The sequence below is a fragment of the Microbacterium sp. X-17 genome, from assembly GCF_039615055.1.
In genome coordinates this window covers 174,256-287,993 of sequence record NZ_JBDHNI010000002.1, presented here as the reverse complement: position 1 = coordinate 287,993, position 113,738 = coordinate 174,256, and the positions used below count along the sequence as shown (strand labels likewise).

At 71.1% G+C, this 113,738-nt stretch carries 99 protein-coding genes (2 of these 99 only partly in view); 62 read left to right on the top strand and 37 right to left on the bottom strand.

Going from position 1 to position 113,738, the window contains the following annotated elements:
* The 3 genes in view from ABCS02_RS09800 to ABCS02_RS09790 are tightly spaced (each overlapping or abutting the next) and all read left to right on the top strand, a layout consistent with a single transcriptional unit that may run on beyond the window.
* Window positions 1-541, top strand: partial view of a response regulator transcription factor gene (locus ABCS02_RS09800; RefSeq protein WP_345835449.1) — the 3' portion only. 119 nt of this gene lie to the left of the window's left edge; 541 of the gene's 660 nt are visible here — the last part of the coding sequence; the start codon falls outside the window, past its left edge; the stop codon is at window positions 539-541.
* Window positions 534-1,790: an ATP-binding protein gene (locus ABCS02_RS09795; protein WP_345835448.1), complete on the top strand. Its 1,257-nt coding sequence runs from the start codon at window positions 534-536 to the stop codon at window positions 1,788-1,790. The genes ABCS02_RS09800 and ABCS02_RS09795 overlap by 8 nt, the downstream gene beginning before the upstream one ends.
* Window positions 1,784-2,803 (top strand): hypothetical protein, encoded by a 1,020-nt coding sequence (locus tag ABCS02_RS09790; RefSeq protein ID WP_345835447.1) that lies wholly within the window; start codon window positions 1,784-1,786, stop codon window positions 2,801-2,803. The genes ABCS02_RS09795 and ABCS02_RS09790 overlap by 7 nt, the downstream gene beginning before the upstream one ends.
* A 224-nt stretch (window positions 2,804-3,027) precedes the next feature.
* On the opposite strand, the gene ABCS02_RS09785 is transcribed toward ABCS02_RS09790, so the two are convergent.
* Together ABCS02_RS09785 and ABCS02_RS09780 are read right to left on the bottom strand one after the other, a co-directional pair.
* A complete protein-coding gene (locus ABCS02_RS09785) occupies window positions 3,028-3,252 on the bottom strand; it encodes an acyl-CoA carboxylase subunit epsilon (protein ID WP_345835446.1) in 225 nt (74 codons plus the stop codon).
* Window positions 3,249-4,838 (bottom strand): acyl-CoA carboxylase subunit beta, encoded by a 1,590-nt coding sequence (locus ABCS02_RS09780; RefSeq protein WP_345835445.1) that lies wholly within the window; start codon window positions 4,836-4,838, stop codon window positions 3,249-3,251. Before ABCS02_RS09780 ends, ABCS02_RS09785 begins: the two co-directional genes overlap by 4 nt.
* Before the next feature lie 243 nt (window positions 4,839-5,081).
* Between ABCS02_RS09780 and ABCS02_RS09775 the strand changes: the two genes are divergently transcribed.
* The 12 genes from ABCS02_RS09775 to ABCS02_RS09720 all read left to right on the top strand — a co-directional run bounded on the left by ABCS02_RS09775 (window position 5,082) and on the right by ABCS02_RS09720 (window position 18,790).
* Window positions 5,082-5,870 carry a biotin--[acetyl-CoA-carboxylase] ligase gene (locus ABCS02_RS09775; RefSeq protein WP_345835444.1) on the top strand — a complete coding sequence of 263 codons (789 nt, stop codon included), beginning with the start codon at window positions 5,082-5,084 and terminating at the stop codon, window positions 5,868-5,870.
* A gap of 225 nt (window positions 5,871-6,095) precedes the next feature.
* Complete coding sequence (locus ABCS02_RS09770) at window positions 6,096-6,641, top strand: PH domain-containing protein (protein WP_345835443.1); 546 nt, start codon at window positions 6,096-6,098, stop codon at window positions 6,639-6,641.
* 37 nt (window positions 6,642-6,678) lie between these two features.
* Window positions 6,679-7,824: a 5-(carboxyamino)imidazole ribonucleotide synthase gene (locus ABCS02_RS09765; protein ID WP_345835442.1), complete on the top strand. Its 1,146-nt coding sequence runs from the start codon at window positions 6,679-6,681 to the stop codon at window positions 7,822-7,824.
* 27 nt (window positions 7,825-7,851) lie between these two features.
* Window positions 7,852-9,159, top strand: coding sequence for an alpha/beta hydrolase-fold protein (locus ABCS02_RS09760; protein WP_345835441.1), 1,308 nt, complete (start codon window positions 7,852-7,854; stop codon window positions 9,157-9,159).
* A 22-nt stretch (window positions 9,160-9,181) separates the two neighbouring features.
* Window positions 9,182-11,716, top strand: a complete 2,535-nt coding sequence (locus ABCS02_RS09755) for a phosphatidylglycerol lysyltransferase domain-containing protein (RefSeq protein ID WP_345835440.1) — start codon at window positions 9,182-9,184, stop codon at window positions 11,714-11,716.
* A gap of 192 nt (window positions 11,717-11,908) precedes the next feature.
* Window positions 11,909-12,376 (top strand): 5-(carboxyamino)imidazole ribonucleotide mutase, encoded by a 468-nt coding sequence (gene purE, locus ABCS02_RS09750; protein WP_345836323.1) that lies wholly within the window; start codon window positions 11,909-11,911, stop codon window positions 12,374-12,376.
* On the top strand, window positions 12,373-13,830 hold the full coding sequence (locus ABCS02_RS09745) for an LCP family protein (protein WP_345835439.1): 1,458 nt from the start codon (window positions 12,373-12,375) through the stop codon (window positions 13,828-13,830). Before purE ends, ABCS02_RS09745 begins: the two co-directional genes overlap by 4 nt.
* Entirely contained in the window at window positions 13,827-14,933 is a 1,107-nt protein-coding gene (locus ABCS02_RS09740) for a glycosyltransferase (protein WP_345835438.1), read from the top strand. The genes ABCS02_RS09745 and ABCS02_RS09740 overlap by 4 nt, the downstream gene beginning before the upstream one ends.
* A gap of 89 nt (window positions 14,934-15,022) precedes the next feature.
* On the top strand, window positions 15,023-16,132 hold the full coding sequence (locus ABCS02_RS09735) for an acyltransferase (RefSeq protein WP_345835437.1): 1,110 nt from the start codon (window positions 15,023-15,025) through the stop codon (window positions 16,130-16,132).
* 152 nt (window positions 16,133-16,284) lie between these two features.
* Window positions 16,285-17,013, top strand: coding sequence for a glycosyltransferase family 2 protein (locus ABCS02_RS09730; RefSeq protein ID WP_345835436.1), 729 nt, complete (start codon window positions 16,285-16,287; stop codon window positions 17,011-17,013).
* On the top strand, window positions 17,010-17,414 hold the full coding sequence (locus ABCS02_RS09725) for a DUF2304 family protein (RefSeq protein ID WP_345835435.1): 405 nt from the start codon (window positions 17,010-17,012) through the stop codon (window positions 17,412-17,414). Before ABCS02_RS09730 ends, ABCS02_RS09725 begins: the two co-directional genes overlap by 4 nt.
* A complete protein-coding gene (locus tag ABCS02_RS09720; RefSeq protein ID WP_345835434.1) occupies window positions 17,411-18,790 on the top strand; it encodes an oligosaccharide flippase family protein in 1,380 nt (459 codons plus the stop codon). Before ABCS02_RS09725 ends, ABCS02_RS09720 begins: the two co-directional genes overlap by 4 nt.
* An 8-nt stretch (window positions 18,791-18,798) precedes the next feature.
* Here ABCS02_RS09720 and ABCS02_RS09715 read toward each other — a convergent pair whose 3' ends face one another.
* Complete coding sequence (locus ABCS02_RS09715) at window positions 18,799-19,878, bottom strand: UDP-N-acetylglucosamine 2-epimerase (RefSeq protein ID WP_345835433.1); 1,080 nt, start codon at window positions 19,876-19,878, stop codon at window positions 18,799-18,801.
* A complete protein-coding gene (locus tag ABCS02_RS09710; RefSeq protein ID WP_345835432.1) occupies window positions 19,875-20,960 on the bottom strand; it encodes a glycosyltransferase in 1,086 nt (361 codons plus the stop codon). The genes ABCS02_RS09715 and ABCS02_RS09710 overlap by 4 nt, the downstream gene beginning before the upstream one ends.
* A 142-nt stretch (window positions 20,961-21,102) precedes the next feature.
* Here ABCS02_RS09710 and ABCS02_RS09705 point away from each other — a divergent pair, with 142 nt between their 5' ends.
* The gene (locus ABCS02_RS09705; RefSeq protein ID WP_345835431.1) at window positions 21,103-22,650 is read left to right on the top strand and encodes a DUF2142 domain-containing protein; all 1,548 of its coding nucleotides are present in this window, start codon (window positions 21,103-21,105) and stop codon (window positions 22,648-22,650) included.
* A gap of 52 nt (window positions 22,651-22,702) precedes the next feature.
* Complete coding sequence (locus ABCS02_RS09700; RefSeq protein WP_345835430.1) at window positions 22,703-24,307, top strand: NAD(P)/FAD-dependent oxidoreductase; 1,605 nt, start codon at window positions 22,703-22,705, stop codon at window positions 24,305-24,307.
* 30 nt (window positions 24,308-24,337) lie between these two features.
* On the opposite strand, the gene rfbA is transcribed toward ABCS02_RS09700, so the two are convergent.
* Entirely contained in the window at window positions 24,338-25,207 is an 870-nt protein-coding gene (rfbA, locus tag ABCS02_RS09695; RefSeq protein WP_345835429.1) for a glucose-1-phosphate thymidylyltransferase RfbA, read from the bottom strand.
* 82 nt (window positions 25,208-25,289) lie between these two features.
* Between rfbA and rfbB the strand changes: the two genes are divergently transcribed.
* Both rfbB and ABCS02_RS09685 read left to right on the top strand, forming a co-directional pair.
* Window positions 25,290-26,288, top strand: a complete 999-nt coding sequence (rfbB, locus tag ABCS02_RS09690) for a dTDP-glucose 4,6-dehydratase (RefSeq protein ID WP_345835428.1) — start codon at window positions 25,290-25,292, stop codon at window positions 26,286-26,288.
* A complete protein-coding gene (locus ABCS02_RS09685) occupies window positions 26,288-27,703 on the top strand; it encodes a bifunctional dTDP-4-dehydrorhamnose 3,5-epimerase family protein/NAD(P)-dependent oxidoreductase (RefSeq protein ID WP_345835427.1) in 1,416 nt (471 codons plus the stop codon). Before rfbB ends, ABCS02_RS09685 begins: the two co-directional genes overlap by 1 nt.
* 12 nt (window positions 27,704-27,715) lie before the next feature.
* Here ABCS02_RS09685 and ABCS02_RS09680 read toward each other — a convergent pair whose 3' ends face one another.
* From ABCS02_RS09680 to ABCS02_RS09670, 3 genes are all read right to left on the bottom strand, one after another.
* Entirely contained in the window at window positions 27,716-28,267 is a 552-nt protein-coding gene (locus ABCS02_RS09680) for a GtrA family protein (RefSeq protein ID WP_345835426.1), read from the bottom strand.
* Window positions 28,268-28,406: 139 nt separating this feature from the next.
* Window positions 28,407-31,463: a hypothetical protein gene (locus ABCS02_RS09675; RefSeq protein ID WP_345835425.1), complete on the bottom strand. Its 3,057-nt coding sequence runs from the start codon at window positions 31,461-31,463 to the stop codon at window positions 28,407-28,409.
* Window positions 31,460-31,942, bottom strand: a complete 483-nt coding sequence (locus tag ABCS02_RS09670) for a hypothetical protein (RefSeq protein WP_345835424.1) — start codon at window positions 31,940-31,942, stop codon at window positions 31,460-31,462. The genes ABCS02_RS09675 and ABCS02_RS09670 overlap by 4 nt, the downstream gene beginning before the upstream one ends.
* A 165-nt stretch (window positions 31,943-32,107) precedes the next feature.
* Between ABCS02_RS09670 and ABCS02_RS09665 the strand changes: the two genes are divergently transcribed.
* On the top strand, window positions 32,108-33,433 hold the full coding sequence (locus ABCS02_RS09665) for a hypothetical protein (RefSeq protein ID WP_345835423.1): 1,326 nt from the start codon (window positions 32,108-32,110) through the stop codon (window positions 33,431-33,433).
* On the opposite strand, the gene ABCS02_RS09660 is transcribed toward ABCS02_RS09665, so the two are convergent.
* Window positions 33,430-35,916, bottom strand: coding sequence for a glycosyltransferase (locus tag ABCS02_RS09660; RefSeq protein WP_345835422.1), 2,487 nt, complete (start codon window positions 35,914-35,916; stop codon window positions 33,430-33,432). The two genes, ABCS02_RS09665 and ABCS02_RS09660, sit on opposite strands and share 4 nt — an antisense overlap.
* A 127-nt stretch (window positions 35,917-36,043) precedes the next feature.
* On the opposite strand from ABCS02_RS09660, the gene ABCS02_RS09655 reads away from it, so the two are divergent.
* From ABCS02_RS09655 to ABCS02_RS09635, 5 genes are read left to right on the top strand one after another with little or no spacing between them, the layout of a single operon-like run.
* Window positions 36,044-36,961 (top strand): ABC transporter permease, encoded by a 918-nt coding sequence (locus ABCS02_RS09655; protein WP_345835421.1) that lies wholly within the window; start codon window positions 36,044-36,046, stop codon window positions 36,959-36,961.
* The gene (locus ABCS02_RS09650) at window positions 36,962-38,194 is read left to right on the top strand and encodes an ABC transporter ATP-binding protein (protein ID WP_345835420.1); all 1,233 of its coding nucleotides are present in this window, start codon (window positions 36,962-36,964) and stop codon (window positions 38,192-38,194) included.
* A 15-nt stretch (window positions 38,195-38,209) separates the two neighbouring features.
* Window positions 38,210-39,346, top strand: coding sequence for a UDP-galactopyranose mutase (gene glf, locus ABCS02_RS09645; RefSeq protein ID WP_345835419.1), 1,137 nt, complete (start codon window positions 38,210-38,212; stop codon window positions 39,344-39,346).
* A complete protein-coding gene (locus tag ABCS02_RS09640; protein WP_345835418.1) occupies window positions 39,343-41,184 on the top strand; it encodes a glycosyltransferase in 1,842 nt (613 codons plus the stop codon). The genes glf and ABCS02_RS09640 overlap by 4 nt, the downstream gene beginning before the upstream one ends.
* Window positions 41,181-43,196 (top strand): DUF6541 family protein, encoded by a 2,016-nt coding sequence (locus tag ABCS02_RS09635; RefSeq protein WP_345835417.1) that lies wholly within the window; start codon window positions 41,181-41,183, stop codon window positions 43,194-43,196. The genes ABCS02_RS09640 and ABCS02_RS09635 overlap by 4 nt, the downstream gene beginning before the upstream one ends.
* A gap of 16 nt (window positions 43,197-43,212) precedes the next feature.
* Here the strand turns inward: ABCS02_RS09635 and ABCS02_RS09630 are convergent, their stop codons facing one another.
* The 4 genes from ABCS02_RS09630 to ABCS02_RS09615 all read right to left on the bottom strand — a co-directional run bounded on the left by ABCS02_RS09630 (window position 43,213) and on the right by ABCS02_RS09615 (window position 48,078).
* Window positions 43,213-44,640: a glycosyltransferase family 4 protein gene (locus tag ABCS02_RS09630; RefSeq protein WP_345835416.1), complete on the bottom strand. Its 1,428-nt coding sequence runs from the start codon at window positions 44,638-44,640 to the stop codon at window positions 43,213-43,215.
* 64 nt (window positions 44,641-44,704) lie between these two features.
* Window positions 44,705-45,802 (bottom strand): glycosyltransferase, encoded by a 1,098-nt coding sequence (locus tag ABCS02_RS09625; RefSeq protein ID WP_345835415.1) that lies wholly within the window; start codon window positions 45,800-45,802, stop codon window positions 44,705-44,707.
* Window positions 45,757-46,737, bottom strand: coding sequence for a glycosyltransferase family 2 protein (locus ABCS02_RS09620; RefSeq protein WP_345835414.1), 981 nt, complete (start codon window positions 46,735-46,737; stop codon window positions 45,757-45,759). The genes ABCS02_RS09625 and ABCS02_RS09620 overlap by 46 nt, the downstream gene beginning before the upstream one ends.
* A 165-nt stretch (window positions 46,738-46,902) precedes the next feature.
* Window positions 46,903-48,078: an O-antigen ligase family protein gene (locus tag ABCS02_RS09615; RefSeq protein ID WP_345835413.1), complete on the bottom strand. Its 1,176-nt coding sequence runs from the start codon at window positions 48,076-48,078 to the stop codon at window positions 46,903-46,905.
* 39 nt (window positions 48,079-48,117) lie between these two features.
* On the opposite strand from ABCS02_RS09615, the gene manA reads away from it, so the two are divergent.
* The 4 genes from manA (at window position 48,118) to ABCS02_RS09595 (ending at window position 54,066) form a co-directional block, all read left to right on the top strand.
* Window positions 48,118-49,296: a mannose-6-phosphate isomerase, class I gene (gene manA, locus ABCS02_RS09610; protein WP_345835412.1), complete on the top strand. Its 1,179-nt coding sequence runs from the start codon at window positions 48,118-48,120 to the stop codon at window positions 49,294-49,296.
* A gap of 100 nt (window positions 49,297-49,396) precedes the next feature.
* Window positions 49,397-49,726 (top strand): WhiB family transcriptional regulator, encoded by a 330-nt coding sequence (locus tag ABCS02_RS09605; RefSeq protein ID WP_345835411.1) that lies wholly within the window; start codon window positions 49,397-49,399, stop codon window positions 49,724-49,726.
* 63 nt (window positions 49,727-49,789) lie between these two features.
* Window positions 49,790-52,648 (top strand): glycosyltransferase, encoded by a 2,859-nt coding sequence (locus tag ABCS02_RS09600; RefSeq protein ID WP_345835410.1) that lies wholly within the window; start codon window positions 49,790-49,792, stop codon window positions 52,646-52,648.
* Window positions 52,645-54,066, top strand: coding sequence for a DUF5719 family protein (locus ABCS02_RS09595; protein WP_345835409.1), 1,422 nt, complete (start codon window positions 52,645-52,647; stop codon window positions 54,064-54,066). Before ABCS02_RS09600 ends, ABCS02_RS09595 begins: the two co-directional genes overlap by 4 nt.
* A 192-nt stretch (window positions 54,067-54,258) precedes the next feature.
* Here ABCS02_RS09595 and ABCS02_RS09590 read toward each other — a convergent pair whose 3' ends face one another.
* On the bottom strand, window positions 54,259-54,693 hold the full coding sequence (locus tag ABCS02_RS09590) for a metallopeptidase family protein (protein WP_345836322.1): 435 nt from the start codon (window positions 54,691-54,693) through the stop codon (window positions 54,259-54,261).
* 187 nt (window positions 54,694-54,880) lie between these two features.
* Here ABCS02_RS09590 and ABCS02_RS09585 point away from each other — a divergent pair, with 187 nt between their 5' ends.
* Both ABCS02_RS09585 and ahcY read left to right on the top strand, forming a co-directional pair.
* Entirely contained in the window at window positions 54,881-55,087 is a 207-nt protein-coding gene (locus tag ABCS02_RS09585) for a DUF3499 family protein (RefSeq protein WP_345835408.1), read from the top strand.
* 51 nt (window positions 55,088-55,138) lie between these two features.
* Window positions 55,139-56,578: an adenosylhomocysteinase gene (gene ahcY, locus ABCS02_RS09580; RefSeq protein WP_345835407.1), complete on the top strand. Its 1,440-nt coding sequence runs from the start codon at window positions 55,139-55,141 to the stop codon at window positions 56,576-56,578.
* A gap of 224 nt (window positions 56,579-56,802) precedes the next feature.
* On the opposite strand, the gene aqpZ is transcribed toward ahcY, so the two are convergent.
* Window positions 56,803-57,612 carry an aquaporin Z gene (gene aqpZ, locus ABCS02_RS09575; RefSeq protein ID WP_345835406.1) on the bottom strand — a complete coding sequence of 270 codons (810 nt, stop codon included), beginning with the start codon at window positions 57,610-57,612 and terminating at the stop codon, window positions 56,803-56,805.
* A gap of 152 nt (window positions 57,613-57,764) precedes the next feature.
* Between aqpZ and ABCS02_RS09570 the strand changes: the two genes are divergently transcribed.
* From ABCS02_RS09570 to raiA, 7 genes are all read left to right on the top strand, one after another.
* A complete protein-coding gene (locus tag ABCS02_RS09570; protein WP_345835405.1) occupies window positions 57,765-58,283 on the top strand; it encodes a Fur family transcriptional regulator in 519 nt (172 codons plus the stop codon).
* Window positions 58,270-60,540 carry a catalase/peroxidase HPI gene (gene katG, locus ABCS02_RS09565; protein WP_345835404.1) on the top strand — a complete coding sequence of 757 codons (2,271 nt, stop codon included), beginning with the start codon at window positions 58,270-58,272 and terminating at the stop codon, window positions 60,538-60,540. The genes ABCS02_RS09570 and katG overlap by 14 nt, the downstream gene beginning before the upstream one ends.
* A gap of 137 nt (window positions 60,541-60,677) precedes the next feature.
* Window positions 60,678-61,358, top strand: a complete 681-nt coding sequence (mtrA, locus tag ABCS02_RS09560) for an MtrAB system response regulator MtrA (RefSeq protein WP_345835403.1) — start codon at window positions 60,678-60,680, stop codon at window positions 61,356-61,358.
* Between the two features lie 65 nt (window positions 61,359-61,423).
* Complete coding sequence (gene mtrB, locus ABCS02_RS09555) at window positions 61,424-63,055, top strand: MtrAB system histidine kinase MtrB (RefSeq protein WP_345836321.1); 1,632 nt, start codon at window positions 61,424-61,426, stop codon at window positions 63,053-63,055.
* A complete protein-coding gene (locus tag ABCS02_RS09550; protein ID WP_345835402.1) occupies window positions 63,052-64,740 on the top strand; it encodes an LpqB family beta-propeller domain-containing protein in 1,689 nt (562 codons plus the stop codon). Before mtrB ends, ABCS02_RS09550 begins: the two co-directional genes overlap by 4 nt.
* A 219-nt stretch (window positions 64,741-64,959) precedes the next feature.
* Complete coding sequence (locus ABCS02_RS09545; RefSeq protein ID WP_345835401.1) at window positions 64,960-65,622, top strand: phosphoribosyltransferase family protein; 663 nt, start codon at window positions 64,960-64,962, stop codon at window positions 65,620-65,622.
* Between the two features lie 85 nt (window positions 65,623-65,707).
* On the top strand, window positions 65,708-66,367 hold the full coding sequence (gene raiA / locus ABCS02_RS09540; protein ID WP_345835400.1) for a ribosome-associated translation inhibitor RaiA: 660 nt from the start codon (window positions 65,708-65,710) through the stop codon (window positions 66,365-66,367).
* A gap of 104 nt (window positions 66,368-66,471) precedes the next feature.
* Here the strand turns inward: raiA and ABCS02_RS09535 are convergent, their stop codons facing one another.
* From ABCS02_RS09535 to ABCS02_RS09525, 3 genes are read right to left on the bottom strand one after another with little or no spacing between them, the layout of a single operon-like run.
* Window positions 66,472-69,210: an FtsX-like permease family protein gene (locus tag ABCS02_RS09535; RefSeq protein ID WP_345835399.1), complete on the bottom strand. Its 2,739-nt coding sequence runs from the start codon at window positions 69,208-69,210 to the stop codon at window positions 66,472-66,474.
* Window positions 69,207-69,929: an ABC transporter ATP-binding protein gene (locus ABCS02_RS09530; RefSeq protein ID WP_345835398.1), complete on the bottom strand. Its 723-nt coding sequence runs from the start codon at window positions 69,927-69,929 to the stop codon at window positions 69,207-69,209. Before ABCS02_RS09530 ends, ABCS02_RS09535 begins: the two co-directional genes overlap by 4 nt.
* Window positions 69,926-70,507 carry a PadR family transcriptional regulator gene (locus ABCS02_RS09525; protein WP_345835397.1) on the bottom strand — a complete coding sequence of 194 codons (582 nt, stop codon included), beginning with the start codon at window positions 70,505-70,507 and terminating at the stop codon, window positions 69,926-69,928. The genes ABCS02_RS09530 and ABCS02_RS09525 overlap by 4 nt, the downstream gene beginning before the upstream one ends.
* A 196-nt stretch (window positions 70,508-70,703) precedes the next feature.
* Between ABCS02_RS09525 and secA the strand changes: the two genes are divergently transcribed.
* Window positions 70,704-73,538, top strand: a complete 2,835-nt coding sequence (gene secA / locus ABCS02_RS09520; RefSeq protein ID WP_345835396.1) for a preprotein translocase subunit SecA — start codon at window positions 70,704-70,706, stop codon at window positions 73,536-73,538.
* 42 nt (window positions 73,539-73,580) lie between these two features.
* A complete protein-coding gene (locus ABCS02_RS09515) occupies window positions 73,581-74,798 on the top strand; it encodes a pyridoxal phosphate-dependent aminotransferase (RefSeq protein WP_345835395.1) in 1,218 nt (405 codons plus the stop codon).
* An 80-nt stretch (window positions 74,799-74,878) separates the two neighbouring features.
* On the opposite strand, the gene ABCS02_RS09510 is transcribed toward ABCS02_RS09515, so the two are convergent.
* A complete protein-coding gene (locus ABCS02_RS09510) occupies window positions 74,879-75,316 on the bottom strand; it encodes an Rv3235 family protein (RefSeq protein WP_345835394.1) in 438 nt (145 codons plus the stop codon).
* A gap of 128 nt (window positions 75,317-75,444) precedes the next feature.
* Between ABCS02_RS09510 and ABCS02_RS09505 the strand changes: the two genes are divergently transcribed.
* Window positions 75,445-76,032 carry a hypothetical protein gene (locus ABCS02_RS09505; RefSeq protein ID WP_345835393.1) on the top strand — a complete coding sequence of 196 codons (588 nt, stop codon included), beginning with the start codon at window positions 75,445-75,447 and terminating at the stop codon, window positions 76,030-76,032.
* A 3-nt stretch (window positions 76,033-76,035) separates the two neighbouring features.
* On the opposite strand, the gene ABCS02_RS09500 is transcribed toward ABCS02_RS09505, so the two are convergent.
* On the bottom strand, window positions 76,036-76,317 hold the full coding sequence (locus ABCS02_RS09500) for a helix-turn-helix domain-containing protein (protein WP_345835392.1): 282 nt from the start codon (window positions 76,315-76,317) through the stop codon (window positions 76,036-76,038).
* A gap of 98 nt (window positions 76,318-76,415) precedes the next feature.
* Here ABCS02_RS09500 and ABCS02_RS09495 point away from each other — a divergent pair, with 98 nt between their 5' ends.
* Genes ABCS02_RS09495 through ABCS02_RS09485 form a run of 3 tightly spaced genes read left to right on the top strand, consistent with a single transcriptional unit; the run spans window position 76,416 to window position 79,804 of the window.
* Window positions 76,416-77,045, top strand: a complete 630-nt coding sequence (locus ABCS02_RS09495; protein WP_345835391.1) for an SAF domain-containing protein — start codon at window positions 76,416-76,418, stop codon at window positions 77,043-77,045.
* A complete protein-coding gene (locus ABCS02_RS09490; RefSeq protein WP_345835390.1) occupies window positions 77,042-78,298 on the top strand; it encodes a P-loop NTPase in 1,257 nt (418 codons plus the stop codon). The genes ABCS02_RS09495 and ABCS02_RS09490 overlap by 4 nt, the downstream gene beginning before the upstream one ends.
* A gap of 9 nt (window positions 78,299-78,307) precedes the next feature.
* The gene (locus ABCS02_RS09485; RefSeq protein WP_345835389.1) at window positions 78,308-79,804 is read left to right on the top strand and encodes a histidine kinase N-terminal domain-containing protein; all 1,497 of its coding nucleotides are present in this window, start codon (window positions 78,308-78,310) and stop codon (window positions 79,802-79,804) included.
* Window positions 79,805-79,808: 4 nt separating this feature from the next.
* Here ABCS02_RS09485 and ABCS02_RS09480 read toward each other — a convergent pair whose 3' ends face one another.
* Entirely contained in the window at window positions 79,809-80,057 is a 249-nt protein-coding gene (locus tag ABCS02_RS09480; protein ID WP_345835388.1) for a WhiB family transcriptional regulator, read from the bottom strand.
* 206 nt (window positions 80,058-80,263) lie between these two features.
* Here ABCS02_RS09480 and ABCS02_RS09475 point away from each other — a divergent pair, with 206 nt between their 5' ends.
* The gene (locus ABCS02_RS09475) at window positions 80,264-80,653 is read left to right on the top strand and encodes a histidine kinase (RefSeq protein WP_345835387.1); all 390 of its coding nucleotides are present in this window, start codon (window positions 80,264-80,266) and stop codon (window positions 80,651-80,653) included.
* An 18-nt stretch (window positions 80,654-80,671) separates the two neighbouring features.
* Here the strand turns inward: ABCS02_RS09475 and bcp are convergent, their stop codons facing one another.
* Genes bcp through aroA form a run of 3 tightly spaced genes read right to left on the bottom strand, consistent with a single transcriptional unit; the run spans window position 80,672 to window position 83,525 of the window.
* A complete protein-coding gene (gene bcp, locus ABCS02_RS09470; protein WP_345835386.1) occupies window positions 80,672-81,142 on the bottom strand; it encodes a thioredoxin-dependent thiol peroxidase in 471 nt (156 codons plus the stop codon).
* Window positions 81,139-82,182: a ribosome small subunit-dependent GTPase A gene (gene rsgA / locus ABCS02_RS09465; RefSeq protein WP_345835385.1), complete on the bottom strand. Its 1,044-nt coding sequence runs from the start codon at window positions 82,180-82,182 to the stop codon at window positions 81,139-81,141. Before rsgA ends, bcp begins: the two co-directional genes overlap by 4 nt.
* Complete coding sequence (gene aroA, locus ABCS02_RS09460; RefSeq protein ID WP_345835384.1) at window positions 82,179-83,525, bottom strand: 3-phosphoshikimate 1-carboxyvinyltransferase; 1,347 nt, start codon at window positions 83,523-83,525, stop codon at window positions 82,179-82,181. Before aroA ends, rsgA begins: the two co-directional genes overlap by 4 nt.
* A 43-nt stretch (window positions 83,526-83,568) precedes the next feature.
* On the opposite strand from aroA, the gene ABCS02_RS09455 reads away from it, so the two are divergent.
* Genes ABCS02_RS09455 through ABCS02_RS09445 form a run of 3 tightly spaced genes read left to right on the top strand, consistent with a single transcriptional unit; the run spans window position 83,569 to window position 85,823 of the window.
* Window positions 83,569-84,228, top strand: coding sequence for a sigma-70 family RNA polymerase sigma factor (locus ABCS02_RS09455; protein ID WP_345835383.1), 660 nt, complete (start codon window positions 83,569-83,571; stop codon window positions 84,226-84,228).
* Window positions 84,225-84,470, top strand: a complete 246-nt coding sequence (locus ABCS02_RS09450) for a zf-HC2 domain-containing protein (RefSeq protein WP_345835382.1) — start codon at window positions 84,225-84,227, stop codon at window positions 84,468-84,470. Before ABCS02_RS09455 ends, ABCS02_RS09450 begins: the two co-directional genes overlap by 4 nt.
* Before the next feature lie 57 nt (window positions 84,471-84,527).
* On the top strand, window positions 84,528-85,823 hold the full coding sequence (locus tag ABCS02_RS09445) for an alpha/beta hydrolase-fold protein (RefSeq protein WP_345835381.1): 1,296 nt from the start codon (window positions 84,528-84,530) through the stop codon (window positions 85,821-85,823).
* 18 nt (window positions 85,824-85,841) lie between these two features.
* On the opposite strand, the gene ABCS02_RS09440 is transcribed toward ABCS02_RS09445, so the two are convergent.
* Entirely contained in the window at window positions 85,842-89,522 is a 3,681-nt protein-coding gene (locus tag ABCS02_RS09440; protein ID WP_345835380.1) for a multifunctional oxoglutarate decarboxylase/oxoglutarate dehydrogenase thiamine pyrophosphate-binding subunit/dihydrolipoyllysine-residue succinyltransferase subunit, read from the bottom strand.
* A gap of 172 nt (window positions 89,523-89,694) precedes the next feature.
* Between ABCS02_RS09440 and ABCS02_RS09435 the strand changes: the two genes are divergently transcribed.
* The 8 genes from ABCS02_RS09435 (at window position 89,695) to ABCS02_RS09400 (ending at window position 98,923) form a co-directional block, all read left to right on the top strand.
* Entirely contained in the window at window positions 89,695-91,149 is a 1,455-nt protein-coding gene (locus ABCS02_RS09435) for a GuaB1 family IMP dehydrogenase-related protein (protein ID WP_345835379.1), read from the top strand.
* Between the two features lie 156 nt (window positions 91,150-91,305).
* Entirely contained in the window at window positions 91,306-92,286 is a 981-nt protein-coding gene (locus tag ABCS02_RS09430; RefSeq protein ID WP_345835378.1) for a hypothetical protein, read from the top strand.
* Between the two features lie 220 nt (window positions 92,287-92,506).
* A complete protein-coding gene (locus ABCS02_RS09425; RefSeq protein ID WP_345836320.1) occupies window positions 92,507-93,841 on the top strand; it encodes a hemolysin family protein in 1,335 nt (444 codons plus the stop codon).
* Window positions 93,834-94,886, top strand: a complete 1,053-nt coding sequence (locus ABCS02_RS09420; RefSeq protein WP_345835377.1) for a hemolysin family protein — start codon at window positions 93,834-93,836, stop codon at window positions 94,884-94,886. Before ABCS02_RS09425 ends, ABCS02_RS09420 begins: the two co-directional genes overlap by 8 nt.
* Before the next feature lie 208 nt (window positions 94,887-95,094).
* A complete protein-coding gene (locus ABCS02_RS09415; protein WP_345835376.1) occupies window positions 95,095-95,958 on the top strand; it encodes an ADP/ATP-dependent (S)-NAD(P)H-hydrate dehydratase in 864 nt (287 codons plus the stop codon).
* Between the two features lie 36 nt (window positions 95,959-95,994).
* Window positions 95,995-97,356 (top strand): hypothetical protein, encoded by a 1,362-nt coding sequence (locus ABCS02_RS09410; RefSeq protein WP_345835375.1) that lies wholly within the window; start codon window positions 95,995-95,997, stop codon window positions 97,354-97,356.
* A 15-nt stretch (window positions 97,357-97,371) separates the two neighbouring features.
* Window positions 97,372-97,704: a thiamine-binding protein gene (locus ABCS02_RS09405; RefSeq protein WP_345835374.1), complete on the top strand. Its 333-nt coding sequence runs from the start codon at window positions 97,372-97,374 to the stop codon at window positions 97,702-97,704.
* Window positions 97,705-97,786: 82 nt separating this feature from the next.
* Window positions 97,787-98,923 (top strand): MFS transporter, encoded by a 1,137-nt coding sequence (locus ABCS02_RS09400; RefSeq protein ID WP_345836319.1) that lies wholly within the window; start codon window positions 97,787-97,789, stop codon window positions 98,921-98,923.
* Window positions 98,924-99,109: 186 nt separating this feature from the next.
* Here the strand turns inward: ABCS02_RS09400 and ABCS02_RS09395 are convergent, their stop codons facing one another.
* Together ABCS02_RS09395 and ABCS02_RS09390 are read right to left on the bottom strand one after the other, a co-directional pair.
* A complete protein-coding gene (locus ABCS02_RS09395) occupies window positions 99,110-100,315 on the bottom strand; it encodes a homoserine O-acetyltransferase (RefSeq protein ID WP_345835373.1) in 1,206 nt (401 codons plus the stop codon).
* A 108-nt stretch (window positions 100,316-100,423) separates the two neighbouring features.
* A complete protein-coding gene (locus ABCS02_RS09390) occupies window positions 100,424-101,746 on the bottom strand; it encodes a bifunctional o-acetylhomoserine/o-acetylserine sulfhydrylase (protein ID WP_345835372.1) in 1,323 nt (440 codons plus the stop codon).
* Between the two features lie 131 nt (window positions 101,747-101,877).
* On the opposite strand from ABCS02_RS09390, the gene ABCS02_RS09385 reads away from it, so the two are divergent.
* From ABCS02_RS09385 to ABCS02_RS09375, 3 genes are read left to right on the top strand one after another with little or no spacing between them, the layout of a single operon-like run.
* Window positions 101,878-102,654: an SDR family oxidoreductase gene (locus tag ABCS02_RS09385; RefSeq protein WP_345835371.1), complete on the top strand. Its 777-nt coding sequence runs from the start codon at window positions 101,878-101,880 to the stop codon at window positions 102,652-102,654.
* A gap of 18 nt (window positions 102,655-102,672) precedes the next feature.
* Window positions 102,673-103,377, top strand: a complete 705-nt coding sequence (locus tag ABCS02_RS09380; RefSeq protein ID WP_345835370.1) for a uracil-DNA glycosylase — start codon at window positions 102,673-102,675, stop codon at window positions 103,375-103,377.
* A gap of 5 nt (window positions 103,378-103,382) precedes the next feature.
* Window positions 103,383-103,991 (top strand): N-acetyltransferase family protein, encoded by a 609-nt coding sequence (locus tag ABCS02_RS09375; protein WP_345835369.1) that lies wholly within the window; start codon window positions 103,383-103,385, stop codon window positions 103,989-103,991.
* Window positions 103,992-103,993: 2 nt separating this feature from the next.
* Here the strand turns inward: ABCS02_RS09375 and ABCS02_RS09370 are convergent, their stop codons facing one another.
* From ABCS02_RS09370 to ABCS02_RS09340, 7 genes are all read right to left on the bottom strand, one after another.
* Window positions 103,994-104,374, bottom strand: coding sequence for a hypothetical protein (locus ABCS02_RS09370; RefSeq protein WP_345835368.1), 381 nt, complete (start codon window positions 104,372-104,374; stop codon window positions 103,994-103,996).
* 119 nt (window positions 104,375-104,493) lie between these two features.
* Complete coding sequence (locus tag ABCS02_RS09365; RefSeq protein WP_345835367.1) at window positions 104,494-105,282, bottom strand: ATP-binding cassette domain-containing protein; 789 nt, start codon at window positions 105,280-105,282, stop codon at window positions 104,494-104,496.
* On the bottom strand, window positions 105,279-106,076 hold the full coding sequence (locus ABCS02_RS09360; RefSeq protein WP_345835366.1) for an ABC transporter ATP-binding protein: 798 nt from the start codon (window positions 106,074-106,076) through the stop codon (window positions 105,279-105,281). Before ABCS02_RS09360 ends, ABCS02_RS09365 begins: the two co-directional genes overlap by 4 nt.
* On the bottom strand, window positions 106,073-106,981 hold the full coding sequence (locus tag ABCS02_RS09355) for an ABC transporter permease (protein WP_345835365.1): 909 nt from the start codon (window positions 106,979-106,981) through the stop codon (window positions 106,073-106,075). Before ABCS02_RS09355 ends, ABCS02_RS09360 begins: the two co-directional genes overlap by 4 nt.
* Window positions 106,978-107,928 carry an ABC transporter permease gene (locus ABCS02_RS09350; protein ID WP_345835364.1) on the bottom strand — a complete coding sequence of 317 codons (951 nt, stop codon included), beginning with the start codon at window positions 107,926-107,928 and terminating at the stop codon, window positions 106,978-106,980. The genes ABCS02_RS09355 and ABCS02_RS09350 overlap by 4 nt, the downstream gene beginning before the upstream one ends.
* Window positions 107,925-109,430 carry an ABC transporter substrate-binding protein gene (locus ABCS02_RS09345; protein WP_345835363.1) on the bottom strand — a complete coding sequence of 502 codons (1,506 nt, stop codon included), beginning with the start codon at window positions 109,428-109,430 and terminating at the stop codon, window positions 107,925-107,927. The genes ABCS02_RS09350 and ABCS02_RS09345 overlap by 4 nt, the downstream gene beginning before the upstream one ends.
* 18 nt (window positions 109,431-109,448) lie before the next feature.
* Window positions 109,449-110,414 (bottom strand): alpha/beta hydrolase, encoded by a 966-nt coding sequence (locus ABCS02_RS09340; RefSeq protein ID WP_345835362.1) that lies wholly within the window; start codon window positions 110,412-110,414, stop codon window positions 109,449-109,451.
* Between the two features lie 50 nt (window positions 110,415-110,464).
* On the opposite strand from ABCS02_RS09340, the gene ABCS02_RS09335 reads away from it, so the two are divergent.
* The 3 genes from ABCS02_RS09335 to ABCS02_RS09325 are packed head-to-tail and all read left to right on the top strand — an operon-like array spanning window position 110,465 to window position 112,223.
* Complete coding sequence (locus ABCS02_RS09335; RefSeq protein WP_345835361.1) at window positions 110,465-111,178, top strand: tyrosine-protein phosphatase; 714 nt, start codon at window positions 110,465-110,467, stop codon at window positions 111,176-111,178.
* A 35-nt stretch (window positions 111,179-111,213) separates the two neighbouring features.
* The gene (locus ABCS02_RS09330; RefSeq protein ID WP_345835360.1) at window positions 111,214-111,678 is read left to right on the top strand and encodes an SIP domain-containing protein; all 465 of its coding nucleotides are present in this window, start codon (window positions 111,214-111,216) and stop codon (window positions 111,676-111,678) included.
* A 17-nt stretch (window positions 111,679-111,695) separates the two neighbouring features.
* A complete protein-coding gene (locus ABCS02_RS09325; RefSeq protein ID WP_345835359.1) occupies window positions 111,696-112,223 on the top strand; it encodes a hypothetical protein in 528 nt (175 codons plus the stop codon).
* 4 nt (window positions 112,224-112,227) lie between these two features.
* Here the strand turns inward: ABCS02_RS09325 and ABCS02_RS09320 are convergent, their stop codons facing one another.
* The 3 genes from ABCS02_RS09320 to ABCS02_RS09310 form a co-directional block, all read right to left on the bottom strand.
* Window positions 112,228-112,683 (bottom strand): Fe-S oxidoreductase, encoded by a 456-nt coding sequence (locus tag ABCS02_RS09320; RefSeq protein ID WP_345835358.1) that lies wholly within the window; start codon window positions 112,681-112,683, stop codon window positions 112,228-112,230.
* On the bottom strand, window positions 112,680-113,507 hold the full coding sequence (locus ABCS02_RS09315) for an arginase family protein (RefSeq protein WP_345835357.1): 828 nt from the start codon (window positions 113,505-113,507) through the stop codon (window positions 112,680-112,682). Before ABCS02_RS09315 ends, ABCS02_RS09320 begins: the two co-directional genes overlap by 4 nt.
* 109 nt (window positions 113,508-113,616) lie before the next feature.
* Window positions 113,617-113,738: the 3' portion of a PspA/IM30 family protein gene (locus ABCS02_RS09310; protein ID WP_345835356.1), read on the bottom strand. Its footprint extends 634 nt past the window's final position; only the last 122 of its 756 coding nucleotides appear in the window; its start codon lies beyond the right edge, outside the window; it ends in the stop codon at window positions 113,617-113,619.

Genomic DNA, 113,738 nt, shown 5'->3' with positions numbered 1-113,738 from the left:
CGACTGGCGCGGAACCACGGGGGAGGGGCCTGCCGACGTCATCGTCCTCGATCTCACGCTGGGCGACGGCACGACCGTGACCGAGAACGTCCGCCGACTTACCGCCGACGGGTCGAGCGTGCTCATCCACAGCGTCGCGGACCGGCCCGTGGCCGTGCGCGAGGCGCTCGCGGCCGGGGCGGCGGGCATCGTGAGCAAGTCCGCGCCGATCGGCGACGTCATGGCGGCGATCCGCGACATCGGGCGCGGCCTGCCTCTCAACAACGTCGAGTGGGCGAGCGCCGTCGAGGGCGACAGTGCGTTCGCCGACGCGCAGCTGTCCGCGCGTGAGCGCGAGGTGCTGCGCCTCTACGCCGCGGGTCTGCCGCTCAAGGCCGTCGCGGACCGTCTCGGGATCGCATACTCGACGGCGAAGGAGAACCTCTCCCGCATCCGCGTGAAGTACGTCGACGTCGGCCGTCCCGCTCACACGAAGATCGATCTGCTGCGTCGCGCCGAGGAGGACGGGCTCTTGCGCAGCGCCCCGGACGCCGATGGATGAGCGCGACCGCGCGGTCCTCGCAGACGCCTGGCGCTACATCCCGACGGGACGCGCCGCCGCCGAAGCGCTCGGCTCGTTCAGCCGGACGCGCATCGACCGGATGATCGCGCTCCTCATCGGGATCGCGTGCATCGTGCACGGGGCGCAGGCCCTCACCGCGGCCATCCAGCCGGAGGGGTCGCTCACGACCCCGCGGCTCTGGGTCACGGTCGCGGGCTTCCTCGCGCTGAGCGTGATGACGGTCGCGTGCCTCATCAACGTGTTCGCGCGCACGGCATCCGCTCTGTTCGCGTGCGTCTATCTCGCAACGCTCCTCGTCTGGCCGTTCGTCGATGTGACGCCCGGCTACGTGCCGCCCGAGACGCAGTGGCCGTTCTTCCTCATCGACATCGCGATCGCCGCCGCCGTCGTGGCGTTCCGGCTGCCGCTGCAGATCACGTGGGCGATCGCCGCTCCGCTCCTCTACGGGCTTGCGCGCCTGGTCGGCGCCGGCTTCGCGCCCGAGGCCTGGCTGCCGATCATCTCCGAGGTCTCGTTCGCGCTCCTGCTCGGCGGTGCGCTCGTAGCGCTCGCGTGGACGATCCGCTCCGCCGCGGGACACGTCGACGCGGTGCGCGGCGAGGCGGTCACCTCCTACGCCCGCGCCGCCGCCGAGGACGCGAGCGAGAACGAGCGCGTCACCGTCGCCGCCCTCATGCACGACAGCGTGCTCGGGGCGCTGCTCGCCGCCGAGCGCGCGCAGACGCCGCGCGAGCAGGCGCTCGCCGTCACCATGGCGCGCGAGGCGCTCGCCGGCCTGCACAAGGCGGATGCCGACGACGGCGACGTGACCGACGAGATCATAGACGACACGGGCGTCGCCGACCAGATCCAGCGGGCACTCAACGACCTCGGGATGGATCTCACCGTCCGGCGCGAATCGGACGGAGGGGCGGGCGTACGCCTCTCCAGCCGGGTCGCGCGCGTCATCGTGCTCGCCGCGATGCAGGCGATCGCGAACGCCGTCCAGCACGCCGAGGCCGCGGGGCTCGCCGTCACGGTGCGGACCCGGTCGGCGCCTGCGGGCGTCGTCGTGGTGGTGAGCGACCGCGGCCCCGGGTTCGACCTCGACGCGGTTCCCGCGGATCGTCTCGGCGTGCGCGGCTCGATCATCGCCCGCACGGCGTCGATCGGCGGCCACGCGCACATCCAGTCCGGGCCCGAGGGTACGGTCGTCACGATCGAGTGGGAGAGCGGCGACCGATGGTGAGCGTGCGGACGGTCCTCACCGTCATCGGACTGGCCTTCACGGCGTACCTCGCCGCGCGCGGGCTGTGGTGGAGCGGCCCCGTCGCGACGCCGTGGCTCATGGTCGCCGCCGTCCTCTTCTACCTCGCGGTCAGCTGGCTCTGGATCTTCTGGGGATGGCAGCCGCGCCGCTCCTCCCCGCCGCCGCCCGTCCCGGTGTGGGGCGTCGTGCTCGCCCTCGCGGCCGCGGCGCTCGTGCCGAACGCGGCGTTCGCGAGTGTCTCCGCGGATGTCTTCCGCGCCCCCTACGTGACGTGGATGATCGGCGGGATCGGCGCGCTCATGACGATCGTGATGGTGCGGGGCCGCCCGATCATCGCGTGGATCGGGATGGCGATGCTGTGCGCGTCGTGCATCCTCTGGATCGGCGTCCTGGACACCCTCTCCCTGGGTCTCATCGGGTCCGTCGTCTGGGTCGTCGTCGCGCAGCTCGCGCTCATCTTCCTCCAGCGGGCCGCCCGCGACACGGCGCGGCTCACGGAGCTGCAGCAGGCTGCGTCCTCGTGGCAGGCCGTGCACGCGAGCCGTGCGCTCGAGCGGCGCGCCCAGGTCCGGCGGGCGCTCGTCGAGGCCGGCCCGCTGCTGAGCAAGACGATCGCGATGGGCGGGGCGCTGACCTCCGAGGACCGCGATGCCGCCCAGCACGCCGAGTGGCGGCTGCGCGACGAGCTCCGCGCACCGAGGCTCCTCGACGACGCCGTCCGCGACGCCGTCGACGCGCTGCGCCGCCGCGGCTCCACGGTCACGGTCCTGGACGAGGGCGGGCTCGACGACATCGAGGACGCCGCCCTCCTCGGCATCCGGCATCAGCTCGCGGACGCGCTCCGCTCGGCCACCTCGCCCCGGATCTTCGTCCGCACATCGCCGAACGCGCGCGTCGCGGTCACGATCGTCGGCCGCGCGGCATCCTCCGACGGCCTCACCGACGAGGATGCCGTCGAGCTCTGGCGCGAGATCAGCCGTCCGCAGTCCTGAGCGGCCGCGGAAAGAAGTGAGGCGAGGGGCGGCGTAATCGCTCTGCCCCTCGCCTCGCGAGCGGCTACCCGAAAGCCGCTTGCTTGGTCACTACTGCCCGATACCCTGTTGAGCAGTCGACCGAACGCTCTAATGGCGTTCCAGCTCAATAAGTATCGAACGGCCGCAACCCCCGCGTCTGTAGGTATTTCGGGGGACAAAGGGTGACACGGCGAGGAGCGCCCTCAGCCGCCGAATCGTCCCCAGCCGAGGTCGCGTCGCAGGGGCTCGCGCAGCGCACGCTGTGCCAGCGACCACGCGGAACGCGTGTCCGGCCGGGCCACCGCGGTCGCCCGCTCCGTGGCGTAGCCCTCGGTCACGACCGCGATGAGCGCCGCCAGCTCGTCCTCGTCCGGCGTCCCGCGCCGCACCTCGATCTCGAGGGCGGCCTCTTCCGGCGCATCGCTCACAGCGGGATGTTCCCGTGCTTCTTCGGCGGCAGGCTCGCGCGCTTGCCCCGCAGCGCCCGCAGCGCCTTCGCGATCGCCACGCGGGTCTGGGCCGGCTCGATGATGCCGTCCAGCTCGCCGCGCTCGGCGGCCAGGAACGGCGAGGCGACGTTGTACGTGTACTCGCTCGCGAGTCGGGCGCGCACGGCCGCGACATCCTCGCCGGCCTCCTCGGCGCGCTTGAGCTCGCCGCGGTAGAGGATGTTCACCGCGCCCTGGCCGCCCATCACGGCGATCTCCGCGGTCGGCCAGGCGAGGTTGATGTCGGCGCCGAGCTGCTTGGAGCCCATCACGATGTACGCGCCGCCGTACGCCTTGCGGAGGATCACCGTCACGAGCGGCACGGTCGCCTCGGCGTAGGCGTAGAGGAGCTTCGCGCCGCGGCGGATGACGCCCGTCCACTCCTGGTCGGTGCCGGGGAGGTATCCGGGCACGTCGACGAGCGTGACGATCGGGACGGAGAACGCGTCGCAGAACCGCACGAAGCGGGAGGCCTTCTCGCCCGCCTCGATGTTGAGCGTGCCGGCCATCTGCGACGGCTGGTTCGCGATGATCCCGACCGTGCGGCCCTCGATGCGCCCGAACCCGATCGCGATGTTCGGCGCGAACAGCGGCTGCACCTCGAGGAACTCGCCCGCGTCGACGACCGTGCGGATGACCTCGTGGATGTCGTACGGCTGGTTCGGGGAGTCCGGGATGACCGTGTTCAGTGTCCGGTCGGCATCCGTCGTCTCGAACTCGAACTCGGTCTCGTACACCGGCAGCTCGGACATGTTGTTGTCCGGGAGGAAGCCGAGCAGCGTGCGGACGTAGTCGATCGCGTCGTCCTCGTCCTCGGCGAGGTAGTGCGCGACGCCGGAGCGGGTGTTGTGCGTGTACGCGCCGCCGAGCTCCTCCATGCCGACGTCCTCGCCGGTGACGGTCTTGATGACGTCGGGGCCGGTCACGAACATCTGGCTCGTCTTGTCGACCATGACGACGAAGTCGGTGAGGGCGGGGGAGTAGACCGCGCCGCCCGCGGCCGGGCCCATGATGATCGAGATCTGCGGGATGACGCCGGAGGCCGCCGTGTTGAGGCGGAAGATCTCGCCGTACTTGCCGAGGGCGACGACGCCCTCCTGGATCCGCGCGCCGCCGGAGTCGAGGATGCCGATGCACGGGATCCCGCCGCGGAGGGCGAACTCCATGATCTTGACGATCTTCTCGCCCGCGACCTCGCCGAGCGAGCCGCCGAAGGTCGAGAAGTCTTGCGCGTAGACAGCGACGGTGCGGCCGTGGATCGTGCCGGTGCCGGTCACGACCGAGTCGCCGTACGGGCGGGACTTGTCCATCCCGAACGCCGTGGTGCGGTGCCGCACGTACTCGTCGAGCTCGACGAAGGAGCCCTGGTCGAGGAGGAGATCGATCCGCTCCCGCGCGGTGAGCTTGTTCTTCGCGTGCTGCTTCTCCCGTGCCGCGTTCTCCGGGTCGACCACGGCCTCCTGGTAGCGGGTGCGCAGGTCGGCGATCTTGCCGGCGGTCGTGGAGAGGTCAGTCACGCGTTCCACCCTAGCCGGGGGCCCGCGCGTGGCCTTGGAGGTCGGGCACAAGCCCTCGCCCCATCCGCTGTCGCCCTCCGACGGTCGGTGCTGGTCCCCGCGGTCGGTCCCCGCCGGCCGGTGCCCGGCCCTCCCCCACGTGAGAACGCGCGTATGTCATCTTCCGCCGGCGTGTCTGTGACATACGCGCGTTCTCACGGGGGTGGGTGCGGGGCCGAGCCGGGCGGGCGGGGCGGGCGGGCGGGTCATAGGGTGAGGGACGTGACCCAGGCATACCCGCGCGCCGCCGCTGTCGCCTCCCGGCTCGTCGCCGTCGCGTCGACCGGGTCCACGAACCGCGACCTCGTCCGCGCCGCCGCCGAGGAGCCGGACGGATGGCCGCACCTGTCGGTGCTGCTGACGACCGACCAGCGCGCGGGGCGCGGACGCCTCGACCGTCAGTGGATCGCGCCGGCCGGTACGGCGCTCGCCGTCTCCGTCGTCCTGCGGATGTCGCTGCCGCCCCAGGCCCGGGGCTGGATCCCGCTCCTCGCCGGTGCCGCGATGACCCGTGCGGTCGCGCGGCAGGCGCAGAGCGGTGGGCACACGGTCGGGCTGAAGTGGCCGAACGACGTGCTCGTCGACGGCCGCAAGATCTGCGGCATCCTCGCCGAGGCGGTGCCCGGGTCGGACGCGGTCGTCGTTGGATCCGGGGTGAACACGCGGATGCCGTCCGACGCGCTGCCGGTGCCGACGGCGACCTCGTTCGCTGACCTCGGGATCGGCGTCGACGAGGACCTCCTCCTCGCCGACTACCTGGCGGCGCTCGCGGAGCAGCTGCGCGCTCTCGTGGCGGCGGGCGGCGACGCCTCCGCCGCGGGCCTGCGCGCCGAGCTCGAAGCCCTGTGCCTGACCCTCGGCCGCGACGTCGAGGTCTCGCTCCCCGACGGCTCGACCCTCGCGGGCCGAGCCCAGCGCCTGGACGCCGACGGCCGCCTGGTCGTGGTCGCCGGGAGCACCGAGGTCCCGGTCGCCGCGGGCGACGTCATCCACGTCCGCTGACCCGCGGCCCGCACAACTCCTGCACATCCGGCCGGCCCGGCGGCGCCATCCTGGACAGCTCCTGCAATCCGCGCGCGTGGAGGCTCCACGCGCCCCGATCCCTGGCCCGTCCGCACCAAGTGCAGGAGGTGTGCGGGCGGGCGTCGGGCGGCCGCACCCGAACTGCAGGAGTTGTGCGCGCGTGGCGGGGCGGGCCGGCGCGGCCCGGGCGGGCAGAATGGGGGCGTGACGCAGCCCACATTCGCCGGCCGCCCCCTCACACCGGCACCCGGCGTGCCGGTGGAGGAGCTGCTGATCGCGCGGGTGCGGCAGCATCCGCGGCGCCTGTTCTGGTCGGCGCTCGTCCTGATCGCCGTCGGCGGCGCGTGCGGCTTCTTCTACGGCAACCTCCCCGAGCCGCTCGCGAATTGGATGCTGCTGACCGCCGCCGCGGTCGTGATCCTGCTGCTCGTGCTGCTCCCGTACGTGAGCTGGCTGTCGCGCACCTACACGATCACCACACGCCGCGTGATCGCACGGTCGGGTCTCTTCGTCCGACGCTCGACCGAGCTCACGCACGTGCGCGGCTACACGATCGCGGTCCGACGCGGCCCGCTGCAGCGCCTGTGGGGCATCGGGACGCTCCGGCTGTCCGACGGTCTCGGTGCGACGTTCGTCATCAAGGACGTCGCCGACTCCGCGCTGATCCACGAGGTGCTGGTGGACCAGGTCGAGGTGAGCCAGATCCTCGCCCACCGCGACGGCCAGCCGCCTCTCCCGCCGCAGCCTTGAGCCCGCCCGCGGACCGCGTACTGGAAGAATGGATCGGATGAGCGAGACGAGAGCGCAACGGGTCGGCGTCATCGGGGGCGGCCAGCTCGCGCGCATGATGATCTCGCCCGCGGTGGAGCTGGGCCTCGACATCCGGGTCCTCGCGGAGGAGCCCGGGATGGCGGCCTCCCTCGCCGCGACCTCGACCGGCGACTACCGCGACCTCGAGACCGTGCAGGCGTTCGCGCGAGAGGTCGACGTCGTCACGTTCGACCATGAGCACGTGCCGCAGGCGGTGCTGCGCGCCCTCGTCGACGCCGGCGTCGCGGTGCACCCCGGCCCGGACGCGCTGCAGTACGCGCAGGACAAGCTCGTCATGCGCCGTCGGCTGGCCGAGCTCGGGGTGCCGCAGCCGGACTGGGCCGCGGCATCCGACCCGGCGCAGCTCCAGGAGTTCCTCGACGCGCACGGCGGCCGGGCGGTCCTGAAGACGGCGCGCGGCGGCTACGACGGCAAGGGGGTGCGCGTCGTCCGGTCCGCGGCGGAGGCGGCGGACTGGTTCGCCGCGCTCGCGGAGGACGCGCACGGCGGGGAGCTCCTCGTGGAGGAGCTCGTCGACTTCTCCCGCGAGCTCGCCCAGCAGGTCGCGCGCCGCCCGTCGGGCGAGGTCGTCGCCTACCCGGTGGTCGAGACCGTGCAGCGCGGCGGCGTCTGCGCGGAGGTCATCGCCCCGGCACCGCGGGCCGGCGACCGGCTCACGGCCGCCGCCGCGGAGCTCGGCATCGGTATTGCGGAGGGCCTCGGCGTGACCGGGATGCTGGCGGTGGAGCTCTTCGAGGTCGGTGAGCGCATCCTCGTCAACGAGCTCGCGATGCGCCCGCACAACAGCGGCCACTGGACGCAGGACGGCGCCGTCACGAGCCAGTTCGAGCAGCATCTGCGCGCGGTCCTCGACCTCCCGCTCGGCGACCCGTCGCCCCGGGCGCCGTGGTCGGTCATGGTCAACATCCTCGGCGGCCCCGCGAAGGACGCGCTCGCCGATCGGTTCCCGGCGGCGATGGCAGAGCATCCGGATGCCCGGATCCACACGTACGGAAAGGCCCCGCGACCCGGTCGGAAGGTCGGCCACGTGAACGTCGCCGGCGCGGACCTCGACGACGTGGCGTACACCGCGCGGGCCGCGGCGGCTTTCTTCGGCGACTGAGGCGCGGCGCGCGAGGGGGGAGTGCGGATGCTGAACTGGTTCTGGTCGATCGCCGTGATCGACGGGCCATTGCCGTACACGATCTGGGCGCTGACTGCGGCCGGCGCGGTCGTGCTGCTGGTTCGGCGCTGGACCGCCCGCTGGACGCTACGGCTCTTGATCGCGGTCCTCCTCGGCGCAATCCTCGGCGTCGGCGCCGTGCTGTTCCTCGACGTGACGAACCTTCTCGGCACGAAGACCCCGGGCCCCACCGCATGGTGGGCGGCGGGATCCTTCGCGATCCTCGGCATCGGCATCGTGAGCCTCTGGGACTCCGCGCTGTGGCGCCGGATCGTGGCGATCGTGGTCATCGTCCTGTCCCTTCTGTCCGCGGCGCTCGGCATCAACGCGGGCTTCGGGATCGACCGCACGATCGGCAACATGTTCGGGGTCTCCGCGCTCGACTCCATCGGCGACCTGAACGGCCCGACGGCCTCACCGACGGCGACCGGGCCGCTCTACGCGAGCTGGAACCCGCCGGCGGACATGCCGAAGACGGGGAAGGTCGGGCTGCTGTCCGGCGCGAACGCGATCCCGTCGTCGGCCGGGTTCGTGCCGCGTGAGGCGTCGCTCTACCTCCCGCCGGCGGCGCAGGTGTCGAACGCGCCGCCGCTGCCGCTCGTGGTCATGATGATGGGTCAGCCGGGCAACCCCGATCCGTCGTTCATCGCCGCGGCCCTCGACGAGTTCGCGGCGCAGAACAAGGGCCTCGCGCCGATCGTGATCGTGGCGGACCAACTGGGCGATGCGAACCAGGACCCGGTGTGCGCGAACTCCGACCGCTACGGCGGCGTCGCGACGTATTTCAACGTCGACATCCCCGCGTACGCGAAGGCCAAGCTCAACATCCTCCACGACCCCAAGTACTGGACGCTCGCCGGCTACTCCAACGGCGGCGCGTGCTCGTTCACGTGGGGCGCGCAGCATCCCGAGCTCTGGGGGAACCTCGTCAGCATCTCCGGCGACGAGTACCCGGGCGCCGAGATCCGCGACCAGGTGATCCGCGACGTCTACCACGGGGATGCCGCCGCGTTCGACGCGAACACCCCGGCGTCGTGGCTCGCCAAGAACGCCGGCGCCTTCCGCGGTCACATCGCGGTGTTCACGGGCGGCGAGAAGGATGCCGGGTTCCTGCCCGCGGCGCAGAAGAACGCGCAGCTCGCGCAGGGCGCCGGGTTCACGACGACGCTGTACGTCGTGCCGGGTGCGGGGCACCTCGGCGATGCCGTCCGGGGCGGCCTGACGGCCGCGTTCCAGGTGCTGTATCCCGCCCTCGGCCTCTCCCCGCCGAGCTGACCCGCCGTGAGAAAGGGCTGCGATGACCGCATCCGACACCGTTGAGGCACCTGTGGCGGCGCCGCCGGCGCGCCGCCGGCGTCCGCTCGTCGTGCGCTACGTCCTCGCCAATCCCTTCTCCGTCGTCGTCGCGCTCGCGGTCATCGTGACGGGGTTCGCGGCCGGGCCATACGAGGGCGGCTTCCCGCGGGAGCTCGCGGCGGGTGAGCTGACGACGGGGCAGCTCGCATACTGGTGGACGCCGCTGACCGCGCTGTTCGTCCCGGACTCGATCATCGAGGGCATCCTCAGCGTCGCGCTCGTCCTGACGTTGCTGGCGTACGCCGAGCGGCTGCTCGGCACGGTCCGCACGGTCCTCGTCTACGTGCTCGGCGGCGCCGTCGGGATGCTGATCGGTGTCGGGCTGGAGACGCTGTCCGCGTCGTGGGTGACCTCGCTCGGCAACCCGAACACGTTCGACCTCGTCCTCGATCCCGCCACCGGGGTCGCGGCCGCCGTGATGGCGGCGAGCGCGCTCGCGCCCGCGCTGTGGCGGCTCCGGATCCGCCTCGTCGGCTTCACCATCCTGCTGATGTTCGCGCTGTACGCGGGCGATTCGGACAGCCTCTACCGTCTCGCCGCCGCGGTCGTGGGCCTCTTCGTCGGGCTCACGATGCCGCGAGCGGGGCGCCTCGGCGCGTGGCGGCGCAGTTCGTTCCAGGAGTCCCGGACGCTGGTGGCCGCGATCGTGGCGGCCACCGGGCTCGGGCCCGTCATCGTGCTGATCTCCGGCAACCTCCGGGGGCCGCTCGCGCTCGTCGTCTCGGGCTTCGTCCCGGTCGACCCCGACGAGGTGTTCACGCGCTGCGCCACCGTGGTCTCGACGCGCTGCGACGCGGACCTCGGGCTTGCGCTCACCGCCGGCATCGGCCCCTTCCTCCTCAGCCTCGTCCCCGTCGTGCTGAGCCTCGTGGCGGCCTGGGGCCTACGGACCGGGCGTCGCGCGGCGTGGATCCTCGGACTCGCGGTCAGTGCCGCCACCGCGGTCCTCACCGGGATCACCCTGGGATTCAACGAGCTACTGGATGCTGCGACCGTCGACGTCCTCGGCACGGACTTCGTGCTGCTGGCGACGATCGCGTTCCTCCTGCCGGTGGCGGTGATCATCCTGCTCCTCGCGAACGCGCGGCGCTTCCAGGTGAAGGCACCCCGGGCGGCCGCGCGGCGGTTCCTGCTCACGGTGATCGTCGCGTTCGTCGTGCTCGCCGCGATCAACGTCTTCGTGGGCCTCGCCTCACCGGGGAGCTACCTCGCGCCGCCCACGCCGGTCGCCATTCTCCTCGATGCCGCGCGGCCCTTCGTGCCACTGGGCTTCCTCCTCGGCATCCCGATGGCGGCCATCCCGGTGGAGGCGCTCGCGCTCGTCAGCTTCCAGTGGGTCGGCGTGATCTTCTGGGTCGTGTTCATCGTCGCCATCCTCGTGCTCTACCGGGCGACCCGCTCGTCCCGCGACACGGTCGACGAGCACCGGTTCCGCGCGCTCCTGCGGGCCGGCGGCGGCGGAACGCTGGGGTTCATGGGCACGTGGCCCGGCAACGTGTACTGGTTCACGCCCGACGGCGGGGGCGCGGTCGCGTACCGCGTCATCAACGGCGTGGCGCTGACCATGTCGGATCCGGTCGCGCCCGCGGGTGACGGCGCGGCGGTCATCCGGGGCTTCGTCGATCATTGCGACAGCCAGGGCTGGACGCCCGTGTTCTACAGCTTCCACGAGCAGTACCTGCCGGTGTTCGAGTCGTTCGGATGGCAGTACATGTCAGTCGGGGAGGAGACGGTCGTGCCGCTTCCCGGCCTGGAGTTCCAGGGGAAGCCGTGGTCGAAGGTGCGGCAGGCGTACAACAAGGGTGCGCGCGAGGGCCTCACGACCCTGTGGTCGACGTGGTCCGACCTCCCGGTGTCGCTCGCGGCGCAGATCAACGAGATCAGCGAGCAGTGGGTGTCGGAGAAGGAGTTGCCGGAGATGGGCTTCACGCTCGGCGGTATGGCGGAGCTGAAGGACGACGACGTCTACCTGTACCTCGCGCTCGACGCCGACGGGCACGTGCAGGCCGCCACGAGCTGGCTGCCGAGCTGGACCGACGGCGTCGTCTCCGGGTGGACGATCGACTTCATGCGCCGCGGCGACGGGGCGATGTCCGGGGTCATGGAGTTCGTGATCGCGTCGGCCGCGCTCCACATGCGGGACCTGGGCGCGCAGGTGCTGAGCCTGTCCGGCGCGCCGCTCGCGACGAAGCCCGCCGAGGACGACGAGGACGAGGATGCCGCCGAGCCCACGGTGATGACGCGTCTCCTCGGGTGGCTCGCGGGGGTCCTGGAGCCCGCCTACGGCTTCACGTCCCTCTTCCGCTTCAAGAGCAAGTTCAACCCGCGCTACGAGACGATCTACATGGCGTACGCGGATCCCGCCGCCCTGCCCGCGATCGGCCTCGCGATCGGGCAGGCCTACCTCCCCTCGGTCTCCCCGAAGGAGTACCTGGCCCTGGCCCGCACGCTGACGGGCGCCGGCCCCTCCCGCTGACCCCCGCCCCCGACGCCTTCCGCCCGGTCCCCCTCCCCGCGAGAACGCGCTTGTGTCACGTTTCACCGGCGTGTCTGTGACATACGCGCGTTCTCACGTGGGGGGATGCGGGGCGGGTCGTTCCGGGGGATCCTCAGGCGGGCGGCCTAGCCTTGTCGGGTGACACAGCCGCAGCCGCTCGTCGGGGTCGTGATGGGCTCAGACTCCGACTGGCGCGTCATGAGCGACGCCGCCGCCATCCTCACCGAGTTCGGGATCCCCCACGAGGTCGAGGTCGTCTCGGCGCACCGCACACCGGACAAGCTCGTCCGCTACGGCCGCGAGGCCCGCGGCCGCGGCCTCCGCGTGATCGTCGCCGGCGCCGGCGGCGCGGCGCACCTGCCCGGCATGATGGCGTCGGTCACGGCCCTGCCGGTGATCGGCGTGCCCGTCCCGCTCGCGACCCTCGACGGCCTCGACTCCCTGCTCAGCATCGTGCAGATGCCCGCCGGCATCCCGGTCGCGACCGTCTCGATCGGCGGCGCGAAGAACGCCGGACTCCTGGCGGCGCGCATCCTCGGGGCATCCGATGCCGCCCTCGGTGACCGCATCGAGGCCTACGCCCGCGAGCTGGAGGCGCAGGTCGAGGAGAAGAACGCCCGGCTGAAGGCTTCTCTGTGACTCTTACGGGCGCCACGCGACAGCCCGTCTCCGTGCCGGAGACGCTCGTCAACCCGTACCCGATGCGGTATCCGGACTCGCGGTCGCGTCCGGTCATGACGCGGCGCGCATGGTGGCTCGTCGTGCTGAACTTCCTCCTCCCCGGGTCCGCGCAGGCCGCGGCCGGCAACAGCCGCCTCGCGAAGATCGGCCTCGGCGCGACCCTGTTCCTGTGGGTCGTCGTGGTCGCCGGCGTCCTCGCGGCGTTGCTGTGGCGCGGGGCGCTCGTGGCGATCGCGACGAACTGGTTCGTGCTGCTGCTCCTGCAGATCCTCTTCTATCTCTATGCCGCGCTGTGGGTCGTGCTGACGATCGACACGCTCCGGCTCACGCGGATCGTGCGGGTGGCGCCGCTCGCGCGCTTCGGGGTACTGCTGCTCGCGATCGTGCTCGGGGTCGTGTCCGGGGGCAGCGCCGTCTACGCGGCGAATTCCGCGGGCGCCGCGCGCGGGGCGATCACGACGATCTTCGGCGCGTCCGCGCCCGTGGTCCCGCCCTCGGACGGCTACTACAACATCCTGCTGCTGGGCGCCGACTCCGGGCAGGGCCGCGACTCGATGCGGTTCGACAGCATCTCGGTCGTGTCCGTGAACGCCGCCACCGGCGCCCTCACGATCTTCGGCATCCCCCGCGACATGCCGAACGTGCCGTTCCCCGCGGATAGCCCGATGCACGCGCTCTATCCGAACGGGCTCCAGGGCCACGACTCCGAGACGTGCGGCTGGGGTGCCGGCATCAACCAGCTCACCAACGCCGTGCAGGTGTGCCGCGATGACCAGGGCAAGAGTCTGTACCCGGACGCGGCCGCGAACGGATCGAGTCCCGAGATCGAGGCGACGAAGGATGCCGCGGAAGGCGTGCTCGGCATCAAGATCCCGTACTACGTGTTCTTCGACATGAACGGGTTCGCGCAGCTCATCGACGCCCTCGGCGGGATCGACATCAACGTCACGGAACGGCTGCCGGAGGGGTATGGCCCGCTCGGCAACGAGCCGCCGGAGGTGTGGGCGAAGGGGTGGATCGAGCCTGGGCAGCAGCACATGGACGGCAACACCGCGCAGTGGTATGCGCGCTCACGCTATACGACGAGCGACTGGGACCGGATGCTCCGCCAGCGCCAGCTGCAGCAGGCGATCCTCGCGCAGTTCACACCCGCGAACGTCATGACGCGGTTCCAGCAGGTGGCTGCGGCGGGACCGGATGTCGTCAACACAGATCTTCCCCAGGCGCTCTTGCCGACGCTCATCGACCTCGCGCTGAAGGCGAAGTCGCAGCCGGTCGCGGCCGTCGAGCTCACCCCGACCTCGGCCGGCGGGATCGGCATCGACCCGGACAATCCGGACTGGGACTACATCCACCAGGCCGTGCAGCAGGACCTGCATCCCGCGACCCCGACGCCGGCGGCGAACGGATGACCGCGACCCTCCGTGTCGTGCTCGACCAGCTGGGCGCGGGTGCGCCCGATCCGAATCTGGCGATCGCGGAGCGGGAGCTGGCGCGCGCGCTCGTCCGCAGCGCCCCGACGGACTGCGTCGTCGCGGCGCTCGTGCCCGCGGGGGACGAGGTCGCCACGGAGGAGGCGGTGCCCGGGCTCGCGTCGGTGTCTCGGACGATGCTCGCGCGCCGCGAGCTCGCGGCGGCGTGGCAGCGGGGCCTCGCGACGGGGAGCGCGCACGGCATGGTGCACGCGCCGTCCCTGTTCGCCCCGGTCGGCCGGCACGACCGCGTCCACGACGGGAACCAGACGGTCGTGACGCTCTGGGATCTCCGGGCCTGGGAGCGGCCCGATTCGCTCCCGCGTGGCACCGTCTCGTGGCAGCGTGCGATGCTGCGGCGCGCCGAGAAGCACGCGGATGCCGTGGTCGTGCCGACGCACGCGATGGCCGCGGCGGTCGGCGCGCACTCGCGTCTCGAGCGCCGCGTCCGGGTCATCCCGGGCGCCGCGCCTGCCGGGTTCGCGCCGCCGGTCGACGCCGCCGAGCGTCGCCGGACGTTCCAGGTCGCGGAGGGCGCGCTCGTCCTCGACGGCTCGGGGAGCCAGCTGGAGCTCACCTCCGTGCTGCGCGCGCTCGTGGACGCCGACCTGGCGCTGCCGCTCGTCGTCTTCGACGCGGATCCGCTGCGCGAGTCGTGGCTCGTCGACGCCGCGCGGGAGGCAGGCTACCCGGTCGGCTCGCTGCACGTGCGCGGCGCTCTGCCGGACCAGGACCGCGCCGCGATCCTGAGCGGCGCTGCCGCCTACCTCGCGCCCGCGACCGACAGCGGGTTCCCCTGGCGGATGCTGGAGGCCCTCGCCCTAGGCGTACCCGTCGTGGCGGTGGAGTCGCCCGTCCACGAGGAGCTGCTGCTCGACGGCGGCGTCCTCGTGACGCCCGAGGACTTCGGCGCCGCCGTGTCGTCCGTGCTGGAGTCGGACGCGGCGCGCCGCCGCTGGTCCGTCCTCGCCGCCGACCGCGGCCGCGCGTTCTCCTGGGACGACGCCGCCGCCCGGGTCTGGGCCCTGCACGCCGAGCTGTAGTCCCGCTCCGACGTGCGACTGGCACGGGCGCAGGCGGTGTGCGGGTAAGGTAGCTCGGCGGGAATAGCCGTTGGCCCGGAGGAGTCCGCTTGCAACGTCGCTTCGAACTCGATTCGCTGCGCGGATTGGCCGCGCTGTCGGTCTTGCTGTACCACGCGCTCGCGTTGAACTCGGCTCAACTCACGTCAGCGCTGTCCCTGGGACCGGTGACGAGCTTCTGGGGGCAGCTCCTCGTCTACAGCCCGCTCCATCTGCTGTGGCTCGGTGGCGAGGCGGTGTGGCTGTTCTTCGTGCTGTCCGGTTTCGTGCTCACGCGCGCGGCCCAGCGATCGGGCTTCAGCTGGAACTCCTATTACCCGAGCCGCATCGTCCGCCTGTATCTCCCGGTGCTGGCCGCCGTCGCTCTCGCGTGGCTGACGTATCTCTATCCGCACGTGCTCACTCCGGGCATGGATCAGCTTCTGCCGACCTCATACCCTCCGGTCAACATCCTGCAGGACGTCACCCTCGTCGGCGGCACCACCACGTCGCTCGGGGTTCTCTGGTCGCTGCAGTGGGAGGTCGTGTTCTCGCTGGCGCTGCCGCTCTATCTCATCCTGGGCCGTCGCTGGCCCGCGATCAGCGGAGTGATCGGCCTGACGCTGTGCCTTGCCGGGTGGTGGTACAACAACCCGGCGACCAGCTTTCTGCCGATGTTCCTCCTCGGCGTCATCCTGGCATCCCACTGGGAGCGTATCCAGGACCTGATCGGCTTCCTCGCCTCCGGTCGGGTGCGGGCGCACGTGGTGGGCGCAATCGCGCTCGCGCTCGTCTGCGTGGGTCTGCTGTCCTATTACCTGTTCGGTCCGTTCCTCGGGCCCTACGCGCGCGTCGACACCGTGCCGCTCGCGCTCGCGGCCATCGCCCTTCTCATCTGCATCGCGCAGGTGTGGCCGCCGCTCCGCTCGCTGCTGTCTGTGAGACCGTTCACCTTCCTGGGGCGCATCTCCTACAGCCTCTATCTCGTTCACCTGCCGCTGGTCGTGCTGTTCCTGTTCGTCCTCTCGCGGGGATACGTCAGCGCGTTCGTGGCCATCGTCGTCGCGCTCGTGACCGCGGTGATCTTCTACTTCCTCGTCGAGCGGCCCGCGCACCTCCTGTCCCGTCGCGTTTCGAGGCGTCTCGGCGAGGAGCGGACCGCGATCCTCGAGTCGAAGTGAGCGCATCCCCCCGCGCCGCTCGACTTTCGCGTCCATCTGCGCGTCCGTGGGGCAAGGCCCCGGTGCTCGGCGAGACTAGGGGCATGCAGCGCGCTGCCCCGAGTCCGCCGCTTCTGTCCCCGCAACGTACCTTGTAGGGGATGCCCTTCGCCATGACTGCTGCTTCGGAACGTGTTCTCGTCATCATTCCCGCCTGGAATGAGGCGGCGAATGTCGCGCACACCGTGACCGCGGTCCTGGCCGCGGATCCGTTCTACGACGTCGTGGTCGTTGACGACGGCTCGACGGACGACACCGTCGCGATTGCTCGAGACGCGGGCGCCCTCGTGCTTCCGCTGCCGTTCAACCTCGGCGTGGGCGGAGCGATGCGGACCGGGTTCAGCTTCGCGCTGCGCCGCGGGTACGCGCGTGCGATCCAGGTCGATGCGGACGGACAGCACAACCCGCAGGACATCGCCCGCGTGCTCGATGGGCTGCGCGACGCCGACATCTCGATCGGCGCGCGCTTCGCAGAGGTCGGCGACTACGAAGTGCGTGGGCCGCGGAGGTGGGCGATGGTCTTCCTCGCCTCCGTGGTGTCACGGGTGGCGAAGGTCCGGCTGACCGATGTGACGAGTGGCTTCCGTGCGGCCAACCGTGCGGCCATCGCCCAATATGTTCGCTACTACCCGGCGGAGTATCTGGGCGACACCCTCGACTCGCTCGTCGAGGCCGTCCATTCGGGCCTCCGTGTCACGCAGGTGCCCGTGGCGATGCGTCCGCGCCAGAACGGCACGCCGAGTCAGCATCCGATCGGCGCGACGATCTATCTCTTCCGGTCGATCTTCGCGCTGGGTCTCGCGCTCCTGCGCGGCGCGCTGCGAAGGAGGCCTCGGGCATGATCGTCCCGATCGGGATCGGGTTCGCCCTGATCATTCTCGGCATCATCGTCATCCTGTTGATGCGTCGGCAGTTGCGCGAGAAGTACGCGCTGCTCTGGCTGCTCATCGGCGTCGTCCTGCTCGCGCTCGCCGTCTTCCCGGACCTCCTGGGCGAGCTCGCTCGATTGCTCGGGGTGGTGGTGCCGAGCAACCTCTTGTTCGCTCTCGCTGTCGCGCTGCTCATCGGCGTCACGCTGCATCTCTCCTGGGAGCTTTCGAACGCCGAGGAGGAGATCCGCAAGGTGGCCGAGGAGGTCGCGATCCTGCGCGCCGAGGTCGACCAGTTGCGGGCTCGGCAGGATGCGGCCATGGATGACTCCGAGACCCCGCGCGATGGAGGTCGTGGCGACCGCAGCGGGTGACCCGACTCTTCACCCCGTTCACCGCCGGATTGATAGGGTGGAGCGTTCTGCGCATGCCGGGGTCCCGTCTCGCGTGCGGAGCGGAGGGTGGCGAAGCGTTCGCGATGACGGATGACGAGCGTACCGACGAACCGAGGACCCCTCGGAGGGGCCTGCGCGGGCATGTGAAGGCGCACGCGGCGCCCTTGACCGGCGTCGCCATTGCGAGCCTCCTGGGAGCGGCGGCCTCGTTCGTCTTCCAGATCCTGAGCGCGCGCTATCTCGCGCCCGTCGACTTCGGGCTTCTCGCAGCCTTCCTCGTGATCGTCAACGTCGCCGCGATCGGGAGTGCAGCGCTGCAGAACACGGTCGTGGTGCACACGGCCTCCTCCGACCCGAACGCCGCCTCGGATACGCGGCGCGGGCGACGCTGGCCCGTCGACGCGGTGACGATCGGCCTTTCCGGGGCGTTGGTGGTCTGTGTGCTTTCGCCCTGGCTCGCGCAAGCGCTGGATACCGGTGCCTGGGTCCTGATCGTCGCGGCGGCAACGGTCCCGTTCAGCTTCGTCTTTGCGGATGCCGTGGGTCTCCTTCAAGGGTCGGGTCGAGTCGGGGCCGCGATCTGGTGGTCGACCGGCACGCAGGTCGCACGCGTTGCTGCGGTCCTCGCGGTCATCGCGGTCGGCGCCGGTCTCGGTGGTGTCATCGGCTCCGTTCTCGCGACCCTGATTCTCGCCGCCGCAGGGGCGACCTGGACCGCACGGCGCATCCGCCGCCCCTCGAGCGGGGTCTTCACGGTGACGGGCCTCGTCATCATCACGCTGACGGTCGCTTTCACGTGGCTGACGGGAGCCGACGTCTTCTTCCTCCGCGCCGCGGGGCCCGCCGAGCTCACGGGGGCCTACGCCTCCGTCGTCGTCCTCGTGAAGGGCGCCTTCCTGCTGCCCTCGACCCTGTCCCTCTATCTGCTCCCCCGTTTCGTGCGCAACCGCGACAATCCGAAGCTTCTGCGTCTGGGCGTCGCGGTGACCCTCGGGGCATCGCTCGCGACGAGTGTCCTGATGATCCTCGTGTTCGCGGTCGCGGGGCAGTGGCTGGTGCCGCTCCTGTTCGGCTCCGCCTACACCGACGCGATCTCGCTCCTGATCCCGATCTCAGTCGCGTACATGCCGTGGATGGCAGCGCAGGGGATGCTCATCAAAATGACTTCCTCGGCTTCGCCTGCGGGCGCGATCTTCACCGTCGCGGTGGTGATCGTCCAGGGTGCGTTCTTCGCCCTCGTCGCGCCGAACGTCGAGGCGATGCTCATCGGACTCTTCGTGCTGGGGGTGCTTCTCCTCAGCGCGTTCCTCGTCCTCGATGCGATGCGAACGCGCCGCACGGTCTCGCGCCGCTGAGTCGGGAATCAGCGGGTGGGACGCGCGTACCCGCGCGCGACGAGGTCGTCGACGATGATGTCGGACGGCGACGCGCCGGCATCCGCGTTGCTGACGCGATATTTGTCGGGATCGTCGAGGAAGCGCTCGAGCACGTGCTGGTCCCAGCCGGAGAGCACAGCGCTCGTTCCGAAGCCGTCGTGCCGCTCGGAGACCTTGCGATGTACGAGGGTCGGCACCCCGACGACGGCGGCCTCCTCTTGGATGCCGCCGGAGTCGGTGACGATGAATTCTGCGCCGCGAAGGACCTCCACGAACGCGGAATGCTCGAGCTTTGCGGTGACCTCGAGTCGCGTCAGACCGAGAGACGTGATCGACTGTTCGATCGCGTCCCGCGAGTACGAATCGACGATCAGCCGAAGAGGGACGGCACTGCGGCGATCGAGCGTTTGCAGCGTCGCGCGGACGAGCGTCGTGTTGGAGATGAACTCGAAGCGGTGCAGGAGCACGAGTCCGTAGGCGTCGCCGCCCCCGGTTCCGTCTCCTCGCGAGTCTCGCACGCCGTCCTTCGCCGTGTTCCCATGTGTGAGCACGACACCGCGACGCCCGGCGAGGTTCTGCGCGGCCTCCGGACTCGGCGCGTAGTGGATCTGGGCGAGTCGGCCGACGATCCGCCGGTCCAGCTCTTCCGGGAACGGGTGGCGCCAGTCGCCGGAGCGGAGGCCCGCCTCGACGTGCGCGACCGGCACTCCGAGGAGCCGGCCGATGACGGTGCCGAGGACGGTCGTCACCGTATCCCCGTGCACGACGACGAGGGAGTCTGCGGGCAGCGTGCGGCGGATGCGTCGGACGTTGCGCAGCGTCCATTTCCCGACGTCGAGCATCCATCCCACCATCTGCAGGGGCGTCTTCAGTGGACGCCCCTTGCTTCCGTTCGCGATCACGCGGTCGGGCGGGTTGAGGCCGAGTTCGGGGATGGCGCGTCGAAGCGCGTCGGTGTGCTGCAGAGTCACCCACTGCTCGTACGGCACACCGCGAGCTGCCAGCCGCCGCATGATCGGCGCGACTTTGATGGCCTCGGCCGTCGTCCCGTAGATGAAGATGATCACGACCGCTGCCCCTCTGCCGGGCTCCCGCTGTGGCCCCGGCCGAATGCCCGACGATGGACGACGATGCCCCGTACGAGACCCGCCCAGAACGGACCCGCGAAAAGCGGGAGGTAGAGCAGGTAGGCCCCGATGCTCCGTGGCGGACAACGGTTGATCGCCGCGGGCAGGATCGGCGCCGCGGCTAGGACGACGAGGAGGAGCAGGAGGACGAGCGCGGTCGCTGACCACCCGACGACGAACAGCCAGACGAGCGCCGCGACGGCGAGGGCAGGCGCGATCGCCAGCGCGATGAGGGCCGCCGACCGCAATGCCCCGGTTCCCGCGTAGCTGTCCACGAACATCGTGCCGCGGGCGAACGCATGCCCGAGGAAGCTCTTCACTGAGGTGCGGGGACGGTACGTCGCCTCGAAGCGCGGATCCACGCGGATCCCCTCCGTCTCCGCGATCCAGCGGAGCAGTTTGGTGTCGTCGGACACGAGCCTGCTGTCAGCGACGGGACGGGCGTGCTCGAAGGCCCGGAGGAGCATCTCTCGCGGCGCGAGGAACACTCCGGTGCCCTTCGGTGCCGAGTCGAAATTCTCGGCGTCGAGATCGTAGGGACGCGGCGCGCGGAGATAGCCGCCCCAGAACACATAGGTCGGGACATCCCAGAAGAGGCCGACGAGGGGCGCCGCGGGGTCGGTGCGAATGCCGGCGTTCCACACTCGTGGTGCCCCGCTCTTCCGCAACTCGCCGATCACGTAGGCCAGTGCCTCGGGCGCGATCAGCACGCGCGAGTCCAGGAGCAGCACCGTCTCGCTGTCCGCCCGAGTCAGCCCGTTGAGTCGTGCCCGATAGCGACCCTGGTTGTCCTGACGCAGCAGCGACAGCCGCCCGGGGAAGGATGGGCGGATGGCCTCGACGGTCGTCGCCGTCGCGTCCGTGGACCCGTCATCCACCACGATCGCCTCGACCGTGACGTCCGCTCGTCGCACGGCGTCGGAGAGAGCGCGAAAGGTGCTGGGCAACCACGGAGCGGAGTTGAACGCGGGCATCACGACGCTCAGCTCCGGCCGTCGATGTGCGGGGGAGTCCTTCGTCACACGCGCTCTCCGCGTCGCGCGCGCCTCGGATAGCATGGCTGGCGGCGGGGACTCACGCGTCAAGACTATCGGTGGTGGTGTCGACGCCTCGGCCGCCCAGCGCGCTGAGGGAAGACCGTCCGGTTGAAGGAGCTTCTTCGCGATGACGCATCGTCGTCCTGTGGGCATCGCTGCGGCGATCGCCGTGCCCGTACTGCTGCTCGTCGCGCTCTTGTCGTGGGCGTTCGCCTCGCCGGTCGGTGCGAGCCCCGACGACCCGTACCACATGGCGAGCATCTGGTGCGCGGCGGGCCCGGCCGACGGCGTCTGCGAGACGACCGCCGATCCACAGGTGCGCCTCGTGCCTCGCGAGATCATCGACGCCGCCTGCTATGCGGGCGACGATACGCATGCGGCGACCTGCCCGAAGGATCCCGGTCTCGCCGAGACCAGCAAGGGCAACTGGAACGGAGGGGCCTACCCTCCCGTCTACTACTTCGTGATGCATGCCTTCGTGAGCGGCGACCTCTCGGCATCCGTCATCGCGATCCGCGTGTTCAACGCGGCCCTGTACGTGGGAGTCCTGACCGCACTGCTCTTCCTTCTCCCTTTGGCCCGACGCCCCGCGCTGGTCTGGGGCGCCGCGATCACGCTGGTCCCCCTGGGAATGTTCCTGGTGCCGAGCATCAACCCGAGTTCCTGGGCGGTGCTCTCGGCGAGCGGAGTCTGGATCGCGGCGTGGGGCTTCCTCGAGCAGCGTGGGTGGAGGCGAGCAGCGCTCGGTGCCCTCACCGTGCTCCTGGTGGTGATCGGCGCCGGCGCTCGCAGTGACGCCGCCGCCTTCAGTGCGTTTGCGCTGATCCTGGCGGCAGTGCTCGCGTTCCGTCGGGATCGGAGGTACCTCTTGGGGCTGATCCTCCCCGGCACCCTGATCATCGTCGCGGCCGCCTTCTTCCTCAGCGGTGGTCAGTCGGCGGTCGTGGGCGCGAGCACCGTCGTGCAGAACAGCTCGTACGACCTGCCGCTGCTGGCGTTCCTCGACATCAAGGCGCTGCCACAGCTGATTGCGGGTGCGTTCGGGGTGTGGGGGCTCGGTTGGCTCGACACGTCGATGCCGGGGATCGTCTGGGTCAGCGCGCTGGCGGTGTTCACCGCGGTGGCCTTCTGGGGGCTGCGTCGTGGCGGTGCCCGCAAGTGGATCGCCGTCGCCGCGAGCGCTGCGAGTGTCGTCGGGATGCCGCTGTTCCTGCTGCTCCACGACGGCGTCGAGGTGGGCCATGGTGTGCAGCCGCGGTACGTCTACCCGCTCATCGTGATCTTCGCGGGGATCGTGGTCGTCGGCTTCACCCGTGCGTCGCTCGGATTGGGCCGTGTTCAGCTCGTGGTCCTCGGCGTCGGCGCCGTGATCGCGAACGCCGTGGCGCTCCAGGTCAATCTCCGCCGCTACGTGACCGGTGTCGACGTGCTCGGGCCGAACCTGGATCGAGACATCGAGTGGTGGTGGAACCTACCCGTCTCGCCCATGGGCGTCTGGGCGATCGGAGCCGCGGCATTCGCTTTGTTCGCTGCAGTCCTCGTGTGGCTGGTCTGGAACCGTTCGTCCCCGACCGCTGAGGACGGCGCCGAGGGCGGGCCCGTGGCCGTTTCACCCGCCGAAGTCGTCCTTGCTGAGCGGTCAGACGCGCCCGGAGGAGCCCGCGGGGCTCTGTGATACCGTGGCCCGGGCTCGCGGTCGCGGAGCCCGCCCCCACCTGGAGAGCTGAATGCCGAAGAAAGCCGTTGTCATCGGTGCGGGCCCAGCGGGCCTCACTGCCGCGTACGAGTTCCTCAACCGCACGGAGGGCGACGACCGCGTCGTCCCCGAGGTCTTCGAGGGATCCGGCGACATCGGGGGTATCTCGAAGACGGTCAGCTTCAAGGGCAACCGCATCGACATCGGCGGTCACCGCTTCTTCTCGAAGTCGGACGTCGTCATGAAGTGGTGGCTGGACATCCTCCCGCCGGAGAAGACCGCAGCCGAGACGTTCACGCTCAAGTACCGCGGCCAGACGCGCGACTTCGACGGCACCGAGTACGGTGTCGACCCCGAGACGACCGACGACGTCATGCTCGTGCGCAGCCGCCTCAGCCGGATCTATTACCTGCGCTCCTTCTTCAACTACCCGATCACGCTCGAGTGGTCGACCCTCAAGAACCTCGGGTTCCTCCGGCTGGTCCGCATCGGGTTCTCCTACATCAAGGCGCGGTTGTTCCCCTTGAAGGAGGTGTCGCTCGAAGAGTTCTATGTCAACCGCTTCGGGCGTGAGCTCTACAACACCTTCTTCAAGTCGTACACGGAGAAGGTGTGGGGCGTGCCGGTCACCGAGATCGAGCCCGATTGGGGCGCTCAGCGCGTCAAGGGTCTCTCGATCTCGAAGACGATCGCCCACGCGTTCAAGAAGGCGTTCGGGCGTTCGAAGCCGAAGGACATCGCGCAGAAGGACACCGAGACGAGCCTCATCGAGTCCTTCCTCTATCCGAAGCTCGGCCCGGGATACCTCTGGGAGGTCGTCGCCCGGCGCGTGCAGGAGCGCGGCGGGACGGTGGAGATGGAGCAGATGGTCGTCGCGCTCCACGCCGAGGGAAACCGCATCGTCGCCGCCGACGTCCGGGACAGCGCGACGGGCGCCGTGAAGCGCGTGGAAGGCGACTACTTCATCAGCACGATGCCCGTGAAGGATCTCGTCGCCGCGATCCGCGGCATCGATGTGCCGAAGAACGTCGAGGACGTGGCGGCCGCCCTCCCGTATCGCGACTTCATCACGGTCGGTCTGGTGCTGAAGAAGCTCGCTCTCGCCGGCGCCGTCGACCGCGACGGCACGCCGGGTCGCGTGCCGGACAACTGGATCTACATCCAGGAGCCTGACGTGCAGGTCGGTCGACTTCAGGTGTTCAACAATTGGAGCCCCTACATGGTCTCCGACCCCGACACGGTGTGGGTCGGAATGGAATACTTCGTCGACGAGGGCGATGAGCTCTGGAGCATGGCCGATGAGGACATGGTCGCGTTCGGCGTGAAGGAGCTCGCGAAGATCGGCATCATCGACGCGGCGGACTTCATCGAGGGGACCGTGCTCCGCGTGCAGAAGACCTACCCGGCGTACTTCGGCGCCTATCGTCGATTCGATGAGGTCCGCGAGTTCGTGGATGGCTTCGAGAACCTCTTCCTCGTCGGCCGTAACGGAATGCACCGCTACAACAACCAGGACCACTCGATGCTCACGGCGATCGAGGCCGTCGACAACGTCATCGCCGGTCGCGTGGACAAGTCCAACATCTGGGATGTCAACGTGGAGCAGGAGTACCACGAGGAGAAGTCCTCCAGCTGACACCGGAGGCCGTGGGAGCGGTTGGCTGCTTTATCGCCCCTGGGTCAGCACGGTGAGCAGGTAGTCCCCGTAGCCGCTCTTGCGCAGCGGCTCGGCCCGCTCCCGCAGCTCGTCGTCGGTGAGGAAGCCCAGACGCCACGCGACCTCCTCGGGCGAGCCGATCGACAAACCCTGTCGCTTCTCGACCGTCCGCACGAACTCGGTCGCCTCGGTGAGGGAGTCGAACGTGCCGGTGTCGAGCCACGCGGTACCCCGCGGCAGCAGCTCGACGCTCAGTCGTCCCCGCTCGAGGTAGGTGCGGTTCACGTCCGTGATCTCCAGCTCGCCGCGCGGCGAGGGAGCGAGGTTCTTGGCGATCTCGACGACGTCGTTGTCGTAGAAATAGAGGCCCGGGACCGCGTAGTGGCTCTTGGGCTCGACCGGCTTCTCCTCCAGCGAGACCACGCGGCCGTCTGCATCGAATTCGACCACGCCGTAGGCGCTCGGGTCCTCGACCCAGTAGCCGAACACGACACCGCCGACGAGGTCGTTGTAGCGGCGCAGGCGCGCCCCCATCCCGGGTCCGTAGAAGATGTTGTCGCCGAGCACCAGGGCGACGCTCTCCGACCCGATGTGCTCCTCGCCGAGGATGAACGCTTGCGCGAGCCCGTCCGGGCTGGGCTGCTGCCGGTACGTGATGGAGACGCCGAACCGGGATCCGTCGCCCAGGAGACGCTCGAACGACGCCGCGTCGTGCGGCGTCGTGATCACGAGGATGTCGCGGATGCCGGCGAGGATCAAGGTCGACAACGGGTAGTAGATCATCGGCTTGTCGTAGACCGGGACCAGTTGCTTCGAAACGCCGAGCGTAATCGGATGCAGTCGCGATCCGGTGCCGCCGGCCAGGATGATGCCACGCATGTCCTCCAGTGTCGCGGACGTGCGCGTCGCAGGCCAAACCGACGGAGGGAGACGCTCAGCGCCGCCCGGTAGCCTGGGAATCATGCGCAAACTCCTGGTCACCGGCGGCGCGGGATTCATCGGCTCGAATTTCGTACACCACGTGCTGTCCCACACCGATGATCACGTCACCGTTCTCGACAAGCTGACCTACGCCGGCAACCGGGCCTCGCTGGACGGTCTTCCCGAGGACCGCCTCCGGTTCGTGCAGGGCGACATCGCGGACGCCGAGCTCGTCGACGGCCTGTTCGCCGAGTCGGACGCGGTCGTGCACTACGCCGCCGAGTCCCACAACGACAACTCGCTGAACGACCCGCGACCGTTCCTCGACACGAACATCGTGGGCACCTACACCCTGCTCGAGGCCGCGCGTCGCCACGGCATCCGGTTCCACCACATCTCGACGGACGAGGTCTACGGCGACCTCGAGCTCGACGATCCCGCACGGTTCAGTGAGACGACGCCGTACAACCCCTCCTCGCCGTACAGCTCGACGAAGGCCGGCAGCGACCTCCTGGTCCGCGCATGGGTGCGCTCGTTCGGCGTCCGCGCGACGATCAGCAACTGCTCGAACAACTACGGCCCCTACCAGCACGTCGAGAAGTTCATCCCCCGTCAGATCACGAATGTGATCCGGGGAATCCGCCCCAAGCTGTACGGTGCCGGCGAGAACGTCCGCGACTGGATTCACGCCGACGACCACTCGTCGGCCGTTCTGACGATCCTCGACCGAGGCGAGATCGGCGAGACCTACCTCATCGGAGCGGACGGCGAGAAGGACAACAAGTCCGTCGTCGAACTGATCCTCGAGCTCATGGGCGAGCCGCGCGATGCATACGACCACGTGACCGACCGCGCGGGGCACGATATGCGCTACGCGATCGATTCGACGAAGCTCCGCCGTGAGCTCGGCTGGGAGCCACGGTTCCGCGACTTCGAGTCGGGTCTCGCGGCGGCGATCGACTGGTACCGCACGAACGAGGCGTGGTGGGCGCCGTCCAAGGACGGCGTCGAGGCGTTCTACGCGAGCAAGGGGCAGTGATGACGGAGTTCGGGAAGGCGCTCAGCTCGACGACGACGCCGATCCCGGGTCTCGTCGTCTACGACCTGCCGGTGCACGGCGACGCGCGCGGATGGTTCAAGGAGAACTGGCAGCGGGAGAAGATGGTGCCCGCCGGCCTCCCCGATTTCGGACCGGTGCAGAACAACGTGTCGTTCAACGACGCGGTCGGCACGACCCGCGGCATCCACGCAGAGCCGTGGGACAAGTACGTCTCCGTGGCGACCGGTCGCATCTTCGGCGCCTGGGTCGACCTTCGCGAGGGCCCGACGTTCGGCGCCGTCTACACGACCGAGCTCGACCCGTCCCGAGCGATCTACGTGCCGCGCGGTGTGGGAAACAGCTATCAGACGCTTGAGCCGGATACGGCTTACACGTACCTCGTCAACGACCACTGGTCACCCACCGCGAGCTACACATTCCTGAACCTCGCCGATGAGACGGCGGCGATCGACTGGCCCATTCCCCTTGATCGGGTCGAGATCAGCGAGAAGGACAAGGCCCATCCGCGGCTGGCAGAGGTGACGCCGATGGGACCCCGCAAGATCCTCGTGCTCGGCGCCAACGGCCAGCTGGGGCGCGCGCTCCGCGACCTCTACGGAGACGCGCCGCACGTCGAGTATGCGACGCGGGACGACATCGATCTCGTGTCCGGCGGCCTGGTCGACGCGCGCCGGTGGCGCGACTACGGCGTGATCATCAATGCGGCCGCGTATACGGCCGTCGACGCCGCGGAGACACCCGAGGGTCGCACGACGGCCTGGGCCGTCAATGCGACCGCGGTCGCCGCCCTGGCCCGAATCGCCACCGAGCACGGGATCACGCTCGTGCAGGTCTCCAGCGACTACGTGTTCGATGGGACGAAAGCGGACCCCTACACCGAGACCGACGCGATCAGCCCGCTGGGCGTGTACGGACAGACCAAAGCCTCCGGCGACGCGATCGTCGCGACGGTGCCGCGGCACTACATCGTCCGCACGAGCTGGGTGATCGGCGAGGGCAAGAACTTCGTGCGCACGATGGCGGCGCTCGCCGAGCGGGGCATCGATCCGACCGTCGTCGACGACCAGCGCGGTCGTCTGACCTTCACGGGCACGATCGCGGCCGCTATCGACCATCTGACGAGCGCCGGCGTGCCATTCGGAACGTACAACGTGACCAACGCCGGCGACGCGGCGTCGTGGTGCGCGATCGCGCGTGAGATCTATCGCTTGGCCGGTCACGATCCCGCGCGCGTGTCTCCGGTGTCGACGACAGAGTACTTCGCGTCGGCCTCTGGCCCGGTCGCGCCCCGACCGGCCAACAGTGCACTGAGTCTCGCCAAGCTCGAGGAGACCGGCTTTGCGCCGTCCGAGTGGGCGCATGAACTCGCTCGGTACGTGACCGCCCAGAGCTGAGTCCCGGCGCGGTCAGCGCGGCAGAGCGTCCGCCTCCGGTGCGGGCTCCGCGGTCGCCTGCTGGGCCGCTCGCTTTGCCAGATAGGCGCCGAGTCGGTCGAACAGGATCTTCCTGAGGATGAAGTTCCAGAGGAATCCGACGACGATCGCGAGCATCTTCGCCCAGAAGAGGTCGAGGCCGAACCAGGCCTGGCCCGCCCACAGCGTCACGTCGTTGACGACGAGGCCGGCGGCACCGATCAGCACGAACAGCGCCATCTCGACGTAGGGTTGCGAGGTGCGACGGAAGACCCAGGTCACGCTCATCGCGTAGTTCACGACGGTTCCGACGGCGAAGCCGACCGTGCCGGCGACGAGGTAGCTGACGCCGAAGACGTTGGTCAGGAGCAGGAGCGTGCCGGTGTCGAACGCCGCCGCCACCACACCGACGATGCCGTAGCGGACGAGCTGAACGAAGCCGTTGTTCGTCCGGAGCACGAAGATCCTCCGGAGCAGTTCGACGAAGCCGTGCTCTCGGTAGATGTGCCGAGCGCGGGCTCGTGCCGCCTTGAGCCTCTCAATCACGCAGGAATCCTCATCTCCGCGGAACGGCCCGGATCGGTGCCCTGACGGAAACGCGGGTCCGGACCCTCGGTCAGCGTCCGAGGGTAGCACGTCGACTCGTGCCGTCCGTGAGTGGAGGCGGAAGCGCCGCGCGGTCGTGTCACGGGCCGACGACGCCCGTCTTCGCGTTCCATCGCACCGTGCCGCCCTGGAACTGCTGGCTCAGTCCGCCGTCAACGGTTGTCACCGCGCCGGTGGGGTAGCCCAGCGGGCCGTTCTCGAAGCCCTGGCGTGCCCAGTACCCGCGGATGTCGCCATAGGTCTCCCAGGCGCCGGTCGTGCTGGTCCAGCTGATCGCGCCGCCCTGGAAGTTCTGGTAGCAGCCGTTGCTCTTCGTGCCGCATGTCTGCGGGCCGACGGGTGCGCCGAGCGGGCCAGTCGTGGCTCCGGTCGCGATCCAGCGGGTGTTGATGTCGCCGGTGATCGCGAACGCTCCGTTGCCGGAGGACCAACCGATCGTGCCGCCCTGGAAGGTCTGGTACGCCTGGCCCGGCGTATTGACGGGGGCGGCGGTGGGGTAGCCCAGGGCACCGTTCTCGTAGCCTTGCGCGGCCCAGACCGTGCGGATGTCGCCGTAGGTCTCCCAGGCGCCGGTTGCGGCCGTCCAGCTGATCGCCCAGCCGGGGAAGTTCTGGTAGCAGCCGTTGTTCTTCGCCCCGCACATCTGCGGGCCGATCGGCGCGCTCACGGGGCCTGCGGTGGCGCCGAGGGCGATCCATCGGCCGCTGATCTTGTCGCCGATGACCGCGCCGTTGCCGCCGGAGAACCAGGCGGCGGTCCCGCCTTGGAAGCTCTGGTAGGCGCCGGTCGGGGAGGAGACGGGGGCTGCGGTGGGGTATCCCAGGACGCCGTTCTCGTACCCTTGGCTGCCCCAGTAGGAGCGGAGACCGCCGGTGGTCTCCCAGGCGCCGGTCGCGCTCGTCCAGCTGATCGAGCCGTTCTGGAAGTTCTGGTAGCAGCCGTTGTCCTTCGTGCCGCACATCTGCGGGCCGGTCGGAACGCCGAGCGGGCCCGCGGTGGCGCCGAGGGCGATCCATCGGCCGCTGATCTTGTCACCGATGACCGCGCCAGTGCCGCCGGAGAACCAAGCGGCAGTCCCGCCCTGGAAGCTCTGGTAGGAGCCGGTCGGCGAGGAGACGGGGGCGGCCGTGGGATAACCCAGGGCGCCGTTCTCGTATCCCTGGCTGCCCCAGTAGGACCGGAGATCGCCGGTCGTCTCCCACGCGCCGGTCGCGCTCGTCCAGCTGATCGCGCCGTTCTGGAAGTTCTGGTAGCAGCCGTTGTTCTTCGTGCCGCATGCCTGAGGGGCGGTGGGTGCTCCGAGCGGGCCGCCGGCGGCGCCGGTGGCCACCCAACGTGCGCTGATGTCGCCCGTGACGATGATGGCGCCGCTCGCGGAGGACCAGCCGATCGAGCCGTTCTGGAAGGTCTGCGAGGATGCTCCGGACGCGGTCACCGCCGCCGCCGTCGGGGCGCCGAGGGTGCCCGATGCGCCGCCGTTCTTCTGCCAGAGCGCATCGACGGGGCCGCTCGTGGCGATCGCGCCTGCGGAAGGGGTCCAGCTGATCCGTCCGCTCTGGAACACCTGCACGCAGGAGCTGTTGTCGCCGGCGCAGACGACGGCGGCGACGGGCGCGCCGAGGGGGCCGGTGGTGGCCCCCGTCGCGATCCAGCGTGTGTTGATGTCGCCGGTCACCGGGAACGCTCCGCCGGCGGAGGACCAGCCGATCGTGCCGCCCTGGAACGTCTGGTATGCCAGCCCAGGCGTGTTCACGGGGGCGGCGGTGGGGTACCCGAGAGCGCCGTTCTCGAAGCCTTGCGCGGCCCAGAGCTTGCGGATGTCGCCGTAGGTCTCCCAGGCACCCGTGGCGGCCGTCCAGCTGATCGCGCCGTTCTGGAAGTTCTGGTAGCAGCCGTTGTTCTTCGTGCCGCACATCTGCGGGCCGGTCGGTGCACCGAGGAACCCCGTGGTGGCGCCCGTCGCGAGCCAGCGCGTATTCATGTCACCCGTCACCGTGAAGGCGCCTCCGCCGGAGGACCAGCCGATCGTCCCGCCCTGGAAGGTCTGGTAGGCCTGGCCAGGGGTGTTGACGGGTGCGCCGGTGGGGTAGCCCAAAGCACCGTGTTCGAAGCCGAGAGTGGACCACAACGTACGGATGTCGCCGTAGGTCTCCCACGCGCCGGTCGAAGGCGTCCAGCTGATCGCGCCGTTGCGGAAGTTCTGATAGCAGTTGACGAGACCGGGGGTCCAGTTGCACACTTCGTTCGCGATCGGCGGGCCGATGGGGCTCGCCGATCCGCCGATCGCCCGATAGCGCGCGCCCATGTCGCCGAGGACGGCGAAGCTGATGGTGGGATCTCCGAACCAGTCGGTATAGAGGCGCCAGAAGTTGCGGTTGCCGTACGAGGAGCAGCCGTCACCCGTACCGTAGAGATTGTCGAGCGCTGCCTGGTTGGGCGTGTACGGCGTGTAGATGTACAGGGCGCGCGTCGCGTCGTTCTGGATGTAGACGCTCTTGGTCCCGCACGCGGTGTTCGGGTTGTACAGGATGTTGTTCCATCCCAGCTGATACCCGTACCAGTCCGGCCGGTTGATGTACATGCGCAGCTGGCGGGCGCCGAAGAACACCTGGTTGAAGAACCCGCTGTAGGCGGGATCGCACGCGGCGGTATCGGGGCAGCTCTGGCCGAGCGCCGCCTGATAGGACCACGAGTCCGGCGAGGGATCAGTGATGAGGCCCTGCTCCTTCTGGAGCATGACGAGGATGACTCGCGGGCTGATTCCACAGGCCTGCGCCGCCGCCGCGATGATCTGGGCGCCCGTCATCCTGCCACCGGGCATCGCGCCGCAATAGGCGTCCGCCGTGCGGACCTGGGTGTCCTGGGAGAAGTCCTTCAGGCACGGCTGCCCGTTGGCGCCGCTGCAGGACGGAACCTGCGCATTGAGGAAGTTCTGGATGTCGGCCGCGCTCATCGATCCGGAGTCGAAGAAGTTCGTGTCGGAGATGATGTCTCCGTCTTGGAACGCCGAACCGACCGCGGCGGAGGCGCTGCTCTGCGGCTGCGTCAGCGCCGTCATCACCAGCGCAGCGGCCAGGACGAATGTGGCCGCGATCAGGGTGTTGACGGCCCGCAGCCGCAACCGCCGGGCGTTCATTGCACCGTCACAGTGGTCGGGGCGCTCCGTCCCGAGTGCGACGTGGACGCGTAGCTCAGCGTGAGCGTCCATGTGCCCGGCGTCACATCGATGCGGATCCGCCCGCAGTTGACGGAGGTCGCAGCCGACACGGCCGCAATCGAGGCGGATTTCTCCGTCGCGCCGTCCGTGGCCGTGAGGGTGCAGGTACCTGATTCCTCGGCGAGCTGGGGGACGAGCCCTGAGGCGTAGACGGTCGTGCCGTCGTTGCCGTAGGAGACGAGAACGACATCGACGGGTGTCGCCGACGGGCCGGGCGTCCCGGACGGCACCGGCAGGGGGGTCGACGGCTCCGGCGACGGCACGGTGGTCGTTCCGGATGGCGGGGTCGAGGTGACCGTCGAGGACGTCGACGGATGCATGGTCTGCGACGCGCAGCCCACGAGACCGACGACCGCTCCGATCATGATCAGGCCGGTGGCCACCCGCAAGATTCGCACGACGCCACGGTAGTGGAGAGGCCTCGGCCGGGCGGGAGCACCCACCGAACTCGCCAGAATCCGCTGCATCCGTTCCGGGCCGGCGCAGTGGTCCGGCTACGCTCGGAAAGCACACCGAGCGGAACGAGGAACGTGACAGCGAGCGACTCCGGCATCCTGGCCGTCGTGCGGGGGACCACCACATCGCGATGGGTCCTCGTGATTCTGCGGATTGTCGCGATCTTCGGTGTCGCTGCGGTCGCGCTCCTGGGCGTCCAGCGCGACCAGGTCGCACTCCCCACGTTCAGCGTGCTGGACGAGGCGGCGCATTTCGACTACGTGATGAAGCTCGCCGAGGGGCAGATCCCGGCGTGGGGCAGCACCTTCGAACAGGAGACGATGCTGATCGCGGACTGCCTCGGGGACCCGCTCGCGGCGAAGCCGCTCGACTGCGCGGTCAGAGATCGCGTGCCCACGTCGTTCCCCGCCCGCGGTTACAGTTACGAGGCGCAGCAGCCCCCGCTGGGCTATCTCTTCTACCTGCCGGGCGTCTGGCTGAGCACCGGTTTGAGTCCGGCCGCGACGCTGAACGAGGTGCGCGACGTCGGGGGAGTGTTGCTCGTGCTCGTGGCCGGCCTCCTCCTCTTCGCGATCTCGACACAGCTCGGTCTCCGATTCTGGCGAACGCTCTTGATGTCCTCGATCGTGCTGCTGGCGCCGCTCAGCATCTATGCCTTCGCCACGGTCAGTAACGACGCCGCCACTCTGATCGTCTCTCTCGCCTTCATCTCGCTTCTTCTCGCCGCGCGGCCGCGCGGCACGCGAGCCGCCATCCTGCTCGGTGCCGCAGCGGGCGTGCTACTCGGGGCCACCAAGCCGTACACCGTCCTCCTGCCGCTGGGCGTCTTGGCAGCGTTCCTCTTCCTCGACTGGCTCATACGCAACAGGACCCGCGCCGGCTTCCGTGCGCTCTTCCGGCGCAGCGACGTCCGTTTCGTTCTCGCCAGCGCCGCCGCGAGCCTGATTGTCACGGGGGCCTTCACGGCCTGGCAGGCGGTGCGCGGCAGTGTCAGTTCGGCGCAGGTGCTGTCGTCGTTGCTCGGGGCGCCCAAGGGCGCGTTCGTCAATCCCAAGACCGTTGTCTCGTCGATCGCCAATCTCGCGAACAACTGGGTGGGCGGCTCGAACGGCCTCCTGTCGGTGAGTGCTGCCTTCGTGGCTCTCAACGCGGTTCTGCTGATCCTTCTCGGTGTCGCGTTCGCCCGGCAGCGCAGCGTGGTCACCGATCGCGCACGGCTCTTCGCGACGGCGTGGGCCTTCATCGTGCCGGCGTTCGGCGTTGCCTGGCCGCTGCTGCTCGTCCTCCAGGGAGGCTACGACTACGACGCGCCCGCGCGTTATGGGCTGCTCATCCTCCCGCTGGCGGCTGTCGCCGCGACGGAGGCGGTGCGTCGATCGCTGCGCTCAGCCTTGCCGGATGCTGTCACCGGCGCCGCCGAGCGCCAGGCCTAGGCCCCGAGGCGCTGGCGCGCGCGGCGAACGAGACCCCGCGGCCCCTCGGTCCGAAGGTAGTAGACGGCGAGGCGGACGGCCTTGCGCGGGCCCCGATACCGCGCGCGAATCGCATCCGCTGCCGGGTCGGACATTCGGAGCGGGTGGCCGCCGTCGAGTCCATCGCGGTCCGGTGCGGGTCGAGGCGACGCGCAGAAGGTGGTCAGCGGCTCGAGCGCGTGCGTCCAGGTGAAGCGGTCGCGCACGGACTCGATGTTCTCGCCCACGGCGGTCCGCAGTTCCTCGTCGTAGAGCACACGGATGATGGCGTCGGCCAGGGCGGCGACGTCGCGCTCCGGAACGGTGACTCCGAGCGGCGTCGCGTCGATCAGGTCGGCGAATCCGTCGCCGCGCGTCGTCACCATCGGCAGGCGAGCCCACAGATAGTCGAGGATGCGCGTCCGGAAGGAGAAGACGGTCTCGATGTGCTCATAGTGCGTGCTGACGGCGGCGTCGGCGTCGAGCAGGTAGTTGTGCCGGTCGTCCAGAGCGACCCAGCCTTCGTTGAAGAAGACGTGCTTCCCCGTCAGGCCGAGCTCGTCCGCAAGCTCGAATGTGCGTCCCACGACCTTCATCTGCGGCACATCGGGGTTGGGGTGTGCGACGCCGAGGAAGAACAGTCGGGCGTCGGGATGGGTTTCGGACACCTTGCTCATCGCTCTGATCAGGGTCTCGGTGTCGAACCAGTTGTAGATCCCACCGCCCCAGATCAGGACCTTGTCATCCGGGCCGATTCCGGGGATCGTGCCCTTGATGGCGTGGCGCGTCTGAGCCGGGATCTCCTCGTCCAGACCGAAGGGGGCGATCGCGATGAGGTCGCCGAGCGAATTGTCCGCCTCATAGGTCATCGCGTTGACGCGACCCACTGCAGCCATCTGGCCGAGCCAGAAGTTGCGCTGCTTCTCGGACGCGCAGAGGAAGAAGTCGGCCCGGGCGATCTGCTCGTTCAGGACCTCGGCCGCCGTGATCACCTGCGTGTTCCAATGGCCGAAGTGGGTGTCGCGCGCCTGCTCCAGCTGCTCCAGATGCATCGGGTCGTAGATGTCGGCGACGAGGATCTTCTTCGTCTTCGCGAGCGAGGCGTACTGACGAAGCACGTAGCCCTGGATGACGATGACGTCGGCCCATTCCTCGTGCTGCTTCATGGCGTGGTCGTCGGGCGTGTGGTACACGTCGAACGAGGCTGCCGCGCGCTTGGGCGCGTTCGGCGTGACCAGCCGGACCTCGTTGCGCAGCGACAGGTGCTCGCACATGTTCCAGGCACGGATGGCGGGGCCGGCCATCCGCGGGCCGATGTAGTCGCCCGTCACCACCAGCACGCGGACGCGGCCCGCCGGCGTCGAGATGCCGAGCGCCGCGGTGATGTCGCGGAGGCCCTCCTGTACGCGGGGGTCGGGGGTCAGCCCGTTGTTCGGGTCGCCGAACAACGGGAGGATGACGTCATCGCGGATGACGCGGGTGGACTGGATCCGCGCGCGCTCCTTCTCCAGACCGGGAAGCAGCTCGAGGAACTGGTCGGCGCCGAAGAGCGCGGCCAGCGCCTCTTTGCGCACAGGCGTGTCGGGGGTGAGCTCGTCCGCGTCGCCCGTGTACCGACGGATGTCGTAGGCGCCGGAGTCGAGTCCCGAAGTCGAGACGGCCCGCCGGGCGAGCAGCCCCAGGGCACCCGCGAGGAAACGTCCGAGGTTCTCGTCATCGAGGTTCTTGTAGAGCAGGACGAGGGCGTTGCGCTCCAGGAGGTAGCGCTCGCGGTGCTGCCCGAAGCTCCGCATCGAGCCGTGGTGCTTGTGGAAGACGACGGAGGACGGGGCGAACCTCACGCGGTAGCCGAGGAGGTTGAGGCGCCATCCGAGGTCTACGTCGTCGTAGAACATGAAGAGTCGCTCGTCGAAGCCGCCGACCTCCCGGAAGATCTCAGCCCGCACGAACAGCGCCGAGCCCGTGCCGTAGAGAAGATCCCGCGGCTTGTCGTACTTGTCGGACGCGGACTCGTTGTCGTGTCCCTTGTACCCCATGCCGAACCACGTCAGCTGACCGCCTACGAAGTCGATCTCGGAGCCGTCCCAGGACAGCACCTTGCTCGCGACCGCGGCGACCTGGCCCGCGGAGTGGAACACCTTCACGGCCTCGCGGATCCAGTCGGTGTCCGGGCGCGAGTCGTTGTTGAGGAACGCGACGAATTCGCCGCGCGCCCGCGCGGCGCCGAGGTTCGACCCGCCCGTGAAGCCGAGGTTCTCCTTCGAACGCACGAGCGTGATCCGCTTGCCGAGCTGGGAGAGGCGCTCGTAGCTGTCGTCGTCCGAGCCGTTCTCGACCACGACGATCTCGAGGAGCTCCCGTGGCCAGTCCGTCTTCTCGAGAGCCTCGATGCACGTGAGGGTGTCATCGCACCCCCGGAAGTTGACGATTACGACAGAGACGAGATCAGCGTGCGGCGACGACATCGAGTGGGGCTCCTCTGGACGGGCGGCGCCAGGATATCAGCGAGGTCAGGACGCTTCCCTGAGACCCCCGCCGCGCCCACGTCCGCGGTCTGCGTGTACCCAGCAGCGTGCCCGTAGACTTTGCGGGATGTCGTCCCTGAACACTGAGGCTGCCGCGCGGATGCGTCGGCTCGCGGGGATGCCGCTCGTGCCCATCGGGACGAGCATGGCGCGCGGGCCGAGGTCGGTCTGGGGCGCCATCCGTGGCGTCCTCGCTCAGCATGAGATGCTCGGGCTGCTCGTCCGCCGCGACCTGAAGGCACGGTACAAGGACTCAGCCCTCGGGTTCTTCTGGTCCCTCGCGCGCCCCCTCGTGCAGCTCGCGATCTATTTCGTCGTGATGGGTCAGTTCCTCGGCGCGGCGCGGGGAATCCCGGATTTCGCGGTCTACGTGTTCGCAGGGCTGACGGCGATGGGGCTGTTCACGGAGATCGTCGTGGGCGGTACCGGGTCGATTCTCGCCAACGCCGGTCTTGTGAAGAAGGTCTACGTCCCGCGCGAGGTGTTTCCGCTCGCGAGCGTCGGCTCCGCTCTGTTCAACTTCGGCATCCAGCTGATCGTGCTGCTGCTGGCGACGTTCCTGGTACTGAAGCCGCCGCTGCACTGGGAGTTCTTCTACGTCGTCCCGGCGTTGCTTCTCCTGGTCGCCTACGGCACCGCGTTCGCGCTCCTCTTCAGCGCGCTCAACGTGTACCTGCGTGACGTTCAGTACCTCGTCGAGGTCGGCACGATGCTCGTCTTCTGGGCAAGCCCCGTCGTCTACTCCTGGACGATGGTGAGCTCGCTCGTGCAGTCGCCGCTCCTGCTGGACATCTATACCAACAATCCGCTCACGCTAGCCGTTCTGGGCTTCCAGCGGGCGTTCTGGGTCGCCGGGGACTCGGTCCCCTATCCGGACTTCCTGCTGCTGCGCATGCTCGTGGCTCTCGTCGTCGGTCTCGTCCTCCTGTTCGTCGGCCACCGCGTGTTCCGTCGGCTGCAGGGCAATTTCGCGCAGGAGCTCTAGGTGACCGCTACTGCCCTCTCCGTGGACGATGCGGCCTCGGCGGGCCGCCCCGAAGTCATCCGGATCGCGGATGTCTCGAAGCGATTCGTCGTCCGCAAGGACTCGTCCATCAAGGAGCGGATCGTCACGCTCGGCCGTGCCGGACGCCGCCACCGCGAGGACTTCTGGGCGCTCAAGGACGTCTCCCTCGACATTCATGCCGGCGAAACGATCGGCCTCATCGGTCACAACGGTTCGGGTAAGAGCACGCTGCTCAAGGTCATCGGCGGCATCATCGAGCCGACGTCCGGAACGGTCCTCGAACGCGGGCGGATGGCAGCCCTCCTCGAGCTCGGCGCCGGCTTCCATCCCGACCTCACCGGGCGTGAGAACGTCTTCCTGAACGCCTCGGTTCTGGGGCTCAGCCGCGAGGAGACCGAGGCGCGCTTCGATGAGATCGTCGCGTTCGCAGCGATCGCCGACTTCATCGACACGCAGGTCAAGTTCTACTCCTCGGGCATGTACGTGCGGCTCGCCTTCGCCGTCGCGGTGCATACCGATCCGGACATCCTGCTGGTCGACGAGGTGCTCGCGGTTGGCGACGAGGCGTTTCAGCGCAAGTGCATGGACCGGATCCGCGAGTTCCAGCGCCAGGGACGCACGATCATCATCGTCAGCCATTCCTTGGGTCAGATCACGGAGCTGTGCAGCCGCGGAGTTCTGCTCGAGCGTGGCCGTGTCGTCTTCGACGGGCATCCGGCGGGAGCGGTCGCGGAGTTCCGGGATCTCCTCGAGGAGCGTCGCCTCGCTGAACAAGGAGCGGTAGGGCGTCTTTCGGATGTCCAGCGGCGCGACGGGGCCGTGGTCTCCGCGAGGGCGTGTGCCGTCGGCAAGGCGGTCGGGGAACCGCTCGCCGTCGGCGACGACCTGGAGGTGCGGCTGCGGATCGAGTCGGAGCACCTGGAGTCGTGGATCTGCGCCATCCAGATCGACGACCCCCTCGGTCAGAAGGTGTTCGAGACGGCAACCGACCGAATCGGAGTCCCGGTCCCCGCTATCGAGGGCGGCACCGAAGTGGTCTTCGTCGTGAAGGGCACCGCCTTCGGAGGGGGGAAGTACTTCGTGAACACGCTCCTCGTGCTCGAGAACGGACGACACCTGCACGGGGCGATGCAGGCTGCATCGTTCGATGTCGAGGCCGATCCACGTTCGTCCGGTGTGGTCGCTTTCGACGTCACGGCCTCAGTGGGCTGACGGAGGGACGCGACAATGGATCTCCTCATCGTCGGCTCCGGCTTCTTCGGTCTCACGATCGCCGAGCGTGCCGCGGCATCCGGCCGCAAGGTCACCGTCATCGACCGCCGCCACCACATCGGCGGCAACGCGTACAGCGAGGACGAGGTGACGACGGGCATCGAGGTGCACCGCTACGGCGCGCACCTCTTCCACACGTCCAACGCGACGGTGTGGGAGTACGTCAACCGCTTCACGGCCTTCACGAAGTACGTGCACCGCGTCTACACGAACCACCGCGGCGTCGTGTATCCGCTGCCCATCAACCTCGGCACGATCAACCAGTTCTTCCAGGCCGCGTACTCGCCCGACGAGGCGCGCGCCCTCATCCACGAACAGGCTGGCGAGTTCGACCCGAAGCAGGCGCAGAACCTCGAGGAGCGGGGGATCGGCCTCATCGGCCGTCCGCTGTACGAGGCGTTCATCCGCGACTACACCGGCAAGCAGTGGCAGACGCCGCCGACCGATCTGCCGGCCGAGATCATCAGCCGCCTCCCGGTGCGCTACACGTACGACAACCGCTACTTCAACGACACGTGGGAGGGCCTCCCCGTCGACGGCTACACCGCGTGGATCGAGCGGATGGCGGACCACCCGAACATCGATGTCAAGCTCAGCACCGACTTCTTCGACGAGACGCAGCCGCTGCACAAGCGCGCGGTCGTGGGGCAGGTGCCGGTCGTGTACACCGGCCCGGTGGATCGCTACTTCGACTACGCCGAGGGGGCGCTGTCGTGGCGCACGCTCGACTTCGAAGAGGAGGTGCTCGAGGTCGGCGACTTCCAGGGCACTCCCGTCATGAACTACGCCGACGCGGATGTCCCGTACACGCGCATCCACGAGTTCAAGCACTTCCACCCCGAGCGCGCCGACCGATATCCGACGGACAAGACCGTCATCATGCGCGAGTACTCGCGCTTCGCGGCCGCGTCCGATGAGCCGTACTACCCCGTGAACACGCCGGAGGACCGCGCCGGGCTCCTCGCGTACCGCGAGCTCGCCAAGGGGGAGCGGTACGTGCACTTCGGCGGGCGCCTCGGCACGTACCAGTACCTCGACATGCACATGGCGATCGGCGCCGCTCTCTCCATGTGGAACAACGAGCTCGGATGACCTCGGGGTCCGAGCTCGTCGTCGTCGCACACGTCGTGCTTCCGGTCGACGATGTCGCGACGCTGCTTCCGCTGTATGTGGACGATCCAGATCCGGGGGCGGTCCGCGTGCTCGGGCGCCGATCGCTGGTGGTGAGTCCCGGCGCCACGGTCTCCCTCGGCTCCTACTTCAACGCATTCCCCGCCGCCTACTGGTCCGCGAATGCGCGCACGGCTGGCGTGACGGTGGACGTCCGCGCCCAGGGCACCGGTTCGGTGGTGCTGTGCGGTTCGGACGGCGAGGCTCGCGCCCGCGTGATCGCGGAATTCCCGGTCGACGGTTCCGTCGATCTCCGTACAGCGGTGGAGTTCGCGGACTTCGTCGACGGCGGGACGTGCTGGCTCGACCTCGTGGCGGGCGAGGGGGAGTTGACGCTGCTCGCCGCGGAATGGTCCGTCGAGCTGCCGACCGGGCCGCGGCGGAGCGCCAGCATCGGCATGGCGACGTTCAACCGGCCGGCGGACTGCGTCGCGCAGCTGCGCGCCCTCGCCGGCGACGACGAGCTGACGTCGTTGATCGACCGGATCATCGTCGTCGACCAGGGCGAGGACGTGATCGCGCAGGCGCCCGGGTTCGCGGATGTCGAGCGGTCGCTCGACGATCGGCTCGTGACGGTGCGCCAGCGCAACCTCGGTGGCTCAGGCGGGTTCTCGCGCGCCATGGAGGAGATCCTCGTCCGCGCAGAGAGCGACGATGTGCTCCTCCTGGACGATGACGCGATCTCGGAGCCCGAGGCGATCTTCCGGGCCGTCCGGTTCGCCGACGCGGCGCGCGGTCCCGTCATCGTCGGAGGCGGCATGCTCCACGTCGACGACCGGACCGTGCTCTACACGCAAAGCGAGCAATGGAACGACCGCATCGGATGGGTACGGTTGGATCGGCCCGGCGCCTACGATCACGACTTTGCCCGGATCCCCTTCCGGAACGCCCCGTTCTTCCACCGGGTCGAGGCATCCGACTTCAACGGCTGGTGGATGTGCCTCATCCCGGCATCGCTCCTCCGGGAGGGAGGACTCTCCCTCCCGCTCTTCCTCAAGGGCGACGACGTCGAGTTCGGGCGACGGGCGCGCGCCCTCGGCGTGCCGACGGTCAGTGTGCCCGGGGTGGCCCTGTGGCACCTCGGCTGGGGAGGCAAGGCTCCCACTCGCTCGTGGGAGGCGTACTTCGTCCACCGGAACCGGCTCATCGGCGAGCTCCTCCATTCGCCTCGACGCCGGCCCTCCGGAGTCGTCGTCCACTCTTTCCTCGGCGATATCAAGCCCCTGCTCACCCTGCAGTACTCGGCGGTCCGGCTCCGCGCGCAGGCCGTCGAGGACGTTCTCGGAGGTCCCGAGTCGCTGCCCGGTTGGCTCGGTTCGCGTGCCGCCGAGATCCGTGGCCTGTGGTCGGGATTCCCCGACGCGCAGCCGGTCGCCGAGACCGCGACGGCGGACCGCCGCTATGCCGTGGATGCCCCCGGCGGTGTGGCCTCCGCGTTCTTGCTCGTGCGCACGGTTCTCCGCCAGCTCGCGACCGCGGCGTCGCCCTCATCGCGCCGCGTGCCGGACGCGTTCGTGCCGTCGCAGGACCTGGGCTGGTGGACGTTCGCGTCGATCGACTCGGCACTCGTTCCCACGGCGGATGGTCGCGCCATCGTCTGGTATCGCCGCAGCCGCCGCATGACGGTGAGGTACGCGTGGCGTAGCGTTCGTCTGCACGCGCGCCTCTGGTGGCGGTGGCCGCACCTCGCACGCGAGTTCCGTACGGCGGCCCCCCGCCTCGCCTCCCGCGCCCTGTGGCGCGAGATCTTCGCGGCATGACCTCGTCGGCGACGTGGATCGACGCGGTCCCCGCCATCCTGGTCGGGATCGTCGTTCTCCTGATCCCCGGCTTGATCGCGACGGCGCCTCTTCGTCTCGGCTTGGTCGCCCGGACCGCGATCTCGGCTGTCGTCAGCGTCGCGACGATCGGCGCCGCGGGGGTTCTCTTCGGGCTCGCGCGGGTCCCGCTCGCTGCATGGCAGCCGCTCGTGATCGCGGTCGTGCTGGGGATCCTGGCGTACGTCGTGCGCCGCCGAGCGCCGGGGCTCCGGTTGCCGCGCGAGCGCGTCCGCTGGTGGTGGATCCTTCTCACCGTGCTCGGCTCGGCAGCGCTGATCGCGGTCGTGGCGTTCGCGGCCGTGCCGAGCCCCGACCGCATCAGCCAGACCTACGACAACGTGTTCCACCTGGCGGCGATCGCCCACATCGTCGATACGGGGGATGCCTCGTCCCTGACCCTGCGGACGCTCATCGAGACGGGAAAGACCTGGTCCTTCTATCCTGCGGGCTGGCATACGCTCGTCGCCTTGACCGTCCAGCTCACGGGCACGAGCATCCCGATCGCCGTGAACGCGGCCTGGATCGCGGTCTGTGCCGCTGTATGGCTGCCCGGCGTCGCGTGGCTCGCCCAGATCCTGCTGCGTCGGTTCGAGTCGGGGCGTGTCGCGCTGGTCGCCCTCCCGCTCGGGGCGGCGTTCGGGGCCATGCCGTACACGCTCCTCGTGTGGGGGACGCTGTATCCGACGTTCCTCGCGACCGCCCTCCTGCCCGCTGCCATCGCGGTTCCCGTTCTGACGGGGACGGCCTTCCGGAGCACGCGCCATCGGGTCACCGCCCTCGTCCTCGGCGCTGCGGGAACGCTGCTCGCGATCGCGGCGATCGCCTTCGCGCAGCCGCGCGCGCTCGCGACGTGGGCGCTTCTTCTGGCTCCGTTCGTCGTGGGCGCTTTCGTGCGCCGCTTCCGCCGCGGCTGGCGCCGACGCGGACGCGCGCGTCGTCGTGCAGTGCTCGCGCTCGTTCTGACGGCCGGCGCCGTGGTTCTGGTGCTGGTGGTCGGGTTCGTCTACGCCGTCACTCGGCTGGGGCTCTTCGACCGTCCGCTGGACGAGCGGCTCGGAGGTCCGCAGGCGCAGGCCACCCAGTCGGTGCTCGCCGGTCTCTGGCAGGTGGTGGCGCAGTCGTGGCCGATCGGAGGCGCGGCGGTGACGCTACCGGCCGCCCTGTTGGCGGTCGCGGTGCTGGTGGGGCTCGTCGCTGGCGCCCGTCGTCGCACGCTGCGCTGGGCGGTGATCGCGTACGTGATCGCGGCGGTCCTGTTCGCAGCCGCTGCCGGTTCCGACGACATCGTCACGAAGCTCGCCACCGCGCTCTGGTACAAGGACCGGTACCGCCTCAGCAGTGCGCTGCCGGTGCTCGGGGTGACCTTCGCGACGTTCGGAATCCTCGTCACCGCACGGCTCCTGCGGCGGACCCGCCGGACGCCCTGGATCCTTGCCGGGATCCTGTCCTGGGCTGCTGCGGTCACGTCTGCGCTCGTCCTCGCGCTCACGGGGGTGACCTCGGCGACCGCATCCGTCTTCGCGCTTCCCGCCCGCGCGGCCTCGTCCGAGGTCGTGTCCCAGGCGCAGATCGACTTCATGCGCCAGCTGCCCACGCTCGTCCCGGCAGGGCAGCGGATCCTGGGAGACCCGTGGGACGGGTCGGGGCTGACGCTGCTGTTCGGCGACCGCGAGCCCGTGTTCCCGCACGTGAACGGCCTGTGGGACGCCGACCGCGCTCTGATCGCGCTGCACCTCCAGGACATCGACACCGATCCTGCCGTCTGCGCCGCGCTCGACCGGCTTCGCGTCCGCTACGTCTTCTACAACCCGCACGAGTTCGGTGGCGGCGATCCGTCGGGCAACCACTTCGCCGGAGTCCACACGGCCGTGCAGGACGGGCTCTTCACCCCGGTCTCGACGGACGGCGATTCCACGCTGTACCGCATCGACCAGTGCGGCCCACTGCCGTAGATCGGGCCTTGCCGTCTCAGTGGTCGGTGACGAGCCGTTCCCGGCGCTCCGAGAACTTCTCGCGCACGAGGGGGATGCCGCCGCGGCGGAGGTAGTAGAAGAGGAGCGCGAGGTCGCGACGGCGTCCCTTCGGCATCAGCAGGATCCGCTCGAAGCGGCTGCCCGTGAGCGGTGAGCCACTCGCCTTCATCAGCTCCCGGTCCGCGGCGGGGGCGGGCTCGGTGCAGAACGCCACGAAGGCCTTCAGCGCACGGTGCCAGTGGAAGTCATCGCGGACGCGCGCCACGCTCGTCCGCGCCCGCTGGTACGCCTCGGTGTCCTCCAGCAGTTCCGTGATCGCTTCCGCCAGCGCGGGCGGGTCCTCGACGGGGACGACGCGGCCGCACCCGGACTCGCGGATGACGTCGGCGAAGGCGTCGCCGTCGGAAGCCACGATCGGCAGACCCGCCCACAGGTAGTCGAGGATACGGGTGCGGAAAGAGAAGCGCGTCTCGGCGTGGAGCGGATGCGTGCTGACACCCAGGTCGGCGTCGAGCAGATAGTTCACCCGGTCGTCGTAGTCGACCCATTCCTCGTTGAAGAAGACCGTGCGTCCCGTCAGGCCGAGTCGGTCCGCCGTGGCCACGGTATCCGCCGCCGCGCGCATCTCCGGGACATCCGCGTTGAAGTGCCGCACGGAGAGGAAGAACAGCTTGATCTCCGGATGCTCGTCGCGGAGCAGGCCCATGGCTTCGACGAGCGTCACCGGGTCGAACCAGTTGTAGATCCCGCCACCCCAGATGAGGACCTTGTCGTCCGGTCCGATGCCCGGGACCACGCCCTTGATCGCATGCCGCGTCTGCTCCGGTTCGGTCGCCGGCAGACCGAACGGAGCGACGCCGATCAGAGACTCGAAGGTCGGATCCTGCGAATAGGTCGCCGGGTTCAGCCGTCCGACGGCGGACAGGTTGCCGAGCCAGAGGTCACGCTGGCGCTCCGAGGCGCACAGGAAGAAGTCACCGCGCGCCAGCTGCTCGTTGAGAAGCGATATCGCCTTCCGGATCTCGTCCGTCCAGGCGGCCCGATCCTCGTACTTGTTCTGTTCGAGCTGCTCGAGCTGGAACGGGTCGTAGAGGTCGGCGACGATGATCTTCTCGGTGCGCGCCACGGCGGGGAAGATGCGGAAGGACATCCCCTGGACGACGATGACGTCTGCCCACGCCTCGTGCGGGGCGATTCCAGCGTCGTCCGCTTCGCGGACGTGGAACAGCCCGAAGCGCCCGCTCGTCCGCTCGATCCGCTTCCACGAGACGATGCGCACGTCGCAGGCGTCGCTGAGCTGTTCCGCCATGTTCCATACGCGGATCGCCGGCCCCGCCATGCGTTCCTGGATGGGGTCGCCCGTGATGATGAGGATGCGGGGGCGGTGCGCGGCCACGGCGGCCCTGTCGTCGTCCGGGGTCACGCCGGTACTCCTCTCGAGCGTTGCGCGGGTGCGCGAGAGCAGCCTATCCCGCGGCTCTCGCTGCCTACGGGCGGAAGACTCGTTTCACCCGTCGCATCCAGCCGCCGAAGCTCGTCCGCTCGATCAGGAGCGCGGACAGCCGGGAACGGGATTGCTCCGTGATCCTGCGCAGGTCTGCGATCTGGCGCAGGGTGTCATCGAGCCGCTCACCCATCTCCACGAGGAGGCGCTGCTCATCCGCGCGCGCGCGATCCTGTCGATTCATCTCAGCCGAGAGATGGACGAAGGCGCCCAGGCCGTGGCGGGCGAACGCCTCACGCATCAGGTCATCCTGCACGCGCGCCTTCGCCGCCTCGTGCTCGTCGCTGAGCGCGTAGACACTGTTCCTGTCGTCGCCGGTCGAGTCCGGTCGGTGGTGCCAGAACGCGAGGGGCGGGAGCGGCAGCAGCTCGATCGGGTGGCGGGCGATCAGCCGGAGGTAGAACTCCCAGTCCTCGTGCGCGGGCAGCGACTCGTCGAGGTAGCCGATCTCGTCGTGCACCGTTGCGCGATAGAGCAGCGAATGGGTGGTGACCCGATTCTCGCGGAGCATGTCGGGAATCGTGATCGATGAGAGATCGGGATTCAGGGGAAGACGCTCGATGATCTCGGGCTCCCCTACCGGTCTGGGCAGATGCCGCACGACCTCGGTGTGAGCGCTGACCGCGACGCACGAGGGGTGCTCGTGCAGGTAGCCGACCGTTTTCGCCAAGAACGCAGGGTCCCACGTGTCGTCGTCATCGTGGAGCACGAGCAGGTCACCTCGAGCCGCGCGAAGCCCCGCGTTCGCCGCCCGTGCGCGGCCGTGCTCCTCCTGGGTCCGATCAAGGACGCGGACCCGCTCGCGGATGGTGTCGACCCGTGCAACGGCCTCCTCGACCGGCTCGACGTCGTCGCCGTCGTTCACCACGATGACCTCGAGGTCCGAGAAGTCCTGCCCCGCGACGTCACGAAGCGCGGCCTCGAGAAAGGTCGGCCGATTGTGGGTGCGGATGACGACGGTCACCAAGGGATGACTGGCTTCGTTGCCGGGCATGGGGCCCACTTTATCGTCGCCCGTCGAGCTGCTGAGCGCGCTCAGGCCCGGGCCGGGACGGGCTCGAGGGGAGGCATCGGCTTCCACGTGCGGTCGCGGGCGATCGTGCGGCCGTCGCGGATGCCGGAGAAGAGTTTCCCGATGCTCGTCCGGCTGAGCTTCCGCTCCACGACCGCGAGCCGGATGATCTCCTTCGCGAACGTCAGCACGGTGCCGGCGAAGAACCGGACGGGCCGATATGCGCCGTGGGCGGCGAAGTAGTGCTTCATGATCCCGCGGTTGCGGAGGATGTAGTAGCGGTACATGTCGCTCGAGGCATTCAGGTGGCGGATGCCCATGTCCCACTGCTTGATCTCGCGCGTGCGCTGCAGCACGAACTCGTTCACGATCACCGCGTTGGTGAGCCGCGAGGCGAGCCAGCCGTAGATCGAGTCGTCCCAGTAGATGAAGAACCGCGGATCGGGCAGGCCGATGCGCTGCACGATGTCGCGGTGGATGAACATGCCCTCGAAGCATCCGGAGTTCATGGCCCGGTATCCGGTCTCGTCGAAGTCGGCGGGCGCGAACGGGATCGGGATGCCGAGCGGGATCGACAGGCGGTACTGCCAGTAGAACGCGCTGCCGTCGTAGTCGTAGCGGCGGCCCTGGATGCTGCGGAACCGCGGCGCCCACGCCCCCATGCGCGCGAGGCCGTCGGGGAGCACCTCGACGTCGTCGTCCATGAGCCACATCCACGTCGAGCCGAGCTCGTACGCGGTGCGCATGCCCTCGCTGAAGCCGCCGGATCCGCCCGTGTTCTCCTCGAGCCGCCGGTACACGAGCTCGGCGCCGAGGCGCTCGCGGAACGAGGCGACGACCTCGCCGGTGTCGTCCGCGGACGCGTTGTCGATCACGACGACGCGACCGGGCTTCGGGTCCATGCGGACGATGCTCTCGAGCAGCTTCGTGAGCAGGCCCGAGCGGTTGTAGGTGACGATCACGATCGTCGCGGTGGAGGGATCGAAGGTCTCGGTCACGGCCATAGCGCGTCGATCCTACCTCGGCCACCCTCCGCGAGAACGCGCGTGTGTCCCGGAAAACGGCCATTTCTGTGACACACGCGCGTTCTCGCGAGGGAGGGGGCGGGGCCTCGCCGGGCGGGGGGTGGGCGGGGCTCGGTCGCCGGCTGGGGGACTCGCCGGGGCGGGTCAGGCAGGGTCGGGGCGCTCGCCGGCCTCGATCGCGGCGCGCTGCTCGCCGGGGCCCACGCCGACGAGGGGCGCCTGGCCGAGCTTGAACCCCAGCAGGACGAGGAGGAGCCAGCCCCAGGGCAGGAGGGGAGAGGCGTCCGCGAGCCCCTGCACGAGGAGGATCGTCCCGGCGAGCGAGGGCAGCAGCGTGAGCGACGTGTACGGGCGGTCGGCGCGGAGATCCCAACGCGGGCGGTCGACCGCGAAGAACCACGCCCGCCACACGAACGAGACGTACGCCGCCGCGAACACGACGACTCCCACCACGCCCGTCGCGGCGAACACCGCGACCCAGACGCTGGATCCCGGCAGATCGTGGAGGCCCAGCGCGTCGCGCCAGAGGAGGAGCGCCAGCGCGCCCAGCACCCCGACGACGACGTACGCGACGTAGTAGCGGGTCCGGCCGCCGGGGCGCGAGACCGTCCGCATGAGGAGGATCGTCGCGAGCACGACCGCGACGGCGCCCGCCGACACGTACGCGATCACCGACTCGGCACGCAGGAACAGGAACGCCGCGACGACGATCCATCCGATGAGCAGCCCGCGGCCGCGGCGGCGCGCCGCGAGCCGGATCGCGAACACGACGACCGCGAGGAGTGCCAGGGCCCCGAGCCGGGACGGGTCCTCGACGATCCCGTGCAGCGGGGCGAGAGAGAACAAGGGACCGCCGCCCCAGATCGCGGCCGCGAGCTCCCACAGGAGCGAGAGCGCCACGAGCCACTGGAGCGCCGACGCGAACGCGCGGACGATCTCCGACCAGGTCAGGACGCTCGCCACGAACAGCGCCTGCACGGTCGTCAGCGCGAGAGCGCCCCAGGCCCAGGCGGCATCCGGGGCATCCGCCGCCCAGGCGATCGAGATCGCGTTCCAGGCGAGGAACGCGAGCGCGATCCACGGCAGGCGCTGCGGATCGATGCGCGGCCGCAGCGTCATCCACAGCACGATCGAGACGACGCCGGCGGCACCGTAGAGCACGGCCGCCCCGACCGGGGTGAGGAACGTCGTCCAGCCCGCGCCGAGGAGGGCGGCGAAGACCACGAATGCGCACCAGGCCCGCAGCAGCAGGTGGCTCGTCTTCTCACGCGGCGGCGGCGCGGGCGGAGCCGCGGCGGGATGCTGCGTGTGGACGGCCACGGGTCTCAGGGTAGCCGTCGCCCGACCTACCCTGGAGGCATGCTTCTGCGCCTCGCGAACGCTCCTCGTGACTACGCCTGGGGCTCGACGACGCTTCTGGCCGAGCTCGAGGGGCGGACGCCGTCGGGCGCGCCCGAGGCGGAGGTGTGGTTCGGCGATCACGCCGGCTCGCCGTCGCTCGTCGATGACGGTTCCGGCCGCACGCTCGACGAATGGCTCGCCGCGGAGGGGGCTGCGCACGGGATGCCGCCGCGTCTCCCCTTCCTCGTGAAGCTCCTCGCCGCGGGATCCCCCCTGTCGATCCAGGTGCACCCGTCGAAGGATCAGGCCGAGGCCGGCTTCGCGCGGGAGCACGAGGCGGGGCTCCCCGTCGAGGCCGGGCACCGGAACTACCGCGACGACAACCACAAGCCCGAGCTGATCGTCGCGGTCAGCGAGCGGTTCGAGGCGCTCGCCGGCATCCGCGATCGCGACGAGACCCTGCGCCTCCTCGACGGGCTGGGCGACGGGCCCGCGGTGCGCCGCCTGGCGGGGCGCCTCGCCGGTCCGGAACCGGCCACAGCCCTGCGCGACACGATCGCCTGGCTCCTGTCCGGCGAGGCGGATGCCGACGTCGCCGAGGTCATCGCGGCGGTCCGGACTGCGCCGGCGGGCGCTTTCGACGCGGAGCACGACCTCGTCGGGCGGCTCGCGGATGCCTACCCCGGGGATGCCGGCGTCGTCGTCGCGCTCCTCATGAACCGGGTCGAGCTCGCGGAGGGGGAGGCCCTCTTCGTCGCCGCCGGGGTCCTGCACGCCTACGTCGCGGGTCTCGGGGTCGAGCTCATGGCCGCGAGCGACAACGTCCTCCGCGGCGGCCTCACCCCGAAGCACATCGACGTGGGCGAGCTGCTCGCGATCCTCGACACGACGCCCGGCCCCGCACCGATCCTGACTCCCGCGGAGGTCGCGCCGGGCGCCCTGCGCTTCGATCCCGGCATCCCGGACTTCGCCCTGACCCGCGTGCGCGTGTCGGGTGAGGCGCGCGTGCCGCTCGACGGCGCCGCGATCGTGGTCGCGACTCGGGGTGAGGTCGTCGTCGCCGGCGTCTCGGAGGAGGTGCGTCTCCGGCCGGGGGCCGCGGTGCTGGTCACTCCCGATGAGGGAGCTGTGTCGCTGCACGGAGAAGGTTTCGTCTTCGTCGCGATGCGGGGTGCCTCGGCGCGTCGCGAAGGTTGAACCCGGGGTTGAGGCTTTACGATCCGCCGCTTGACGTCAGCGAATGACACCGGTGTAATTATCCCCAAGGGATTTCACGGAGCGACAGGGGGATGGCGAGATGGCCGGATCGCAGTACCGAGCGAGTGTTCCCAGCAACTGGTTCGTCGACCCTGTGCAGCTCGGGGTCCCGGGGGTCCGCACCGTGGCTCCGGTCGAGACCGAGGAGGACGAACTCCTCGCGTGGCAGACCGACGCCCTGTGCTCCCAGACCGACCCGGAGGCGTTCTTCCCGGAGAAGGGCGGCTCGACGCGCGACGCCAAGAAGGTCTGCGCGTCGTGCGACGTCCGCTCCCAGTGCCTCGAGTACGCGCTGCAGAACGACGAGCGCTTCGGCATCTGGGGCGGCCTCTCCGAACGCGAGCGCCGCAAGCTGAAGCGCCGCGCCTGACGCGCCGACACCCCGGCGCGGGTCGCGGCCTCGCGCGACCCGAATGCTTAGGCTGATCGCGCCATGCCCGCCCGTGTTCACGCTCTGCTGGTCGTGCGCCCCGACAGCCGCACGCCGGCCGCGGCGCATCTGAAGCGCACCCTCGCCGCCCTGCGCGCGCAGACCCGTCCCGTCGACGCGCTCACGATCGTGCTCTGCGGGAGGGATGCCGAGACGAGTGCGCTCGCCGCAGCCTCCGGGGCCGAAGGCGTCATCTCGGCCGCTCCGGGCACCCGGTTCGCGCAGGCGCTGCAGCTCGCCTCGCCGCGGATCCAGGGGGATGCCGTCTGGCTCCTGGCGCAGGACACGGCCCCCGACCCCGACGCGCTCGCGCACCTCGCCGGCGCGCTCGAGCTCGCCCCCTCCGCCGCGCTCGTCGCGCCGAAGCTCGTCTCGTGGCGCGACCGCACCCGCATCCTGTCGCTCGGCGTCACCATGACCCGCTACGGCCGCCGGGTCGGACTCGCCGACGGCGAGCTCGACCAGGGACAGCACGACGCGGAGGAGGACGCGCTGGGCTCCGACATCCGCGGCGTGCTCATGCGCACCGACGTGTGGCGCAGCGTCGACGGCCTCGACCCCGCCCTCGCGGGCGCGGACGAGGGCCTCGACCTCGGCGTGCGCGCCTGGCTCGCGGGGTTCCGCGTCGAGCTGGAGCCGGATGCGCGGGTGGCCGCGGCCGGCGACGGGGTGGCCGAGCTCCCCGAGGCGACGTCGCGCGGGCGCGTGCGCCGGGCCGCGTATGCCGGCCGGGTCGCGCAGCTGCACCGCCGGCTCGCGTACGCACCGGCGGCGACCGTGCCGCTGCACTGGCTCACGCTCCTGCCCCTCGCGCTGTGGCGCACGATCGTGCATCTGCTCGGAAAGCAGCCCGCCCGCATCCTTCCGGACTGGGGGGCCTCGGTCGCGGTCGCGGTGCGCTGGGGTGCGATCGCGCGCTCGCGCCGCCGCATCCGTCGGGCCCGCCGCGTCTCGTGGTCCCGCCTCGCGCCGCTGCGGGCGACCGGCCGCGACGAACGGGAGCGGCTCGCCGCGGACGACGTCGAGCACGCCGGCGATCCCGTCCGGACCGATCTCCGCTTCTTCTCCGGCGGCGGCGCGTGGGCCGTGCTCGGCGCGCTCGTGGTCTCGGTCGCGGCGCTGCCGACGCTCCTCGCGTGGCCCGTGCTCGACGGCGGGGCGCTCGCCCCGCTGCGGAGCACGGTCACGCAGCTGTGGACGGATGCCGTGTACGGCCTGCGGCCGCTCGGCCTCGACGCGACCGCGCCGGCGGCTCCGTTCTCCGCGATCGTCGCGGCCATCGGCTCCCTGTGGCCGTGGGCGCCGTCGCGCGCGCTCGTGATCCTGTGGCTCCTCGCGCTGCCCCTCGCGGTCCTCGGCGCCTGGTTCGCCGCGACCCGCGTCTCGGAGCGCAGCCTCGTGCGCATCACCGTCGCCGTCGCGTGGGCGCTCGCGCCGCCGTTCCTCGCGGCCCTGACGGAGGGCCGGCCGACCGAGGTGCTCGTGCATCTCCTGCTGCCGTGGCTCTTCTACGCCGGGTCTGTCGCGCATCGCTCCTGGTCCTCGTCGGGGGCGGCGTCGCTGCTGCTCGTGGCGGTCCTCGCGTGTGCGCCGTCGCTCGGGCCGGCGCTCGTGCTGGTCTGGCTCGCGGCGATCGTGCTCGCGATCCTCGTGCGCGCCGGCCGCGGTGTCGGCCACCTCGTGTGGGTGGTCGTGCCGGCCGTGGTCATCGCCGTGCCCGTCGTGTGGGCGCAGCTGCGCGCGCAGAACCCGTGGGGCCTCCTGGCCGATCCCGGCGTCACGATCGCGGGACCCGCGGCGCCGGCGGGCGCGGCGGGGCGGCTGTTGCTGGCCGCGGGCTTCCCGGATGCCGACCCGGGCGGATGGGGCACGTTCCTCACCACGTGGTTCGGTTCGCCCGTCACCTGGTGGGTGCCGCTGCTCGTCGCCCCGATCGCGGTGCTCGCGCTCGCCTCGCTCATCACCCCGCGATGGGGCGCGGGCGGCGTGCTGCTGTTCGTGGCCGGGACCGGCGTGGTGACCGCGTTCGCGGCATCCGGCATCCAGGTGGCGGCCGCCGCGGGTGCGGCGGTGCCGCTGCTGACCGGGCCCGGCCTCAGCCTCGCGTGGGCCGGCGCGGTGGGGGCTGCCGCCGTCACGCTCGACGTCGCGTTCCCGCGCGAGTTCGCGCCGCTGCGGATCGCCAGTGCCACGCTCGCGATCGTGGCCCTGACTGTGCTCGCGATCCCGGCTCTGACCGCGACGGCGCGCGGCGTGTCGCCGCTGGCGCAGGGCACGGGATCGACCCTGCCGGCCTACGTCGCGGCGCAGGCCACCGACGACACCGCGACGCTCGTGCTGCAGCCGGTCGGCGAGGGCCGGCTCGCGGCGCAGGTCGTGTGGGGCCCCAGCCTCACCCTCGGCGGTCCGTCGACGGTCGTCGACTCGCGGCGCACGGACTCGGCGGCGGATGCCGCGGTCGCGTCGATCGCGGCGAACCTCGTGTCCTCGACCGCGCAGGCGGCGGTCGCGCAGGCGGCGGACGCCGGCATCGCGTTCGTCCTGCTCGCGCCGCCGCAGCCGGGCGAGTCCGACGACGCGCGCGTGTTCCGGCTCTCCGCCGCGACCTCGCTCGACCAGCAGAACGGGCTCGACGCGGTGGGCGAGACGGCGAAGGGCGATCTCTGGCGCGTCACCACGGCGGTGACGCCCCGTGCCCCCGAGCCCGAGGGCACGGCCGCACTCGCTCAGACCATCGCGGTGGTCCAACTGCTCGTCGTCGCGGCGGCGCTCCTGCTCGCCATCCCGAACGGCGCCTCGCGCCGCGAGGCGCGTCGCACACCGCGCGTGGTCGGCGGGCGGATGCCGGAGGAAGACGTATGAGCGCGCAGAACACGCCCGAATCCCCGAAGCGCGGTCGTCGGTGGGCCGCGACGAGCGCCCGCGTCGTCGTGGGGCTCGCCGTCGGGGCGGGACTCGTGATCGTCGGCATCGGCGCGATCGCGGCTCCCTGGCCGCAGCTGACCCGGGCGGCCGTCACGGTGACCGCGACCCCCGCGCCGGACGCCTCGGTCGTCACGTGCGCCGGCCCCCTCCTCGCGATCGGCCGCACCGCGACGCAGGCCGGCGGCCTGTCTTTCGCTGCCCCTCAGTCCGTGCTGTCCGGCGTCGCGCCCGTGTCGCCGTCGGCTTCCTCCACGACCGTCACGGCGCCGGGTGTGTCCGGGAGCGCGGGAGCGTTGACGTTCACGGCCCCGCCGGGCTCCGCGGGACGGACCGACCTCGCGGCATCCGGATCCTCCTCGGTCGAGGCGCCCGATCTCCGCGGCCTCGCCGTGTCCGGCTGCCGCGGTCCCCTGTCGGAGACGTGGCTCGTGGGCGGCGCCACGACCACCGGCTCCGCCGACCTCGTCGTGCTGTCGAACCCGGGGGCGGTGCCCGCCACCGTCCAGCTCACGGTCTACGGCGGCAAGGGCGGGCAGACCGCCCCCGGCGGCACCGTCGTCGTCGCGCCGGGGACGCAGCGCGTGGTGCCGCTCGCCGGCCTCCTCCTCGGCGAGCCCGCGCCGGTCGTGCGCGTCACGGCGACCGGAGCGCCCGTGCAGGCGACGATCCAGACCTCCCTCACGCGCGTCCTGACGCCCGGCGGCGTCGAGCAGGTCGGCCCCGCGCCCGGGCTCGCCCCGACCGTGGTCATCCCGGGCGTCGTCGTGCCCACCAGCGTGCCGATGGCCGCCGGCAACACGACGACCGTCCTGCGGATGCTGGCGCCCTCCTCGGCCGCGAACGCGAAGATCACCGTCACGCCGGTCGGCGGGGCGGATGTCCCGGGCGACACGATCCCGCTGGCCGCCGGCGTCCCCGCCCAGGTGGACCTGTCGGGCCTCACCCCCGGCACGTACACGATCCGGGTCGACGCCGATCAACCGATCGTCGGCGCGGCCTGGCAGGCGACCGGTCTCGGCCAGGGCAGCGACTTCGCCTGGTTCGCCGCCGCTCCCGCGGTGTCCGGGCAGACGGTGCTCCCGGTCCCGGCCGGTCCCGCGCCCGTCCTCGCCGCCTGGAACCCGACGGATGCCGTGCAGACGATCAGCCTGCAGCCGGCGTCGGGCACCCCGGTCTCGCTCTCGGTGCCCGCGCACGGCTCGGCGAGCGCCCCGGTCGTGGCCGGCACGGTGTACACGATGACGGCATCCGGCCCGGTCCAGTCCGCGGTGTCGTTCTCGGGCGCCGGCGCCCTGTCGAGCCTGACGGTCTGGCCCGCCCAGGCCGCCGCCGCCACGGTCGTCGTCGCCCCCTGACCCCGCCGGGGTCCCCGGCCGTCCCGCCGCGCCCTGGCCCCGCTCCCGCGCGCCGGCCACCCCACCCTCCGCGAGACTGCACGTGCGCTCCGAGACTGCGGTCCGCGCCGGCTCTCTCGGAGGTCAGGTGCAGTCTCCCGGAGGGTGGCCTTGGCTCCGGGCCCGGGCCCGGAGCGGGACCGGCCCGGCGGGTCAGAGGAAGCGGAAGCGCTCGGGGCCCAGGTCCCAGGGGTCGCGGTCGAGGTAGGTCGCCGCGGCGCGGAAGACGTAGCTCTCGATCAGCATGCGGCGGTGGAAGTCGTCGTTGCGGTGCAGGTGGCTCAGGCGCTCGATCGGGATGCGGTAGAGGATGATCCGCTTCTCGTCGACGAGCACCCGCCAGCGCGGGATGCCGCCCTCCGCGGCCTCCGGCGGGAGATCGGCGATCTCGAACCGGACGTCGCGGAGCTCCTCCCACGCGCCGCGCAGGAACTCCGCGGTCGTGCCGACCGCGAGGTCGAACCGGTCGACGCGCGTCTCGAGCGGGGGCAGCGGCGGCCGGACGACCGCGCTGCGGCCCTCCCGGCCGTGGCGCCCATGACGGTCCGGACGGGCATGGGCCGGCGGGTGCTTCGGGCGACGCCGCATCATGCGGTCATCCTCTCACGCACCGCCCGGCCCGGCCGCCTCGCCACCGCGCCCCGCCCACCGCGCGAGATCAGGTGATTTCGCGCACGCAGGACGATTCCCCGGCGGATGCTCCTGATTACGCGAGATCACCTGATCTCGCGCGCGGCGCCCGGGCGACGGACGGGGCCCGCGATACCGTCGGGCGATGCTTGGACGACTCTGCTCGAAGATCGCCTGCGCCCGCGACGCGGTCGCCACGCTGACCTACGACTACGGCGACCAGATGGCCGCGGTGGGTCCGCTGGGGCGGGTCGGCGATCCGCACGCGCACGACCTCTGCGCGATCCACGTCGAGCGGCTCTCCGTCCCGCGCGGGTGGCTCGTCGTGCGCCACGAGACCCTCCGCGCCTGACGGCCTCGACATGCGTGCCGGACGTTCCGACACGCATGAAAGAATGAGCGGATGCCCGAGTACGCCGTCGCCGACCTTTCGCTCGCGCCCGCCGGGCGTCACCAGATCCGGCTCGCGGAGCATGAGATGCCGGGGCTCATGGCCCTCCGCGAGGAGTTCGGTCCGTCCCAGCCGCTGAAGGGCGCCCGCATCGCGGGATCCCTGCACATGACCGTGCAGACGGCGGTGCTCATCGAGACGCTCACCGCCCTCGGGGCGCAGGTGCGCTGGGCGAGCTGCAACATCTTCTCCACGCAGGACGAGGCCGCCGCCGCCGTGGCGGTGGGGCCGAACGGCACGGCCGCCGATCCGCGCGGCGTCCCGGTGTTCGCGTGGAAGGGCGAGACGCTCGAGCAGTACTGGGCGCTCGCCGACCGCATCTTCGACTGGTCCGCCGAGGGCGCGGACGGCCCGAACCTGATCCTCGACGACGGCGGCGACGCGAGCCTTCTCGTCCACCGCGGCGTGGCGTTCGAGCGGGCGGGCGCTGTGCCGGATGCTGCGCCGGGCGACTCCGCGGAGTACCGCGTCATCCTCGATCTCCTGCGCACCTCGCTCGCGCGCGACCCGCAGCGCTTCACCCGGATCGCGGCGGGCCTCGTCGGGATCAGCGAGGAGACGACCACGGGCGTCCACCGTCTCTACGAGCTGGCGGCCTCGGGCGAGCTCCTCGTCCCGGCGATCAACGTCAACGACTCGGTCACGAAGTCGAAGTTCGACAACGTCTACGGCATCCGCCATTCGCTCGTCGACGGGATCAACCGCGCCACTGACGTGCTCGTCGGCGGGAAGGTCGCGTTCGTGGCCGGCTACGGCGACGTCGGCAAGGGGGCTGCCGCCGCGCTCCGCGGCCAGGGCGCCCGCGTGATCGTGAGCGAGATCGATCCGATCTGCGCGCTGCAGGCGGCGATGGACGGCTTCCAGGTCGCGCGCCTCGAATCCGTGATCGACCAGGTCGACATCCTCATCACCGGCACGGGCGACACCCGGGTCGTGACGGTCGAGCACATGCTTGCGCTGAAGGACCTCGCGATCGTCGGCAACGTCGGCCATTTCGACGACGAGATCGACATGGCGGGCCTCGAGGCTCTGCCCGGCGCGGTGAAGGTCGAGATCAAGCCGCAGGTGCACGAGTGGCGCCTGCCCAACGGCCGCAGCATCATCGTGCTCAGCGAGGGGCGCCTGCTGAACCTCGGCAACGCGACGGGGCATCCGTCGTTCGTCATGAGCGCGTCGTTCGCGAACCAGGTGCTCGCGCAGCTGGAGCTCTACACGCGGCGGGACGCCTATCCGATCGGCGTGCACCGGCTTGCGAAGGAGCTCGACGAGAAGGTCGCGCGCTTGCACCTCGACGCGCTGGGCGTCGAGCTGACGCGCCTGACCCCCGAGCAGTCCGCGTACCTGGGCGTCCCCCTCGACGGGCCGTACAAGCTCCCGCACTACCGCTACTGACCCGTCAGCGGGCCGGCCTCGGCGCGCTCACGAGGTCCCGAGACTCGGCGCTCGCCGTGAGACACACGTGCCCGTCTCGAGTCTCACCGCGGATACCGAGTCTCGGGGATCGCGGATCCGGAGTGGCGGGGATGGCGTGCGGGCGCGCGGAAAGCGCGGAGCGCGCGGAACGCAGAGGGGGCCCGGATGCCTTGGCATCCGGGCCCCCTCTGGGCTGCGTCAGGTCAGCTGCGACGCTGGCCGTCGAACAGTGCGCGGTAGGCGAAGCCCGCGATGAGCGCGCCCACGATCGGGAACACGATGAAGACCCACAGCTGCGACAGCGCGTCCACGCCGCCGTAGACCGCGCTCGCGAGCGAGCGGGCGGGGTTCACCGACGCGTTGTCGATCGGGATCAGCACGAGGTGGATGAGTGTCAGCGTGAGGCCGATCGCGAGGCCCGCGAACTTCGTGCCCCGAGAGACGTGCGTGACGCCGAGGATGACGAGCACGAACAGCAGCGTGAAGACGATCTCGCCGACGATCGCCGCGCCGAGGCCGAATCCGCCGGGGGAGTGGGCGCCGAAGCCGTTGCTGGCGAAGCCGCCATCCTGCGCCGCGGCGAGCCAGCCGTTCGGGCCGAACAGGCCGATCAGCACGATGATCGTGGTGGCCACGAGGCCGCCCACGAGCTGCGCGATGATGTAGGGGAGGACGCCGCGCCACGGGAAGCGGCCGGCCGCGGCCAGACCGAGGGTCACCGCCGGGTTGAAGTGGCCGCCCGAGATCGGGCCGAACGCGTACGCGCCGCCGACGACGGTCAGGCCGACGGCCAGCGCGACGCCGAGGAAGCCGACGCCCAGCGAGGTGCCGTTGGCGCTGGCGCCGAAGTTGGCGGCGAACAGCGCGGTGCCGACGACGCCGATGACCAGCAGCAGCGTGCCGAACGCCTCGGCGACGAGCGTCGCGAGGACGGAGGGACCGGCCGTCGACGCGGCCGGGGTGTGATCGAGCGGGGTCGACTGTGACGCCGGCTCGGGGATCGGGTCGCTCATGGCGAATACTCCTTATGTAGCGGATGCCGCTTGCCCTGCATGTGCGGCGACGACCCCAGGGTACACTCAGCCGATTCTCAGACTAAGGATCGTGACGCGCGTCGCCGGACCGCGAGTTTTTGGAATCATTCAAAACTTCGTAGGATGACCGCGTGCCTGCCGTCGCCCCGGAACTCCCTGCGGAGGGGGCCATCCGCGGGGCCGGACTGCGCGCCACCGACTCGCGCCGCGCCGTGTACGACGCGCTGCGCGGCATGCCGCACGCCACCGCGGACCTCGTCTTCGCGGCCGTCGTCGAGAGCGTGCCCGGCACGAGCCTCCAGTCGATCTACAACGCGCTCGGCGACTTCACCCGCGCCGGCCTCGTCCGCCGCATCGAGCCGGCGGGGCATCCCGGGATGTACGAGCTCCGGGTGGACGACAACCACCATCACCTCGTCTGCGCGATCTGCGGCGCCGTCGAGGATGTCGACTGCGCTGTCGGCGCGGCGCCGTGCCTGACGCCGTCCGAGACCCGCGGCTTCGTCGTCGACGAGGCCGAGGTCGTCTACTGGGGCCGGTGTGCGACGTGCGTCGCCGCCGAGGCCTCTCTCAGTCCCGCCCTCCACACCCCCATCATCCGAAACCCTGTGCACACACCCCAGAAAGGAAGCGCACATGACCGAGTCTGAGACCCCGATCGTGACCGACGAGGAGACCGAGTCGACCACCGTCACCGGAGAGGAGACCACCGCCGCGGGCGCCTGCCCGTTCCTGGCCGAGGATCTGCCCCGTCCGGTCGCCGGCGACCCCGACCAGGTGTGGTGGCCGAACCGGCTCAACATCAACCTGCTCGCGTTCAACCCGACCGAGCGCGACCCGCTCGAGGCCGGGTTCGACTACGCGGAGGCGTTCCGGTCGCTCGACCTCGCCGAGGTGAAGAAGGACATCGAGGAGGTCCTCACGACCTCGCAGCCGTGGTGGCCCGCCGACTTCGGCCACTACGGACCGCTCATGATCCGCCTCGCCTGGCACAGCGCCGGCACCTACCGCGTGTGGGACGGGCGTGGCGGCGGCGGCAGCGGGCAGCAGCGCTTCGCGCCGCTGAACAGCTGGCCCGACAACGTCAACCTCGACAAGGGCCGCCGCATCCTGTGGCCGGTGAAGAAGAAGTACGGCCAGAAGCTCTCGTGGGCCGACCTCTTCATCCTCGCCGGCAACGTCGCGCTGGAGTCCATGGGCTTCCGCACGTTCGGCTTCTCGGGCGGCCGCGAGGACGTCTGGGAGCCGGAGAACGTGTACTGGGGCTCCGAGACCACGTGGCTCGGCGACGACCGCCGGTTCCCGGGGGGCCGTCAGTCGACGAACCTGGAGCGTCCGCTCGGTGCGACCCACATGGGTCTCATCTACGTCAACCCGGAGGGGCCGGAGGGCGTGCCGGACCCGCTCGCCGCGGCGCACGACATCCGCGAGACGTTCGGCCGCATGGCGATGAACGACGAGGAGACCGTCGCGCTCATCGCCGGCGGCCACACGTTCGGCAAGACGCACGGCGCAGCGCCCGACAGCACGGTGGGCGCCGACGTCGAGGCGGCACCGATCGAGCAGCAGGGCCTGGGCTGGAACAACACCCACGGCACCGGCAAGGGCGACGACACGATCACGAGCGGCCTCGAGGTCACGTGGACGTACCACCCCACGCGCTGGGACAACGAGTTCTTCCACATCCTCTTCGCCTACGAGTGGGAGCTCTTCCAGAGCCCCGCGGGCGCGAACCAGTGGCGTCCGAAGGACGGCGCGGGCAGCGACCTCGTGCCGCTGGCGCACTCCGAGGGCAGCCGCGAGCCGCGCATGCTCACGACCGACCTCGCCCTCCGTTTCGACCCGGAGTACGGCAAGATCTCGCGCCGCTTCGCCGAGAACCCGGACGAGTTCGCGGACGCCTTCGCCCGCGCGTGGTTCAAGCTGACGCACCGCGACCTCGGCCCGAAGGCCCGCTACGTCGGGGTCGAGGTGCCGGCGGAGGACCTCATCTGGCAGGACCCGCTGCCCGCGGTCGACCACGAGCTCATCGACGCGGCGGATGCCGCCGGCCTCAAGGCGCGGATCCTCGAGAGCGGCCTGACGGTCGCGCAGCTCGTGGGCACCACGTGGGCCGCGGCGTCCACCTTCCGCGGTGGTGACAAGCGCGGCGGCGTGAACGGCGCCCGCATCCGGCTCGCCCCGCAGAAGGACTGGGAGGTCAACAACCCGGCCCAGCTCGCCACCGTGCTGCAGACGCTCGAGGGCATCCAGGCCTCGTTCAACGCCGCGCAGACCGGCGGCAAGAAGGTGTCGCTCGCCGACCTCATCGTGCTCGCCGGCAACGCGGGCGTCGAGAAGGCGGCGAAGGATGCCGGAGTCGCCGTCGAGGTGCCGTTCCACGCGGGCCGTACGGATGCCACGCAGGAGCAGACGGACGTCGAGTCGTTCGACTACCTCGAGCCGGTCGCCGACGGGTTCCGCAACTACGCGGGTGCGCGTGCGGCCGGACTCCCCGCGGAGTACGCCCTCGTCGACAAGGCGTCGCTGCTCACACTGACGGCGCCGGAGCTGACGGTCCTCGTCGGCGGCCTGCGCGTCCTCGGCGCGAACTGGGACGGCTCGCAGTTCGGCGTGCTCACCGACCGGCCGGGCGTGCTGACGAACGACTTCTTCGTCAACCTGCTCGAGCTCGGCACGACGTGGACGCCGCTCGACCCGGGCTCGCACGCGTTCCAGGCGCACGATGACGCGTCGGGCGAGGCGACGTGGATCGGCACGCGCGCCGACCTCGTGTTCGGCTCGAACTCGGAGCTGCGCGCCCTCGCCGAGGTCTACGCGAGCGACGACGCGCAGGAGAAGTTCGTGCGCGACTTCGCCGCGGCGTGGGGCAAGGTCACGGAGCTCGATCGCTTCGACCTGCGCTGACATCGCATCCGAGGAATCGAGGGGGCGCCGGGCCGTGGCTCGGCGCCCCCTCAGCCCCTGTGGGCTACTCTTCTGTGAAGCGGCAGGCCATGCCCGGGGCCCTCGCCGTGCCTGACGCAAAAGGACGGCCGCGTTTCATGACCTCACGCATCCTCGTCGTCGACGACGACACGGCGCTCGCGGAGATGATCGGGATCGTCCTGCGCACCGAGGGATTCGACACGGTGTTCTGCGCGGACGGCGCCCGCGCCGTCGACGCGTGGCACCGCGAGCGTCCGGACCTCATCCTTCTCGACCTCATGCTGCCGGGGCTCGACGGCATCGAGGTCTGCCGCCTCGTGCGCGCCGAGTCGGGCGTGCCCATCATCATGCTCACCGCGCGCACCGACACGGCCGACGTCGTCAAAGGCCTCGAGTCCGGCGCCGACGACTACATCGTCAAGCCCTTCAATCCGAAGGAGCTCGTCGCCCGCATCCGCACCCGCCTCCGTCCGCTCACGGCGCAGGGCGTCGAGACGCTCCGGATCGGCGACGTCACGGTGGATGTCGCTGCGCACGAGGTGCGCCGTGCCGACGACGTGATCGCGCTGACCCCACTCGAGTTCGAGCTCCTCGCCGCCCTCGCGGCCAAGCCGCAGCAGGTGTTCTCGCGCGAGATGCTCCTCGAGCAGGTGTGGGGCTACCACTACAAGGCGGACACGCGGCTCGTGAACGTCCACGTGCAGCGGCTGCGGGCGAAGGTGGAGCTCGATCCCGACAACCCCAAGATCGTGACGACGGTGCGCGGCGTCGGATACCGCGCCGGCGCCGCCGTGTAGCAGGCGCCATGGTCGCCGTCCGTACGGTCCCCGATGCCGCGACCCGTCCGCGCATCTTCGCCGGCATGCGCGTGCGCGATCTGCCGCGTGCGCTGCTGGCGCTCTGGCAGCGGTCGCTCCGGTTCCGCACGGTCCTGATCACGGTCGCGCTCGTGGCGCTCGCGATCCTCGTCGCGGGGATCTGGACCGCGCTCGCGATCCAGAACGACCTCTTCGACTCGCGGAAAGAGCAGGCGCTCCTCTCCGCGCAGCGGGCCACGCAGGTCGCGCAGACCACGCTCGACGCCGCGGAGACGCAGGGCGAGAGCATCCTGCTGCGCAATGTCATGAACAGCCTCGTGACAACGCTCGCGCAGCCCGCGGGGACCGACATGTACGCCGTGCTGCGCACCCAGACGTCGGCGTCGACGCTCGCGCCGCAGGGCTTCACGGTCGGGCTCAGCGAGTCGGACATCTCGCCCGAGCTGCGCACGCGCGTGCAGACGAGCGACGCCCAGAACCAGTGGTGGCAGTCGGCCGCCCTCACGATGCCGGACGGCAGCACGGCGGCCGGCATCATCGTGGGGCACCGGCTCACCGTGCCGTCCGCCGGCGATTACGAGCTCTACTTCGCGTACGACCTCTCCACCGCGTCGCAGACCTTGCAGTTCGTGCAGGTGACGCTGTGGATCGTCGGCTGCGTGCTGGTCCTCCTCGTCGGGGCGATCGCGTGGTTCGTCCTGCGCTCGGTCACCGTGCCGATCCGCGAGACCGCGGAGACGAGCGCCAAGCTGGCGGCCGGCGATCTCGCGGTGCGCGTGCACGTGCACGGCGACGACGAGCTCGCGAGTCTCAGCCGGTCGTTCAACGCGATGGCGGACAGCATCCAGTCGCAGATCAAGGAGCTCGCCGACCTCTCGCTCGTCCAGCAGCGGTTCGTGTCGGACGTCTCGCACGAGCTGCGCACGCCGCTCACGACGATCCGGCTGGCCGCGGACATGCTCAACGACCGCCGCGACGACTTCGACCCGTCGACCGCGCGTGCCGCGGAGCTGCTGCACGCCCAGGTGGAGCGGTTCGAGCTGCTGCTGATCGACCTGCTGGAGATCAGCCGGTACGACGCCGGCTCGATCCAGCTCGAGCGGGAGCCCACGAGCCTCGCGCACCTCACGGAGGACGTGATCGCCTCGATGCGCCAGCTCGCCGAGCGGCACGGCGTGGACATCCGGCTCGTCGCTCCCGGGGGTTACAGCCCGGTCGACATGGATCCGCGCCGCGTGCGGCGCATCGTGCGCAACCTCCTCGGCAACGCGATCGAGCACAGCGAGGGGCGTCCGGTCGTGGTCACGGTCGACAGCAACCAGGATGCCGTCGCGATCGGGGTGCGCGACCACGGGCCCGGCCTCGCGCCCGAGCACGTGGAGCGCGTCTTCGACCGCTTCTGGCGGGCGGACCCGGCCCGCGCCCGCACGATCGGCGGGACCGGCCTCGGGCTCTCGATCGCGCTCACCGACGCGCGGCTCCACGGTGGCACGCTCACGGTGTGGTCGGAGCCGGGCCGCGGGGCGAACTTCGTGCTGACGCTGCCCCGGGGCGAGGGGGCACTCGCGGGTCCGTCGCCGCTGTCGGCGGACCCCGGCGAGGGCGGGCCGGGCGACATCCTCGTCCACACGCAGCCCATCTCGGTCGTGACCGAGAACGGCGGGGGTGCCTCATGATGCGCCGCTGGCACGCGCTCGCCGTGATCCCGCTGCTCCTCGCGCTGGCGCTCACGGCGTGCACCGGCATGCCGACGAGCGGGCCGGTCGGCCCGGGGCTCCGCGAGACCGACGATCAGGACACCCTCCCGATTGCGTTCCTCCCGGACCGGCCGCAGCCGGGCGCGACCCCCGAGCAGATCGTCGACGGCTTCCTGCGGGCCGGCTCGGGGCCGAGCGACAACTGGGCGATCGCGCGCCTCTACCTCGCGCCGGACATCCACGACTCCTGGCAGCCGAACGCGGGCGTGACGGTCGACTCGCTGCCCGACCGCACTCTGGGGGCGGTCGGCGACACGTCCGGGACGGATGCCGCGGTCTCGGTCGGCCTCACGCCGCTCGCGCTCGTCGACGGGAACGGCGCGTACTCCGACGTCGACGTGGGCCCGACGCAGCTGTCGTTCCAGCTCGCGAAGCAGTCCGACGGGGAGTGGCGCATCACGAAGGCGCCGGACGGCATCGTGCTCGACTCCGACACGTTCCCGCGCGTGTACCGCTCGTACTCGCTCATGTACTTCGACCCCGCATGGCGGCATCTCGTGCCGGACGTGCGCTGGTATCCCTCGGTGAACGCTCCGACGCGCATCGTCAACGCGCTCGTCAACGGCGACCCGAGTCCGTGGCTCGCGCGTTCCGTGGTGACGGCGTTCCCCGACGACGTGAACGCGCGTGCTGCCGTGCCGGTCGTGGACGGCGTCGCCCAGGTCGAGATCGGGGCCGCCGCGCTCTCGCTTCCCACGTCGACCCTCGACCGCATGCAGACCCAGCTCGATCAGAGCCTCGCGACGGCGAGCATCTCGGACGTCCGCATGACGGCCGGGGGTGCGACCCTGAGCGCGACCCCGGTGCCGACCGACTCGACGACGGTGGATCCGCGCGCCCTCGTCAAGACCGACCAGAACTTCGGATTCCTGAGCGGCGACCAGATCGACCCCCTGCCCGGATTCAGCCCGGCGATCCAGCCGCTCGACGTGCACAGCATCCAGCTCGGCTGGGACGGCTCGTTCGCCGCCGTGCGGCTCGGCGACGGCTCCGTGCAGCGGATCCCCTCCGGCGGGGCTCCGGTCACGGTCGACAACCGGCCCGACCTCATCGACCCGACGAGCGACCCGAACGGTTTCATCTGGACCGTGCCGTCCTCGAAGCCGGCCGCGGTCGTGGCGACCGCACCGGACGGGACGCACACCGACATCGGGGCCGCCTGGCCGTCGGCGGTTCGCATCGTGGCGATGCAGGTCTCACGCGACGGTGCGCGGGTCGCCGCCCTCGTGGTGGTGGCCGGGCGGTCCTCCGTCCGCGTCGCGGGCATCATCCGCGACGAGAGCGGGCGCCCCACGAGCATCGGGCCGGTGCAGGAGCTCGTGACACTCGTGGGCAACGGGGTCGCCCTCGGCTGGATCGACGACACCACGATCGGCGTGGTCGCCGCGGGCGACACCGACTCCACGGTCCTGGAGCAGCCGGTCGGCGGGATCGCGACCACGAGCAGCGTGCCCGCCCCGGTCACCGCGATCGCGGGCGCGGGCCAGAGCGTCGTGCGCGTGACCGACTCCAGCGGCAACCTCTACCTCAAGCGCGTCACGAACTGGCAGCAGGCCGGCTCCGGCATCCGCGTGCTCGCCACCCTCCAGGGCCGCGTCTCCTAGCCGAACCCCCGCCCGCTCGCCCCATTGGTGTCGCGCTACTCTTCCTCGCTCGCGCTACGGAAACACGCGTAGCGCGAGCGGGAAACGGTAGCGCGTGCCGCGGGTGGGGGTGCCGCGTGCCTGCGGTGCGGCGCCTCCCCAGGCGGCCGTGCGGTCGAGGAGTGCACAGGGTGGTGCGGGCAGCCCGTGCGCGGTGGGCCGCGGGGGCAGGATGCCGGGATGGGGCTCACCGGGACGATCCGCCGCGCGGCGGCCGACGCGCTCGCGTTCGTGCTGCCGGTCGAGTGCGCGGGGTGCGGGGAGCCCGACACGGAGCTGTGCGAGGCCTGCCGCGCGGTCCTCGTGCCGACCGTGGTCCCGCGCCGGCTGGACTCCGGGCTCGTGGTGCACGCGGGGCTCGTGTTCGACGGGGTCGTCGCGCGGGTGGTGCGCGCGCTCAAGGAGGACGGGCGCACGGGCCTCGCCCGCACCCTCGCGCCCGCCCTGGCCGCGGCGGCGGACGCTGCGGGTCGGGCCGATGCGATCGTGCCGATCCCGTCCTCGCGCGCCGCGATGCGGCGGCGCGGCTACGCCGTCGTCGAGCTCCTCACCCAGCGCGCCGGGCTCCCGGTCGATCGCCTGCTGCTGCCCGATCGCCGCGCGTCGGACCAGCGCCGGCTCGGCCGCGAAGCGCGCCGGGTGAACGTCGCGGGGGCCTTCCGCGGGCGACCGGCTGCCGGCATCCGTGTCCTCCTGACCGACGATGTGGCGACCACCGGCGCGACGCTCGACGAGGCTGCGCGGACGCTCCGAGAGGCCGGCGCCGAGGTCCTCGGGGCGGCCGTCGTGGCCGCGACTCCACGCCGCCTGGGAGAGTCGTCCGCTCCACGAAACAATCCGTGACAGGCCGCGGAGGGAGAGCTACTGTGGGGGGCTACTAGGCGGGATCGTCCGCCCTTGGCCGGGCGGACCGGAACAAGGAGGTCACATGGAGACCAACATCGTGGGCGTCGGAGTGAGCATCAGCGATCGCTTCCGGTCCGTGGTGGAGGAGAAAGTCCTCCGGATCGACACGCTGGCGCCTCGCGCCCAGCGGATCGACGTCAAAGTCACCCATCGCGCCTATCACAACGGCCACATGGAGGACTCGACGGTCGAGCTCACGCTCACCGGACGCGGGCCGGTCGTCCGCGCGGAGGCCGTCGACGCAGACAAGTTCACCGCCCTCGACCTGGCGGTCGACAAGCTCGCCGAACAGCTGCGCCGTGCGAAGGACAAGCGGGTCGACGCCCGCAATCATCCTCGCGGCGCCACCTACGACAAGGGCAGCGGCGCCCTGGAGGGGATCGATCTCGAGCCCGCGTCCGCCGACATCATCCGTCGCGTCGCGACCGGCGAGATCTCCGTCGTCGGCGAAGGCGCGGAGGACGAGGCGTACACGCCGGTCGTCATCCGCGTGAAGCGCTTCGGCGCGGAGTGGATGACGGTCGAGGACGCCGTCGACCGGATGGAGCTCGTCGGCCACGACTTCTTCCTCTTCATCGACGCGCGGACCGACAGCCCCAGCGTGGTCTACCGCCGCAAGGGCTGGGACTACGGCGTCATCTCCCTCGCGGCCCAGGCGGCCCCCGCCGAGCTCGCGTCCTAACCAGCAGTCACGCGAGCGCCCGCGGCCGTCCGCGCCGCGGGCGCTCCGTTGCGAGTGCAAGGGGACGAGCGGGCGTCGTCTCTTGAGTGAGCGGCCTCTCTTCGTCAAGTGATCGCCGTGCGACGGGTGACGTCGGCGCGACGGGGCGGAACGAGCCACGAGATGGCGGCGATCAGGGCGGGCAGCACGAGGGCGAGCAGGGCAAGCCAGAGCAAGGGGGTGTCGCCAAGATCGAACGTCGCGATCGACCGCGAGAGTCCCCAGACCGGGATCTGCCCCGCCACCGTCCCCACGATCGTGCCGATCCCCGCGATGAGCAGGGCCTGCCACGCGTTCACGCCACGGCGCAGCAGCCGTCCGGCGCCGACCGCGGCGAGCGTCGCGTCGTCCGGTCGACGTTCGAAGCGGGACAGCCCGAGCGAGATGGCGCTCGCCCCGACCACCAGCACCGTCGTGACGGCGAGGACCGCGGCGAGCCAGGGGTCTCCGGTGGCGGGACCGCGCTCGGACGCGACGAAGATGCGCGAGACCGACACGTCCCCGCCGTTCCGGCGTTCCGTCTCGGCCGTCAGCCTGTCCAGCTCTGCCTGCGGCGGGAGAGCGTCGTAGCGGGCGACGATCGTGGCCGGCGCGGTCGCGATGCCGAGCCCGTCCGCGGTGGCCGGGGCGACGATCGCGCCCCACACCATCCTCCGGTCCAGCTCGATCGCCGGCAGCAGGATCCTTTGTTCCGCCGCAGGGGGAGTGTCTGTGCCGGGTCGCGCCTCGTCGGCCGCCCGGAATCGGGTCACCGTGATCATCCCGTCGTGCACGAGGTCGGGGGACGCGGCGACCGCCGCACCGCCGCGGTAGGCCGCCAGTGTCTCCGGCCTCAGAGAGACCCCGAGCACGGTCTCGAGATCTTCCGGAGCGACGATCGTGAGCTGCGCTCCGCGGTCCTCCTGCCAGGCGCACGAGGGGCACCGTGGATCGTGGTTCCGTGCGACGAAGAACTCCGACGCGTCGGGGTCGACCGGCTCATGGGTCGTCCGGTCGTAGAGGGGCGGGCGGGGAGAGCCGAGGACCGCCATCCCGGCCGGCGCCGGTTCCGTGCCCTCGAGCAGAGCATGCGCGGAAGCGAGCAGAGTGTCCTGGCTGGATTCCTCGCCCGCGACGACGCGGGCGAGGAGGCTCTGCTCCGGGGCGGAATACGCATACGCCCGCACCGCGGACGCGGCGTTCAGGGCGATGACCGAGAGGACGAAGGACGCTGCGAACACGGTCGCCGCGATCGCAGCGAAGGCGGGGACCACGCGTGAGGGCGCGGCTGCAGCGTCCCGGCTCGCGAGCCGCGCGCCGTGCCCCAGGCGCGCGATCGGCCGCGACAGGACCACGAAGATCCAGTGGCCGGCGAGGATCACTCCGACCTGGAACACGACCGGACCGAGGACGAGGGCGATCAGCGCGGCGATCCGCAGGGGCTCGATCGTCTCGGACGGTCCCTGCGGGACCATCGCGGCGATCGTCAGCCCGCTCGCCACGGTGAGCCCCACGCTGCCGAGCACGAGCACGAGCCCCCCGACCGGGCGTCGTGCATTCAGCCGCGCGGGTCGGCGGGCACCGCGCAGCGCCCAGAGCGGATCGCCGCGCGTCGCCGAGCGTGCGGGTGCGACCGCGGCGAGCGTGCCGATCAGGAGCGCGAAGACCGCGATCGCGGCGATCAGGGCGGCGGGTAGGCGGAAGCCCCAGTTGCCCCAGAAGGTGCTCACGGCCCCGCGGTCGGTGGCCGCGAGCGCGATCGCGGCGCCACCGGCACCGAGGAGGAGCCCGCCGGCCGCGCCGAGGGCGCCCAGGAACGCCCCCTGCAGCAGGACCACACGGAAGACATCGCGCCGGGCGGCGCCCACGCTCGACGCGACCGCGAGAGCGCGTTGCTGGCGCCGGGCGCTGACGGCGAGGGCCGCGCCGGCCAGGAGCACGACCAGGTACCCGCTGAACACGGCCACGACCGCGCCGATCACCAGCATGCTCCACTGCGCGCTCGCGTCGCCGCCGCTGACGAACGCACCGGGCGGAGGCGCCGTCGCGAGATCGTGCGCGTAGGCGACGTACCCCGCGTCGTTGAGCTCGCGCAGCTGTGTCGCCGTCGGCTGCCAGTCGGCGAGGTACCAGCGCGCGGACGCTCCAGTGGGTTCCGGCAGGCTCGCCGCGCCGTTGGGGAGGAACAGCCTTTCCTCCGACTCCTGCTGGTCCGCTCGCCGCAGGGTCCCGGTGATCGTGAAGGTCGCGCCCGACTCGCTCAGGGTGACGGTGTCGCCGATGCCGGCCCCGAGCCGCGTGAGGAGCCCTGGGCTGACCATCGCTTCGGCCGGTCCGTGGGGCGTTTCCCCCGCGATCGGTACATAGCGTCCCTCGACGAGCGGATCCCACGCGTCCCCGACCGTGACGTCGACGCGGCCTCGGCCGCCTGCGGTGTCGATCACGGCGGTGGTCTCCGTGAGCGTGAGCGGAGCGGATCCGGCGGGGATCATCGCAGGCGGTCCGGTCGGCGGCGCCAGCGCCTCGGCTGGAGGCCTGCCTGCGAAGCCCCGGCTGTACCGTGGATCGTCCACGGCCTGCTCGGGGGCGGGGCGTATTCCGGTCGACTCGATCCACGATTGCGCACGCCCGAGTTGCAGCGTCGCGGCCTGCTCCGGGGTCGCGCGGTGGCTCTCCCCGAAGATCGCGGCGCCGGCGAGACCCGCGACCGGGAGCGCCACGAGCAGCACGACGAGTGCGCTCGACCCTCGGGAGCGTGCGACGCTGCGCCAGGCGAGCCGCCCCGTGACCCGCAGAGCCGGCCAGCCCGCGCGCCGCGCCCTCACGCCCGTGCCCCGGCAAGGAGGACGTCGGGGCCGTCCCGACGGGTCTCGTCGACGATGCGGCCGTCGCGGAGGGAGAGGATGCGGTCGGCCCACGATGCATGGCGGGCCTCATGCGTGACGAGGATCGCCGCCGCCCCCGCGTCGACGCGCGAGCGCAGCATCCGTAGCACCTGATCCCCGGTCGTGGTGTCGAGAGCCCCGGTCGGCTCGTCCGCGAGGATGAGCCGGCGGGAGCCGACCACGGCTCGCGCGATCGCGACGCGCTGCTGCTGACCCCCAGAGAGCTCGTCCGGATACGCGCCCCGGCGGTCGTCGAGCCCCACGGAAGCCAGTGCGTCCCGGCCGGCGCGACGTGCGACGCGGGCGCCGAAGCCGTCGAGCTCGAGCGGCAGCGTGATGTTCTCGAGTGCCGTGAGCGTCGGGATCAGGTTGAAGTCCTGGAAGACGAAGCCGAGTGACCGCCGTCGCAGGGCGGCCAGACGGGAGGACGAGAGCCCGCTCAGGAATTCGCCCTCGACGACGACCTCGCCCGAGGTGGGGGCGGCCAGGCCGCCGGCGATCGCGAGGAGCGTGGACTTCCCCGATCCGGACGCGCCCATGACGGCGACGAGCTCGCCGCGCGCCACCTCGAGGTCGATGCCCGACAGCGCCGTGACGGCGGTCTCGCCGGAACCGTACTGCCTGCTGACGCCGACGAGGCGGAGGACCACCTCGCTCATCGGACGGTCCGCGCCGGTCGGCCGCGCCGAGGACGGTCGGTCGCGAGCTCGATCGTGTGGCGAGGGTACTGCGCGAGGCGCTGCTCGACGTGATCGAGCCAGCGCACCTCCGCCTCGGCGTGGAAGACCAGCGCGTCGACGACGAGCGACCAGGCGAGTTCCTCGGGACCTTCGGGATCGGCCGGCCGCGTGCGGCCGAGCTCCTGGAGATGTGCCAGCGTCGCGCGCCGTTGCGCGCGGATGACGTCGGTGACATCCACCCCGGGCAGGGTGGCCGCTATCGCCAGCTTCACCGCGAGTTCGTCGCGCGTCGCCGTCGTGCGCTCCACGGGGGCGGCGAGCCACGCGCGTACCTCCGCGCTCCCGGCATCCGTGATCTCCCAGTAGACGTGCCCCTGGGCGTCGGTGTCCCCCTTCGTCACCAGGCCGTCGCGCTCGAGTCGGTCGAGAGTGTTGTAGATCTGGCCGACGTTGAGGGGCCACGTGGATCCCGTACGGCGATCGAACTCTGCCCTCAGCTGATAGCCGTAGCACGACCCTTGGTCGAGGATCGCCAGCAGGCTCTGTCGCACTGACATCCGTCCCCCCTTTGCATGCTGGGTATGTGTTTGCTCAGTATATGCATACCGAGAATGCATTGTGTAGGACGCACCCGCGCTCACCAGACCGCACCCAGCCCCGCCGAGGTCACGGGCGGATAACATGGGCGGGTCATGTCCGGCGTCCGCGCCGGCGTCACGCGCCTCCGCGCCGCCCGAAAGATGGAGATGCTCCATGGCCAATCCGCTCGAGAAACTGCTCCGCGCCGGCGAGGGCCGTCTGCTGCGGCGCCTCCAGCAGGTCGCGAAGGCGGTCAATGCCCTCGAGGACGAGTACTCGCACCTCACGGACGAGGAGCTGCGGGGCGAGACGGCGGAGTTCCGGGCGCGCTACGAGGCGGGCGAGACCCTCGACAAGCTCATGCCGGAGGCGTTCGCGGCCGTCCGCGAGGCCGCCAAGCGCACGCTCGGCCAGCGCCACTACGACGTGCAGATCATGGGCGGCGCTGCCCTGCACCTCGGCAACATCGCCGAGATGAAGACCGGTGAGGGCAAGACCCTCGTGGCCACGCTGCCGGCCTATCTCAACGCGATCGCGGGCGAGGGCGTCCACGTCGTCACGGTGAACGACTTCCTCGCGTCCTACCAGGCCGACCTCATGGGTCGCGTGTTCCGCGCACTGGGGATGACGACGGGCACGATCATCTCGGGCCAGACCCCCGACGTCCGCCGCGAGCAGTACAACGCCGACATCACGTACGGCACGAACAACGAGTTCGGCTTCGACTACCTGCGCGACAACATGGCGTGGCGCAAGGAGGACCTCGTCCAGCGTGGCCACTTCTTCGCGATCGTCGACGAGGTCGACTCGATCCTCATCGACGAGGCCCGCACCCCCCTCATCATCTCGGGCCCCGCCTCGGGCGAGGCGAACCGCTGGTTCACCGAGTTCGCGAAGATCGCGAACACGCTCGAGGAGGGTGTCGACTTCGAGGTCGACGAGAAGAAGCGCACGGTCGGCGTTCTCGAGCCCGGCATCGAGAAGGTCGAGGACTACCTCGGCATCGACAACCTCTACGAGTCGGCGAACACGCCGCTCATCTCCTTCCTCAACAACTCGATCAAGGCGCGCGCGCTGTTCAAGCGGGATGCCGACTACGTCGTCATGAACGACGAGGTCATGATCGTCGACGAGCACACGGGCCGCATCCTCGTCGGCCGCCGCTACAACGAGGGCGTCCACCAGGCGATCGAGGCCAAGGAGAACGTCCCGGTCAAGGCCGAGAACCAGACCCTCGCGACGGTCACGCTCCAGAACTACTTCCGCCTCTACGAAAAGCTCGCCGGCATGACCGGTACCGCCGAGACCGAGGCGGCCGAGTTCATGTCGACGTACAAGCTCGGCGTCGTCCCGATCCCGACCAACAAGCCGATGATCCGCAAGGACCAGTCCGACCTCGTCTACAAGAACGAGCCGGCGAAGTTCGAGCAGGTCGTCGAGGACATCGCCGAGCGGCATGCCAACGGCCAGCCGGTCCTCGTCGGCACCGTGAGCGTCGAGAAGAGCGAGTACCTCTCGCGGATGCTGGCGAAGAAGGGCATCAAGCACGAGGTCCTCAACGCCAAGAACCACGCGCGCGAGGCGGAGATCGTCGCGCGCGCCGGGCGGCTCGGCGCCGTCACGGTCGCGACCAACATGGCCGGCCGTGGCACGGACATCATGCTCGGGGGCAACGCCGAGTTCCTCGCCGTGCAGGAGCTGAAGGAGAAGGGCCTCGATCCGGTCGAGACGCCGGAGGCGTATGAGGCCGAGTGGGATGCCGTGTACGAGGGCACGCGCGACCGCGTCGCGGCCGAGGCCGCGAAGGTCGTCGAGACGGGCGGCCTGTACGTCCTCGGCACCGAGCGACACGAGTCGCGCCGCATCGACAACCAGCTGCGCGGTCGCTCCGGCCGTCAGGGCGACCCGGGCGAGAGCCGCTTCTACCTGTCGCTGACCGACGACCTCATGCGCCTGTTCCAGTCCGGTGCCGCCGAGGCGATCCTGTCCCGCACGAACTTCCCCGACGATGTCGCGATCGAATCGGGCATGGTCTCGCGCGCCATCAAGAGTGCGCAGACGCAGGTGGAGGCGCGCAACGCCGAGGTGCGCAAGAACGTCCTCAAGTACGACGACGTCCTCAGCCGCCAGCGCGAGGCGATCTACGCCGACCGCCGCCACATCCTCGAGGGCGACGACATCGCCGACCGCGTCCAGCACTTCATCGAGGATGCGATCGACGCGATCATCGAGGACCACACCGGCAGTGGCCACACCGAGAGCTGGGACTTCGACGCCCTGTGGGCCGAGCTCAAGACGGTCTATCCCGTGAGTGTGACGATCGACGAGGTCGTCGCCGAGGCGGGCACGAGGGGTCGTGTCACGCCGGAGGGCCTCAAGCGCGAACTCCGTTCCGACGCCAAGGTCGCGTACGAGACGCGCGAGGAGACCCTCGGCGATGCCGCGGTCCGCGAGCTCGAGCGCCGGGTCGTGCTGCAGGTGCTCGACCGCCGCTGGCGCGACCACCTCTACGAGATGGACTACCTCAAGGACGGCATCGGCCTGCGCGCGATGGCCCAGCGCGATCCGCTGATCGAGTACCAGCGCGAGGGCTTCCAGATGTTCCAGTCGATGATGGGCTCCATCAAGGAGGAGTCGGCCGGCTTCCTCTACAATCTCGAGGTCGAGGTGCGCCGCCCCGACGGCGAGCACACGGAGATCGAGGCCAAGGGGCTCGGGATCGAGCAGGCGGCCGGGCGTCAGCTCGAGTACTCGGCGGCGAACGATGCCGGCGAGGTCGAGGTGCGCAACGAGCGCGGTCAGGTGCAGCAGGGCGCGACGGACCGCCTGCGTCAGGCGGCGCAGCAGGCCGCGGCGCAGCAGGCGGCCGCGCAAGGCCAGCCCCCGCAGCAGGCGCCCGAGCAGCCCCGCCAGCCCGCCGCGCGCGGCGCCTTCGGGCAGCGCGTCGACGGTCCGGCGGCCGCGCCGCAGAACCGCGCGCAGCGCCGCGCCGCCGACAAGAAGAAGTAGGCCCCCGGGCGGGCTCCTGGCGAGCGGAGCTATCCTGGGCGGATGCGCTCCCTCGACCAGTCCAGCAAGCTGAAGAACGTCCTGTACGAGATTCGGGGCGCTGCGCTGGCCGAGGCCGACCGCCTGGAGGCCGAGGGCCACTCGATCCTGAAGCTCAACACGGGTAACCCCGCCGCGTTCGGGTTCGAGGCGCCGTTCCAGATCGTGCGCGACATGATCGCGGCGATCCCGCACGCGCACGGCTACAGCGAGAGCCGCGGCATCCTGTCAGCGCGCCGCGCCGTCGTGTACCGCTACGAGGAGGTCCCGGGCTTTCCCGAGGTCGACCCGGACGACGTGTTCCTCGGCAACGGGGTGTCCGAGCTCATCACGATGGTGATGCAGGCGCTCCTCGACGAAGGCGACGAGGTGCTGATCCCGGCGCCCGACTACCCGCTGTGGACCGCGATGACGAGCCTCGGCGGCGGAACGCCGGTGCACTACCTCTGCGACGAGGAAGCCGGGTGGGAGCCCGACCTCGAGGACATCCGCGAGAAGATCACGCCGCGCACGAAGGCGATCGTCATCATCAACCCGAACAATCCGACGGGTGCGGTCTACTCGCGTCACGTGCTGGAGGGGATCGCGGCGATCGCGCGCGAGCACTCGCTCCTGCTCCTGTCGGACGAGATCTACGACCGCATCCTCTTCGACGGTGCCGAGCACATCCCGATGGCGACGATCGCGCCCGATCTCCTGTGCCTCACGTTCAACGGCCTGTCCAAGACGTACCGGGTCGCCGGTTACCGTTCCGGATGGCTCGTGATCACCGGCCCGAAGGACCACGCCCGCGGCTTCCTCGAGGGGATCACCCTGCTCGCCTCGACGCGCCTGTGCCCCAACGTGCCCGCTCAGCATGCCGTGCAGGCCGCCCTGTCGGGCATCCAGTCGATCGACGCGCTCATCGCGCCGCCCGGTCGTCTGCACGAGCAGCGGGATGCCGCGTGGGAGGCGCTCGAGGCGATCCCGGGGGTCTCGTGCGTGCGCCCGCGCGGTGCGCTGTACGCGTTCCCGCGGCTCGACCCGGACGTATACGAGATCCACGACGACGAGAAGTTCGTCTACGACCTCCTGATGGCCGAGCACGTCCTGCTCGTGGGCGGCACCGGGTTCAATTGGCCGACGCACGACCACCTGCGGATCGTGACGCTCCCCGAGACCCGCGTGTTGACCGACGCGATCGAGCGGATGGGCAACTTCCTCTCCACCTACCGCCAGTAACCTCCTCCGGGGCTCCGCCCTCCGGGCTGCGCCACCTCGCGTTCTCACGTGGGTGGGGCGGGGTGAGGGCGGGCGCGGGGTCAGAGGAGGGCGAGGGAGGTCGCGCGCCAGCGCCGGTCCCAGCCCTCCAGCCGGATGGCGACGGCTCGCGTGCGCGCGGGGCCGGCCACCACCACGACCGCCTCGACGACCGAGTCGGCAGGGGAGGTCACCCGCGTCGACAGCACGGTGTGCACGGGACGCGCCGCGGGGACGCCGCGCGCGCTGCGCGCCCGCGTCGCCAGGTTCGCCCGGGTCAGGAGCACGCGGTAGGCATCCTCCGCGAGCCACCGCGCGAGCTGGTCGACCTCGCGGACGCCGGCGAGAACCTCCAGCACGCCGCACGTGAGGTTCCGGACCAGGGGTTCCGGGTCGGGCAGGTCGCGGGACGCGGTCCGCTGCCGGTCGAACGGATCGACGTCGTCGGGCCGCGCCCGGGGCGGGGGCGGTGGCGTGTAGGCACGGGGGCGCGCGGTCATGTGGGGCTCCAGGAGGGGGGATCGGAGTGGCCCCAGTAGAGCACGTGTCATGTCACGTCGGAAGCGCCCGGCGCGACAATGTGGAAAGTCTCATCGTCGTGTCACGGACCTGCTCTAGCGTCGGCGGGGTGCACGGCGACCGCTTCTTCGAAGACCTGGAGCACCAGCTCGACGCCGAATGGGAGGCCGAGCGCGCGGCGCTCGACTCCGAGGCCGAGCGGGTCCGCATCTCGCGGCTGACGCTGCGCGACCGGCTGTCCGCGCTCGTCGGGGAGCTGCCAATCGGCCTCGACCTCGTCTCCGGCGAACCGGCCCAGGGGCGGCTGTGGGCGGTCGGCGCGGACTGGGCGGGAATGGAGGGGCCCCGCGGCTCGCACCTGCTCGTCCCGCTCGCCGCGATCCGCGGCATCCGTCTGCCACTGCCCGACCTCCTGCTCTCGACGCGGGCGGATGCCGCGGCGGCGCGCCGGTCGGTCGCGGAGCGCATGGGGCTCGGCTTCGTGCTCCGCGCGGTCGCGCGCCGACGGCTCCCCGTGCTCGTCCGCCTCGACCGCGATCGCGAGGTCACGGGCACGATCGACCGCGCCGGCGCCGATCACCTGGACCTCGCGCTGCACCCGGGCGACGCTCCCCGGCGTGCGGAGGAGGTGTCCGGCTTCGCGATCGTGCCGTTCGCGGCGATCGTCGCGATCCGCGTCGACGAGCGCCCGGTCTGACGGTCAGTCCGGGTTCCGGACCGTGCCCCGTCCCCACAGTTCCGGGAAGCTCGCCGCGTTCGACTGGTGCCAGAGCGCGATCCGCCGCGCCTCTTCGGCCTGATCGTCGAGGTACTCCGTCACGGACTCCTCCTCGATCCGCCACTGCGGGGGCGCGCCGACGCGCGCGCCGCGCAGCCGGCCGTCGAGGACGAGGGCGACGACCTCGTCCGCCGACACGCCGAGCACCTCGGCCACGGCGGCAGGCGCGAGCATACGCATGCCGGATGCAGGGGATTCGGGCATGAGTCGATTATCCGCCCCCGCGACGTCACCCCTGGTGGATGACGCGCGCTGTGGATAAACGCCGCGCCCGATTCCGGTTCTCGGTGAGGATGTCGGTCATGACGGCCCTCCCGACGTCCGCGCGTCGTGCCCGCCCGCTGTGGGCAGACGTGCGGTTCCTCCTCGGCATCGTGCTGATCCTCGTGTCCGTCTCCGGCGTGTGGCTCGTCGTGGCCGCGGCCCGGCAGACGACGCCGGTCCTCGTCGCCTCACGCACGCTCGTCCCGGGCCACGAGGTCGCCGCCGGCGATCTGCGCATCGTGGACGTCGCCCTCGGTGCGGCCTCCTCGGCCTATCTCTCCGCCGCGGCGACCGCTACGGGGCGTGTCGCGACGCGGACGGTCGTGGCCGGCGAGCTCGTGCCGGCCGACGCGCTCGCGGACGCCGCGGAGACCGAGGTGACGCGCGTGGTCGTCCGGAGTGCGGCGGACGTCCCGGCATCCGTCGTCGGCGGCACCACGGTCGAGGTGTGGGCCGCACCGCCGGCCGAGGGAACGGCCGTCGCCGCCCCGCGGATCCTCGTCGCGGATGCCGTCGTCGCCGCGGTCTCGGAGGAGACGGGCATGATCCGCGGCGGCACGACCGCGATCGAGCTCGTCATCCCGCGCGCGGCGGCGCCGGACGTCCTCGAGGCCGTCGCGACCGGCTCGTCGATGTCCGTCCTTCCGGTCGCCGGAGGCTCCCGGTGAGGTCCGTCGTCGTCGCGGTGGGCGCGAACGGCGAGGCGCTCGCCGCAGCGCTCGGGCGCGCCGGGGTCGGCGTGCGCGCCGTCGTCCCGCCCGAGGCTCTCCCCGAGGCCCTGCTCGACGGCGCGGACGCGCTCGTCCTCGAGGTCACGCGGTCGAGTCTCGACGCGGACGTCGTCGCGCTCTGCGACCGGGTGGGCGCGCGCATCGTGCCGCTGTGCGGCGACGAGTCCGGCCGCCGGGTCGCCGCCGCGTTCGGGCTCCCGGAGGCCCTCCCGCTCGACGTCGACGCGGATGCCGTGATCCGCGCGCTGAGCGCGCCCGCGCCGTCGTTCGAGCGGGCCCGAAGCTCGGCATCCGCCCGCGGCGTCCTCGCCGTCTGGGGTCCGGCCGGCGCTCCCGGGCGCTCGACGATCGCGATCGAGCTGGCCGTGGAGCTCGCGCGCGGAGGCCGCCGCACCGGCCTCGTCGACGCCGACAGCCACGCTCCCTCCCTGGCGCTGCTCCTCGGGCTGGCGGAGGAAGGTCCCGGCTTCGCGGCGGCGTGCCGCCAGGCCGACCGCGGCCTGCTCGACGTCGCCGAGCTCACGCGCATCGCGGAGCCGGTTCCCGGCGCGCCCGGCGTCGAGGTGCTCACCGGCATCAACCGGCCGGGGCGCTGGCCGGAGCTCTCCGAGCGCCGTGTCGCGGCCGCGCTCGCCGCGTGCCGCGGCTGGGCGGACCACACGGTCGTCGACGTCGCCGCCCCGCTCGAGCGCGACGAGGAGATCGTGAGCGACCTCGACGGCGGTCCGCGCCGGAACGCGGCGACGATCGCGGCGCTGCAGGCGGCGGATGCCGTCGTCGCGGTGTTCGCGGCGGATCCGCTCGGCGTCGCCCGGTTCGTCCGCGCGGCCCCCGAGCTGCGCGCCGTCGTCGGCGCCGTGCCGGTGTTCGCGATCGCGAACCGCGTGCGTCCGGCCGCGGTCGGGATCGACGCGCGCGGCCAGGTGCGTCGGACCGTCGAGCGCTTCGCCGGCGTGCGCGACGTGTGGTTCGTGCCCGACGACCGTCGCGCCGCCGACGCGAGCCGGCTCGCATCCCGGCCGGTCGCCCTGGGCTCGCCGCGCTCGGCTCTGACCCAGTCCGTGCGCCGCTTCGTCGGCGAGGCCCTGCTGCCGCCGGCCGCCGCGGCGCCCGGCGGCCGGCGGGCGCAGCGCACCGGACGCGGCCGCGCGCGCTCGCCCCTTGCAATCGGCAGGGCGGGCGCGTCCTAGGCTGGGTGCGTGTCGACGCTCTCGGATCTGGTCTACTCGCAGGGACTCGCGGATGAGGCCGACGTCGAGTGGCTCCATCGACTCGCCGGCGACGGCCAGCTGCTCGCCGACCTGGCCCTCGCCGACATCGTGATCTGGGCTCCGACGGCGGACGACTCGTTCGTCGCGGTCTCCCACACCCGGCCCGGCAGCGCCGCGACGCTCTTCTATCGCGACATCGTCGGCGAGCACGTGCGTCCGCAGTGGCGGATGCAGGTGCGCGAGGCGTACGTCTCCGGGCGCATCGTGGACTCCGCCTCGCCCGACTGGTTCGAGGAGACCCCCACGCGGGTCCGCGCGGTCCCGATCGTCCGCACCGCCCCGCGGGCGGGGGAGGAGCCCCGCGCGATCGCGGTGCTCACCCGGCACACGAACCTCGGCGAGACCCGGACGCCGTCGCGTCAGCAGATCACGTTCAACGACTGCGCCGATGACCTGTTCGGGATGATCGCCTCGTCCGACTTCCCAGACCCGTCCGCCCCCACGGCCCCGCGTCGCGGCGCGCCCCGCGCGTCCGACGGCCTCATCCGGCTGGACGTCGACGGCATCACCACGTTCGCGAGCCCCAACGCGCTCTCCGCGTTCAACCGGATGGGCTTCGACGACGAGCTCGAGGGCGAGTCGCTCGTCGAGGTGACGACCCAGATCCTCCCCTCGAAGCGGCAGTTCGACGAGTCGCTGCCGCTCGTCGTGACCGGCCGGTCACCGTGGCGCACCGACGTCGAGGCGCGCGGGGTGACCGTGTCGCTGCGCGCGATCCCGCTGCGCGACCACGGCACGCGCATCGGCGCGATCGTGCTGTGCCGCGACGTGACCGAGCTCCGCCACCGCGACCAGGAGCTCCTCACGAAGGACGCGACGATCCGCGAGATCCACCATCGCGTCAAGAACAACCTGCAGACCGTCGCCTCGCTGCTGCGGATCCAGGCGCGGCGCACGCACTCCGACGAGGCGCGGGATGCGCTGACCCAGGCCATGCGCCGCGTCACCGCGATCGCGGTCGTGCACGACACGCTGTCGGAGGGGCTGGCGCAGAGCGTCGACTTCGACGACGTCTTCGCGCGGGTCATGAAGCTCATCGCGGAGGTCGCCGCGGCGCCGTCCACGCAGGCGCGTACGCGGACGACCGGGGCGTTCGGCACGCTCCCGAGCGAGTACGCGACGCCGCTCTCGCTGGCGCTGACCGAGCTCGTGACGAACGCGGTCGAGCACGGCCTGGCCGGCCGTGAGGGTGACGTCGTCATCTCTGCGGAGCGCACGGCCGAGCAGCTCGAGGTGCGCGTGCGCGACACCGGTGTGGGGCTGCCGGAGGGTCAGGTGGGCCGCGGGCTGGGCACGCAGATCGTCCGCACCCTCATCGAGGGCGAACTGGGCGGCACGATCGACTGGCACACGCTGGTGGGCAGCGGCACGGAGGTCACGATCGACATCCCGATGCGCTACATCGAGCGCGACGAGGTCGTCTAGCGGCTCAGGAGGCGCGGCGCGCGCGGGCGGCGCGGCGCTTGAGCGCCCGGCGCTCGTCCTCGGACAGGCCACCCCAGACACCCGAGTCCTGTCCGCTCTCGAGCGCGTACTGGAGGCAGATCTCCGTCACGGTGCAGCGCGCGCACACGGACTTCGCCTTGTCGATCTGGTCGACCGCCGGCCCCGTGTTCCCCACCGGGAAGAACAGCTCGGGGTCGACCGTAAGGCAGGCCGCTTTGTCGCGCCAATCCATGTAGTGCTCCTTGTGACAAACAGGAAGGGGGGAGTCTGTGTGGTGCAGAGCCCGGATCTTGGTCCGCTACTCTGTGTGGTGTGCGAGCTCGTAGCTCGCCCCACGCCGCTGTGGGAGCACACAACGCCGTCAATCGTTTCACAGTGTGAAGGACGGATCAAGGGTTTCGCACGTTGTGTCGTGCGCTTTCTGCGATCAGGAGATTCATGTCGACGACGATTCTGACCCGGCTCGCCGCGCTGCTCGTCCTCCTCGAGGGCATCGGCCTCGTGTTCCTCACGGGCTGGCAGGTCGTCGCGATGCTCGGCGGTGACACCGATTCGCTGACGAGCGCGCTCGCGCTCGCGGTCCTCACGGCCGTGGCGGCCGCCGGCCTGATCGCCTTCGGCGTCGCGATCGGGCGCGGCAGCTCGTGGGGCAGATCGGGCGGCGTCGTGGCCCAGCTCCTCATCCTCGCGGTCGCGATCGGTGCCTTCACGGGCGCCTACGCGGAGCCGTTGACCGGCCTGTGGATCGCGCTGGTCGCGATCGTCGGCCTCGTCCTGCTGGTCCTCGTCATCTGGCGGACGCCCCGCCCGCCGCGCCCGACCGACTGACCGCGCCGCGAGGTCGGATCAGGCGTCGACGCCCAGGAGCGTCCGCAGGCGCGCGACGTGGCCCGTCGCCTTCACGTTGTAGAGCGCCTGCACGACCACGCCGTCCTCGTCGAGGACGAACGTGGAGCGGAGGACGCCCTCGATCGTCTTGCCGTAGTTCTTCTTCTCGCCCCACGCGTCGTAGGCGAGGTGGACCGCGTGATCGGGGTCGCTGAGCAGCGGGAACGTGAGTCCGTCGTGCTCGCGGAACGTGCGCAGCTTCGCGGGGGTGTCGCGGCTGATCCCGAGCACGCTGTATCCGGCGCCCTGCAGCGAGGAGAGGCTGTCGCGGAAATCGCACGCCTGCGTCGTGCAGCCCGGCGTCATGGCCGCGGGGTAGAAGTAGAGGATGACGCGACGCCCGCGGTAGTCGCTGAGCGACACCTCGGCGCCGTCCTGATCGGTGAGCGTGAAGTCGGGAGCGGTCATGCCGGGTTCGAGATGCGTCACGGACTCAGCCTAAAGGTCGTGAGCAGGCGCTGCAGGGAGTCCAGGCGGGCCGGGCCGCGGTCGCCGAGCCGGCCCTCGGCCACCGCCTCGACGATCGCGCAGTCCGGGGCGTCGGGCAGGTGCGTGCAGCCGCGCGGGCACTCCTCGGCGAGTTCCGCGAGGTCGGTGAAGGCGTCGAGGATGTGGGTCGGGTCGACGTGACCCAGGCCGAACGACCGCACGCCGGGGGTGTCGATGACCCACCCGGATCCGCCCGCCTCGCGGTAGCGCAGCGACACGGTCGACGACGAGGTGTGGCGACCGCGACCGGTCACCTCGTTGACGTGCCCCGTCGCCCGCCCGGCGTCCGGCACGAGCGCGTTGATGAGCGTCGACTTCCCCACGCCGGAGTGGCCGACGAACACCGTCGTGTGGCCCACGAGCTCCGCCCCGATCCGCTCCAGCGGCACGTCGTCGCGCCCGCTCGTGAACACCTCCAGGTCGAGGCCGGCGAAGTGCGAGAGGAATTCGGACGGATCGGCGAGATCCCGCTTGGTCACGACCAGCATCGGACGGATGCCGGCATCCAGCGCCGCGACGAGGTACCGGTCGACGAGCCGCTGCCGCGGCTCGGGGTCGGCGGCCGCGACGACGACGACCATCTGGTCGGCGTTCGCGACGATGACACGCTCGACCTTGTCGGTGTCGTCCGCGCTGCGGCGCAGGAGCGTCGAACGATCCTCGATCGCGACGATGCGCCCGAGCGTGCCCTCCGCGCCGGACGTGTCGCCGACGACCCGGACGCGGTCGCCCGTCACGATCGCGTTGGTGCGCAGCTCGCGCGCCCGTGAGGTCACGATCTCGTGCTCGTCGCCGCCGTCCTCGTCCACCAGGACCGCGTATCGGCCCCGATCGACGCTCAGTACGAGGCCCGAGATGGCGTCGTCGTGCGCGGGACGCCGCTTCGTGCGGGGCCGGTTCGCCTTCGGGTTGGGGCGGACCCGCACGTCCGACTCGTCGAACTCGGGTTCGTCGTCGTCGTCGCTCCCGAACCAGCTCACGCCGCGGCGCCCCCCGGCGCGACGTCGAGCATCCGGCGCCAGAGCTCCGGGAACTCGGGCAGGGTCTTCGCGGTCGTGCCGATGTCGTCGATCTCCACGCCGGGAACGGCGAGCCCGACGAGCGCGCCGGTCGTCGCCATCCGGTGGTCGTGGTACGCGTGCCACAGCCCGCCGTGGAGGGGGCGCGGGATGATCCGGATGCCGTCCTCGAACTCCTCCGCCTCGCCGCCGAGCCCCCGCAGCTCCGCCACGAGCGCCGCGATGCGGTCGGTCTCGTGCCCGCGGATGTGCCCGATCCCGTGCAGGCGCGAAGGAGCGTCGGCGAACGCCGCGAGCGCGACGATCGTCGGTGCGAGCTCGCCGGCGGCGGAGAGGTCGAGGTCGACCCCGCGGATGCCGCCCTCGGCGGTGACCGTGAGCGCGCCGTGGCGCCGGGACACGCGTGCGCCCATCTCGGACAGGATGTCGCCGAGCAGCGCGCCCGGCTGGGTGGAGTGCGCCGGCCAACCGGTCACGCTCACCGAGCCGCCGGTCACGAGCGCGGCCGCGAGGAACGGGGCCGCGTTGGAGAGGTCGGGCTCGATCGTGACCTCCTTCGCGCGGATCGGCGCGGGCGGCACGATCCATTCGCCCACCCGCGGCCGCTCGACGTGGATGCCGTGCCGGCCCAGCGCCTCCACGGTCATGTCGATGTGCGGCATGCTCGGAAGCCGCTCGCCCTCGTGGACGAGGTGGAGCCCGGTGTCGAAGCGGGGTGCCGCGAGCAGCAGCCCGGAGACGAACTGGCTCGACGCGCTCGCGTCGATCGTGACCTCGCCGCCGCGGATGTGGCCGCGGCCGCGCACCGTGAAAGGGAGGGACCAGGAGCCGCCGTCGTCCACGTCGATGCCGAGGTCGCGGAGGGCGTGGATCATGGCGCCCATCGGCCGGTGCAGGGCGCTCGGATGCGCCGTCATCTCGACGTCGCCCGCGGCGAGTCCCGCGAGTGCGGACACGAAACGCATGACGGTGCCCGCCTGACCGCAGTCCACGACGGCGGCCTGGAGCGGGAACGTGGGCTCCACGAGCAGGTCCGGGCCGAACGCGCCCGGCTCGGGGATCGCTTCGATGTGCGCGCCGAGCGCCGAGAGCGCGTCCACCATGCGGGCCGAGTCGTCCGAGTGCAGGGGGCCGCGGAGCGTTCCCGGCGCCTCAGCGAGGGCCGCCAGGACGAGCTCCCGCCCGGTGAGCGACTTCGATCCGGGCACGGTGACCGTCGCATGAAGGGGTGCCGCGGCGACCGGGGCCGGCCAGGCGCCCGAGTCGTCGCGCGCGGGATCGAGGGAATACCCGAGTGCGGTCATCGGTTCCAGCCTACTGAGACCGGAGCGGCACGGAGGGAGCGGCATGATCGCCACGAGCGAGGAGCTGACCCTGGTGCGCGAGCTGGCGGACATAGACTGGCGCGTGATGGATGACGAGGTCGACCCGGTGTCCGAGGCGCGCGGGCAGTTCGAGGAGCAGGCCCTCCCTTACATGGACCAGCTCTACGCCGCCGCGCTCCGCATGACGCGCAACCCCGCCGACGCCGCCGATCTCGTCCAGGAGACGTTCGTGAAGGCGTTCGCGTCGTGGAAGACGTTCACGCAGGGCACGAACCTCAAGGCATGGCTGTACCGCATCCTGACGAACTCCTACATCAACACGTACCGGAAGAAGCAGCGCGAGCCCTACCAGGGCACGATCGACGACCTCGAGGACTGGCAGCTCGGCGGCGCCGAGTCGACGACCGCGACGAGCACGCGGTCGGCCGAGGCCGAGGCGATCGACCGGATGCCGGACTCGGCCGTGAAGAACGCGCTGCAGGCGATCCCCGAGGACTTCCGGCTCGCGGTGTACCTCGCCGACGTCGAGGGCTTCTCCTACCAGGAGATCGCCGACATCATGAAGACCCCCATCGGCACGGTCATGAGCCGCCTGCATCGCGGCAGGCGGCTGCTTCGTGACCTTCTCGCCGACTACGCACGAGACCGCGGCATCCAGGCCGCGACGAGGAGCAGCAGATGAGTGACTGCGGCTGTGAGAAGGCCAGGCGTGACCTGGAGGAGTACCTGCGCCAGGAGGTGTGCAAGACCGAGCATGCCGACATCGCGGCGCACCTGGAGCACTGCCCGGAGTGTCGCGACGAGGCCACCGTCGCCCGGACGCTGACGGACGTCGTCGCGCGTGCATGCCGGGAGACGGCGCCCGAAGAGCTGCGCGACCAGGTGCTCGCGACGCTGCGCGACATTCAGGTGCACGCGCACTAATCCGACACAGAGCCCGCGCGGGGCATCCTCCCGGTCCCGCGTCCTAGGCTGGTGCGGATGAGGCACTGGCTGCTGACGCTCGAAATCGTCGCCAGCCCGTTGACGGAGATCTTCCTCGGCATCGCCGCCGTGGGACTCGTCATCGCGATCGTGGTGCCGCCGCGGCATCCGTGGCGTGTGCTGATCGCTGCGGGCGTGGGTGCGGTGTTCGGCGTGGGCGCCTACCTGCTGCTCAACGGGCTCAATGTTTTCGGCATCCAGCTGCCGTTCCTGGCGGAGGTGTACGCCGTCGCGGGCCTCGCGGGCTGCGGCGCCGCCATCGCGGCGGCGTGGGACCCGCCCTGGTGGCGTCGCACGATCGCGATCATCGCGGCGGTCGCGGCGCTCCTCGGCGGCGGACTCGGCGTGAACAAGACGTTCGCCGTCAACCACAACCTCGCGTCGCTGTTCGGCATCCAGGCGGCGGACCCCATCGTGCTGCCGCCGGTCACGTCGACCGCCGTTCCCACCGCACCGCTCTACCAGACCTGGACACCGCCGGCCGGGATGCCCGCGAAGGGGCAGGTCGGTGCTCTCGTGGGTGACGCCCTGATCCCCTCGCCCGGCTTCACGCCGCGGGAGGGGGCGATCTATCTCCCGCCGGCGGCGCTCGTGCCGAATCCGCCGGCCCTGCCGCTCATCGTGTTCATGATGGGCCAGCCCGGGTCGCCGGATCCGACGAGCCTCCAGCGCACCCTCGACGCGTACGCCGCAAAGCACCAGGGACTCGCGCCGATCGCGATCATCGCGGACCAGCTCGGCGCGACCACGGTCGATCCGGCGTGCGCCGACTCGCAGCGGTACGGCGCCGTGTCGAGCTACTTCAATGTGAGCATCCCTCAGTGGGCGCGCACGCATCTCAACGTCATCGACGACCCGCGCTACTGGACGATCGGCGGCTATTCGAACGGCGGCGCCTGCGCGTGGGCGTGGGCTGCGCAGTTCCCCGGGATCTGGGGCAACGTGTTCGCGGTTTCCGGAAACGAGTTCCCGGGGTCGGAGACCATCAAGAAGACCGTCGCCGAGGTGTTCGGGGGGAACCAGGACGCCTTCACGGCGGCATCCCCGCTCGCGCAGCTCGCCCGGCATCCCGGCGCCTACGCCGGCCACGTCGCGATCTTCACGATGGGCGCCGAGGACGACACGTTCGGTCCCGGCATCCAGCGCAATGCGAAGGCGGCCGCGGATGCCGGGTTCACGGTCCACCTCGAGCAGATCCCGGGCGCGGGTCACGTCGGGAACGCCCTGGACGGCGGCCTCACCGCCGGCGTGGCGGACCTGGGCTCCGCCCTCGGTCTCGCCCCGCCCGGCTAGCCCGAGCCCGGGCCCGGATCAGTGGGTGAGCGCGCGCTCCATGAGGTCGGCGTGCTCGATCGCGTGGATCTTCGGCGAGCCGGTCGCGGGCGACGCCGCCGCCGCGCGGGAGATGACCCGCATCGTGCGACCGCGCAGCTGCTTCACGTACTTGAGGGCGATGAACGGCCAGGCGCCCTGGTTCTCCGGCTCCTCCTGCACCCACACGAGTTCCGCGTTCGGGTACCGCTCGATGATCGCGTTGAGCCGATCGATCGGGGCCGGGTAGAACTGCTCGAGGCGCACGAGCGCGATCGTCGGGTCCGGGTGCTTGTCGAGCTCCGCCACGAGGTCCCAGTGCAGCTTCCCGGCGTGCAGCAGCACGCGGGTGACGGCGGCGGGATCCAGCTCGCGCGTGTCGTCGAGGACCGGCTCGAACTTCCCGTTGACGAAATCCTCGACGGGGCTCGTGGCCCCGCGAAGACGCAGCATCGCCTTCGGGGTGAAGACGACGAGCGGACGCCGCGGCCGGGCGTACGCCTGGCGACGCAGCAGGTGGAAGTACGACGCCGGCGTCGAGGGCCGGGCGACGGTCATGTTCTGCTGCGCGCACAGCTGCAGGTAGCGCTCGATACGGGCCGACGAGTGATCGGGGCCTTGACCCTCGTAGCCGTGCGGGAGCAGCAAGACGACGCTCGACTGCTGGCCCCACTTCTGGTCGGCCGAGGAGATGTACTCGTCGAGGATCGACTGCGCGCCGTTGGCGAAGTCGCCGAACTGCGCCTCCCACAGCACGAGGGCTTCGGGGGCCTCCACGGAGTAGCCGTACTCGAAGCCCATCGCGGCGTACTCGCTCAGCAGCGAGTCGTACACCCAGAAGCGGCCCTGGTTGTCGCTGAGGTTCGTGAGCGGGATCCACTCCTGGCCGTTCACGCGATCGTGCATGACCGCGTGGCGCGACACGAACGTGCCGCGGCGCGCGTCCTGCCCGGCGAGGCGCACCGCGGTGCCCTCGACGAGGAGCGATCCGAACGCGAGCAGCTCGCCGAAGCCCCAGTCGACGGAGCCGGAGCGGCTCATCTCGAGGCGCTTGTCGAGCAGCTGGGCGACCTTGGGGTGGACCGTGAACCCGTCCGGACGGTTGACGAAGGCATCCCCGACCAGCCGGATCACCTCGGTCTGGACGCCCGTGGTGTCGGGCTCGCCGGTGGCCGTGGCGATCGTCTCGGTCACGACCGGCGTCGCGCCCGTCTCGGCGTCGTGCGTCTCGGCGAAGGCGACCTCCAGGCGCTGCTGGAAGTCCTGCTTCGCCTGCTCGTACTCCTCCTCGGTGATGTCGCCGCGTCCGACGAGGGCCTCCGTGTAGAGGCGGCGGACGGAGCGCTTCGCCTCGATGAGGTTCGTCATGAGGGGCTGGGTCATCGACGGGTCGTCGCCCTCGTTGTGTCCGCGGCGGCGGTAGCAGATGAGGTCGATCACGACGTCGCGGTGGAACTCCTCGCGGTAGCGGAACGCGAGTTCGGCAACGTGGACGACGGCCTCGGGGTCGTCGCCGTTCACGTGGAAGATCGGCGCCTGGATCGTCTTGGCGACATCCGTCGCATACGTCGACGAGCGGCCGTCCTGCGGCAGCGTCGTGAAGCCGACCTGGTTGTTGACGACGACGTGGATCGTGCCGCCCGTGCGGTAGCCGCGCAGCTGCGACATCTGCAGCGTCTCGACGACGACGCCCTGGCCCGCGAACGCGGCGTCGCCGTGCACGAGGATCGGGAGCCACGAGAACGAGCCGATCGGCTTGCGGTCCTGCTTGGCACGGACGATGCCCTCGAGCACGCCGTCGACGGTCTCGAGGTGCGAGGGGTTGGCCGCGAGGTAGACGGGCAGCTCGCGCCCGTCGTCGGCGAGGAACGTGCCCTCTGTGCCGACGTGGTACTTCACGTCACCGGAGCCGTGCTTGTTGCCCGGGAGGCTGCGGCCCTCGAACTCGCGGAACACCTGGCCGTACGTCTTGCCGGCGATGTTCGTGAGCGTGTTCAGACGGCCGCGGTGCGCCATCCCGATCGCCGCGCCCTCCAGGCCGGCGCCCGCAGCGCCCTGGAGGATCGCGTCGAGGAGCGGGATGAGGGACTCGCCGCCCTCGAGGCTGAAGCGCTTCTGCCCGACGTACTTGGTCTGGAGGAACGTCTCGAACGCCTCCGCCTCGTTGAGCTTCTGGAGGATGCGGAGCTGGTGGTCGTGACCGGGCTTCGTGTACCGGACCTCGCAGTTCTCCTGGAACCAGCGGCGCTGGGCCGGGTCCGGGATGTGCATGTACTCGATGCCGATCGTGCGGCAGTACGAGTCGCGCAGCAGGCCCAGGATCTCGCGCAGCGTCATCTGGCGGCGACCGCCGAAGCCGTTCGTCACGAACTCGCGCTCGAGGTCCCAGAACGTGAGGCCGTGGGTCTCGATCTCGAGGTCCGGGTGCGTGCGCTGCATGTACTCGAGTGGGTCGATGTCGGCCATCAGGTGGCCGCGGACGCGGAACGAGGTGATGAGCTCCTGCACGCGCGCGGTCTTGTCGATGCGCTCGGCGAGGTCGACGTGGATGTCGCCCGCCCAGCGGATCGGGGCGTACGGGATCCGGAGGCCCGCGAAGATGTCGTCGTAGAACCCGCGCTGCCCGATCAGCAGCTCGTGCACGATCTTCAGGAACTCGCCCGAGCCTGCGCCCTGGATGACGCGGTGGTCGTACGTGCTCGTGAGCGTGATGACCTTGCCGATCGCGAGCTCGTTGAGCGTCTTCTCGCTCGACCCCTGGAACTCGGCCGGGTACTCCAGCGCGCCGGCGCCGATGATGCAGCCCTGCCCCTTCATGAGGCGCGGGACGGAGTGGACCGTGCCGATCCCGCCCGGGTTCGTGAGTGAGATCGTCGTGTTCTGGAAGTCGGCGGCGGTCAGCTTGTTGTTCCGCGCGCGCTTGACGAGGTCCTCGTACGCGGCGAGGTACTCGCTGAAGGTGAGCGTGTCGGCGCGCTTGATGCTGGGCACCAGCAGCGCGCGCGACCCGTCCGGACGCGGCAGGTCGATCGCGATGCCGAGGTTGATGTGCGCGGGCGCCACGACCGAGGGCTTGCCGTCGATCTCGGCGTAGAACACGTTCTGGCTCGGGAAGGTCTTCAGGGCCTGGATGAGCGCCCAGCCGATGAGGTGAGTGAAGCTCACCTTGCCGCCGCGCGTGCGCGCCATGTGGTTGTTGATGACGATGCGGTTGTCGATCATCAGCTTCGCCGGGATCGTGCGCACGCTCGTCGCCGTCGGGACGGTCAGCGACTCGTCCATGTTGGCCGCGAGGGTCTTCGGCATCCCCTTGAGGACCGTCACCCGGTCGGCGTCCAGCGCCTCGGGCACCGCGGGCGCCTCGATGCTTGGCGCCTGGGCCGGGATCGGCTGGGGCGCCGCGGGCTTGGCGGTCGTGCGCGCGACTGGCTGAGCGCCGATGACCGGGATGGGGGCGGTCACGGGCCGGGGCTCGACCGGCGCCTGCGCGGGGGCCGGGGCCTGCGCCGGGGGAGCGGCGACCGAAGCGGAGGGCTGGTACGCCTCCAGGACGGGCCACCACGCCTTGTCGACGGAGCCGGGATCGGCCTTGAACTGCTCGTAGAGTTCTTCGACGAGCCATTCGTTGGCTCCGAACTCCCCTTCGCTCGAAACGCCTGTGCCCGTCACCTGGCTCGACACCGTCGATCGCCTGCTTCCGTGTGAGATTCGTCCACCCGCGCGCGAGGCTGGGCGCCTCCCGCGCACGAGGGTTAAGCCTAATCGCATCGGTCGCTCCGGCGGGCGCCATTGACCGGAGAGTGGACCGACAACTTCTCCGCTTCTTTCCGTCACGGCAGGTACCGTGAGGATCGTGGAATTCTCCGGTGCGCAGCCGCAGGTCGACCTCACCTATTCGGACGTGTTCCTCGTGCCGCGCCGCTCCGGTGTTGCGAGCCGGCTCGACGTCGATCTGGCGCCCGGCGACGGCACCGCCTCGACGATCCCGATCGTCTCGGCGAACATGGACTCGGTCACCGGTGTGCGGCTGGCCTCGACGCTCGCCCGGCGCGGCGGCCTCGGCGTGCTGCCGCAGGACCTGCCGCTCCAGGAGCTCGACGTCGCCATCCGCTGGGTGAAGGCGCAGCCGGTCGCGTGGGATACCCCGATCGTGCTCGGGCCGGACGCGACCGTGGCGCAGGCGGCGGCGCTGCTCCCCGCCGTCCCGGGATACGGCGTCGTCGTCGCCGAGTCGACCGACGACCCGCGGATCGACGAGGTCGACGGGATCGTTCCCGCCACCCGGCTCGGCACCGCGCTGCCGGACGCGCGCCTCGGCGACCTCGTGCGCGGCCGCCCGGCGAGCATCGACGCCGACGACATCGGGAGCGCGCGCCACGCGTTCGACCTGCTCGTCGACGCCGACACCGATCTCGTCTGCATCGCGCGGCACGGACACGTCGTCGGCACGCTCTCGCGTCGCAGCGCGCTGCGGGCGACCCTGTACCGGCCCGCGGTCGACGCGGGCGGCCGGCTCCAGGTCGCGGCGGCGATCGGCATCAACGGCGATCCCGCCGGCAAGGCACGCGCGCTGGCCGCGGCCGGTGTCGACGTGCTCGTCGTCGACACCGCGCATGGGCACCAGGAGGGGATGCTGCAGGCGCTGCGCGCGGTGAGCGAGCTCGGGCTCGGGCTCCCGATCGTGGCGGGGAACATCGTCACCGCGGACGGCGTCGCCGATCTGGTGGATGCGGGAGCGACGATCCTCAAGGTCGGTGTCGGCCCCGGCGCCATGTGCACGACCCGGATGATGACCGCGGTCGGGCGGCCGCAGTTCTCCGCCGTGCTCGAGACCGCCGAGGCCGCCCGTGCGCACGGCGCGCACGTGTGGGCCGACGGCGGCGTGCGCTATCCCCGCGACGTCGCGCTCGCGCTCGCCGCGGGTGCGGCATCCGTCATGATCGGCTCCTGGTTCGCGGGAACGATCGAAGCGCCCGGCGAGCTGCAGCGCGACCCCGACGGACGCCTCTACAAGGAGTCGTGGGGGATGGCGTCGACCAGGGCCGTGCAGGGCCGCTTCGGCCGGCTCGACGCGTACGAGCTCGCGCGCAAGGAGCTGTTCGCCGAGGGGATCTCCTCCTCCCGGATCTACGTCGACCCCCTGCGCCCGGGCGTCGAGGACCTCATCGACATGATCACGTCGGGCATCCGCTCGTCCTTCAGCTACGCCGGCGCCTCCTCGGTGCCGGAGTTCCACGAGCGCGCGCTGGTGGGCCTGCAGTCCGCCGCCGGCTACGAGGAGGGCAAGGCCCTCCCCGTGAGCTGGTAGCCCCGCCCCCTGCGCTCCCGCCCGCGCGCCGCGGCTCCGCCCGCCCCGCGCGCGAACCGACTGGCGCTGTCCTCCACAGGACGCGTTCTCGGTCGGATATCCACCGAGTGCGGCGAAGGCGCGGCGTGAGCGGACGCGCATATGTCGAATGGGGTGATGAACGCCCGCACGGAGCATCCGATCGTCGTCCATCGCCGCCGCGAAGCCGACGCGCAGCCGGTGAACGACCGGATGCTGCGATGCGCGCTGCAGGCGGGTGCGGTCGTCCGGGTCGCTGCCGGCTGCTACGTGCGCAGCGACGACTGGGAACGCCTGCGTCCGATCGATCGGCACGACGTCCGGGTGCTGGAGGCTGCGGACCGTGCGCGCGGTGAGGTGGTCATCGCCCTGTTCGCGGCGGCCGCCGTCTGGGGCATCGACATCCTCGGCCGATGGCCGGGCCGTGTGGACGTCCGTGTCGATCGTGCGGGCGGCGGCAGGTCGACGGGGATCTTCCAGCGGCGGGCCTGGGGCTTCGACGGCGTCGCGGTCCTTCCTTGGCGCGGCCATTGGATCACGACACCGGCCCAGACGGTCGTCGACCTCGCGCGGGTGCTCTCGTTCAGGAGCGCGGTCGTCGTGGCGGACCAGGCGCTCTGGGCTCGCCGGCTCGGCGGTCCGTTGACGGACCGTGCGGTGCTGATGGCGACGCGCGAGCATCAGCCCGCTGCGCGTGGGGATGCGGGTGTCGAGCGGATGCTCCGTTTCTCGACGCACCTGTCGGATTCGGTGCGCGAGTCCCAGAGTCGCGTCGTCATCGATGCCCTCGGGTTTCCGGAGCCCGTTCTGCAAGACGTCTTCGAGCTGCCCCATCGCGGCACGGCGAAGCCGGACTTCTTCTTCGAGGATTTCGATCACGCGGCGGAGTTCGACGGGACGGGCAAGTACCTGGATCCGGAGCTGACCCGCGGCCTCACGCCGGAGCAGGCGCTTCTCGCGGAGAAGGACCGCGGCGACGCGCTGCGCCGACGCGTCCGCGCGCTCTCGCGGTGGCGCACGCCGGCGCTGCGTCAGCCCGCACTGCTGTACGACATCCTCACGGGCGACGGGCTCCCGACACCCCGACCCCGCCCGCGGCCGGGGATGGTGTGGCAGTGATCCCTCGGCTCGCGCTACTTCAGCTCGCACGCGCGACGCGAATATCCGCCGCGCATGCGAGGAACAGTGGCGCGGACGCAAGGCGGGAGCGCCGGGCGAGGGTGGGCGCGCCGGGAGCGGGGGTCGAGACGCGGGCTAGACTGAGGCGCACGATGGACGACCCTCCGAGTCGCAGACGTTCGCCCCACCGACCCGCACCCCGAGCAGGGGGTGATGCGTGATGGAGTTCATCATGCTGGGCGTGGGGCTCCTCCTCACGATCGGCACCGGTCTGTTCGTCGCGAGCGAGTTCGCGCTCGTCAATCTCGACCGTGCGGACCTCGAAGCGCGGCGCGCGGCGGGCGAGACGCGGCTCTCGCTCACGATCGACGCGCTGAAGATCACGTCGACGCACCTGTCGAGCGCGCAGCTCGGCATCACGCTCACGACGCTCCTCACCGGCTACACGATGCAGCCGGCGATCTCGCGACTGTTGGGCCCGGCGTTCACCGCGTGGGGGATTCCGGATGCCGTGTCCGTGCCGATCGCGGCGATCCTCGGCATCGCGATCGCGACGATCTTCTCGATGGTCATCGGCGAGCTCGTCCCCAAGAACTTCGCGCTCGCCATCCCGCGCGAGACCGCCAAGCTCGTGATGCCGTTCCAGGTCGCCTTCACGACGGTGTTCCGGCCCGCCGTCGCGGTCCTCAACGGCAGCGCGAACGGGCTTCTGCGCTCGGTCGGCTTCGAGCCGAAGGAGGAGCTCTCCGGCGCCCGGTCCGCGGAGGAGCTGTCGAGCCTGGTCCGCCGCTCCGCGAGCGCGGGCGTGCTCGAGCAGGACACCGCATCCCTCCTGCACCGCAGCCTGACATTCGCGCGCCTGTCCGCCGCCGACGTGATGACCCCGCGCACCGACGTGCATGCGCTCGCCGCCGACGACACGGCCGACGACGTCATCACGCTGGCCCGCACGACCGGGCACAGCCGGTTCCCGGTCGTGGGCGAGTCGATCGACGACATTCTCGGCATCGTTCACCTCAAGGCTGCGATCACCGTGCCGCGCGAGCGCCGCGGCGAGGTACGGGCGGCCGACCTCGCCAGCGAGCCGCTCCGCATCCCGGAGACCGTGCATCTCGACGTGCTCGTCTCCGAGCTGCGCGCCCGCGGCTACCAGATGGCGGTCGTCGTCGACGAGTACGGCGGCACCGCGGGGGTGGTCACCCTCGAGGATCTCGTGGAGGAGATCGTGGGCGAGGTGCTCGACGAGCACGACCGGCAGAAGGCCGGCATCGTGTCGACCGCCGATGCGGTCATGCTCCCCGCGAGCCTGCGCCCCGACGAACTGCGCGACCGCACCGGCATCCGCGTCCCGGAGGGCGAGGTCTACGACACCGTGGGCGGCTTCCTCATGAGCACGCTCGAGCGGATCCCGCGGGTCGGCGACCAGATCCCCTTCGAGGACGGCACGCTGACCGTGACCCGCATGGACGGACGCCGGGTCGAGCGCGTGCGGTTCGTGCCCAACGACGAGTTCCGGATGCGCCGGGCCCGCGACCGGGGTGAGCGCGATGAGTGACTGGGCCGGCATCGCGTGGCTCGTGGTGCTCCTGATCGGCAACGCGTTCTTCGTGGCCTCCGAGTTCGCGGTGATCTCCGCGCGCCGGTCGCAGATCGAGCCGCTCGCCGAGCGCGGATCGCGCGCGGCGAAGACGGCGCTCTATGCGATGGAGCACGCGACGCTCATGCTCGCGACCTCGCAGCTCGGCATCACGATCTGCTCGCTGCTGATCCTGAACGTGTCGGAACCGGCGATCCACCACCTGCTCGCCGAGCCGCTGCACCTGACGGGTCTCGCCGAGGGCGCGATCGACACGATCGCGTTCATCGTCGCACTGGTCCTCGTGTCGTACCTGCACGTGGTGTTCGGGGAGATGATCCCGAAGAACGTCGCGTTCTCGGTGCCCGATCGCGCCGTGCTGCTGCTCGCCACGCCGCTCGTGTGGTGCTCGTGGCTGTTCCACCCGATCATCGTCGCGCTCAACTGGACCGCGAACCACGTCGTGCGGCTGTTCCGAGTCGAACCGAGGGACGAGGCGGCGTCCACGTTCACGCTCGACGAGGTCGCGACGATCGTCGCGACGTCCCGGCAGGAGGGCATCCTCGACGACGCCGCCGGCACGGTCACCGCAGCCGTCGAGTTCACCGACAAGAAGGCGGGCGACATCGCGGTGCCGTTCCGTGAGCTGGTCACGCTGCCGCAGTCGACGTCGGCGGACGGGATCGAGCACGCCGTCGCACGGCACGGATACTCCCGATATGTCATCACGGATGCCGCGGGGGAGCCGATCGGATACGTCCACCTGAAGGACGTGCTGCGCGTCGTCCAGCGCGGGACTCCGGACGACGAGGCGAAGCCGATCCCGGCGAAGCGCATCCATCACATGGTGGAGCTCGAGGAGAGCACCGACCTGGAGGACGCGCTCGCCATCATGCGCCGCGATGGCCGGCACCTCGCGCGGGTGCGTGACGGATCGGGCGCGACGACCGGTGTCCTGTTCCTCGAGGACATCATCGAGGAGCTCATCGGCGAGGTCGAGGACGCCACCCGCCGCCAGGCCTGACCCCCTTCCGTGCGCCGGGCCTGATCCCCTCCCGCGCCCCCGCCGCGAGAACGCGCCTATGTCCTCTTCGCACGGCGTGTCGGTGACATACGCGCGTTCTCGCGGTGAGGGTGCGGGCCGGACGGAGGTGCGCGCGGGGGAGGTGCGGGCGCCGGAGGGTGCGCGCGGGGGAGGGTGCGGGCCGGACGGCGGCGGGTAGGGTGGCGCCATGGTACCCGTGCGCGATTGGGATGCCGCGGCCGCGGAGCGGTGGTATCGCGACCCCGTCCCGGAGGACGACAAGTACGCGCGCGGGGTCGTGGGCTTCCGCACGGGGTCGGAGCGATACCCCGGAGCTGCCGTGCTCGGGGTGGAGGCGGCCTGGCGGACGGGCATCGGGATGGTGCGCTACCCGGGTCCCCGGCGGGCGGCGGACCTCGTTCTCGCCCGGCGCCCGGAGACGGTGACGGCCGACGGCCGCGTGCAGGCCTGGGTCGTCGGATCCGGGACGGATGCCGCGGATCGGCCCGAGGAGGAGACCGCGGCTCTGCGCGAGATCCTCGACGGCTCCGTTCCCGTGGTGGCCGACGCCGGCGCGCTCGTCCTCGCCGCTCGTGCGCGCGCGCCGCGGCTGCTCACCCCGCACGCGAGCGAGCACGACCGGCTCCGTGTCGAGCTGGGGCTCGCGCCCGCGCCCGCGCGGAACGAGGCGTCCCGCCTCGCCGCCGTCCGGGAGACGGCGCACGCGTCGGGAGCCGTCGTGCTGCTCAAGGGAGCCGTGACGCTCGTCGCGGCGCCCAGCGGCTGGACCGCGCGCGTCGAGGCCGGAACACCGTGGCTCGCCACGGCCGGCACCGGTGACGTGCTCGCGGGCGTGCTCGGAGCCCTCGTCGCCGCGCACCAGGACGCCGCCGCGGGGGACGCGGAGGCCCTCGCGGCCCTCGCCGCGACCGGCGCCTGGCTGCACGGGCAGGCCGCGCGCCTCGCCGTCGCCGCCTCGGGCGGGCCGATCGTCGCGTTGGACGTGGCCGAGGCGCTGCCCCGCGCGGTCGCCGTGCTCCGCGCGCACGGCACGGGGGAACCGCCGGCGTAGGCGGGGCATCCAGGCCCCTCCGGTTACGATGAGGGAATGTCGAAACGCGGTGTTCTGTGGATCGCGTTCGCGGCCGTGCACATCCTCGTCGCGGTGCTCGGCTTCATCGAGCCGAACGGGCCCATGGGCGACGTCTACCTCGTCTACGAGAAGTGGTCGGGCTGCGCGCTCCTGCCGACGTCGACGTATTGCGGTGACCCGCCCACGTGGAGCATCCCCGGCATCACGGACTCCTGGGTCTACCCGCAGCTCGCCCTCGCGCCGATGCTGCTCGCGTGGCTCTTCGCCTGGCTCATCAGCTACACGCCCGCGTGGGCGGTGCTCATCATCCTCATCGACATCCCCGTCTTCGCGGTCCTCGTGGGCCGCGGCGCATCGAAGGGTCGCCGCGCGGCCGCGTGGTTCTGGCTCGCGTTCATCCTGTTCCTCGGCCCCGTGGGGATGTACCGGATCGAGGGCGTGACGCTGCCGCTCGCGATCCTCGGGTGCCTCTGGCTCGTGCGCCGCCCGTGGGTCGCGTCGATCCTCCTCGCCATCGCGACGTGGATGAAGGTCTGGCCGGCGGCGCTGCTGGGCGCCGCCCTCATCGCCGGACGTCGCAGACTCCCGATCATCGGTGGCGCCCTGATCGTCACGGGCCTCACCCTTGCCGTGATCTTCGCCCTCGGTGGGGGGCACAACGCGTTCGGGTTCGTCGGGGATCAGACGACACGTGGCCTGCAGATCGAAGCGCCGATCAGCTCGCTCTACCTCTGGGGCGCCGCGTTCGCAGTGCCGGGCTGGTGGGTCTACTACTCGGTGGACGTCCTGACCTTCCAGGTGACGGGTCCGAACATCGACGTGGTCATCGCGCTCATGACGCCGCTCATGGGGCTCGCGATGTTGGCCGTGATCGTGCTCGGCGCGTACAAGGCGTGGCGCGGCGCCACCTTCGCCCGGCTGTTCCCGACGCTGTCGCTGGCGCTCGTGCTCGCGTTCATCGTGTTCAACAAGGTCGGCTCCCCGCAGTACATCGCCTGGATCGCCGCGCCCGTCGTGCTGGGGATCGTCGTTCAGCGGGAGCGTTGGCTGCGCCCCGGGGCGTTCGTCCTGGCGATCGCGCTCGTCACCCAGCTGATCTATCCGCTCACCTACGGCGGACTCATGCGGCGGGTCAACCTCGACCTGCTCTCGGTGAGCCTGCTGACCATCCGCAACGTCCTGCTGGTGGTGCTGCTCGTGTGGATGGTCGTGCGCCTCGTGCGCGTGCCCGAGACGGGGCGCGGCCCGCGGCTTCTCCGGAGCCTGCAGCGACCGGCGTCCGAGACGGCGTCGGCTCCGCTGGCGGGCGCCGGTGCGGTGGCATCCGCCCCCGCCGCCGTCGTCTCCCCGCCGGAGTCCACCCCCGCCACTCCCTGACCTCCGGAGGTTCCCGTGCTCGTCGCCTTCTCCGTCGCTCCGAGCGGCACCGGCCGCGCGGACGGGTCCGTTCACGACGCGGTCGCCGCCGCGGTCCGGATCGTGCGGGAGTCCGGACTCCCGTACCGCACCACGTCGATGTTCACCGAGATCGAGGGCGAGTGGGACGAGGTCTTCGACGTCGTCAAGCGCGCGACCGAGGCGGTGCTGCCGTTCGGCTCGCGCGTGTCGCTCGTGCTGAAGGCCGACATCCGACCCGGGCGGACCGGCGAGATCGACGGGAAGATCGAGCGGCTCGAAGCTGCGATCGAATCGATTCGCGAACCGGACGGCGACGCGGCACAATAGCCCGGTGACGGACTTCGCGCTGAGCCGGGCTGCGGCCACCCGAGCGCTGCTCGCGCTCGCGATCGGCAGCTTCGGCATCGGCATGACCGAGTTCGTGGTCATGGGCCTGCTCCCGAACATCGCGCAGGAGCTGCTGCCCCAGCAGTGGGCGGCGAGCCCCGAGGACGCGATCGCGCAGGCGGGCCTGCTCATCTCGCTGTACGCGCTCGGCGTCGTGGTCGGCGCCCCCACGATCGCCGGAACGGTCGCGCGGTTCCCGCGACATCGCGTCATGGTGATTCTCGCGCTCGCACTGACGGTGTTCAACGCGCTCACCGTGTTCGCGCCGACGTTCGGACTGGTCGCGGCATCCCGGTTCCTCGCCGGCCTCCCGCACGGCGCGTACTTCGGTATCGCGGCGCTCGTCGCCGCGGACGTCCTCGGACCCGAACGGCGGGGCAAGGGCGTCGCGTTCGTCATGTCCGGACTCACCGTCGCCAACGTCGTCGGCGTCCCGCTCGGGACCCTCCTCGGCCAGCAGCTCGGCTGGCGCGCCGCCTTCGTGGTCGTCGTCGGGGTGTTCGCGCTCGCGGCCGTCGCGGTCGCGCTGTTCGTGCCTCCGCATCCGGGCACTCCGGGGCGGACGCTCCGCGCGGAGCTGCGCGTGTTCCGCATCCCGCAGGTCTGGTTCGCCCTGGGGGTGGGGGCGATCGGGTTCGGCGGCTTCTTCGCCGTGTACAGCTACATCGCGCCGATGGTCACGGAGGTCGCCGGGTCGCCGGCGTGGGTCGTGTCGATCGTGCTCGTGCTGATCGGCGTCGGCATGACCCTCGGGAACCTCGCCGGCGGTCACCTCGCCGACGTCAGCCTGCGGCGGACGCTGGTGCTCGGGATGCCGGCGATGGCCGTCGTGCTGGTCGTCATCGCGTTGACCGCCTCGTGGATCGGCGCCCTCGCGGTCGGCGGCTTCGCGCTGGGCTTCGTCTCGTCGGTCGTCGGTCCGGCGATCCAGACCCGGCTCATGGACGTCGCGCGCGAGAACCAGTCGATCGCGGCGGCGCTCAACCATTCCGCGCTCAACGTCGGCAACAGTCTCGGCGCCTTCCTCGGCGGCGTCGTGATCGCGCTCGGCTGGGGCTTCCTCGCCCCCACCTGGACGGGCGTCGTCCTCGCGATCGCGGGTTTCGGCATCATCCTGACGGGCTACCTCCTGGCGGATCGGGCCCGGACGCGCGTCTGAACTGCCCGCGGGCGGCCGGCACCCGACCCGCCCTCCGCACAACTCCTGCATTTCGGCCGGCGGGCGTGACGTGCGCGGCGGAGACGCGCGGGCCCGCGGCTCAGGTGTGCATGGATTGCAGGAGTTGTGCGGGATGCGGCGGGATGAGGCGCGAGCTCCGGGAGCTCGGGTCGGGTGGGGCCCGAGTCAGCTCGCGAGGAGACGGCGGAGGTGCGGGCCGACGGCCTCGGTCTCGATGAGGAAGCCGTCGTGGCCGAAGTCGCTCACGAGGACCGTCGCGCGGTCGCCGTCGAGGGTGTGGCGGATGCCGCGGGCGATGCGGTGCTGCCCGTCGACGGGGAAGAGACGGTCGGAGTCGATGCCCAGCACGAGGGTCGTGGCCGTGACCCGGGCCAGCGCGTCCTCGACGCCGCCGCGGTCGCGGCCGATGTCGTGCGAGTTCATAGCCTCGACGAGCGTGAGGTAGCTGTTCGCGTCGAAGCGGCGCGTGAACCGGTTGCCGTGGAAGTCGAGGTAGGACTCCACCGCGAACCGGCCGTCGTGCCCGAGGGGGCTGACGCCGGACTGCCACGACCGCTGGAAGCGCTGGTTGAGCTCCGTCGGGCTGCGGTAGTTGAGGAGGGCCATCCGGCGGGCGAGCGCGAGGCCGCGATGGGGTCCGTCGCCGTCGGCCGCGTCGTAGTACTCCCCGCCGGCGAAGCGCGGATCCATCCGCACGGTGTCCAGCTGCACGGAGTTGAGCGCGATCTGGTCGGCCGTCGTGAGGGGCGGCGCCGACAGCACGCCGAGGCGCGCGACGCGTTCGGGATGCGTGACGGCCCACTCGAGCGCGTGCATGCCGCCCATGGATCCGCCGATGACCGCCGCCCACGTGCCGATGCCGAGCGCGTCGGCAAGCCGGGACTGCGCCGCGACCTGGTCGCGGATCGTGAGGTAGGGGAACCGCGACGCCCACTCGTAGCCGTCGGGCCCGATGCTCGCGGGGCCCGTCGAGCCCTGGCATCCGCCCAACATGTTCGGCGCGACGACGAACCAGCGGTTCGTGTCGATCGCCTCGCCGGGGCCGACGATGCCCTCCCACCAGCCGGCGGTCGGATGCCCGGGGCCAGCCGCTCCGCGGACGTGGCTGTCGCCCGTGAGCGCGTGCGCGATGAGAACGGCGTTGTCGCGCGCGGGCGAGAGCTCGCCCCAGGTCTCGTACGCGAGGCGGAATGCCGGGAGCTCCCGGCCGCCCTCCGTGGGGAACGCGCCGAAGGACGCGAACCGCCGCTCGCCGACCGGGTCGCCGTCGCGCCACGCCCCGGTCGCGTGCGGCCGCCCGAGGAGGAGCCGGACGTCGGCCTCCGTGACCGGCGCGCTCGGCACCGTGTCCTCGGAGGTCTGCCAGTCCATAGGCTCATTCTCCCGTGCCGCCGACTCGGTGTCGGACCGTGTTACGTCTCCGGAACGACGGATGCCCCGGACCGCGGGGTCCGGGGCATCCGTGCGGGCGACGCGGGATCAGGCGCGCGCGGCCTCGCTCACGCGACGCGCGGCGGCCAGGGCCTGCTCGAGGTCGGCCTTGAGGTCGTCGACGTTCTCGATCCCGACCGAGAGACGCACGAGGCCGGGCGTGACACCGGTCGTGAGCTGCTGCTCGGGCGTGAGCTGCGAGTGCGTCGTCGAGGCGGGGTGGATGACGAGCGAGCGCACGTCGCCGATGTTGGCGAGGTGGCTGAACAGCGTGAGCGAGTTGACGAACTCGCGACCCGCCTGGACACCGCCCTTGAGCTCGAACGAGAGCACCGCGCCGACACCCTTGGGGGCGTAGGCGTTCGCGGCGGCGTACCACGGCGACGACGGGAGGCCCGAGTAGTTGACCGAGGCCACGTCATCCTGGTTCTCGAGCCACTCCGCGATCTCCTGGGCGTTCTGCACGTGCCGCTCGATGCGCAGCGACAGCGTCTCGATGCCCTGGATGAGCAGCCACGCGTTCTGCGGCGAGATCGCGGAGCCGAGGTCGCGGAGGAGCTGCACGCGCGCCTTGATGATGTAGGCGATGCCGTCGCCTACCGCCGTCGTGTAGCTCGCCCCGTGGTACGACGGGTCGGGCTCGGTGAGACCGGGGAACTTCTCGACGTTCTTCGACCACTCGAACTTCCCGCCGTCGACGATCACGCCGCCGATGACCGTGCCGTGGCCGCCGAGGAACTTCGTCGCCGAGTGGATGATGATGTCGGCGCCGTGCTCGAAGGGACGGATCAGGTACGGGGTCGCGATCGTGTTGTCGACGATGAGCGGCACGCCGTTCTCGTGCGCGACGTCGGCGACGGTGCGGATGTCGAGGACGTTGATCTTCGGGTTGCCGATCGTCTCCGCGAAGAACAGCTTCGTGTTCGGGCGGACGGCGGCGCGCCACTCCTCCGGGTCGTCCTGGTTCTCGACGAACGTGACCTCGATGCCGAGCTTGCCCAGCGTGTACTTGAAGAGGTTGTACGTCCCGCCGTAGATCGAGCTCGAGGAGACGATGTGGTCGCCCGCGTTCGCGATGTTCAGCACCGCGAACGTCTCGGCCGCCTGGCCGCTCGCCACGAGGAGCGCGCCGGTGCCGCCCTCGAGCGCGGCGATGCGCTGCTCGACGACATCCTGCGTCGGGTTCATGATGCGGGAGTAGATGTTGCCGAACTCGGCGAGCGCGAAGAGGTTCGCGGCGTGATCGGTGTTGTCGAACACGAACGAGGTCGTCTGGTAGATCGGCGTCGCGCGCGCGTGCGTCGTCGGGTCGGGCTGGGCGCCGGAATGGATCTGCTTCGTCTCGAAGCGCCAGTTCTCGGGTGCGGACATGCGGATGCTCCTCGAGGATCGAATCGGCTGCGGCGGGCGTCGCGGCCTTCCCCCGACAGTATGGAGCCTCCGCCTTGTCAACAACAGTCGGGAAATGTGACGTAACACGCCCGGCCAGTAGCGTGGAGCGCATGACGACGCGGCGTGCGGTGGTGACCGGAGCGAGCACCGGGATCGGGGCGGCGACGGCCCGGCTCCTGCGCGAACGGGGCTGGGATGTCGTCGCGGTGGCCCGTCGCGCGGAGCGGCTGCAGGCGCTCGAGGAGGCCACCGGCGCGCGTGCGTTCGCGGCCGACCTCACGCGCGAGGCCGATGTCGCGGCGCTCGGCACGTTCCTCGCCGACACGGGCCCTCTCCACGCGCTCGTGCAGGTCGCGGGCGGCGCGCGGGGGCTCGACCGCGTGGAGGACGGCGACCTCGCCGACTGGCGCTGGATGTACGAGGCGAACGTCGTCTCCACCCAACTGCTCGTGGCGGAGCTCCTCCCGCAGCTGCGGGAGGCCGCGGATGCCGACGGCCACGCCGACCTGGTGTTCGTCACCTCCACCGCGGCCCAGGCCGCGTATCCCGGGGGAGGCGGCTACAACGCGGCGAAGGCCGCGGAGTCGATGGTCGTGCAGGCGCTCCATCACGAGCTGAACGGCGAGCCGATCCGGGTCGTCGAGATCGCCCCGGGCCTCGTGGAGACCGAGGAGTTCAGCCTCAACCGGCTCCGCGGCGACCGGGAGGCCGCCGATCGCGTCTACGCCGGTGTCGACCGCCCGCTCGTCGCCGAGGACGTCGCCGATGTGATCGCCTACGCCCTGGGCGTCCCCGGCCACGTGAACCTCGACCTGATCACGATGCGGCCCGTCGCCCAGTCCGCACAGCACCTTCTCGCTCGCGGGCCGCTGAAGGTGCGCGGCTGAGATGGCGGCGGCCTGATCATGGCGATGTCGCTGCCCGAGCTCGCGGACGCGGGGCTCGTCGACGCCGGGTGGGCCGCGGCGCTCGAGCCCGTCGGGCCGGATATCGCGGCCCTCGGGGAGCGTCTGCGCGCCGAGGTCGCCGCCGGCCGCCGGTACCTCCCGGCGGGGGACCGCGTCCTTCGGGCGTTCCAGCGCCCGCTCGATGGGGTGAAGGTGCTGATCGTCGGTCAGGACCCGTATCCGACGCCGGGGCATCCGATCGGGTTGTCGTTCGCGGTCGATGCGCACGTGCGGCCGCTGCCCCGCAGCCTCGCGAACATCTACCAGGAGCTCGACGCGGACCTCGGCATCCCGCCGGCCGCGCACGGAGACCTGACGGCGTGGAGCGATCAGGGCGTCATGCTCCTCAACCGCGTGCTGACCGTGCGCCCGGGCGCTCCGGCGTCGCACCGCGGGTGGGGCTGGGAGAAGGTCACCGAGCACGCGATCCGCACGCTCGTCGCCCGGGGAGGGCCGCTGGTCGCGATCCTCTGGGGGCGGGACGCGGCCAACCTCCGGCCGCTCCTGGGCGCGACCCCGATCATCGAGTCGCCGCATCCGTCGCCGCTGTCCGCGAGTCGCGGCTTCTTCGGCTCCCGGCCCTTCTCGCGGGCGAACGAGCTGCTCGCGCAGCAGGGGGCGGACCCGGTGGACTGGCGTTTGCCGGCGGTGCCCGTAGGCTGACGGCCATGCTGGAGGAGGAGTACGAGAAGTCGCGGCGACGCGTGCCGCGCCACCTCCGCCGCGCCGTCCCCGAGGCGGAGTTCTCGTACGAGATCCGGCCCGCGGAGATCGGCGACATCCCGGATCTCCGCGAGATCTACAACTACTACGTCACCAACTCGGTCGTCACGTTCGACGAGAAGAAGTGGCCGCTCGCGAAGTGGCGGGAGAAGTTCGACACGCTCCAACGACTGGGGCTGCCGATGCTCGTCGCCATCTCGCCCGCCGGCCACGTGCTCGGCTATGCCCTCGTGCAGCCGTGGGCCGGCAAGTCCGCCTACCGCTACACCGTCGAGGACTCGATCTACCTGGGGCCCGGCGCGAGCGGCAAGGGCCTCGGGCGGGCTCTGCTGGCGGCGCTCATCGCGGCGTGCGAGGAGAAGGGCATCCACGAGATCGTCGCGGTCATCAGCGACAAGGGTGCGGAGGGATCGATCGCCCTGCACGAGCGACTGGGCTTCGTCGAGGTCGGTCGCATGGGTCGCGTCGGCTACAAGTTCGGGCGCTGGCTCGGCACGGTGTACCTGCAGAAGTCGTTGAAGCCGAAGAAGCGCGGGCTCTTCCGTCGCGCCTGAGGTCAGTCGCGCGACGGCGTGCCGAACACGTGCTTCGTGAGCGCTGCGACGTCGCGATCGAGGTGGTCGATGCGCGTATCGACGGCGTCGAAGCGGGCGTTCATCTCCCCGCGCAGGCCGTTGAGTTCGCCGCGGAGCCCGTTGATCTCGCCGCGGACCTCGCCGCGGAGCCCGGTGATCTCGGCGCGGAGTTCGCCGCGGAGCCCGGTGATCTCGGCGCGGAGTTCGCCGCGGAGCCCGCCGATCTCGCCGCCGAGCTCGCCGCGCACGCCGTTGATCGCGGCGGTGGTCGCCCGCGTGATGAACGTCGTCATGAGGGTCATGCCGCCGAGCATGATCGCCGCGAAGACGCCGATCAGCGTCCACACCTGGGGTTCGTTCATGACGGTCACTCCTCGATTATGGGCCGGGAGGTTCGAGCATGCCAACATGCGCTTCCGCGAGGGGCCGAGATCGCCCGGATGGGGAGAGTCGGGGTGGGGGGCGGCGCTGGGGAGAGGGGTCAGCGGGGGTCGATCGTCGGGATCGAGGCGAGGAGACGTCGCGTGTAGGGGTCGCGCGGGCGCTGCAGGACCTCGGTCACGGCGCCCCGCTCGGCGACGCGTCCCTCGTGCAGCACCAGGACCTCGTCGCACAGGTTCTGCACCACGCCCAGGTCGTGCGAGACCAGGACGATCGTCGTGCCCTCGTCGCGACGCAGCCGCTCGAGCACGCCGAGGATCTGCGCGCGCACCGTCACGTCGAGCGCCGACAGAGGCTCATCGCCCACGAGCAGCCGCGGACGGTGCGCGAGCGCCCGCGCGAGCGCGATCCGCTGCCGCTGCCCGCCGGAGAACTCGTGCGGATACCGCGACGCGACCGCCGGATCCAGGCCGACCTGCGCGAGCACCTCGCGGACGCGGGCCGTCCGTTCGGCACGATCCCCGATCCGCAGGGCCCACAGCGGCTCGGCGACGATCCGCTCCACGCGCATCCGCGGATCGAGCGAGGCGTAGGGATCCTGGAACACGATGCCGGTCTGCCGGCGCAGCCACGTCAGCGACCGCGCCGGCCGCGAGGCCCGCACGAGCCTTCCGTCGAACTCGACGGTGCCGGCGCTCGGCGTCTCGAGCGCCAGGAGGAGTCGCACCAGGGTCGACTTCCCGGAGCCGGACTCGCCGATGATCCCGAGCGCGGACCCCTCGCGGACATCGAGGTCGACGCGGTCCAGCGCGCTGTCCCGGCGGTGGATGCGCGTGAGCCCCCGCGCGCGGACCAGCGGCGCGGACGGATGCGGTGCGGAGAGCGTCATGCGCCGCCTCCGTCCGCGGTCCCGCGCCAGAGCGTCGCGGTCGCGTCGCGCAGGAGCGCCCGCGTGACGGGGGACTCCGGTTGCCGCAGCAGGGTCGCCGTGTCGGCCTCCTCCACCACCCGACCGCGCTCCATCACGATCGCGCGCGTCGCGATCTGCGACAGCACCGCGAGGTCGTGCGTGATGAAGGCGAGCGCGGTCCCCTCCTCGTCCGCGAGCCCGCGCAGGAGCTCGAGGATCTCCGCCTGGATCGTGACGTCGAGCGCTGTCGTCGGCTCGTCCGCGAGGAGGAGCCGCGGATGGCACACGAGCGCCATCGCGATCGCGACGCGCTGCCGCTGCCCGCCGGAGAGCTGGTGCGGGTAGCGGTCGACGATCCGCTCCGGCTCGGGCAGCCGGACGCGGGCCGCCGCCTCGATCGCCTGTCCGCGCGCCGCGCGCGCGGACAGGCCCCGGTGGATCCGCAGCGACTCGGCGATCTGCCGGCCCACGGTGCGCACGGGGTTGAGCGCGGTCCGCGGGTCCTGGAACACGACCGACACCTCGCGACCGCGAAGCCGCGCGAGCTCGCGCTCGGGCATCCCGAGGAGTTCCTGCCCGTCCCAGCGGATGCTGCCGCGTGCTACGGCGCCGTCGGGCAGGAGCCCGAGGACGGCGAGCGCGGTCAGCGACTTCCCGGAGCCGGACTCGCCGATGATGCCGAACCGCTCGCCGTCGCCGATCGCGAATGAGACGCCGTCGACGACGCGGGTCCCGTCGATCTCGACGACGAGGTCCTCGACGCGGAGGCTCACGAGATCACCTCCGGAACGTGCGTGCGCGCCCGGCGGCGTGCACGGCGGCCCGCGCGGGCCAGGGCCGGATCGGTCGCGTCGCGCAGCCCGTCGCCGAGGAGGTTCAGCCCGAGCACCGTCACGGTGATCGCGAGGCCCGGCCACAGCACCGCGAGCGGCGCGATCGTGAGGTACTGCTGGAGCTGCGCGAGCAGGAGCCCCCACGACGGCTCGGTGACCGGCGCGCCGAACCCGAGATAGGAGAGGCCGGCCTCGGCGAGCACGGCGACGGCCATGCTCCAGGACAGCTGCACGATGAACACCGGCGCGATGTTCGGCAGGAGATGGTGGGCGAGGTTGCGCACGGGTCCGAGGCCCGCCGCTCGTCCGGCGAGGACGAAGTCGCTCTCCCGCACGCGGCGGAGCTCCGGCCGCGTCACGCGCGCGATGTTCACGCCGAAGCCGATGCCGACCGACCACACGACGACCCAGAGCGAGCCGCCCCATACCGCGGTGATCATCATGGCGATGATCAGCACGGGGAAGGCGATGAGGATGTCGACGAGCACCGCGACCGATTCGCGGATCCACCGTGTCGTCAGGGCGCCGATCGCGGCCAGCAGGATGCCGAGGACCGTCGCGACCACGCCGGCGCCCAGCGCGACGACGACCGTGGTGCGGGCGCCCGCCATGAGGAGGCTGAGGATGTCGCGGCCCGCGTTGTCCGTGCCGAGGAGATGAGCGAGCCCGGGGAGCGCCCAGCGGTCCGCGATGTCGACGCGCTGCGGGTCGTCCGGCAGCCAGAACAGGGAGACGAGGGCGGTCGCTCCCACCGCGGTGACCACGACGATCCCGAACCGGCCGGTCGGCAGCCGCCACAGCCTGCCGAGCCACGCCCACCGGGAGGCGGCCGAGGGCGCGCTCATGCGGCATCCCGTTGTCTCGGGTCGATCGCGTGATGCACGAGGTCGACGACGAAGCCCACGATCAGCACGAAGCCCGTGAGCACGAGCAGCTCGCCCTGCACCTTCGGGAGGTCTCGGGCCGAGACGTCCGCCACGAGCATCCGCCCGATGCCGGGGAGGGAGAAGACCTGCTCGACCACGATCGACGCCACGATGATGCCCGCGACCTGCAGCCCCAGCACGGTCACGACCGACAGGCCGACGCCGGGCAGCCCGTGCCGCAGGAGGGCGCGTGTCCGGGTCAGTCCCTTTGCGGCGGCGGTGCGGACGTAGTCCTCGGAGGCGGCCTGCAGTGTCGCGCTGCGGACGAACCGCAGGAGCAGGGCGCCCTCGACGACGCCGATCGTGACGGCCGGCAGGAGAAGCGAGCGGAAGACCGCCGCGGGATCCTGCCACCCGGCCCGCGGGAAGCCCTGCGGCGGGAGCCACCCGAGCCAGACGGCGAAGACGACCACGAGCATGAGGCCCGCCCACACGACCGGGACGGCGGCGGCCGCCTGGGCGGCGACGCTGACGAGCGTGCCGCGGCGACGGTCGCGCCAGATCGCCGCGAGCACGCCGAGCGGACCCGCGATGAGGATGGCGATGACGAGCGACAGGATGCCGAGCGGGATCGTGACCTCGGCCTTCTGCGCGAGCTCGGAGAGGACGGAGGATCCGGTCACGAGCGACGTGCCGAGGTCGCCCCGGAGGATTCCACCGATCCACGCGGCGTACTGCGCGGGGAGGGGAGCGCCCAGCCCCAGCTCGTCGCGGATGGCCGCGACCTGGTCGGGCGTCGACCGCGTGCCGGCGATCAGCTGCGCGACATCACCCGGCAGGACGCGCAGCGCGAGGAAGATCAGCACGCTGGCGACGAGGAGCCCGACGACGAGGAGCGCCAGCCGGACCAGCGTGTATCGGATCACCCGTGGCTCTTGGCCAGCTCCGCCAGCGGCAGGCGGGCGTTCACGTTGACGGTCGGTACTCCCGTGACGCCCGGCGCGACCGCGACGACGGACGCGCCGTTGTACAGCCAGTCGGCGGCGGCATCCTTCGAGACGATCTGCGCGGCCTGGGCCAGCAGCGCATCCGCCTGCTCGGGGGTCGTCGCGCTCCGCGCCTGCTCGTACAGGTCCTTCACCTGCGGGTTGTCGTACGTGAAGTAGTAGTCGGGGTTCGCCCAGTTCTCGAAGTCGCGCGCCTCGGTGTGCAGCACGTAGCTGAGCTGGTAGTTCTTGTTCGTGAACACGTCGTTCAGCCACGTGGTGAAGTCGACCGAGTTCACGGTCAGGGTGATGCCGACCGCGGCGAGATCGGATACGAGGATCTGCGGGATGGTCGTCCCGTAGAAGCTCGGGATCGTGAGCGTCAGGGTCAGCCCGTTCGCGTATCCGGCCTGCGCGAGCAGCTGCTTCGCGGCGGCGGGGTCGTAGGGGACGAGGCCGCAGAGGTCCTGGTAGCCGGGATCGAGCTCAGGGATCGGACCGCACAGCTTCTGCCCCGCCCCGACCGCTTTCACGATCGCGTCGTGGTCGATCGCCTGCCGGATCGCCTGGCGGACGCGGATGTCGCCGAGTGCGGGGTCCTTCTCGTTCATCGCGAGCGTGCCCTTGTCGGTCGACAGGTCGAGCGCGAGCGTGAAGCCTGCGTTCTTGATCTGGTCGCCGAGCGTGGGGTCGAAGCCCGTCACGACGTCGAGGTTGCCGGCGAGCGCCGCCGAGAGCGCCGCCTGGTTGTCCGGGATGTACTCGAACACGACCTCCTTCGCCAGCGCCTTCGGCCCCCAGTACGCGTCGTTGCGCTCGAACGTGATGCTGTCGCCTTGCTTCCAGGAACCGAGGACGAAGGGGCCGGTGCCGTTCGTCTTCGTCTTGTAGTCGACCGTGTCGCCCTCCTTGAAGATCAGGCCGGCGCGGCCGGCGAGGTTCCAGAGGAGCGTCGAGTCGGGCTGGCTGAGCTGCAGCGTGACCGTATTGCCGTTCGCTGTGATCGACTGCACGCGTGCGAGGCGGGAGGAATCCGCCCAGGTCGAGGTGTCCCGCCGCGTCGTGAGCGACCACACGACGTCCTGCGGCGTGAGCGGCTGCCCGTTCTGGAACGTGACGCCGTCGCGGACCGTGAAGGTGTACGTCAGGCCGTCTGCGGAGACGGTGTAGTCGCTCGCGAGGCGCGGCACGATGTCCTTTTGATCCGGCGACAGCGCGACGAGGCCCTGGTAGACGTTGTCGATCAGGATCTGGTCGAGCGCGGCGCCCGCGGTCTGTCGGATGTCGAGGTTCGTGGGCTCGAGGACGAGGCGGACGGAGATCGACGCGTTCGGGTCGGGCTCGCCCGTGTCCGCGGGCGCGCCGCCGCCGGTGCACGCGGTGAGGACGAGCGCGCTGACGGCGAGCAGGGCCGCCGCGAATCCTGCCGTGCGACGAAGCATGCGTTTCCTTCCGTGGTCCTACGCGTTCGCGTCGAGCCGTCCGCGGACGGCCGCCGCGAGCACCGCCGGGATCTCCTCCTGGACGTTGTGTCCGGATGCCACCGGCTCGATGCGTGCGTTCGGGACGCGCTCGACGAACTCGGCGAGGTTGGCGTCGGTGACGTACCCGCGCTCGCCGCGGAGGAGCGTGATCGGCGCCGGGACGCCGGCCAGGTCGTCCCAGCCCGACGAGGAGAGCAGAGCGGCGAGCGCGCTTCCTGCCGTCGCGTCGGCCGCCGGCGTATCCGTCGACGGCCTCGCCGCGGCGAGGTGGGCGAAGTGGTGCTTCCACTCCACGCGGCCGTCCGCGCGCACCCGCGAGTTGAGGTACACGCCCCGCTCCGCGGCCTGCCGCGTGCCGCCCAGGCCGAACGCGAGCGCCCGGTCCACGAGCTCGTCGCGCGTCGCCCAGTCCGTGGGGCCGGAGAAGAAGTCCCGCAGCTGGCTCGGGCCGCTCGCGTTCACGTCGACGCCCGGGGTGATGTCGACGACGACGAGCTCGCAGACGAGGTCGGGCCGGCTCGCGGCCACCGCGGCGGCGACGAGGCCGCCGAGCGAGTGGCCCACGAGCACCTGAGGGCCGGTGGTCCAGGCGTCGAGCGCGCGCACGACGTCCTCGGCGAGCGGATGCGCCGTGTAATTCACGTCGTCGCGCCACGAGGAGTCACCGTGGCCGGCGAGATCGATCGCGAGCGCCGGCGCCCCGAGCGCGAGGATCGTCGTGTCCCAGGTGTGCGCGTTGAGGCCGGCGCCGTGGAGAAAGGTGACCCGCGGGGCGTCGCCGCCGTATCGCAGTGCGCTCAGCGTGCGCCCGTCCGGAAGCGCGAGGTCCAGCCGTTCGGCGCGGGGGATCGCCGTGACGCCGAGTTCCGCGGCCTGCGCCGGCAGGAAGGAGAACTCGTCGAACACGTCGACGGCGCGCGGCGCATCCGCAGCATCGGCCATGGCGCCAGCCTAGCCATCGTGCGGAGAGGTCGGATCGGTAGGCTGGCGCCATGAGCGATCCCGTTATCGCCGGCGCGGTGAACTTCCGCGACGTCGGGGGGCTCGCCGCCGAGGGTGGTACGACGCGTCACGGCGTGCTGTACCGCGCCGGCAACCTCGCTCGCCTGGACGACGAGGGCGTCGCCGCGCTCCGCTCCCTCGGCATCCGCCTCATCGTCGACCTGCGCGACGACGAGGAGGTGATCCACGCGCCGAGCCGCATCGAGGGCCTGGAGCTCGAGGTGCGCCGGGTGCCGCTCTTCCTCGGCTCGGTCGCGTCCTTCTTCGCCGACGATCTCTCGCTCGACGAGATGTACCGGAGGCTCGTGTGGGACTCCGCGGACCGGATCGTCACCACGATCCGCGCCGTCGCCGGTGGCGCGACGACGCTCGTGCACTGCACAGTGGGGAAGGACCGCACCGGTGTCGCCGTCGCGATCGCCCTCTCGGCAGCGGGGGTGGACCGCGAGGCCGTCATCGCCGACTACGCGCGCACGGAGGGGCTCCTCCCGGAGTGGCGCAACGTGCAGGTGGTCGAACGGCTGCGAAGGCTCCATCCCGAGGCCGTGCACCTGGAGGATCTCGCGGTCCGCTCGCCCGCCCCCGTCATGCGGCGGTTGCTGGCGGCCGTCGATGCGCGGCACGGCTCGCCGGCGGGGTATCTGCGCGACCACGGGATGTCGGCGGACGAGATCGCTGTTCTGCAGAGTGGACTCGTAGGTTAGGCAAGCCTTTCCCTTCGCTGTACACTCGACGCGTCATGGCCCAGATCCCCGCTCCGTCTGCAACGACGCGCCGCCGCGCACAGCGCATGCGCGCGCAGTATCTCGTCACCGCCGACGAGTCCTCGCTCGCCGAGCTCGAGGCGACCCTCGCCGGCCTTCCCCTGTGTGCGACCGGCCGCGTCTTCGTCGAAGTTCCGGATGCGTCGTGGATCGCGCCGATCGAGGCCCCCGGGCGGATGACGGTGACCTGGCTCGACCGCTCGCGCCGCTCCGGCGCGCCGGGCACCGGACGGGCGTGCACCGCCGGCGCGGCGCTGACGCGCGCGGTCACCGCGTGGGCCGACGAGATGATGTGCGCCGACGATGACGCGACCCAGGTCGTGCTGCTCGGCGGGTTCCTCGGCACGGCCGACATCCTCGACCACCTCACCGAGCGGGTCGGCGCGGCGCGCGAGACGATCCATACGCCGCCGCGTTTCGGCATCGGCCTCGTCGGCTGACGGCTACGCTCGGCGGGGTGAGCGACTCCGCAGATCTCCGCGACCTCCGGCTGCCCGTGTGGGTCGTGGTCTGGTTCGTCGTGACGGCGATCATCCAGACGTACGACGCCTGCTACGAGCTGCTGGGTCCGCTGTCCCACCAGGGCGGACCGGTGTCGTGGCTGTGGCCGGGGCACGTGTTCTACTCCAGCTTCGACCAGCGCTACGCCGGGTTCGACGCGTTCGGCAGCGCGCAGAGCTGGGCGAACCTCATCGAGGTGGTCCTCCTCGTGATCGTGCTCTTCCGCGTGAAGCACTGGTCCGGCGTCGTCCTCGGGCTCATCGTGAGCGTCGCGACGTTCTGGAAGACCGTCCTCTACTTCCTCGTCGAGGCTTCGAGCGGGCTCGAGATGACGCGGCAGTCCCTCGAGCGCGGCGACCTCGTCGGGTTCCTCATGGTCGCGGTGCTCCCGAACCTGTTCTGGATCGGCATCCCGCTCGCGGTCATCATCGTGCTGGGCCGACAGATCCACCGGGTCGGCGTCCGCGCGCTCGCGGCCCGCTGACGCCTCAGACGATGCCGCGGGGGAGGTAGCCGCCGTCTTCGAGGCCGGCCTCGATCTCGAACCGGTTCCGCAGCGGATCCCGTCCGGCGAGCAGGTAGAGGACCGGCATCAGGATGCCGTACCGCCGCCACTGGCGGGCGTGCACGGCCTCGTGCGCCAGCACGCGCGGGCCGACGGGGGCATCGCCGGTCAGGTAGCAGTCGCCGACGCACGTGCCCCCGCGCCGGAACGTCCACGGCGGCATCCCGCGGAACACCCAGAGCCCATCCCGGCGCTCGATCCGCCCGCGGCTCCAGAGGAAGCCCCAGGTCCAGCCGACGATCCGTCCGTACCAGAAGCCGAGCCGGCTGATCGGGGAGTCGAGCAGCACCGGCGGGATAAGGGCGTCGATGCGCCGCCCCGTCGCGAGCGCGCGTTCGACACCCCGGCGGATGGCCGCGGTATCGGGGTTCGCGCTCATGCCAGCGCCGCGATCACGCGGAGGATCGTGCCGAGGTCCCACGCGGCGGCGTCGAGGGAGGCGGGGGAGAACTCGGTCAGGGCCGCGCCCGCGAGGGGCGCCACGGTGCGGACGGCGCGGATCGCCGCGACGAGCGCGGCCGCGTCGGGCCCGAACGGGACGGCGTCCGCGACGCCGGCGAGCTCGGCCGGGTCGAGCACGTCGAGGTCGACGTGGACGAACACGCGCGAGGGAGCGAGCGCCGCGACGGCGTCGGCCACGCGGGACAGCTCGTCCGCGGGGACCACGGTCGCGCCGAGACGGGCGAGCTGCTCCTCTTCGCCGGGATCGAGGTCGCGGAGGCCGGCCAGCACGAGCCGCGACGGGTCGAGGCGCGCATCGGTCGCCGCGGGGATCGCCGCGTCGACGAGTGCACGCGCGGCCATCGTGTCGAACGCGCCGGTCGGCGAGGTCTCCGGATCGTGCAGGTCCGCGTGCGCGCTGAACCACACCACCACGGCGTCCGGATCCACGGACCCGGCGCCGGCCCCGAGGGCCTGCAGGGCCGCGGTGACCGCGACGCCGGCGTCGCCGCCGACGGTCAGGAGGTACTCGTCGCCGGGTGCGTCGATCGCGGCCTCCCGCTGCCGCTGCGCGATCTGCTGCAGCGAGGCGTACCGGCGCACGCCCGTGCCGAGCGACTCACCCGCCTCGAGCGGCACCTCGATCCGCGCTGTGGAAGAGCGTGGCAGGTCGCCGGCGATCGCCTCCGCCCCGTCCACGAGCTGCATCGCCCGAGCCGAGGAGGATCCCTGCCACTGCGGCACGACGAGGAACCGCGTCATCCCCGCCCCCCGTCCCCCGGCCCCCACCACCGCCGAGAACGCGCGTGTGTCACGAAAATACGTCCGAAAGATGACATAGGCGCGTTCTCACGTGGGAGGGGGACCGGGATCATGCGCCCTTCGGGGCGTCGATCGAGGGCTGGGTGGCGGGGGTGCCGCCGGCCTTCAGGGCGGCGAGACGGGCCTCGACCTCGGTGAGCTCGCCCATGTCGTCGAGCTGCTCGAACTGCG

Excerpts from the sequence above, each read along its gene's own strand:
- ABCS02_RS09340 (WP_345835362.1), bottom strand. The coding sequence starts at position 110,414 with ATGGCCGATGCTGCGGATGCGCCGCGCGCCGTCGACGTGTTCGACGAG.
- ahcY (WP_345835407.1), top strand. The coding sequence starts at position 55,139 with ATGCCCGAGTACGCCGTCGCCGACCTTTCGCTCGCGCCCGCCGGGCGT.
- ABCS02_RS09605 (WP_345835411.1), top strand. The coding sequence starts at position 49,397 with ATGGCCGGATCGCAGTACCGAGCGAGTGTTCCCAGCAACTGGTTCGTC.
- ABCS02_RS09635 (WP_345835417.1), top strand. The coding sequence starts at position 41,181 with ATGACCTCGTCGGCGACGTGGATCGACGCGGTCCCCGCCATCCTGGTC.
- ABCS02_RS09700 (WP_345835430.1), top strand. The coding sequence starts at position 22,703 with ATGCCGAAGAAAGCCGTTGTCATCGGTGCGGGCCCAGCGGGCCTCACT.
- ABCS02_RS09335 (WP_345835361.1), top strand. The coding sequence starts at position 110,465 with ATGAGCGATCCCGTTATCGCCGGCGCGGTGAACTTCCGCGACGTCGGG.
- ABCS02_RS09385 (WP_345835371.1), top strand. The coding sequence starts at position 101,878 with ATGACGACGCGGCGTGCGGTGGTGACCGGAGCGAGCACCGGGATCGGG.
- ABCS02_RS09345 (WP_345835363.1), bottom strand. The coding sequence starts at position 109,430 with ATGCTTCGTCGCACGGCAGGATTCGCGGCGGCCCTGCTCGCCGTCAGC.
- ABCS02_RS09415 (WP_345835376.1), top strand. The coding sequence starts at position 95,095 with ATGGTACCCGTGCGCGATTGGGATGCCGCGGCCGCGGAGCGGTGGTAT.
- ABCS02_RS09380 (WP_345835370.1), top strand. The coding sequence starts at position 102,673 with ATGGCGATGTCGCTGCCCGAGCTCGCGGACGCGGGGCTCGTCGACGCC.
- ABCS02_RS09365 (WP_345835367.1), bottom strand. The coding sequence starts at position 105,282 with ATGACGCTCTCCGCACCGCATCCGTCCGCGCCGCTGGTCCGCGCGCGG.
- ABCS02_RS09525 (WP_345835397.1), bottom strand. The coding sequence starts at position 70,507 with ATGTCAGTGCGACAGAGCCTGCTGGCGATCCTCGACCAAGGGTCGTGC.
- manA (WP_345835412.1), top strand. The coding sequence starts at position 48,118 with ATGCTTCTGCGCCTCGCGAACGCTCCTCGTGACTACGCCTGGGGCTCG.
- ABCS02_RS09375 (WP_345835369.1), top strand. The coding sequence starts at position 103,383 with ATGCTGGAGGAGGAGTACGAGAAGTCGCGGCGACGCGTGCCGCGCCAC.
- ABCS02_RS09495 (WP_345835391.1), top strand. The coding sequence starts at position 76,416 with ATGACGGCCCTCCCGACGTCCGCGCGTCGTGCCCGCCCGCTGTGGGCA.
- ABCS02_RS09545 (WP_345835401.1), top strand. The coding sequence starts at position 64,960 with ATGGGGCTCACCGGGACGATCCGCCGCGCGGCGGCCGACGCGCTCGCG.
- secA (WP_345835396.1), top strand. The coding sequence starts at position 70,704 with ATGGCCAATCCGCTCGAGAAACTGCTCCGCGCCGGCGAGGGCCGTCTG.
- raiA (WP_345835400.1), top strand. The coding sequence starts at position 65,708 with ATGGAGACCAACATCGTGGGCGTCGGAGTGAGCATCAGCGATCGCTTC.
- ABCS02_RS09515 (WP_345835395.1), top strand. The coding sequence starts at position 73,581 with ATGCGCTCCCTCGACCAGTCCAGCAAGCTGAAGAACGTCCTGTACGAG.
- ABCS02_RS09390 (WP_345835372.1), bottom strand. The coding sequence starts at position 101,746 with ATGTCCGCACCCGAGAACTGGCGCTTCGAGACGAAGCAGATCCATTCC.
- ABCS02_RS09355 (WP_345835365.1), bottom strand. The coding sequence starts at position 106,981 with ATGAGCGCGCCCTCGGCCGCCTCCCGGTGGGCGTGGCTCGGCAGGCTG.
- ABCS02_RS09705 (WP_345835431.1), top strand. The coding sequence starts at position 21,103 with ATGACGCATCGTCGTCCTGTGGGCATCGCTGCGGCGATCGCCGTGCCC.
- ABCS02_RS09500 (WP_345835392.1), bottom strand. The coding sequence starts at position 76,317 with ATGCCCGAATCCCCTGCATCCGGCATGCGTATGCTCGCGCCTGCCGCC.
- ABCS02_RS09590 (WP_345836322.1), bottom strand. The coding sequence starts at position 54,693 with ATGCGGCGTCGCCCGAAGCACCCGCCGGCCCATGCCCGTCCGGACCGT.
- ABCS02_RS09445 (WP_345835381.1), top strand. The coding sequence starts at position 84,528 with ATGAGGCACTGGCTGCTGACGCTCGAAATCGTCGCCAGCCCGTTGACG.
- ABCS02_RS09595 (WP_345835409.1), top strand. The coding sequence starts at position 52,645 with ATGAGCGCGCAGAACACGCCCGAATCCCCGAAGCGCGGTCGTCGGTGG.
- ABCS02_RS09510 (WP_345835394.1), bottom strand. The coding sequence starts at position 75,316 with ATGACCGCGCGCCCCCGTGCCTACACGCCACCGCCCCCGCCCCGGGCG.
- mtrA (WP_345835403.1), top strand. The coding sequence starts at position 60,678 with ATGACCTCACGCATCCTCGTCGTCGACGACGACACGGCGCTCGCGGAG.
- ABCS02_RS09755 (WP_345835440.1), top strand. The coding sequence starts at position 9,182 with ATGACCGCATCCGACACCGTTGAGGCACCTGTGGCGGCGCCGCCGGCG.
- ABCS02_RS09400 (WP_345836319.1), top strand. The coding sequence starts at position 97,787 with ATGACCGAGTTCGTGGTCATGGGCCTGCTCCCGAACATCGCGCAGGAG.
- ABCS02_RS09410 (WP_345835375.1), top strand. The coding sequence starts at position 95,995 with ATGTCGAAACGCGGTGTTCTGTGGATCGCGTTCGCGGCCGTGCACATC.
- ABCS02_RS09420 (WP_345835377.1), top strand. The coding sequence starts at position 93,834 with ATGAGTGACTGGGCCGGCATCGCGTGGCTCGTGGTGCTCCTGATCGGC.
- ABCS02_RS09640 (WP_345835418.1), top strand. The coding sequence starts at position 39,343 with ATGACCTCGGGGTCCGAGCTCGTCGTCGTCGCACACGTCGTGCTTCCG.
- ABCS02_RS09685 (WP_345835427.1), top strand. The coding sequence starts at position 26,288 with ATGACGGAGTTCGGGAAGGCGCTCAGCTCGACGACGACGCCGATCCCG.
- katG (WP_345835404.1), top strand. The coding sequence starts at position 58,270 with ATGACCGAGTCTGAGACCCCGATCGTGACCGACGAGGAGACCGAGTCG.
- ABCS02_RS09530 (WP_345835398.1), bottom strand. The coding sequence starts at position 69,929 with ATGAGCGAGGTGGTCCTCCGCCTCGTCGGCGTCAGCAGGCAGTACGGT.
- ABCS02_RS09765 (WP_345835442.1), top strand. The coding sequence starts at position 6,679 with ATGAGCGAGACGAGAGCGCAACGGGTCGGCGTCATCGGGGGCGGCCAG.
- ABCS02_RS09600 (WP_345835410.1), top strand. The coding sequence starts at position 49,790 with ATGCCCGCCCGTGTTCACGCTCTGCTGGTCGTGCGCCCCGACAGCCGC.
- ABCS02_RS09675 (WP_345835425.1), bottom strand. The coding sequence starts at position 31,463 with ATGAACGCCCGGCGGTTGCGGCTGCGGGCCGTCAACACCCTGATCGCG.
- ABCS02_RS09330 (WP_345835360.1), top strand. The coding sequence starts at position 111,214 with ATGGCCCAGATCCCCGCTCCGTCTGCAACGACGCGCCGCCGCGCACAG.
- ABCS02_RS09550 (WP_345835402.1), top strand. The coding sequence starts at position 63,052 with ATGATGCGCCGCTGGCACGCGCTCGCCGTGATCCCGCTGCTCCTCGCG.
- ABCS02_RS09320 (WP_345835358.1), bottom strand. The coding sequence starts at position 112,683 with ATGAGCGCGAACCCCGATACCGCGGCCATCCGCCGGGGTGTCGAACGC.
- ABCS02_RS09660 (WP_345835422.1), bottom strand. The coding sequence starts at position 35,916 with ATGTCGTCGCCGCACGCTGATCTCGTCTCTGTCGTAATCGTCAACTTC.
- ABCS02_RS09730 (WP_345835436.1), top strand. The coding sequence starts at position 16,285 with ATGACTGCTGCTTCGGAACGTGTTCTCGTCATCATTCCCGCCTGGAAT.
- ABCS02_RS09430 (WP_345835378.1), top strand. The coding sequence starts at position 91,306 with ATGAACGCCCGCACGGAGCATCCGATCGTCGTCCATCGCCGCCGCGAA.
- ABCS02_RS09620 (WP_345835414.1), bottom strand. The coding sequence starts at position 46,737 with ATGGCCGTGACCGAGACCTTCGATCCCTCCACCGCGACGATCGTGATC.
- ABCS02_RS09740 (WP_345835438.1), top strand. The coding sequence starts at position 13,827 with ATGACCGCGACCCTCCGTGTCGTGCTCGACCAGCTGGGCGCGGGTGCG.
- rfbA (WP_345835429.1), bottom strand. The coding sequence starts at position 25,207 with ATGCGTGGCATCATCCTGGCCGGCGGCACCGGATCGCGACTGCATCCG.
- aqpZ (WP_345835406.1), bottom strand. The coding sequence starts at position 57,612 with ATGAGCGACCCGATCCCCGAGCCGGCGTCACAGTCGACCCCGCTCGAT.
- rfbB (WP_345835428.1), top strand. The coding sequence starts at position 25,290 with ATGCGCAAACTCCTGGTCACCGGCGGCGCGGGATTCATCGGCTCGAAT.
- ABCS02_RS09475 (WP_345835387.1), top strand. The coding sequence starts at position 80,264 with ATGTCGACGACGATTCTGACCCGGCTCGCCGCGCTGCTCGTCCTCCTC.
- ABCS02_RS09585 (WP_345835408.1), top strand. The coding sequence starts at position 54,881 with ATGCTTGGACGACTCTGCTCGAAGATCGCCTGCGCCCGCGACGCGGTC.
- ABCS02_RS09455 (WP_345835383.1), top strand. The coding sequence starts at position 83,569 with ATGATCGCCACGAGCGAGGAGCTGACCCTGGTGCGCGAGCTGGCGGAC.
- ABCS02_RS09790 (WP_345835447.1), top strand. The coding sequence starts at position 1,784 with ATGGTGAGCGTGCGGACGGTCCTCACCGTCATCGGACTGGCCTTCACG.
- mtrB (WP_345836321.1), top strand. The coding sequence starts at position 61,424 with ATGCGCGTGCGCGATCTGCCGCGTGCGCTGCTGGCGCTCTGGCAGCGG.
- ABCS02_RS09450 (WP_345835382.1), top strand. The coding sequence starts at position 84,225 with ATGAGTGACTGCGGCTGTGAGAAGGCCAGGCGTGACCTGGAGGAGTAC.
- ABCS02_RS09370 (WP_345835368.1), bottom strand. The coding sequence starts at position 104,374 with ATGAACGAACCCCAGGTGTGGACGCTGATCGGCGTCTTCGCGGCGATC.
- ABCS02_RS09760 (WP_345835441.1), top strand. The coding sequence starts at position 7,852 with ATGCTGAACTGGTTCTGGTCGATCGCCGTGATCGACGGGCCATTGCCG.
- ABCS02_RS09725 (WP_345835435.1), top strand. The coding sequence starts at position 17,010 with ATGATCGTCCCGATCGGGATCGGGTTCGCCCTGATCATTCTCGGCATC.
- ABCS02_RS09395 (WP_345835373.1), bottom strand. The coding sequence starts at position 100,315 with ATGGACTGGCAGACCTCCGAGGACACGGTGCCGAGCGCGCCGGTCACG.
- ABCS02_RS09795 (WP_345835448.1), top strand. The coding sequence starts at position 534 with ATGGATGAGCGCGACCGCGCGGTCCTCGCAGACGCCTGGCGCTACATC.
- ABCS02_RS09480 (WP_345835388.1), bottom strand. The coding sequence starts at position 80,057 with ATGGATTGGCGCGACAAAGCGGCCTGCCTTACGGTCGACCCCGAGCTG.
- ABCS02_RS09425 (WP_345836320.1), top strand. The coding sequence starts at position 92,507 with ATGGAGTTCATCATGCTGGGCGTGGGGCTCCTCCTCACGATCGGCACC.
- purE (WP_345836323.1), top strand. The coding sequence starts at position 11,909 with ATGGGCTCAGACTCCGACTGGCGCGTCATGAGCGACGCCGCCGCCATC.
- ABCS02_RS09315 (WP_345835357.1), bottom strand. The coding sequence starts at position 113,507 with ATGACGCGGTTCCTCGTCGTGCCGCAGTGGCAGGGATCCTCCTCGGCT.
- aroA (WP_345835384.1), bottom strand. The coding sequence starts at position 83,525 with ATGACCGCACTCGGGTATTCCCTCGATCCCGCGCGCGACGACTCGGGC.
- ABCS02_RS09655 (WP_345835421.1), top strand. The coding sequence starts at position 36,044 with ATGTCGTCCCTGAACACTGAGGCTGCCGCGCGGATGCGTCGGCTCGCG.
- glf (WP_345835419.1), top strand. The coding sequence starts at position 38,210 with ATGGATCTCCTCATCGTCGGCTCCGGCTTCTTCGGTCTCACGATCGCC.